The following is a 115,343-nucleotide window of genomic DNA, read 5'->3' on the forward strand; positions in this document are numbered from 1 at the left end:
GGTTTTTCTGTTCCTTCACCTGGTTTTTCTGTTCCTTCACCTGGTTTTTCTGTTCCTTCACCTGGTTTTTCTGTTCCTTCACCTGGTTTTTCCGGACCTTTTTCTGTATCTTTTTCATTTGTAATTTGAAGCTTTACAACTTCAATTTTTTCATTAGAAATCGTAAATTTCATTTCCTTATCGGATAAAGTATATCCTTCTGGCGCTTGGATTTCTTTTAAAGTGTAATCTCCTGGTTCTAACTTCTTAGAAATCGCTTTACCGCTCTTGTTTGTTGTTAATGTGTCGATTTTTGTTCCGTCTTTCCAAATTTCAAACACTGCGCCTGCTAATATTTTATTTGTATTATTAGCGTCTACCTTTGTAATTTCTAATTGACCTGTAATTTCTTCTTTCACTTTTTCATTCATAACTTCTTGTTTTACTACTTCATTTGCTACAACGTTTACTTCTACTGTTACTTCTAACGCCTTATAACCTTCTGGCGCTTTTGTTTCCTCTAACGTGTACTTTCCTGGCACTAAGTTTTCGAATTTCACAACACCTTCTTTATTCGTTGTTTTCGCTTCTCCAACTACTTGACCAGCTTCGTTCTTTAATTTAAATTCTGCACCTGCTAGAACTTTTCCACTCTCCGAATCCTTTTTGATTACTTGTAAGCTTCCTAGTTCTTTTGCGTTTTCTACTTGTACTTCTACTACTTTGTTTGCTTCCACAACGACTTCAATTTCTTCTTTTAACAACTTATATCCTTGTGGTGCTTTCGTTTCTTTTAATGTGTACTTTCCTGGCTCTAATTTCTGTGAAACTACTTTACCAGTTTTATCTGTTCGTAACGTATCTACTTTTTTACCATCTTTATACACTTCGAATTCTGCATCTGATAATACTTTCGTTTTATCTTCCGCATCTACTTTCACGATTTCGAATTGACCCGTTACTTTTTCGGGGATCTTTTTATTCACCACATCTACAGTCACTACTTTATTAGCCTCTACATCAACAGAAACTGAACTAGATGATAATTCATATCCTTTCGGTGCTTCTACTTCTTTTAATGTATAGCTTCCAACTGGAAGTTGTTTCGATAAGGCTTCACCTTTATCATCTGTAACAATTGTTTCCACAACTTTCCCATCTTTATCGATAACATCAAATTTTGCACCTGGTAGAAGTTGACCAGATTCACTATCTTTTTTCAATAATTTAAATTGGCCATTCTCTACTTTTCTCGTATTCTTCATAACAAGTTCAATTACGTTTGTATTATCAATTGTTACTTTGACTGGTGTATCAACTTTTATATATCCTTCTGGTGCATTTATTTCTTTTACAAAATAGTCACCAAATGGTAAATCTTTAACTTCCGCAATACCCTTTTCGTTTGTTGTAACAGTAGCCACAACGTTATTATCTTTGTCTATAACATCAAATTTTGCGTCTTTTAAAACAATATTTTCATCGTTTTCATCAACTTTTTTAATTTGTAAATGTCCTTTTTCAGCTGCTGGCTTATTCCACTTTGGCCAGTTAAATTTAAAGTTATGAACCTCAAAACCATCTCTTTGGTGTAATCCTCCAACATAGGCTTGTCCATTAATAGAACCACCTTTTGTTTCTACAACTGCATTAGGTGCAAACACACTGCCTACTACACCATATCCTTTAGTTATTATCTTTGTAGCATTAGGAAATACCCAAATTACCTTACTAGCTAACTCAGTAAATGATGAATTAGGATCGTATGCTTGAGATGTATTAATTAAATCCGTCGCCATCCCAGTATTTCTTGTATCATACAAAATTGCACCGCCACCAAAACTCACTTCTTCTGCATCTGAATAAATAACAATAAAGTCTTTATTCTCTACATTCGGAAGAAAAACGTCTTTTACATCAAATGTTTTCTTTCCAGTTTGGCCTGAAGAGACATAAATATTAGGGTTATTTACATCTTCACCGATGCCAAAGCTCATATTAGGTTTTGGCTTATCAGTCTGTAGTTTACTTGCATCCCCGATTACACCATCAACGTCTTTTCTAAATTCTTTAAACTTAGCATCAATCTCCGCTTGCTCTTTATAAGAGATACGGTCATATGATGTTTTCATTGCGCCATCTGGGTCACCGTCTTTTGTCATCGCCACTGTTCCATCTTGAATAATTACTTGTCCTGCTCCCGCTTTCGTAAATTGACCACCTAGTAATAATGATGGATATCCTTCATCTACCCAAGTTGCTCCAGCTAAGTTATTTGCTCCAGTTGCAGCCGCTACGACTGTATAACTTGATGCGTTCATATTTTTCTGAACAGCCATCGCACCTTCAATATCCGCACTCGTTGCACTATGATCTCCAAAAATGATGGCGTTGTAATAAGATACATCACCTAAACCTTTTAATTCTGTTGTAGCTGCCTCTGCTTTAAATGGTAAATGGATTGAAAAATTCATACATATTAGTAATACAACTATTAAACTACTACTTAACTTTTTAATTTTTTGATTAAATGATTTCCTCAAGAAATTCATTCCCCCTTTTAAACTTCCTAAAACCCAAAAAAGAAGTACATATCATATGCACCAAACCTTACTCACATTAACTTAAAATAATCCATTTAAATAAAACAAAGAAACACTACAACTACTTAATAAGATTGCTACAATTCATTTTTGAAATAATACGTGAACTAAACTGTCATGCGGAAATACTTTTACGTATGGGAGCCCAATAAAATTAATCTGAAGAATATTTCATGTGGTGTAACTGTTTTGGCAACATCATCCACTTTACATTAGTTTTCTAAAGGATTCAAGTGAATTGTATAGATTTCATACACAATTCATATTTTAAAACGCTTTCACTGTTTTTAATAAGATAAACAAAAAAGCGTAGCCAAAAAGCTACGTTTTTTTGTCATCGTTTCGGTGTATTTTTATGATTCTTCAAAAACGGAAGCGGGAATTGCTTACGGAAATGCTCTTTAATCATATACTCTACACCGTTTTCACTATTTGAACGTGTGATCCAATCTGCTGCTTGCTTTAATTCTACAGGCGAGTTCCCCATTGCTACCCCAAGTCCCACGTTTTCAATAACCTCTAAATCTTCCATACTATCTCCAATCGCAACCATTTCATTTAGCGAAATATTTAAATGCTCTCCAAGCAATTGTAATCCACGTAACTTTGATACATTTTGCGATAAAATTTCTATTCGTTTTGAATCACATTCAACATACTCTACATCTTGAAATGCTTTTCTTAATGTGTTCAGTCCTCTTTCTTTTTCACCTTTACTTTGGAAAATAACATCAATTTTTGGCGCCGCTACCGGATGGTCACGAAGCGCATCACCTAACGAATCTACAAATTGAACTGGATAAAATAACGGGTCTGCACTTGATAATACAGTGCGCGCAATTAAGTTTGGTGTATTTCTCTCACGATTTCCGATTGAAAACCGTTCATGAGAAATACGTACGTTACAATCAAAGTGCTCTAACACTTGCACAATATTAAAAGTCTTCTCTTCAGATAATCTTCTTTGAACGTACGGCTTATCTAACGTTGCTGAAACGAAAGCACCACCATGTGTCACTAATATAGAATCTAATTTTAACGCCTTTGCTACTTTATGAGCGGATTGAAAATTACGACTCGTAAATAACGTAACGTATACATCTTTTCTTTTCACAAATTCAATTGTTTCTCGTAATCCTTTTGCAATTTTTCCATTGTTGTATAGTAGTGTCCCATCTATATTAAGAGCTAGTAAGCGATAAATCATGTCGCACTCCCCCTCTTCGCTGTTGTACTCTATCCATAATTTATGAAATAAATGTAGCAAATAGAACGAGTTAGAATTACTACTGAAAATTTGGTTTACTATATACATATACACTTAGCAAAGGAGATAGTACAATGCAGGCACCTCCTTCTTTTTATGAAGGCGACACGTTAGAAGTCGCAAAAAAATTACTCGGGCAAAAACTTGTTCATATTGTAGACGGAATAAAGCGAAGCGGAATCATTGTAGAAGTAGAAGCATATAAAGGCCCAGATGATAAGGCCGCACATAGTTACGGAGGCAGACGGACAGATCGCACAGAAGTTATGTTTGGTGCACCAGGGCATGCTTACGTATATTTAATTTACGGTATGTATCATTGCTTTAACGTTATTACAGCGCCAGTGGGCACCCCGCAAGGTGTTCTCATTCGAGCTCTTGAGCCGGTAGATGGAATAGAAGAAATAAAACTAGCGCGCTACAATAAGACCGAAATTACAAAAGCGCAGTACAAAAATTTAACGAACGGTCCTGGCAAACTATGCCGTGCACTTGGCATCACTTTAAAAGAACGCGGTGTATCGTTACAAAGTGATACGTTACATATTGAATTAGTTCCAAAAGAAGAACACATATCATTACAATATAAAATAACAGCAGGACCTCGTATTAATATCGACTATGCAGAAGAAGCTGTACATTATCCGTGGCGTTTTTATTATGAGGGACATCCGTTTGTTTCAAAGAAATAAACGATATCGACTTACCGACAAATAAAAGAAGACTGTTCCAAAGTGGAACAGTCTTCTCCTTTTACTCCGCACCTTCCGCAGTTGCAATATTATCCTCTAAGTTTTCTCTTGATAATTCAGCCGCCATAAAATCTGCTGTTTCTGGAAGTGCTAAATGCATATGAGCTTTTTGACAAATTTGGATCGTGCAGTTTTCTACAACATAGTCGAAAACATGTCCGCCTCCGCTTCTTTCATCATCAATGTAATGTAAGTGGAATCCAGCTACCCCAATACCTTGTGCGTAATCTGGTGTCCAAAATCCAGCAAGCGTACCTTCTGTATTTTCAAACGAAAAGATTGGTTGCGATTTCGTCACTTCAACGAGTGGTGTATACGGTTTTTCTTGTCTTGGAACAGTTCTCGTTCTTACTTCACGGAACGTACCGTCCATTCGAATAGCGTAAAATAAGTTTTTACTTGGCATTAATTCATGTAATAACGCTTCAACTTCTTCACGATTCATCGGACGCTCTACCGTATAACTCATTTCTTTTTCAAAAAACGTTACAGTTGCAAATGGCGTTGTTTCTTCTGGCTCTACTTTTTCCGCTGAACCGTCTGAACGTAAATGATAAAATCCATTATCAAATGCAATCATTTCACCGTCTAATTGATCAAATGTGCCGATGCCGAAATCACCATGTTTTTTCAAATCTTCAAAGCTAATCACACCATCATATACACCATCTAATAGCGCAAGCATTGTAGATGTTTGATATACTTCATTACTCATTTTCGTTTTTTTTGCATCAATATCAATTAATTGCGCAACAGTCATCTCAAATCTGCCTCCATTAGTTTAATTGGTTTGGTAATAACTTTTCACTTAATTTAATGTTGTCACGATAATCGATTGGAATATCAATAATGACAGGGCCGTCTGCTGCTAATGCTTCTTTTAATACACCTTCTAATTCATCAGGCGTGTTAACACGAAGACCTAACGCCCCGAAACTTTCCGCATATTTAACAAGATCAACATCGCCAAACTCTGTAGCTGATGTTCTGCCGTATTTCATCATTTGTTGGAATGCAACCATATCATATGTGCCGTCTCTCCAAACAAGATGGACGATTGGAGAATTTAAACGTACCGCCGTTTCTAACTCCATCGCTGAGAATAAGAAACCACCGTCACCTGATACGGAAACTACTTTTTTACCTGGTTCTACTAAAGTCGCTGCGATTGCCCAAGGAAGTGCAACACCTAACGTTTGCATACCGTTACTAAATAATAATCTACGTGGTTCATAAGAACGGAAACATCTCGCCATCCAAATAGAATGGGAACCGATGTCACATGTAACGGTTGTGTCGTCACTAATTAAAGAACGAAGTGTACGAATCACTTGAAGTGGATGCGTAACACCTTCTGCAGGACGATTTGGAACTTCTGCTTGTTCTGATAATTTTGCGCGTAATCGTTCTAATACCGCTTCTGATTTCGTACTTAATACAAGTTTCGGTAATTTCTCCGCGATGCTATTTACCGTTAAGGCAATATCACCAATTAATTCACGCTCTGGTTGGTAATCATGGTCGATATCTGCTTGATGGTCGTCAAGATGAATAATCGTTCTGTCGCCAAGTTTATTCCAGAACTTTGGATCATACTCGATTGGATCATAACCGATAGAAATAACAAGGTCTGCTTCTTCTAGTAAAATATCACCTGGTTGGTTACGGAATAATCCAACGCGGCCGAAGAAATGATCTTCTAACTCACGTGAAATCGCACCAGCTGCTTGATATGTTTCAACGACAGGAAGTTCTGTATCCGCAATTAATTTACGAACAGCTTTCGTCACTTCATTTGTGCTCGCTCTCATACCGAGTAAAATAACTGGTAATTTCGCTGATTTTATTTTTTCTACTACATATGTAATATCATTTGTGGGAGCGATTCCAAGCTGTGGCTTAGAAAGCGCACCGATAGACTCTACAGTTGTTTCCGCAGTCATAACGTCTTGCGGAAGACTTACTAAAGTAGCTCCCGGATTTGTGGAAGTCGCACTTCGAAATGCATTACTAAGTGCTTCTGGCACATTATCAGGATGCTCTACTTCTACGCTATATTTTGTGATTGGTTCGAATAGTGCAGCATTATCCATAGATTGATGCGTACGTTTTAATCGATCCGTACGCGGTACTGCACCAGCTAAAGCAACAACGGGATCACTCTCCGCATTCGCAGTAACAAGACCTGTCGCTAAATTTGATGTCCCTGGTCCTGAAGTTACAAGACATACGCCCGGTTTCCCTGTTAATCTACCAATAGCAGCTGCCATAAATGCTGCATTTTGTTCATGACGACAAACGATTAACTCTGGTCCTCTTTCTTGCAATACATCAAATACAGAGTCAATCTTTGCTCCTGGAATACCGAAAACATGTGTAACACCTTGTTTAATTAAACAATCAACAACAAGATCTGCTCCTTTTGTTTTTGTCTTCACGTCGTTTACTTTTACACCTGTACTCAAATTAATCATTCCTTTGTTTCATAATTTGTGTAATAAAGATTTTTAATTTCACCTAGTTAATTAATGTGGTGAAGTATCATTTATCATTATATTACAAATGCATTATTTTTCCAACAATATGAATTCGATATTATTTTGACAAGATTCAAAGAATACGCTTACAAACTTTTGTTTATCTTAAAATAACATTTTTATATTTCTCCTAAAAATGCACAAAAACACTTCCACCTATTCACATTATTAACAAATTTATAGTACCTTGCAAAGAATAATAGCAAGTGATATATTTGTAAATAATGGGATGCCCATTATTTGGAATGTTATTCACGATTAGTATATCTCCTTTCAAAAAGTAGATATAGATTGTGTTTGCTGTTTAGAAAAAAGATAGGATTTTCAGCCATAATTCATCATTTTATAAAGGAAAGTGATTGTTATGAACAAAAGTGAATTTTTAGAGCAACTTAGTTCTTCCCTACGGAATATGCCTAATTTAGAAAAGGAGGATATTATCTCGGAGTACGAAACTCATTTTATTAGTGGTAAACAAGATGGAATATCTGAAGAGGAAATTTCTAAAAAGCTAGGAAACCCTAAAACTATCGCTAAAGAACTTAATATTTCATATGTAATAAGTAAAGCTGACAAGAAACGCAGCCTAAAAAATATTATGACAGCACTGTTTTCTGTTATGAGCTTAAGTGTTTTAAACTTTATATTTATCATTATCGCCTTTTTCGTATTACTCTTTCTATTACCGCTTCTTCTAGCACTTATAATTGCCACTCCGTTATTAATTATTTCACCTATCTTATTAATAGGATTAGGATTCTTTAAAGGGTTTCATCAAATCAGTTATTCCGATGTTTACAATGTATTCATAGCCTTTTGCATCGGCTTACTAATATCCGTCATATCTTATCAAATGATAAAACATATATACTCACTTTTAGTTAAGTATTTAAAATGGAATTTAGCTATTTTACAAAGATACTAATGAATGTAAAAGGAGATTACTATGAAAAAATATATTTTATATCCACTCATGTTACTTACAATTTTATTTCTATCAGCTTGTTCAAACAGTGCACAACCTAAGGAAGAAAACGATGTACAATCTATTAAAGATGTTGCTATTAAAGTTCCAGAAAATATATTTAGTTCCTCAAAGAAAAATGAAACTATTAATGAAGACGAAATGAAACAAAATATAAAAAATTATATAGATTATAGTTGGAAGTTATCTGAAAATATTATCCCTCTCGCTTCAACAAATTCTGATAAGAATTTCACGGAATCTGACCGAGAAAAATTACAAAAACTAATTGATTTAGCGAAACAAAACGATATGAATTTCCATGAGTTTATTAGTAATAATAATTTACCTAATGATTATAAAAAACCTTCAAAAGAAATCTATGAATTTATGTCATCATCTACGGATATTTTCGTAGAGCTAGATCAAGAATTAGACAAACTCGCCCAAGATGGTAACTTATTCAAGGCCAATTTTTCTTTTACAAAGCGCTTTGAGAAAATAAATGGGAGGAAACAAAAAGAGATTGAAAAGTTTTTGAACGAAAAAAATATTAAAACTTCAATTAACAGCAATAAAAAAAATTAACCGATGTGTTACATATCCCTTTCAAAATAATCAATAAGAAATGGCTATTTTGAAAGGGAGTTTTTGTGATATAACTATTAAATTCCCTAAACAAAAAAGACGCTCCTAAACTAGGAGCGTCTTCCACTATTACGCTTGTTGTTGCGCGCTATATAATTCTTCAAGTGGCTTCATGATAATTTTGTTAACGTCACCGATTACAACGTTTAGGCGTTGCTCAGTTTCCATTAATTTTGTAATTTTAGCATCTTGTTGAATGCGAGCTACAACTTCTTGTGCTTGTTGATTGTCTTCTTCAGTGATTTCTTGGCCTTGCATCATTTTTTGTTGTAGGCTAAGTTGCATTGTACGGAACTCATCGAATAAGTTCTTTGAAGCTGTGTCAGCTTGAACTGCTGCGTAGCTCTCTTTTAAAGTTTTGAAGTCATCGTTTTCAGCGATTGCTTTTTGTAATTCATATGCAACATCATGAATGTTCTTTGTCATTTTATTTTTCCTCCTTTAGAAGGCTAGCGCTTTTCATACGCACTGCCTTTTCAGTGCATTTACATACGCACCTCTTCTTACCATATCAAACTATGCAAGAGATGTGAAGAAATTTCACTTTTATTTCTATGTACTCACCTTATTATCTAAGAAACAATAGTAACAATCCTTGTACGAGCCCGATCATTCCGCCTAATAACGCTCCTAAATACGTAATCATTTTTAGTTCATTTTTCGTAATAGACAGAACTAAGTCTTCTAATCTTTCTGTTGAGAATGTAGACACTTCTTGCTGGACAATTTCCGCAAGGTGTAGATTATTTAGTATACTCTCTACATTTTCTGTTCCCCACTTTAAGCCTTTCGTTACTGCACTTGGAACCACTTTTTCAATAATTGTTTCTCGAAGTGGTTCACATACTTGCTGAACAGATTGATTTAAAAACTTACTCACTGTTTCCTCTACTTTAACTGCTGACAGCACGGAGCTTACAATCATTTCTTTCTCTACAAATGCTTCTAATTCTTTTACATCTCTTCCTTTTAACTTTTCCCACTCTTTTTGCAGTACGTCAGTTAAAAGCTGCTTTGTACCATCTTGCCCTAAAAAATTAATAACTTCTGGCTGCACACGATCCACTACACTTACATTCCCTAAAAACATCCCAACTAAGTTAAGTAGCGTTCCACGAGAAGCAAAGAAATCATCAAGCATTTTTGAAAGGCGCGCTTTCCCTTCTTCACTTTCAAAAAAGTTAATTCCTCGCTCTAAAATAAACGCCGAGGCATTCGGAATCGCATTCTCTATCTTTTCATGTACAGAATGAGGTAAAGCCTGTTCCCATGTATATGTATAATACTCTGCTAAAAATGCATGAATTTTTTCTGTAATCACATGTTCGATTTTTCGAGTCGCTTCTTCTTCTACATGCGCTACATTCCATTTCTCTAACATATATCGCAGTGATTGTTCATTCGTAATTACTTTATCCACTTCCACTTGCGCCCAGTGAATTAAACCTTTTTGAAACTCTTCATTTGTTAGCTTTTTTCCGATTCCTTCTGGTGTTAACAAATGTTCTACAACCATTTTTCCTAATTGAACAGCAAGTTCATCACGCCGCTTCGGAATTAACCCTGGTGTAAATGGAACTTGAAACTTTCCGATATAAATAGGACGATGAGGACGAAATAACATTTTTATCGCTAGATGATTCGTATATCCTCCAATAATTGCTCCGAGTCCTGTCGTCGTTAACATATTTAACCACATATTCATTACAATCAACCTTTCACTTCTCCAAAACTATAGCATATCATCATACGGACAAAAGTATAATGGTATAAAAACGTATTTGCAATATATAGCTTCGCCTATTATGCAAATAGTAGTAAAGGAGTGATTTCGTTGGTTCTCGGCCTTTTAACTTCTAAACTTCATTATGAGCAAACGTATTACACCGAAATCGCTAAACGCGCTCGGCTTTATCATAATGTCGTTGCCCAGTTTACGCCATTTTGTATTGATCCTAAAACAGACCTTGTTTCTGGTCTTATTTACGATACAGATACAGGAAAATGGAAAAAGCAAACATTCCCTATTCCTTCTTATATATATGATCGTTATTCTTTTCACGAGGAAACAGACTTTGAAAAAGCAAAATCAATTATTCACTCTTTGCACAATCGTCCTTCCACTACCTTTTTAAATAACACACTTATTAATTCAAGTGAACTACATGATTTATTTCTCACTAATAAAAAACTGTCTCCTTATATACCAAAATTTGAAATTGCGACGATACAAAACATTTTCAAACTGTTGTTAAAAACTAAAGATATTATTATACGCCCCACTAATATACATTCTAAAGATAACTTATATCGAGTCGCTTACAAAAATAAAACGTTTCAGATCGATACAGTAAATGAAAAATACCATACTTCTCTTCCAATCAAACGCACAGACGAATTTATATCTTGGTGTAAATCTAACATACGTTCATCACGCTACATAGTGCACACTATGCTACAACCACCAAATCAATTAACATATCCACTACACATTCGAACCATTTTGCAAAAAAACAAAGAACAAACTTGGAAGGTTATCGGTCAATTTATACAAAAAAGTTCATTTCCTAATCAACTTTTACCCTCAGCAACGGACGATGATGCATTGCATTCATTTTCAAAAATTAAATACGTACTATCTAGTACAGGTGTGCAACTATTGCACGACGCTTTACACGACATTATAAATGAAGTATTCCAAACACTAGATCAGTCTTATTCTTCGTTATTTGAACTAGAACTTTCCACAATTATGGATCAAAAAGGTGCAATCTGGCTTATGTATGTCAACACGATCCCTCCTTACAAACAATACATTCGTCATAGTGATTCATTAGCTGAAAAGATATTTCACGGACCACTTAAATTCAGTCGCTTTACACCATAATGAAAGGAGGTAAACCTATTTTGAAAGAACATATATATACATTAAATATTTCAGATGAACATCCAAATAGTATTACTTTACCTTACGTTTTTTCTATTACGCCACCTATTACATCCCTCTCCTTCGGTATACGTCACATTCCAAGTGAAGAGGTGAAAATTCATTATTCCTTTACTCGCGAAATTATTATCGGAAAACACATTGCCGAAAAACTTTTACTACCTCAATCCACTACTATTCATGCATTCACACAAAACCAAACAATTATTTTCGGACCATTAATCGGCATTTTCACAACTGGCTTTAACGATGATTCTTCTAATCCTTTAGGAAATCGTTCAATTGCTCTCAGTGAGTTGTTAACACCACCATTCTCATTACGACCGTTCGTATTCGTCTTTGGCGTTCAACATATAAACTGGGAAGAAGAAACGATTGAAGGATATTTCTTTCAAGAGAAACAATGGATAAAGAAAAAGGTCCCTTTACCAAACGTCATTTACGATCGATTACCGAATCGACAAGCGGAAAATTATAAACCAATCGTCAGAGCAAAAAGAAAGTTAGAACAAGACTACTCCATTCCATGGTTTAACCCAGGTTTTTTCAACAAATGGGAAGTTCATCAACTTCTTATGAAAGACGAATCAATTAGACCCTTATTACCAAACACAGAAGCATTTCAGCATTTTGAACAAGTAGAACGGTTTCTTGGCACGTATAAATCTGTGTACATGAAACCAATACACGGGAGCTTTGGTAGAAATATTCATCAAATATTTTATTCTCAAACAGAGAATTGCTACTACTGTCGTTATCGCGAAAATGAAGAAAACAAACTGAGAAAGTATCAATCATTAGAAACTCTTCTAAACCATGTACTAAAAGGGCATGATTTAAAAAAGTTTATCGTACAGCAAGGTATTTCGTTACTTCGCTTCGATGGGCAACCTGTTGATTTCCGCATTCATACAAATAAAAATCATTTCGGTAATTGGATAGTTAGTGCAATCGTCGCCAAAATCGCCGGCAAAGGCAGTTTAACAACGCACGTAAATAGTGGCGGTAATACAAAATTGCTACAAGAGCTTTTTCCAGATTCAACGAAACAAGTTCAAATTGAAAATAAATTAAAACATACTGCCTTACAAATAAGTTACGCGCTCGATGAACAAGTAACCGGAAATATTGGAGAAATCGGTTTTGATATCGGTTTAGACACAAAGGAAAATCCGTGGTTATTTGAAGCCAACTCTAAACCTGGGCGAACTGTATTCCAAGATGCCAAATTAAAAGAACAAAGTGAACTGACACGCCAATTATTTTACGAATATGCCGTCTACTTAACTGAACATTCTTTACGTGATACAAAGGAAAAAATGTCTCAAATAAAATCAGGGGCTTCATCAAACACCGAACATATCCCTTCTCCTATGATTCACTCACAAATACAAAAACAAAAACTTCCACCTAGATAATAAGGTGGAAGTTTTCTATTTACACAAGTTTTACTACAACCTCAGTTTCCACGTTACATACTCCGCAATAAAAAATATGATTGCAATATTCATTTGAATTATTATGCGTTAAACCATCTACTGCACTTAATAATTCTTGATCCATATAGGCACTATAATCGTCTATGTAATCTACAGACTTCCCATAATCTTGGAGTATACTTTGGCAATTTTGACAAGAATATGTTTGTGATTCTAATGCGTTGCAAAGCGGGCAAATCCCCATCATGATTCCTCCATACTTTATCGTTTAAAGCCTCTCTTTTTTAGAGTGAAGAGAGCAACCTATCCAGACATAGGAGTGCCCACTCCATCCCTACTTAAAAATAGAACTATAAAGTTGCTACCGATTTCATTTTTATTTCAATAAATCATAAATAAGAAGCTAATAATTAGCCTACAAGTAGCAGGCTACAATGAGAAAATTATATTTAATATCCTCCTTAGTTTGGCCTGTTTTCTTAAAAATACAACGATTACTCTTATTTCATAATTTACGAAATCAATAAGTTTTTTTGACAAAATTTACAAATTATTATTTTGTATATCTTTCTAGGTAACATCCATACTATGAGTACAAACTTAATTACCGATGGATTAGCGCCAACCGGGGCGATAATCTGGTTCAACTCCAGCTAGTCCAACCAAAAAAACTTTTATAACTCTAAGGAGGATATATTCCTATGGCAAACCAAAATTCTTCAAATCAATTAGTAGTACCAGGTGCAACAGCTGCAATCGATCAAATGAAGTACGAAATCGCTCAAGAATTTGGTGTACAATTAGGAGCAGATTCTACGGCTCGCGCTAACGGTTCAGTTGGTGGAGAAATCACAAAACGTCTAGTTGCAATGGCTGAGCAAAGCCTTGGCGGATTCCACAAATAAATATATATGGCAAAAAGGTCTCAAGGCATATGCCTTGAGACCTTCCTTAATTTATTGCAACATTTGTAAAAACTTCTTCGTACGTTCTTCTTTTGGATTTGTAAATACTTCTTCTGGTGTACCTTGTTCGACAACGACACCACCATCCATGAAAATAACACGGTTCGCAATTTGATGTGCAAAACGCATTTCGTGCGTTACAATAACCATCGTCATGCCTTCTTTAGCAAGTTCTTTCATTACTTTCAGAACTTCTTGAACGAGTTCAGGATCAAGCGCTGACGTCGGCTCATCAAATAGTAACACTTCCGGCTCCATCGCAAGCGCGCGCGCAATTCCAACGCGCTGTTGTTGTCCGCCTGATAATTGGAACGGATATAAATCCACTTTATCTGCTAAACCAACTTTTTCAAGGAAATAGTTTGCTTTTTTCTTCGCTTCTTCTTTCCCCATCTTTTTCACTGTAACGAGCCCTTCCATTACATTTTGAAGTGCTGTTAAATGCGGGAATAAATTATGGTGCTGGAATACCATACCTGTTTGCGTACGAAGATTAACAATATCTTTCTTCGTTACTTTTTGAGAGAAGTTAAGCTCTTTATTACCGATACGAATATTACCAGCGTTTGGCGTTTCTAATACATTGAGACAACGTAAGAATGTCGTTTTACCAGATCCAGACGGCCCAATAATAACAACAACCTCGCCCTTCTCAACTGTTAAATCTATATGCTTTAGTACGGTATTATCTCCGAAACTTTTTTGTAAGTGCTGAATTGAAATCATAAAAACAAAAACTCCTTTTGTAAAAGGATTATTTTAATGTGTAGCGTTCTGAACGCTTTTCTAACATCTGTTGTACGATTGATAATAAGAAACAAATAACCCAATAAATAAGACCTGCTTCAAAATAAACAATTAAAAACTCGTAGTTCATCGCCGCAATTTCCTGCGCTTTTCGGAACATTTCTGTTACTAAAATTAACGATGCTAATGAAGTATCCTTCACTAAGCTAATAAATGTATTCGAAAGCGGCGGGATTGATACGCGCGTTGCTTGTGGTAAAATAACACGTTTTAATGCTTGTGGATATGTCATCCCAATTGTATAAGCTGCTTCCCACTGCCCTTTCGGAATGGAAAGGATAGAAGCACGAATAATTTCAGATGCATATGCACCGACATTTAATGAAAATCCAACAACTGCTGCTGTATATGGCTCAACTTCAATATTAAGAGTTGGAAGACCATAGAAAATAATAAATAACTGTACAAGAAGTGGCGTTCCGCGAATGATAGATACATAGATACGAGCAATCCATTGTAAAATACGACTACCAGAAATACGTGCGAGCGCTGTTAACGTTGCCAGTATAATCCCGATAATAAATGTAATAAGCGTTAATGGAATTGTTGTAAAAACAGCTTCCTTCAGCATAGGCATGAAGGAAGTCTGCATAATATCTATCCAAGTAGACAATCGATCTGAAACTAATGCACTACTTAGATACATTTTCACCGAACCATTTTTTCGTTATTTTGTCATACGTACCGTCTTTTTTCATATCTTCTAACGCTTTATCTACTTCTTGTACAAGCTTAGTGCTACCTTTACGGAATAAGAATCCACTTTCTGAAGCTTCTTTTTCAGTATCTACAATTTTAATTTTTGCATCTTTTTTCGTTTCTAAATAATTTAATACTGATAACTTATCATTAATTGTAAAATCAACGCGTCCTGAAGCTAATAATTCTGCCGCTTGGCTAAATCCTTCTACACCAATAATTTCCGCACCGTTTTTCTTAGCAATATCTGCATAGTTACTCGTTAAAGATTGTGCTCCTTTTAAACCTTTTACATCAGCAAATGTAGCAGGCTTATCTTTATCTTTTGCAATAACTAATGCCGCTGAAGATGAAATGTATGGTTTAGAGAAATCGTATTTCTTTTGACGATCTTCACGAATACCAACTTCGTTTGCAACCATATCGAAACGTTTTGCATCTAAACCAGCAAGTAAGCTATCCCATTGTGTTTCTTTAAATACAGGCTTTACACCTAAACGTTTTGCAACTTCTTCTGCTAATTCAACGTCAAATCCAGTTAATTTATTGCTTGAATCGTGGAACGTAAATGGTGGATATGTACCTTCTGTACCAATTACAAGTTCACCGCTTTGTTTAATCTTTTGTAACGCATCTTGACTAGCTGTATCTTTTTTCTCTTCTTTACCGCAGCCGGCTACAATCCCGATCGCTAATGTAGTTACTGCAAGCACTGAAAATAATTTCTTCATGATTGTAATCCTCCAAGTATTCTGATAGGAATTTAAAAACTATATTGATTGTATGCAATCTTGAACAATTTTTCAATGAAAATGTTCTTATTTAGTTTATCCTTTTTCTTCATAATCAAACAAAAGGGAAAAATAACGCCACATACAAAAAATAAGTAACATTTTTTAATATAGCATTAATTGTAGGAAAGGTAAAATAATACTTCTTATTATGTACCTTTATCGCCGACATTTTGCCAACAAAAAAGAACTTGCAACAATCGCAAGTTCTTCCCCGCATTAAGCGCTCTGGTTTCCTTCCATTTGCGTTTTATACATATCATAATAACGCCCGCGCTTTTTCATGAGTTCATCATGAGAGCCTTTTTCTAAAATGGTTCCTCTATCGAGCACAATAATTTGATCTGCGCTTTTAATCGTTGAAAGACGATGAGCAATAATAAATGTCGTTCTTCCTTTTTTTACAACTTCTAGCGCTTGTTGAATCATCGCCTCTGTTTCTGTATCAATACTAGACGTTGCTTCATCTAAAATTAAGATAGCTGGATCAAAAGCAAGCGCCCTAGCAAATGAAATAAGCTGACGTTCTCCAGTGGAAAGCGTACTTCCCTTTTCTGTAATTTCTTCATTTATATTGTTCGCAAATCTTTCAGCACCAACATCACGTAACGCCTTTACAATGCGCTCTTTTGAAATTTTTTCATTTTCTAAGCTTACATTGGAAGCGACCGTCCCGCTAAAAAGAAACGGGTCTTGCAGTACGATTCCCATATGTTCACGGGTTGCTTGTTTCGGCATCTCTTTTACATCGTGACCATCAATCGTAAGCTTTCCTTTTTCAAACTCATAAAATTGAAAGAGTACATTCATGATAGAACTTTTTCCTGATCCAGTATGACCGACAAGTGCCACTGTCTCGCCTTGTTTCGCTTCAAAAGAAATATTTTTTAACACTTCATCTTTTCCATTATAAGAAAATGAGACATTATCAAATTTCACATTTCCTTTTAAACGAGGCATACGTTCTTCTTCTACCGCTTCCCCTTTTTCCTCTAACAATTCAAAAACACGTTCTGATGCAACGCGCGCTTGCTCTAAGTTTGCAAGCTGGTTCACCATATTCGTAATTGGCGAGAATAATCGTGTTAAATAATCGACGAATGCATACAGTACCCCAAGTGAGATAATACCTGTAGCACTTAATGACGCACCGCCGAAATACCAAATTACTCCTGTGAAAGCGATATTTCTTAATACGGCTACTAAGTTATGCGAAGTTGCTGCATTTAAATTTAAAATTTTATTTTGATACTTAAAATAATCGCCATTTAATTCTTCAAATTCTTTTTTCGTTTCACGCTCTTGACGGAACGCTTGAATAATTGGCATCCCTTGAATGGATTCATTCACTGTTCCGTTAATATCAGATAAACGAGAGCGCATTTTATGATTGTATACAGACGCGTATTTTCTATAAAGAATCGCCCAAACAATTAAAATTGGGATAATTAATAAACATAATGAAGCGAGCTTCACATCTAATAAAAATAACGCAGCGAATATCCCAATAATATAGATGATACTAGAAACGAATGTTGCCAGCACCGTTACATATAAATCACGAATGGCCTCTGTATCATTCGTCACACGCGAAACAATTTTCCCCGCCGGTAAATGATCAAAGTACCGAATTGGCAACGTTTGAATATGAGAAAAAACATCTTCCCTCATAATTTGAATAATTTTATTCGCTGCCTTCTGTAAGAAGAATTGCTTTCCGTATGCAAATAATGATACGACTACTAATAAAGCAAAATAGCCACCACCAAGTAATAATAGACGGTTTATTTCTGGCTTATAAAATGCAAATACTTCTTCCTTTGTTAATGCTTTCGCTTTATAAACTTGCACCGCCTTACCATTTTGAACGGTAATCATATCCCCTTTTACAGTACGTGATCCTTCTACATTTACTTTATTCGGTACAAAATAATATTGAAAACCGACTTGCATCACTCGTACTTCTTTTCCTTTTTTCTCGCCTTGTTCAAAGCGATCACTTCGCTTATAAAAAGCCCCATTATACGAAACAGCATCTTCACTCTGTTCTGTTTCATACCAAGGTTTCTCTATCCCGACGATATGATCGTCAATCATCGTTTTAGCGACGAAAGGACCAGCAAGCTCTGCGATGACGAAAATAAATAACATTAACATCGCAGCAAAAATCGTCCCTTTCACTTTCATCGCGTATTGAAACAATCGTTTTGAAACGCTCATATTTTCACCCCACTATCCGCACTTTCACTTTCACCTTGTTGTCTTTCAAACTGTTCGGCATACCAGCCTCCCTTTTGGATAAGCTGAGCATGCGTACCTTCTTCTATAACTGCGCCTTCATCCATAACGAGAATCCAATCCGCATGTTGCACTGCTGATAAACGATGCGTCGTAATAATCGTCGTCTTTCCGCTTCTTTCCGTTCTTATATTTTCAATGATCGCTGCTTCCGTACGAGCATCTACAGCTGATAAAGAATCGTCCAAAATTAAAATTTCTGGATTTTGAATAACAGCTCTTGCAATCGAGATCCTTTGTTTTTGCCCTCCTGATAAAGAAACACCTTTCTCTCCAACGAGCGTTTCTAACCCTTCTGGTAAAAACTCTAAATCCTTTTTAAACGCAGCAATTTCAATTGCTTTCTCTAGTTCTTCTTCAGTCGCTTCCCTATTTCCGAATAAAATATTTTCTCGCGCTGTTTTTGAGAACAAAATATGCTCCTGCGGTACATAACCAATCCAGCCGAGTACATTTTCATTCGTCATTTTATCTAATGTCACATCAGAAACTGCAATATCTCCATCTCCAAGTGGATATTGACGAAGAAGCTGACGTACAAGCGTCGTTTTCCCGCTTCCTGTTTTTCCGACAACCCCAAGCGTCTCCCCTTGTTTTAAGGTAAACGAAACCTTTTTTAAATTTGTTTCAGTTGATGAAGGATATGAAAAGGTAACGTCATCAAACTGAATATAATCCGGCTCTTGCACAAGCTTTGGATGTTTCGGATCCTTTACATCTGGTTCATACGCTAACGTTTCATTCACACGGTCAAGCGAAGCATTTCCTCTTTGCATAACATTAATTAATTCACCAATTGCAAACATCGGCCAAATCATCATCCCTAAATACACGTTAAATGAAACAAGTTCACCAAGTGTTACCTTTGATTGAAATACAAGATATGCCCCGTACACTAAACCGATTAAATAACTAAGGCCAACAAGCATTTTCACAGTTGGTTGGAATAATGCGTCAATTCTCGCTACTTTCATATTTTTTTCGTAGACGTCATCTCCTAAGTGATGAAATCTTTCCTCGTCTGCATTCTCTTGTACGTATGCACGAATAACACGCACACCAGCGATTGATTCAAGCACTTTATCGTTCATATCACCAAACGCATCTTGCGCAACGGTAAATCTTTCATGCAATTTCTTTCCATATATATTCATCGCATACGCCATAATTGGAAGCGGAATAAGCGCCGCAAATGTAAGCTCCCAACTAATTGTAAATCCCATCATAAAAACGATCGTAAGCATGTATAAACTAGAATCCACAAGCGTTAATATACCAAAACCAGCTGTCATAGCGATTGCTTTTAAATCATTCGTTGCCCTCGCCATTAAGTCGCCAGTACGATTTTTTTGATAAAAAGTCGGCGTCATCTTAAGTAAATGCCCCATAAATTTAGAGCGCATCGTTTTCTCAAGTACAAATGCACCTCCAAACAATTGATGTTGCCATACGAAAGTAAGACCATACCCAACGATTGTAACCCCTATTAAAATAAGAATAGATTGCATAATTGCTTCGTTCGATAACGTTCCTGTTTTTATATTATCTATCGTAACCCCTAACACTTTCGGGGGAATAACTTCAACTATATTCACAATTAAAAGAGCTCCAATGGCAATACTATATCTCTTCCAGTGCTCCCTAAAAAACCATTTTAACTTTAGTAATACTGATAACAATGTAACCTCTCCCTTCTCGTTCTCGTTTACCTCTCATTTCTTTATCCACTATCCAGACCCATCACATTTACATTTCGTAACCCATACAATCTCATCACATTTTTCCACCTTCCAAAGTTTTTTATCGGAACTAAACAAGGGAAAATAAACAAAAAAAAGCATACCGCCGCTTGACGATATGCACAGGAATGCATAAAAAGCGTACGTTACGATATACGCAACGTACGCTTTTTATAAGACAAAGATGCCCTATATATCCGTACGGGTTGCGTAATGATATGAATGTTTTCTGCCATTTAACAGAGCTAAGCCCATTACATTTACGATTACAATCATTACGCACACCCCCTTCATTTATTTTCCATTTATAATCTTACAACTTTATTGAGTATTCTGTCAATTATTTTTTCACACTTCAAATAAAAATATATGATACACCATTTTGAAATAAGGGAATGTTCTGTAAGAAAGGGCATACAAAATAAAAAAAGAATGAGAAATCGTTTTCACAAACATTTCATTTGAAAAATGTTATCAAACCCCCTACAATCACCTTATACTCACTCTTACAAGTTGCTATTTTAGGAGGACTAATCATGACAACTAGCAATACGTACAAATTTTATTTAAACGGAGAATGGAGAGAAAGCTCTTCAGGAGAAACAATCGAAATTCCATCTCCATACTTACACGAAGTAATTGGACAAGTACAAGCAATTACTCGCGGAGAAGTGGATGAAGCAATTGCATCTGCAAAAGAAGCTCAAAAATCATGGGCTGAAGCTTCCCTACAAGATCGCGCAAAATACTTATATAAATGGGCTGATGAGCTCGTAAATATGCAGGATGAAATTGCCGATATCATTATGAAAGAAGTCGGTAAAGGATATAAAGATGCGAAGAAAGAAGTTGTTCGTACAGCTGACTTCATTAGTTACACGATCGAAGAAGCTTTACATATGCACGGAGAAAGCATGATGGGCGATAGCTTCCCGGGCGGTACAAAATCTAAACTTGCGATTATCCAACGCGCACCACTTGGTGTTGTATTAGCAATCGCACCATTTAACTACCCAGTAAACTTATCTGCTGCAAAACTTGCACCAGCATTAATTATGGGTAACGCTGTTATTTTCAAACCAGCAACTCAAGGTGCAATTAGTGGTATTAAAATGGTTGAAGCACTTCACAAAGCTGGCCTTCCAAAAGGTCTTGTAAACGTAGCTACAGGACGCGGTTCTGTAATTGGTGACTACTTAGTAGAGCACGAAGGCATCAATATGGTATCGTTCACAGGTGGTACAAACACAGGTAAACATTTAGCGAAAAAAGCTTCAATGATTCCACTTGTATTAGAACTTGGTGGTAAAGATCCTGGTATCGTTCGTGAAGATGCTGACTTACAAGATGCTGCAAACCATATCGTAAGCGGTGCATTCTCTTACTCTGGTCAACGTTGTACAGCTATTAAACGTGTACTTGTACACGAAAACGTAGCGGACGAGCTTGTTAGCTTATTAAAAGCGCAAGTAGCTGAACTATCAGTTGGATCTCCAGAACAAGACAGCACAATCGTTCCATTAATTGACGAAAAATCTGCTGACTTCGTTCAAGGTTTAGTTGACGACGCTGTTGAAAAAGGTGCTACGATCGTTATCGGTAACAAACGTGAGCGTAACTTAATTTACCCAACATTAATCGATCACGTAACAGAAGAGATGAAAGTTGCTTGGGAAGAGCCATTCGGTCCAATCCTTCCAATCATCCGTGTTTCTTCAGATGAACAGGCAATTGAAATTGCTAACAAATCAGAATTCGGTCTGCAAGCAAGTGTCTTCACTAAAGACATTAACAAAGCATTTGCAATTGCTAACAAAATCGAAACTGGTTCTGTACAAATTAACGGACGCACAGAGCGCGGCCCTGACCATTTCCCATTCATCGGTGTAAAAGGTTCAGGTATGGGCGCACAAGGTATTCGTAAGAGCCTTGAGTCTATGACACGTGAAAAAGTAACTGTATTAAACTTAGTTTAATCTTATAAAAAGAAGCTGATCTATAAATAGATCAGCTTCTTTTCTATATAAATACTTCCGAAAAACGGAGTATTTCGTTCTACTTCCGATTTGGTTTTCCAAATCGAACTAAAACATGCCATAATAATTTTAATTCCTGAAGCACTTCTTCATAAGTTCCACGATCACTCCAAGATAATGGATTGCGCTTCAAATCCACTACAGCAGAGCCAATTATATTTGCATCGATACAATGATTCCGTGCAATGCGTCTTGCTAAAGATGGCATTTTTGAACCTCTAAAATCCATTGGAACTTCGTCTACCATAAGTACAAAACCGATGTGCCAATACAAATCAATAGCATACTTCAGGCAAATTTCTTCTAAAACTTTTCCTACATCCGTACCCTTAAATGAAGGATCTGCAACAAGCGCCTCCACGTCTTCTTTAAGAGAAATCTCTCCATGAATCTGCGCTTCAATATAATGATTAAGATTACGGGCTGGCTCTTTGCTTACTAAATCTATAAACGGCCTTTTCAGGTTAGCTAGTAAATGATTAATTAATATTGTTGGCGTCAAATTCCCTTCACCAATTGCAAAATCTCTTACGAATGTCTCTTCCAAAAGAGCAGCTAAAATCATATCAAACTCCTCATAAGTCCCCTTTTCTTTCGGATCTTGATGCGAATCTAAATATGTATATGTAGAGCGCGAAGAAACTTTTGGAGATAGGAGAAAATAACATGAACCAAAACGCGGAGCCGGCCCATCTGGATGTAACATTAAATTTAGCGCTCCGTATTTTGGCCGTTGATCATTCGTTACGCCTTCTAATTGATATGCCCCTCCAAATATTCTCTTTTCCCAAAGGTCACGTTCACCCCCAGGATAAGCAGATACGCTTCCATTAGATAGCAATGTTTCAAACTGACTTTTATATACTCCTTGCTCAAACAGTGCTTCAGCAACTCTTCTCATATTCGAATCTAGTCTGTCTGGATGAAAGTGTAAAGCAATCCTTGCATGAGATTTTAAATTAGCGACAGCTTCTTCAAATATTTCATCTGTAATATTAGACATTTTAAGTATATGATTAATCGTTGCTTTAGCCCCACGTTTTTCGTTCTCTGCATATTTTGAAATATACTCTAAAGCAAATAATTGAGATCTTAATAATTCCATAATCCAATCTCCCCTTTAATTGAAATGACCTTAATCATTTCAATTAAAAGCTTATTCTTTCCTTCTTATGAAACGAACCTGATTTATTTAAAAACGTAATTTACTAAATCTTAATTATGCATACACGCATTTTTCATGGGTAAATGTACACATTCTACAGAAATTTGATACCCTAGCCATCGCTCAGCGATATGTTCAAATGATAAAACAGATCCCGTTGTAAAAAAGCGATGCTTCGGATTCAGATTGTCAGACAAAATTCCTTTGTGCTGTAAAATGGTACTTAACTCTATCGCTGTTTCTTCTGCAGAACTAATAATCGTTATGTCTTCTCCTAGTTCCTTTTTTATATAGGACTCTAAAAGTGGATAATGCGTACATCCAAGAATTAACGTATCTATATCTTCTTTCGTTAATGGAAGTAAAGCTTGTTTCACTTGCTGCGTGACATATGCTGTATCTTCTAATTGATTTTCTACAACTGTGGCTAAAGTCGGGCAAGCATAGCTATGCACTTCCAAATATGTATCCAGCTCGTGTAATGCTTTTTCATACATATTAGATTTTATCGTACCTACAGTTCCAATTACCCCGATTTCCCCTTTCTTTGTAACTTTAATTGCCGCTCTTGCTCCTGGATGTATAACGCCAATAACTGGAATGGAAAGTGCTTCTTGCAGCGCATTCAATGCAGCAGCTGCAGCAGTATTACATGCTACGACTAGCGCTTTTAATGGAAACTGTTTGAGGAACTCAACCATTTCAAATACGAAAGATTGCACCTCCTCTACACTTCTTGGCCCATACGGACAACGCTTATTATCACCAATATAATAAATGCTTTCTTTAGGCAATTGTCTTATAATTTCGCTCGCAACTGTTAATCCCCCAACACCCGAATCTAGCACACCTATTACTGAATGTTTATGACATACAGACATTTACTTCATCCCCTTTTCAATCATCTAGCGCTAATAACATGTATTATATTACGAAAATTCAAATATCACATAACAATCCCTCTTACTTTTAATCACAAACTCTTCTCTATAATCTGATTATTACTATATCCATTGACGTATAAAAATTCATTTGTTACTCTTAAAGACGTTAATTTAATATTTAAATCCTCATTCGTATCTCGGTGAGGTAGAGGTTGCAATCATTAAGAGTATCATTTCAGGAGATGTAGTGGCATTGATGAAGGAATGAGAAAGGAATGGTTGCCGAAGTAAGTCGTGTCCACCATGCACGCTTGCTGGGTCTGCATTTAATAAGTGCAGAACTGTCACAAACGTTTCGTTTGTGGAGAGCTATCGAGAGGTATGTCGTGGGTTTCTTATAAGATAGAAAGCATGTAGCGGCAGATTACGTGCTTTTTTTGTTTTGTTTGGGACTTCTCTTCCTGACTCAGGAAGACATACATATCTCCTCGCTTGACTTGGTTATACTAACTTTGGAGGTATTTTTCTATGCAACAAAAAAAATGGGGCTTTTGGGTACTAACAGCTTTCGTTGTCGGTAACATGGTTGGCGCTGGTATTTTCATGGTACCAAGTACGTTGGCACAAACAGCAAGCCCACTCGGTGTCACTTTAGCTTGGTTAACTACAGGGTTTGGTGTTTTAATGCTAGCTCTTGTTTTCGGTAATTTAGCAATTCGTCGTCCTGATTTAACGACAGGGCCACAAAGTCATGCATATGCTTTATTCTCAACACCAAAAAAGAAAAAAATGGCTGGCTTCAGTATGGTATGGGGATATTGGGTTGCAAACTGGGCAAGTAACGTTGCCATCATTACATCATTTGCGGGATATTTATCACTCTTCTTCCCAATTATGAAAGATACGCGACTACTATTTTCAATCGGCTCGTTTAACGTAGAAGTCGGAAAACTAATTACATTTACGATTTGTTCCATCTTACTTTGGGGAACTCATATTATATTAACAAACGGTGTAAGCGGAGCTGGAAAACTAAACTTCTTAGCAACAACAACGAAAGTAACTGGATTCCTTTTATTCATCGTCGTTACGTTATTTGCATTCGAAGCTTCTAAGTTTGGACAATGGTACACACCGATGATTGATAAATCAGGTGCATCACATGGTCTTCTTTCACAAGTAAATTTAGCTGCTCTTACAACGCTTTGGGCGTTTATCGGAATTGAATCAGCCGTTCTTTTATCAAACCGTGCTGTTTCTCCAAAAACGGTAAAACGTGCAACAGTTGCGGGATTACTTATTACAGTTGCGATTTACTTAGGAATTACAATTTTAACAATGGGTGTACTTCACGTTGATAAATTACAAGCTTCTGAACGTCCATTAGCAGATGCACTAAATGCTGCAATGGGTCACGGCGGCGGGAAACTGATGGCATTACTTGCTCTTACTTCCCTGTTCGGTTCTATCTTAGGCTGGATTTTATTAAGCTCAGAAGTACCTTATCAAGCAGCAAAAGAAGGTTTCTTCCCTTCCTTCTTCACGAAAACAAATAAAAAAGGAAGTCCAATTTACTCATTACGATTAACAAACATTATGTCGCAAGTATTCCTATTCTCAACATTATCAGGAACCATTGCGGAAGCTTATACATTCGTTATTACCGTATCAACACTGGCCTACCTCATTCCATATCTCGTTTCACCAATCTTCCAGTTAAAACTAGTCGCAACTGGTGAAACATATAAAAATGAAATGCGGGCAAGAATTACAGATGGCATAGTCGCAGTTATCGCACTTTGCTACGCACTATGGGTTATTAAAACTGGCGCATCCGATATAAAAACGTTCCTTCTCGGAATTGGTTTATTCGTAATTGGATTTGCTTTCTATCCATTAATGAATCGTGATCAGAAAAAAAATAACGAAAAGAAAAACGGGCAAGTTGCATAACGCAATTTGCTCGTTTTTTCTTTTGTAAAACATATATAATAGAACAAAGAGGTGAAAAACATGTCAATCGAATCGCTATGGAGCAGTCGCTTCCAACAACATATTCAAAATATCATTACATACTTTGCACGTATGATTAACGGTTTACTATATAGCTTTATCTTTATTTCATGCGTTGGTGCATATTATTATGCTCAGTTTCTAAAAGCATCTCCTTCTAAAGGAATATCTTTAATAATTATAACGATTGTACTTACATTCCTTATAACGAGATGCCCTATCCGTACATTTATTCAAAAACCTGATGCTGTCTATTTACTAGCATTAGAAGAGAAACTAACATCCTATTTCAAAAAATCTCTTCTATACAATTACATCATGCAGCTTTTCCCATTATTATTTACATTCCTTATTCTCGTACCACTTGCTATGCAATCATTACAATTAACTGTACCTTTTTTATGTACAATCTTTATCGTGTTAATGATTACGAAAGCCTGGAACATGTACATACATTGGATGTGGCGTGATAGTCACGAAAAAAATATATGGCTGATCATTCGTATTACTTGTAACGCCCTAATCATTTACATGCTGTTTTATTCCGCAAATGTTCTCATATTGGGCGGACTACTCTTACTACTTGCTTTCCTACTTCTATATACGAAAAAACAGCCTACAAAACGAATACCGTGGGATTACATAATCGAGCAAGAAGAAAAAATGAACGTTCGTTTTTATCAATTTGCTAGCATTTTCACAGATGTTCCGCAACTGAATAAACAAGTAAATAAAAGAAAATGGCTTACAAATTGGATTGAACCTTTATTACATAAAAAACGAGCAACTTTCTTCTACTTACATACACTCGCATTTTTACGTGGAAATGATTATTTCGGTTTATATATTCGCTTAGGATTGATCGGTACTTTCGCCTTATATTTCATACCAAATATATACGTAAAAGGCGCTATCGCTTACATCATTCTATATATGATTTCTATGCAGCTCCGTTCACTGTGGAAATATTTTTCGGGAAATATTATTGCAACATTATATCCGATTGGTACTGCAGAAAGAATGAAGCAATTTCTTAGCTTAATCTTTATATTGCTAAGTATTCAACTCATTGTATTTTCGAGTGTTATACTCATTGCTACAGGTCAATTTTTACATAGCCTTATCATTATGATTGTCGGGTTACTCTGGATCAAATTTATTATTGTACCAAAAACGAAGCAACGTGTTTCTTCGTTTTAACGAAAAGAAATATCTTAAACGCCAAGGAGAAAATAAATTATCCTTGGCTTTTTTATTTTGCTTCCTCAAACAAGAATCACTGAAACAACCGATATTTTATGATTTTTACATACAAAAACGATAATACATGTTTACGACCTAATAAAAAGGGTATCTATTAATTAACAGAGTAAAGGAGGGGCCTATATTGTGAATAAAAAAACGGAACAATTGAAGCATCACGTTACTGACAATCAATGCAAACATGCTTTAACAACAAATCAAGGGGTAAAAATAGCTGAAGATGAATTTTCTTTAAAGATGGGCTTAAGAGGCCCAACCTTAATGGAGGATTTTCACTTTCGTGAGAAAATGACCCATTTTGATCACGAACGAATTCCCGAAAGGATTGTTCATGCACGCGGGGTTGGCGCTCATGGTTATTTTCAGCTTTATGAATCTTTAGAAACATATACGAAAGCAGATTTTCTTACTAATCCTTCAAAGAAAACACCTGTATTTGTACGGTTCTCAACCGTTCAAGGTTCTAAAGGATCCAATGACACAGTAAGAGATGTACGCGGATTCGCCACAAAATTTTATACAGATGAAGGAAACTATGATTTAGTGGGTAATAATATGCCAGTATTCTTTATCCAAGATGCTATTAAATTTCCTGATTTTGTCCATGCAGTTAAACCAGAACCACATAATGATATTCCTCAAGGAGCTAGCGCTCATGATACCTTTTGGGACTTTGTTGCGCATAATCCTGAGTCCACTCATATGGTCATGTGGCAAATGAGCGACCGAGCTATTCCGCGTAGTTTACGAATGATGGAAGGTTTTGGAGTTCACACATTTCGACTCATTAACGCAGAAGGAAAAGCCCATTTCGTAAAGTTTCACTGGAAACCTACCCTCGGGGTTCATTCATTAGTATGGGATGAAGCTCAAAAGATTGCTGGGAAAAATCCCGATTTTCATCGTCAAGATTTATACGAAGCAATTGAAAAAGGGGATTATCCTGAATGGGAGCTTGGATTACAGTTAATTCCAGAAGAAGATAAACATAAATTTGATTTTGATATTTTAGATCCAACGAAATTATGGCCAGAAGAAGAAGTTCCCGTAAAATTAGTTGGTAAAATGACACTGAGCAAAAATGTTGATAACTTCTTTGCTGAAACAGAGCAGGTAGCTTTTCACCCTGGTCATGTCGTACCAGGTATTGATTTTTCAAATGACCCTCTTCTGCAAGGAAGATTATTCTCCTATACAGATACACAATTATCTCGTTTAGGGGGCCCTAATTTCCATCAAATCCCTATCAATCAACCCGTATGTCCTTTTCATAATAATCAACGTGATGGTATGCATCAAATGCAGATTCATCGCGGTCAAACAAGCTATCATCCTAATGGATTAAATAACAATCAACCTGCAACCGTCCAAGCCGAACAAGGAGGATATGAACATTATCAAGAAAAGATTGATGGGCATAAAATTAGAGGTCGCAGTAAAAGCTTTCTTAACTTCTATTCTCAGGCTAAACTTTTCTACAATAGTATGAGCCCTATTGAAAAGCAGCACATAAAAGAAGCTTTTTGCTTTGAAGTTGGGAAGTGTAAATCAGACATGGTGAAGGCAAATGTAATTGCTCTTCTAAACCACGTCAATCGTCAATTAGCACAAGAAGTCGCTAACATTATTGGAGCTCCTTTACCTAAGGAAAATCACGAAGTAAATTCAGATGCAAAATCACCTGCACTAAGTATGTCCAATACTATTTTTAAATCTGATTCCAAAAATGTTGCAATTCTATTAAATGGTGACCCAATCGTCTCACTTCTGTCCGAATGGATTCAAGCTTTTGTACAACACCGAATTAACTATAGTATCATAGATAATAAAATTTATCAGTTCAATGATTCCATTAAAGTAACTGATACTTATACAACAACAGACTCCTCCCTTTTTGATGCAGTATTAGTGTTTAGTAGTGAGTCTGTCATTCACCCCCCTGTTTTAGAATTTGCAGAAACTACTTTTAAACATTTTAAACCGATAGCTCATGTTCTTAGTAATCCTCATGCTTTGGACCATAGTAAGATTAAACTGGATGGAGCAGGAGTTTACAACTTAACAAACACTTCAATTGAATCATTTATAGAAGGTATTGCCCAAGGAAGATTCTGGAACCGATAATATAATATAAGGAGCGGATTAGAATGAGTAAAAAAATTGCTATTTTAATAACGGATTACTTCGAGGATACAGAATACACAGAGCCAGTAGAAGCTTTTAAACAAAAGGGATATGAATTCACAACTATTGAAATGGAAAAAGGGAAAACGGTACACGGTAAGCAAGGAAAAAGTGAAGTCGTGATTGATAAAAGTATTGATGATGTTTCTCCAGAGAACTTTGATGCCCTCTTCATACCGGGTGGATTTTCTCCAGATATACTTCGTGCCGATGAACGTTTTGTTCGCTTTAGTAAAGCATTTATGGATGCGGAAAAACCTGTTTTCGCTATTTGTCACGGACCTCAGCTACTCATCACTGCACAAACACTTGAAGGACGCGATGTAACTGGATATAAATCTATTGAAGTCGATTTGAAAAATGCCGGCGGGAACTTTCATGACAAAGAGGTTGTCGTATGTCAAAATCAGCTAGTAACAAGTAGACAGCCAGAGGACATCCCAGCGTTTATTGAAGAATCGTTGCGTATATTAGGATAACTAATTTGGTTAACTAACCTTGTATTTACATGAAAATAATGAATCAGTGGGGTTTTATTCATCCCCCACTGATTCATTAGCCCTCATCAACTGGTCGTTTACAGGAAATCCGACCACCACAAATAGCAAGATAAATAAAAAGAGGGGAATCCAAAAGTTCAGTTTTAATAATCTTTTGGATTCCCCCCTTTTCTCGCCCAAAAATTCCTTATCACTTTTCATAGGCATTTCTCATATAGTGAAAATGACTATATAATTCCTATCCATAAGTTAAATAATGATTTCGCACATATATAAATACAAAAGATGGGAGCCCTATTTATGAATAACAATCCACCTTCAACGCCCCAAGACAACTCCGAAAACAATAGCCGTGATATTACGCTGCAAACATTAAGGGTCATCGGACTCGTCGTCCTTATTAGTGGTTATATCCTCGTTGCGCTCTCTGAAGTAGGTGAGCTGAAAGTCTTATTAACAAACCCAAATAGCAATCCTGATTTAGCTGAAGTTGATCCGTTTTAAAAGCCATATGAAAAGCGATTTCTAGCATCGCTTTTCATATCGTTTTATCCAATCTGAGAAACCTCCCCCTCATACTTCTCTCTCCCTATCGCCTTCATAAATAGTAAAATACTGCTCATACCAACGATAAAGTACAGAGCACTCATGCCCCAAGATGCAATAAATGAACCTAGCATAACACCTAATGCCCCGTTCATTTTTGCCACTTGAAAGACCATTCCGTTAATCGCCATATAAGAACCTCTTGCCTCATTTGGCACCATATCTGCCATAATAGATTGACGCACTGGCACATACATCATCTCGCCTACTGTTTGGAAAAGCCCTGCAATTAATAAAATCCATAAGCTATTGCTCGTTCCGAGTATTGTAAATCCAATCGTGTAAATAAATAAGCCTACATATAAGATTTTCAAATCGTTGAAGCTTTTCAGCATTTTAATAAGAAGTGCTGAACATAACACAACTAAAATTGTATTCTCTGCAGAAATCCAGCTCAGCATGCGAATACCTGTTAAATCAAACGTAAAACCATTCCCGAATAAAAAGTGCACCGTTTCAAATTCCTTCTGCAAACGTACCCCTAAATAATTATTAATTTGAAACTCTAACGATAATGTACATATACTCGCTGCACAAAAAATTAAAAATGCTTTATCTTTCATCACGACTTTATAACTATCTGCCATATCTTTTAATACATTTTTCTTCTCCATCGTTTTTCGTGCTACATACACTTCTTCCATATACACAGCCATCACATATAAAGTCATAATGGCAACAAGCGTTAATACGATAAACAATTGTAGTCTATAGTTTTCAAATAGTAATCCTCCAAATATCGCTCCAATCGCAATCGATAAATTAATAACCCAGTAATTAATGCTGTACATCACTTTTCGATTTTCAGGTGTACTCACATCAATTAACATCGCTTCTGTCGCAGGATTCATAAGTCCCGATCCTAAACTATTCACTAGCATAAAGATAAATGTTAACCACGGTGAGTCAACGTAATCCGAATTCGCAACTCCCATACAAGCAATGGAAATGACTTGTATACTTTGACCGATAATCATAACCTTTTTACGCCCAAGCCGGTCTCCAACATATCCACCGTATAAACCAATTACTAATGAAGCTATGACATTAATAAGTAGTAACGCACCAGCACTCGCACTACCTAACTTTATGGAAAAATAAATCGCCATAAATGGAAAAATCATCGTGGACACAGTACGTGTTAAAAACGATGTTATAATTCTAATTTTTATATTTCGATGCATACTCCAAAATCCCATTGTTTCCCCTCCTTATGCTTACTTATTTTACTTTGAAAAAAAGGAAGAAAAAGGTTAGAATATTCTAAAGAGTTTCCCCTTTTATGATAGAAGGAAGTGTATATATGAAAATTATGGACTATTACATTAGACTAAGACTACATGCACAAGATCAACAACATATGCGAAATAGCTTACAAGAATTAGCGGATGTTTTATATTGCAGTACGAAAAACGTAAAGATTTTATTAAAGAAAATGAGCGAGGAGCAATTAATTAGCTGGACTCCAGGGCGAGGCCGCGGAAATAAAACGAAAATTCTATTTATACATAATTTCGTAGAAGCGATTGAGTCCTATACAGATGAACTGTTAGCCCAAGAAAAATTAAAAGATATCTTTCTTCTTTTAAAAGAACCCCTCCCCCTCGCACTTCAAAAAAAGATAGAAAATAAACTACATCATCATTTTGGATACGAACCTTCAAATGATATGTACGACGTATTAAAGATTCCTATATCGAGAAAGATATTCCCATTAGATCCGGCTTTTGTGGCTGTAACTACAGAGAGTCATCTTACGAGTCAAATTTTTGATACGTTAGTTGTCTATAACGATGTTACTGAAAAAATGGAGCCTCACATTGCGCATACATGGGAATTAAGTGAAGATGGACTTACGTGGACCTTTTATTTACGAAAAGATATATATCTTCACAATGAATCAATTTTAACTTCTAAAGATGTACAGTTTTCATTTGAAAGACTAAAGCAAGTTCAATCCCCTTTCGAATGGTTAACAGAAGAAATTGTTGAAATTGAAACACCATCACCACTGCAAATTCGATTCCATTTAGCAAAACCAAATTTATTTTTCTTACACTATGTAAGTTCAATGCAGCTCGCAATTTTACCGCGTGATACGAGTATTCAAAATCATCATTATATAGGTACTGGACCTTTCAAACTTGCTCATTACTCTGAAGATAATATCGTACTCGAAGCGTTCACCCATTATTTTAAAGAGCGCGCATTATTAGACCGTATTGAATTTTGGGGTATTCCTGACCATGTGCAAATAGATGCTGATTATGAACTACCAAACGAAGAGGAAAATGAAAGGCATGATATACAAATAGAAGAAATAGGTTGTATTTATGCTAGCTTCAACTTTACAAAACCTGGTCCTCATCACGACATTTACTTTCGAAAAGCTTGGAGAGAACTATATGATGTTGAAATGATACTTCGTAACATAGAGGGTAGACGGACAATTGCTGCATCAAGCTTTTTCCCTGATAGAAGCCGCCTTGCAACAAGAAGATCCTACTCTTTAGAAAAGGCAAAAGAGTATTTGAAAAAGAGTACATATAATGGAGAAACGATACATATTTACTTCTTCGCATTTAAAGATAGTGCAAATGATGCATATTTCTTAAAAGAACGATGTGCAAGTTTAGGTATACAAGTAGAGCTTCACCCATTTCCCGTTTCAGATTATATGAATCGCTCTATTGATAAACATGCTGATATTATTTTCATGGGAGAAGTCTTTGCTGCCAATCATGAAATTGCATTCTTAAATGTATTTAAAAATAAAAGTTGCTTCGTAAATCGGTTCATGGACCCGCACTACGAAAAACAAATTAACTGTTTACTAGATACATTTTTACTAGAAAAAAATAAAGAAAAGCGTTATGAACTCATGTATGAGATTGAAGAGTTTTTACAAGCAGAACACATCATTTTATTTAACTATCACGTTTTAAAAAGAAAAACATACCCTTCTTCTTTAAAAAACGTAACAATTGATTCATTCGGTTGGGCAAATTTTGCGAAGTTATGGATACAGCCATCCATGTCTTAAAATGTGATTCATTATAAAAGGAGAAGGTACTACATCCTTAGTAGTACCTTCTTCACATACTATTATTTAATTACTCCATCTAAGTGATCTTTCAAGTTCAATAAATACTTCTCTATATTCGGATTCTTCACCACATCATAACAAGCAAAACTCTTTAATGGACTCATACCGAGAAACTTTTGCACGCGGTGTAAATGACTAAGCACTGATTCTAAACTTTCTCCTTCAAAGAACTTCGTCTTATCTCCAAATGCTTTTTTAGGTGCATTCCAAGTTGTAGAGAACATATACTCTTTCTCTTTTAATAAACCACCTGTTCCATATTCATCTGCACCTTTAAAGAACAAACCGTATTCATATACTTCATCCATATACGTTTTAAATAAGCCCGGTACACTAAACCAGTAAATCGGCGTTTGATAAATCACAACATCAGCCCATAAAAACTTCTCTTGTTCTTCTTTAATACTATAGCCATCTTGAATCGTTGTTGTTTTCATATGATGATTCTCGCCTAATACAGTAACCATATAATCTACTAACGTTTTATTTAATCGTCCTTCCTTTGTACCGTATTTTTCATGTCCATTTATAATAAATATATTTTTCATCGTTTTTCTCTCCCCTATATGATCTACTCTTCAACTATTAAGCCGAGTTGCTGCTGTAGTGTAAGATTATCTTCTAAATGCCAATCTTCCGTTATCTTTCCGTCTTTCACATGTAAAATATCAATTGCAAAAAAATTAATTTTCTTACCATTATGTGTTCCTGTAAAAGAAAGACGGGCTGTTACTTTATCACCAACAACCAATAAGTCTTCAATCTCGCAATATATATCAGGCACAACTTTACGAAAATTTTGCGCTGCAAACTTTAATCCTTCAATGCCTTGTGGTCGCCCTTTCGGCAATGTATTATCGAAGAAATCTTTAGTAACAGTCTGCGGAATAAGCTCCTCCTTACCCGTATCCCAAAATGCATAAAAACGCTGCGCCGCATGAACCCTTTCTGTCGCTTCTTTTTTACTTAGTGAGGAATCAATTGTCATTGCTTTTGGCTTTGGCATTTCTTTTAATAACTGAACTTCAGTTTTTTGTTCCACACCACATGCTACAAGCACAATACAAATAACAAACAAACTAAGAAATCCAAGTAACTTTTTTAACCCCATGGAAATCACCACCTCCTTATATAAATCCTTTTTGTTTCGTATTGCTATTGTATATGCACTAACTTCCTTTATGGAAGTAGTGATATTTTTTTCATATAGTTACAAAAAGTATAGTTTTGTGATACTATAAAGCAAATTCATCTAAAAAAATTTTATGGAGGCTAGTTCCATGAACGATATAAATCCAGTTGAATTAACGAAAGGTTTACCTGGCATACCTTGTCCCATCGCTAAAACGCTTGATGTAATTAGTACAAAATGGACGTTTTTAATCATTCGTGATCTTCTTATCGAAGGAACATTACGCTTTAGTGATTTACAAAAATCAATGGATGGTATTAGTCCAAAAACATTATCGCTTCGACTAAAAGAATTAGAGTCTCAAGGCATTATAACGAGAAAAGTATATCCAGAAGTTCCGCCTCGTGTAGAGTACACATTAACGGATAAAGGAAAGCAATTAGAGGGGATTTTTATTGAATTAAAACGGTTTGGGTTAAGTTTATAAAATGAAACTTTAATCAGGATAAAACAAAAACCCCTTACCGTCGTAAGGGGTTTTATTACTTCGCAAAACTTTCAGCCAACTGTTTCTCTCTCCACATAAATGTAATGCCGAGACCAACTATTAAAACAACGCCTGAAAATGCATATGGATAATGAATATTCATATCAAATAATATTCCGCCCATCGCTGGTCCTGCGATATTCCCTAAACTCGTATAAGTCGAGTTCATACCAGCGACGAATCCTTGCTCTTTTCCGGCTGCTTTTGATAAAAATGTCGTTAAAGCTGGACGAAGTAGATCAAATGCTAAGAAAATGAAGCAAGTAACGAGAAGTACAATCCAATAATTAAAGACTACAGTTGAGACGAATGCTAATACTGCACCTACAATTAAACATATTTGAATTAACACTTTCTCACCGAACATGTCTACCAATTTGCCAAACATAAATACTTGCACAACTACCCCAAAGATTGAACTAATTGTAATAATTGCTGCGATATCTTTCGGTGAGAAGCCAAATTTATGATCAGAGAATAAGCTAAACACTGTTTCATACGCTGATAATCCGAATGCGAGTACAAATACGATAATAAATGCAATTGCATACATTGGATGTAATGATTTCTTTAAATCACCAATAAAACTTGATTCCTTCGTATTAGAAGAAATCTCTGCAAGTTCTTCTTTCGTTAACGGTTCTTTTAAAATAAAGATCGAAATCACACATGCTATAAAAGCAATTACTGCTGCAACGAAAAACGGCACACGTATACCGTATTCTGCAATAAATCCGCCGATTCCAGGACCTATAATGAATCCAGTACTAATAGCCGCAGATAAGTATCCCATCGCCTTTGGACGTTCCTGAATAGATGTAATATCCGCAACATATGCCGTAACACCAGGCATAATAAACGCAGCACTAATTCCGCCTAATACCCTTGCTACATAAAGCATCCATACATCTTTTCCTAATCCAAAAAGAAGCTCTGAAACACCAAAAATAAATAATCCAATGATTATCATTTTCTTTCTACCGTAAAGATCAACCCACCGGCCTGTAATAGGTGAAGTAATGAGCTGTGCCATTGCAAACACTGCAACGAGATATCCCATCGTCTTCCCTGTTAAATGCATATCATTCATAAAGGATGGCATAACCGGAATGATTAATCCAATCCCTAGAAAAGCGATAAATATATTACTCAAAAGAATGACCAATACCATCTTTTGTTCTTTTATCGGTTTCTTCACTTTTTAACACCTCTTCCCGTAAGTTCCTCTCAAAAAATAATGCCCAAGAAGCTTTTTCTCTATCCTTCTATTTGTGGGCTAGTCATGAGTAGAGATGCCCCCCTACTCGTTAGAATTTCACACTATCCTTCCACACATACATACGCATTAGGTGAATGACTATCATTCAGTTTTCCTCAAAAATGAACCTACCTTTTCAGACAGGTTCATCTCACTATTTCTTTATATGTAGTGCATGTGTTAAAAAATCTAGTACTTCTGCCTTTTGCAAATCGACTTGCTCATCATCTTTATGATCATATAGATACACTTGTTCAGCTGCTGATTCAACTAGAGCGATAAATAACTTCGCTGTTCGCTCTGCGTGAACCGAATTACGAATTTCACCAGCTTCTTTTGCCTCATTTAAAAATTCACTTAGCCACATATAAAGGGGCTCATACACAGCTTCCCATTCTTTTATATGTTCTGTAGATGCAAGACCAGCATACATTAAAGCTTGTATTTCACGATATTCAGCTATAAAGTGAAACACAGCATCTATTACTTGCGCCACTTTACTTGAGAAAGGCGCATTGTTTTGCACTTTTTCTTTCACTGCAAGTATCATCTTTTCAACCATCACTTCTGCTATTGCAGGCATAACAGATAACTTAGAAGGAAAATATAAATAGAAAGTTCCTTGCGCAATGCCAGCTAATTTCACGATATCAGAAATCTTCGTTTTTTCGACGCCCTTTTCCTGAAACACTTCAATAGCTGCATAGACAATTTTCTCTTTTTTATTCATCATCTAAACCCTTTCACACGCATATTGAATGACTGTCACTCATTTTATAAGATAATCGATTGTACTGTCAATGATAGTGAACTCTAAGAGGAAATCATTTTTTTATAATAAAATCTCCTAATAAACAATTAGGAGATAAAAATACAATATACCTTTAAGAAAGTGCCTTTAATCCTGTCACTCCACATACAATAAGAAACACACTAATGATACGCGCTTTACTTTTCGACTCACCAAACAAGAACATGTTTAACAAAACTGCACCTGCTGTTCCGATACCAATCCAAACCGCATACGCGACACTTACTTGTAAAAATAAGAAGGAAGTATACAAAAATGCGAAGGATGTAGCAAACCCACCGATATAAATCGCACCATTGGCTAATGTCTTATCTTTACTATACATTTTAAGTCCTATCACACCGACTATTTCACTAATTGCAGCACAAAATACGAAAAACCAACCCATTTTTAAGCAGCTCCTTCCACAGTTTCTTCTTTATTATCAGCTAGCTTTAAACCGATAACGCCAGCTACAACCATCACGATAAAAAATAACTTCCCTACACTGAAACTTCCGCCGAAAAGAAATACATCCATTAAAAAAGTACCTACCGTACCAGCTCCAGCGAAAACAGCATATACAGTCCCTGTTGCAAGATGTTCACACGCTTTAGAAAGGAAGTGAAAATCAACAGCAATAACTCCTAAAATAATAATCCAATGCCACCAAGTATCGGCCGTATTAAAACCAAACACCCAAAAAATTTCAAAGATACATGTTAATATGACATATAACCAAGCTCTATTCTTCATACCTCTCACCCCTTATGACTGACTATCAGTCATTTTTATTTTAAAAAAATATACTCTTTCATCAATACTATATAAAAACAACTATCATCCTCATTTATCATTGTATTTGTTCCATTTCTAAGCTAACTGCATCCTGCCATATAAAAATGACTGAATGTCATTCATGTGTATTGTACATGAACATTTTAAAAACTGTCAATACCGAAATTTTATTTAAAATTTCTTTCATCCGATTTGTATATTTCCTAATAATCTGTCAATAATGCTAGTAACATAATATTTTCTCCACTCCCCCTTGGAGAGATCCCTTGAATGGAGCAGTTAGCTTTTGCTAGCTGCTCTTTTTTATTTATCCATACACTATGATGAAATACTCATAGATCAAATCCATTTTTCATCACATAACAACCATCTATTTATTTTCCAATGAGCCTTTGTATGCACGAATTTTATTCTCAAGCATCTTCTCTGTAACCTCTAAGTTTTCTCTTTGAATCTGAATAGATTTCCTATGATCTTCTAGGAGCTGTAAACGAGCTTCTGTTGTATGCGCCCCTTCTGTATATAATCTAGCGTATTCTCTTATTTTCGCTATTGGCATTTGCGTTTGTTTTAATTTCATTACAAACTGCAACCACTTTATATGTGACTCTTCGTAAAGTCGATTTCCATTTGTATCACGATTTGCAATTAATATATTTTCCTTTTCATAATAACGTAGTGTATGTGTGCTCAATCCTAATAATTTTGCTACCTCACTAATTGTGTACATACTAAACTCCCTCCACATGCTTATCCTTATATATTTTATGAACGTATCAAATTTATAAAAAACATTTGACTTAGAGTATACTCTAACAAATACAATCTAACCATAAATAAATTTGAATTTAGGGGGATTTTATATGAAATACACTGTTATTACTGGTGCAAGTTCCGGAATTGGTTATGAAGCAGCTTTAGCATTTGCATCTCGCGGGAAAAATTTAGTACTTGTAGCTCGAAGACAAGAAGAATTAGATGGATTAAAATTGAAAATTAACGAAATGCATCCAGAGTTGGATGTTGTCATTCAACGAACTGATTTATCTGTTACTGAAGATGTTTATAAACTTTATGAAAGCCTACAAGCTTTTCAAATTGAAACGTGGATTAATAACGCAGGTTTTGGTAATTTCGCCTCAATTGCCGAACAAAATTTAAATAAAATCGAGACGATGTTGCATGTCAATATAGAAGCACTAACAATACTCTCTTCTCTTTTCGTTCGAGATTATTCAATGGTTGACGGAACGCAGCTTATTAACGTTTCATCGGGCGGCGGATACACGATTGTCGCTGATGCTGTTACGTATTGCGCTACAAAATTTTATGTAAGTGCCTTTACAGAAGGGCTGTCTCACGAACTGAAAGAACAAGGCGCAAAACTGCAAGCAAAGGTTTTAGCACCTGGGGCAACTGAAACAGAATTTGCAAAACGTTCATTTGGTATTGATGAGTTCGAATACGATAATGTTGTACCGAAATTCCACACTGCAAAACAAATGGCACAATTTATGCTTGACCTTTATGATAATGATAAGGTTGTAGGAATTGTCGACGGTTTAACGTATAACTATGAACTTAAAGATCCACTTTATAATTTTGCCGTAAGACAATCGAATTCAAATTCTTAATAACCTGTCCATTTCTTATGTAAATACATGTTCCCACTATATCTGTAAATAATAGTGGGAACTTTTTCTCTATAAATTTTTTATCCAACATACCGAACCATCGCCACTTCATCACAATAATCCATCTTTGGACAATGTCTACAATCAATCCATACTTTCTCTGGCAACGCTTCTTTATTTATAAAATCAAATCCACACTTTTGAAAAAATACTGTTTCATATGTTAAGGAAATTACTCTTCTTACATTTATTTTCGTAGCTTCCTCCATTACATGATTTACGAGCATACGTCCTATCCCTTTCCCTGCATATGTATGCGAAACTACTAACGATCGTATTTCTGCAAGATCTTCTCCTAACACATGCAATCCAGCAACTCCAACAATTCTCTCGTCTTCTTTCATAACATATAAACATTGCAAATATTGATAAAGAGACAAAAGAGAACGTGGTAAAACAACTCCCTCTTTTGCATAAACCTCAATAAGACTATAAATTTCTTTCACATCACTCGTCACCGCATTACAGATTTTCATATTACATCCCCTTGCCCTCGATATTAATAATTATGAATTAAAATGAATTTTAATTCATAATTTTATATAATAATACATCTCTCTTTTCTCCTCGTCAATCAATTTATACAAACAAAAAACCAAGCAATCTAATCGATGCTCGGTTCCTCATTTCGTATCGGCAATACCGTCGAATATTTAATTTCACGAAGTGCTAAACTTGTCTGTATCCTTGTAATACCAAGCTTATTCAGCTTTCTAATAAACTGCTCTAGTTCTTTACGATCACGATTTGCAACCTTTAATAAATAATCGTACTCTCCTGTTAAACAGTGACATTCTAACACTTCCGGCATCGATTCTAATTCTTTCTCCAACACTTCCAACTTGTCAAATTGATGAATATTCGTACTCATAAAAATAAAGCATAATAAATCAAACCCAAGCTTTTCTTGATTTAAAATCGCAACTTGCTTATCGATGAAACCTTCCCCATCTAACCTTTTTATTCTTGCATGCATCGCAGCCGGTGATAAATTAACGCGACGTGCCAGCTCTGCATTACTTACTTGTGAATCCTTCTGCAATATATCTAAAATTTGTACATCCAAATCATCCAACACTTTAATAACGGACGACTCCATTACAATTCCTCCTTTTTTCTTACCGATGATTATTCGAAAAAACAACTTATAATTTATATAAAACTGAATGTTTTTCTTTAAATATCATTTTAAACTAAATATTTTATCGAGTTTTCACCATTATACAAAAGAATATATTACACAATAAAGAAAAATGCTAAAATTATTTACAATTCGTATTGATTACAAAAAAGGGGATTTTATCATGCCTTATTTTTACGTCTTTTTACTATTACTAACGAGCTTATTATGGGGAGGAAATTTCGTCGTTGGAAAATCACTCGTCGATCATGCATCACCGATGACATTGACAAATTTAAGATGGATGATTGCGATTGTTTGTTTATTACCAATGGTATGGTTTAAAGAAAAGAAAATCCTTCCACCACGTACCGCAATAATTCCGTTAATATTAATGGGAATTTCAGGAGTCGCTCTTTTTAACATCTTTCAATTTTTAGCATTAGAAAAAACATCCGCTACGAATGTAGGTCTTATTTCTACATTGAATGCAATTTCAATCGCATTATTTTCAGTATTATTTCTAAAAGAAAAAGTAAATACACTTCAAATCCTATCCATGATTCTTTCATTCTTCGGGGTTATCCTCGTCCTATTAAAAGGTGATTTCTCGCTTTTATTTTCACTACATTTTAATAGCGGTGATTTATGGATGATTGCAGCAGTTTGTATTTGGGGAATCTATTCTGTTTGTAGTAAATGGGCAACAAAAACAACTACACCACTTATGGCAACGTTGTACTCTGGTATTTTCGGCGTTATTTTATTACTACCGTTTAACATAGGTAGCTTCACTGTTTCAAATATAAATACTTCTTTCATCACATCACTTTTATATACTGGGCTTATTTCGACAGTTCTTTGTATGGTATTTTGGAATATTGGCGTACAAAAATTAGGCGCAACTACATCAGGTATTTTTCTAAACTTCAATCCAATTTTCACAGCCATTTTAGCATTCATATTTCTCGGAGAAGAATTAACGTGGATACAAATTTTAGGGACAGTTGTCGTTGTAACAGGATGTTATTTATTTTCTCATTTCAAAACTGTTGCCGTTCAGCCAACTAGACCTTTAATACGAAAACATTCTTAATGAAAAAACATCGTCATCTAGGTTGGCGATGTTTTTATTTACTCTTCATTTCTCTTATATACTGCTTTTCCTCTTCTGGCGATAAACGTTCCGTCGCCTTGCCAGTATCTCCACCTTGAAGGCTCCATAAAAAGTTATGCTCCTCAACAGTTTGAGAAAAATCTCCTTTTTCCCACCTATTTATAATAGAAAATAACTTCATTTTATATTGAAAACCTGTACTATTTTCAATATCTCTTTTTACATTAGAAATTTCCTTTTTTGTCATCTCTACAAATCCCCATTTTTCAGAGGATTTTACCTTTTGGTGCACCATTTTATGCATAGTAGAAATAATTTCACCTTCACTAATTTGCGGAGCTTCTTCTGCAGCTTTTTTCTCTTTTTCGTTTGCCGCTCGCTCGGTTTGAATATTTTTATTTTCTTTTTCCACATATGCAAGCAATTTCTTTCCGCCAACTATAGACGAGAAAATTACTATAATTGTAATGCATATACCTACGATCCATTTAAAAAGCATTATCTCTTCATCGCTTCCCTAACAATATGACTATCTACATATTGCTTAAACTTCACGATTTTTCCGTTCTCAAGTTGCCATACATGAACAAATTCTGCTTCAAATGATTTTCCTGTTTCTTTATAAACTCCAGAATACATACCTTCAGCAATAATTACATCTTTTCCGTTTACTTCATGATATGTATTTACACTTGCTTTATAATCATCCCATTCTGATCCTAAACGGCTAAATACATTTTCCATTATAGCTTCTACGCCTTTATATATTCCGCCGTACGGAAAACCTTCTGCCTCTGTCCATTCCACTTTTTCAGAGAGGGCTTCTGCTAAATGCTTTGCATTTGAAGAAGCTGATCCTTCATACGTGCTTTTAATAATTTCTAAATTTGATTTAGGCATATAACTTCCTCCCGTTTATTTATTTTCACACAAGGAGTAACCAGAACAGTTACATCTTGTGTGAAAAAATATTTAAATTGTTTTACTCTTAATCTATTAGTTGTAATCATTATAGTTACAATAATTCTTCAAGTCAACATTTATAAATAAAATTTACTTCGTTTTCATTACTTTCTCTTTTAAGAAACGATCTACATATCCTTCTGCTTTTACTACGAATAAATACGCACCCATTGATAATAATGCAAGATCTAATTCATATCCTGGATTCTTTCCATCTCCTAATAAACCTGCTGCTCCATTTACCTTTACGATAGCTCCAGCTAAAATAAGAGCGAATAACAATCCTACATATCGTACACCTAAACCGATAATTAATAATATACCACCAACTAATTCAACTGTTGCTACGCCGTATGCAAGGCCACCTGGTAAACCGATGCTTGTAAACCATCCTGCTACGTTATCGATACCTGATTGAAACTTTGCTAAACCATGTGCAAAGAACGTAACTCCTAACACGATACGAATAATTAAATTCCCAATATATTGATTCATTTTGAACTCTCCTTTTTGTTTTGTTATGGTAAACTTTTATTTACAAGTCAAAACAATACGGTATTTTATTTCATTCGTCAAATACTTTTTTAAAGAAAACAAAAAACATTATCCGTTTTACGGATAATGTTTTCTTACAAAATAGCGCTAATTCAAGCTTTTATTCTATCGGATAGAAAAAGTTGAAACATTTTTCCAGCGCCAATATAAGGTAGCAAAGAAACGTCCTCTTCCACAACCATTCCAACAACATTCACTTTCTCATCTACAGGTAAATCATGTGTGGCAACTTGCATCTCCCCTGCATATCTACCGTACAATTCATTATCAATTGTAATGCTACCTTTCTTTCTTACAATTGTATGCATCGGCTTTATCACCACTCTATTTCCTTCCCTTGATTCTACAGATCGAATAACATCACGAGCCGGATCTAGTCTATTTGTATGCACTTGCTCCACCACTTTTAATACTTCTTTATCAGTTATAAATGATTTATAACACAATGGAATAATCCCTCTACTCGCACTAGCTACTTCTTGCATACTTTCTAAACTTGCGCTTATATCTCCAATCAATACTTTATCAACACCACAATCTTGTACAAGTTCTAAGTACGCTTCAAGCGGGCGCATATTGCGATGTTTTTCTAACGTTGGTAACCCTTCATATAACGGACCACGTTTTTCCGCATCTCCTGGAATAAATGCCATTGTCTTTATTCCGCACTTCTGTAAATATTGATTTTGTTTTTGTAAAAAGGACTTTGCTAGTCCTGTCTCTGGACGTGGGTAAAAATTATGCCATGCTTCTACATTCTCTACTCTTATATGTTCTGCAAGTAATTCTTTCCAAAATGAATTTGTAATCGTACTCGCATTTAAAGCTACTTTCATCTTATGAGATACGCTTGCAATTTCTTTTGGCGTGATGCCGTAATCCATTCTTAAACCGGTAATGCCCCAGTCCAATAGCTCTTCCACATTTTCATATGTTAGCCCTAAATGGTGTAACGATTTTGGAGAAACATCAACCATTAGCTCCATTTCATGTGCAAAAGCTTGTTTCCCTAATATTTGAATTAACTCTTTATACGTATTTGGATCATCTTCTGGAATGTGCAGTGATGTAAAAATAGATGTAAACCCATTTTCCTTCGCTACTTTTAGCCACTCTTCTTGTTTCTCTACTCGTTCTTTTGAAAGATAAATGGAAACTCCGATCATATAAATCTCCCTCTCTATTAATAGAAAAAGAGAAAGGAATCCCTTTCTCTATATGTTTTCTGCCATTTCTTCTTTAAATCCGAAGAAGTACGTAAAGATAAATCCGAAAGCATATGCAATTACTAAACCTAAGAAATATAGTAAATATTTATTGTCAGCAATTAACGGAATTAAAGATAGCCCTGATACGCCAATTCCAAGTGAAGCCGTTTGCATAACTGCTTGGAATGCACCACCGACAGCCGCTCCTAAACAAGCAGTAATAAACGGTTTCCCAAGTGGTAATGTAACCCCGTATAATAACGGCTCACCAATTCCTAAAAAGCCAACTGGCAATCCACCTTTAATTACATTTCGAAGTCGTTTGTTTTTTGTTTTCACATAAATCGCAATTGCTGCGCCCACTTGGCCAGCACCAGCCATTGCTAGTACTGGTAATAAAGGTGTTACGTGTGTTTGATTAATAAATTCCATATGAATTGGTGTTAAACCGTGATGCAATCCGACCATAACGAGAGGTAAAAATGTTCCCGCAAGTACTGCGCCAGCAAATGCTCCGCCAATATTTAAAATCGCATTAATTCCGCTCGTAATACCATCTGATAAGAAACCTGCTAATGGCTGAATTGCTAACATCGTTACGATACTTACAACTAATACAGTAATGAGTGGTGTCACGATTATATCAACTGCATTCGGCACTGCTTTTCGAACTTGTCTTTCCACTACAACCATAAGCCATGCTGCAAAAATAACTGCGAACAATCCGCCCCGTCCGGGCACTAATGCTTCACCAAACAATTTTACGTTTGCCATCGCCGGATTGAAAATTAAAATACCAGCAATTGCCCCAAGAACCGGTGTCCCGCCGAACTCTTTCGCTGTATTCCAACCAACTAAAATTCCTAAGAATGTAAAGATACCGCCGCCAATGAGTAGTAACATTTGTAACCACGTTGCATTTGGATCAGCACCAGCGTTTTTCGCAAAGTTAGCAACCCCGTTTATAATTCCTGACGCAACAAGACCTGGAATTAATGGGATGAAAATACTTCCTATTTTTCGTAAAAAGTTTTTCACCGGTGTATTATTTTTCTTCTTAATCTCTGATTTCATCTCTTGCCCAATATCTTCAAGGTGATGATCTGCTACCTCACCAATTCGTAGTCCTGTCAAACCTTCCATTTCAGCTGCTACTTTATTTACTGTTCCTGGACCAACGACAACTTGAAGCGTCTCATCTTCTATAACACCCATAACGCCTTCAACTTTTTTCAAAAGGTCCATGTTTACTTTACTTTCATCATGAAGCGTTAATCGTAGTCTCGTCATACAATGAGCAATACTACGAATATTTTTTATTCCTCCAAGTTGCTCCGAAATTTCCTTGGCCATTCTCTCTTCTTTCTTCATAATAGAATCCCCCTCCCTATTATTTTATAGTGCTTTCTTCACAAACCCTTTAGCGTATTTTAGTTTCTCCAGTGCTTCCCCATATTCACACTGCAACAACACCATAACAATGGCAGCTTTTACGTTACGTTCTGCCTTTTCATAATACTCTGCCGCTACTTCATAACTAGCGCCTGTTGCTTCCACAATAATTCGTTTTGACCGTTCTACTAACTTTTCATTTGTGGATTGAACATCTACCATTAAGTTTTTATATACTTTTCCTACACCAATCATCGAAGCTGTTGAAATCATATTCAACACTAATTTTTGTGCTGTACCAGCTTTTAAACGCGTTGATCCTGTTAATATTTCTGCACCTGTCTCTACTTCCACACTTAACTTTGCATATTTACTTATTTCAGCATTTTTATTACAAGAAATACTCGCTGTACTCGCTCCTACACTCTGTGCGTATTTCAAGCCGCCAATTACGTAAGGAGTTCTGCCACTTGCAGCAATTCCAATCACTGTATCTTTCTCATTTAATCCAATACTTTTTAAATCTTCTTCTGCTAACTCTTCGCGATCTTCGGCACCTTCCACCGCTTTAGTAAACGCTTTCAATCCACCTGCTATAAATCCTTGCACCATTTTATCATCCGTGCCAAATGTCGGCGGACATTCCACTGCATCTAGAATACCTAAACGACCACTCGTACCAGCACCAATGTAAATTAAGCGTCCCTCTTCTTCAAAAGATTTAATAACAGTCTGTACAACCTTTTCAATTTGTTCTATCTCTTTTTCAACTGCTAACGCAACAGTTCGATCTTCTTCATTCATACTTTGCAACACTTCTTTTATGCTCATCTCATCCAAATTCATTGTTTTCTCATTACGATGTTCTGTCGATAAATTTTCTAACATATTGCCACCCTCTTTGAAATTATATTTCACACTTTTATTATAACTTTAAGAAACTAAAAATCAATGACTCTTTCTTATTTTATGAAATAAAATTTCACGACATGACATATTTTTGTCAAAGATCATAAAGTGAAACTTTAATCAGTGTGGGTTTTGTTCATCCCCACTGATTATTAGCCCGCACCAATCGGGCATTTACGGGCAGTTGATCCCCACCTAACTTTCTTTGCTTCCGCTGAATTTTGAAGTGAGGGTCTTACTGCACGGCAAATAGGGGGATAAAAAAAGATGAGTCTCCTCATCTTTTCTTCTACTTTAACTTCCGTAACCGCAACGCTTCTTCTCGCGTCTCCATAAATTGATCCAATACTTGATTACCAATTCGATTGAAAGTAATCACATATAAAGCATCAATCATATTCAGTTGCGTCATTCTCGAAGCAATACTCGCAATACGATGATCTTGTTCTACATCTGGCATACAAAGACGAATATCCGCTTCTTTATATAGGGGTGATGATTGATCTAGTTTCGTAATTCCAATAACAGTTGCACCTTGTCTCTTTGCATACTGCGCCATTTCAAGCACATCTTTCGTTCGACCAGATGTTGAAATCGCAACAAATATGTCGCCTTCTTTTAAATTCGTCACAAGTGGCAACATCATATGAAAATCAGATAGCATCATCGCTGTAAATCCAAGCCTTGTAAATTTATAAGCTCCGTCCATCGCCGGAGTAGCTGATCCGCCTACTCCATAAAAGATAATTTTATCGGCATTTACAATACGATCTGCAGCTTTCTCAAGTTCCCTCTTATCTATTGCAGTAACACTCGCCTCAATTGCAGCTTTATTCACATAAGTAACTTTATTAAATAAATCGTACGGTCCATCTTCTGTATTCATCACTGAAAAATCGTTAATATTATAATCAGCAATCGTTAATTCACGAACGAGTGCTATCTTAAATGCTTTAAAGCTCCCAATCCCAATCGACTTACAAAAACGAACGACACTCGCCTCACTTGCGCCTGCATTCGTTGACACTTCTTTCGTCGTTAAGTTCGGAACAATCTCTGCATTCTCCATTATGTACATGGCAACCTTCTTCTCAGCTGGTGAAAATTGATCCATATTACTTTCAATTTTAAATAGTAATGTTGAAGCTTTCACTATTTAACCTCCACTTCTTACGGTTGCATTCACTTATTTTCTCTTGCTTCAAGAAGGTAATAACCATCATCGCCAGGAGGATGAAACACATTTACAATGCGATTCCCTTTTTGATAAACAGTTCTTTCCCCTTCTGTCCACTTCTTTTCCCAACCGTTCATCCAAATCGCAACATCAGGTAAAAAAGCAGTATATTTCAGCTTCTGACCGTACTCACCATCTGCTTCTTCCGAAAAAATAGAAACCGGAAAATCTTTCACTTTTGATTCTTTCCATGCAGTAAATGGTATACATACTGCAATAAGTACGATTACACCAATAACCTTCTCCTTCGTAATCTTCACACTTCCCTCTCCTTGTCATATCACATACATAGATTTTACCATAATTACAAACCCTTCATGCTATATGATCATTGCTTTTGGGAATAAAAAAAGAGCTTACCTACATCAGATAAGCCCTTCCTCTCTATACAAAATATTTCTTCAAAAGTGGCGGTGTAATAATCGTCGTCAATATAACAACAATAACAATCGCTGTGAAATTTTCTTTCGCTAATAAATTCGCCGTAAGTCCATTTGCAGCGATGATAAGCGCTACTTCACCACGTGATACCATCCCCGCGCCAATACTAATAGAAGATTGGAGATTAAATCCTGTCAGTCTCGCTCCTAAACCTGATCCGATTAACTTTGTGAAAATTGCAATGAGAGTCATAATAATAATGAACCAAAGCTGGCTTCCAATGCCTTGAAATGTAATTTCCATTCCGATACTTACGAAGAATACTGGAACAAATATTGCATAAGCAATCGGTTCAATTTTATGTTCCACCTCATGCTTATACTCTGTTTGAGAAATAGCAATTCCTGCTGCAAATGCTCCAATAATGCCTGCAATTCCCATCATTTCACTGTAATAAGAAAAAGAGAAGCAAATAATAAGAGCCGCGCTAATTAACGCTTCTGTTACACGAAGCGGTACAAGCATTTTCATAATCCAAGGAACGACTTTCCAAGCAATAAAAACAATACTTACAAAGAAAATAATTTTCTTTACAATGACAAGTGTTATATTCACATCTTGTGTTCCTAAAAAACTCATTACAAATGCTAATAAAATAACGACAATGACATCATCAAATACGGCAGCACCTAAAATTGTTGTACTTTCTCTCGTGTTCATTTTTCCTAGATCACGTAGCGTCTGCACCGTAATACTAACCGATGTCGCGCAAAGTAATAACCCTAAAAAAATGGCATGGGATTGTATTAATCCAAACAGCAATCCTGTTACATAACCACCGATGAAAGGAAAAATAATTCCACCAGCCGCTACTGCAAATGACGATTTCAAATTCCGATTTAACTCTTCTAAATCCGTTTCAAGTCCCGCCATAAACATAAGCAACAAAACACCAATCTCACTCAATTCATCAATCAGTTCAGAACTATTAATAATACCAAGTACAGCCGGACCGATAAGAATACCGACAATTAACTTACCAAGTACAGAAGGCTGACCAAGTCTCACACTAATGTCACCAGCTAATTTCGTACAAAGTAAAATGACGACAAGTTCAAAATAAAATAACATAGCATCTGCTCCTACTTTAACTTTAATCAGTGGGGCGTTAACCCCGTCCATTTCTGCAAGTAGTTTCCCCTATTGATCCGCATTTTATTTGTCATATTTTTATTTGACAAAATATTCTGAATTATATTAAGATTAATCCAGCAATTTTAAAAAACTACACACCATAACTGCACCTCCACTTCCTTACTTACTCTTTTTTAATGGGCTCATACTATAGTCGCAGTTATGGAAATGAAAAAACGGGGGGAGAGAGTCCAAAGTGAAGTCATTATTCCGAAAAAAAGCGCTTAGTACTGAGTCACCAAAGCAGCTAGATAGAACATTAACTGCACTCGATTTAACGTTTTTAGGAATCGGCGCCGTAATTGGGACAGGGATCTTTGTATTAACAGGTATTGTTGCAGCAAAACATTCTGGTCCTGGTATTATGCTATCATTCCTTATTGCTGCATTTACTTGTGCTTGTGTAGCCTTTTGTTATGCTGAATTTGCTTCTTCTATTCCTGTCTCAGGAAGTGTGTATACTTACGCATATATGACAGTCGGAGAAGTCGTCGCCTTCATCGTCGGATGGTGTTTAATGCTCGAATATTTACTTGCCGTTGCAGCAGTAGCTGTCGGTTGGTCTGGTTATTTACAATCATTACTACAAGGTTTCAATATACACCTGCCCGCCATAATCGCCTCGGCCCCTGGCGTAGGAAAAGGTGGCCTCATCGATTTACCCGCTGTTTGTATTTTACTAATCATTACCGGCCTTTTAAGCTTCGGTATACGCGAAAGCGCTCGCATTAATAATATTATGGTTCTTATCAAGCTAGCAGTTATTATCGCCTTTATCGTAGCAGGCGCAAAATATGTAAAACCTGAAAACTGGACACCGTTCATTCCATTCGGATACGACGGTATTATTACTGGCGCTGCCACTGTGTTTTTCGCCTTTTTAGGTTTTGATGCAATCGCAACCGCTGCAGAAGAAACGAAAAAACCACAGCGTGATTTACCAATTGGTATTATTGGTTCCCTTCTTATTTGTACTATTTTATATATGATTGTATCTTTCGTTTTAACAGGTATGGTTCCTTATACACAATTAGACGTTTCTGATCCAGTTGCATTTGCATTGCACTTCGTTGGTGAAGATGCAATTGCAGGACTACTCGCTGTTGGAGCGATGACTGGAATGACAACCGTCCTCTTAGTCGTTATGTATGGACAAGTTCGCGTTTCATATGCAATGAGCCGTGACGGTCTACTTCCAAAAGCGTTAGCACGTGTAAATAAAAAAGTAAAAATCCCTTTATTAAATACGTGGATTACTGGCGTTGTTGCCGCTTTATTAGCAGGCCTTTTAGATTTACATTTGCTAGCGAATTTAGTAAACATCGGCACATTAACAGCCTTTACATTCGTTTGCTGCGCAGTACTTATTTTACGAAAAACACACCCTGATTTAAAACGCGGATTCCGTACACCTTTCGTACCTGTATTACCAGTTGTTGCGATTCTTTGCTGCTTATATTTAATGATCAATTTGTCTAAAACAACATGGATTAGCTTTGCAGTTTGGCTTATAGTCGGCTTATGCTTCTATTTCTTCTACTCTAGAAAGCATAGTCATTTAGCTATTGAAAAAACAAATGATGAACAGAAAAAAGCATAACAAAATAGCTCGCCGATAAAATGGCGAGCTATCTTTCTGTACTATTATATTTTTTCGTTAACGATTGTAAAATGAAAAATATGCCGATGCAAGCTGTAAACCATGCCCAATTTCCTATTGGTGTCGAGTATTTGATCATTCCAATACCCACAAGCACTAAGAAAATAATCACCTGATATATGAGCTTCCACTTTTGCATATATTCCCTCCTTTACTTCGTCCCCTTCTTTTTCTTCTTCCAGGCATTCAAACTATCAAAGAAGAAGTTAATAAATAACGTTCCTAATCCTGCTAATAAAAACGTCATTAAGAATAAAACCCAAATACTTTTATCTTTTAATAAATAATATCCTACAAGGAGCACAACCGCGATCCATACATATTCAAGAATTCTTTTTAGCTTTTTCTGTTCCAACTTATTCGCTCCCTCTTTCTATGCTACTTTTAGTATAACAAAAAAGAAGCCTATCATGATAAGCTTCTTTTCTTCTCTCTTATTTGTTCATACTTTTTTCAACAAGTGAAATCGCATACTCTAATGTACGATTCATCGTTTCTACCTGTGCATCTTTTACTTGCACATCTTGTAATACAGCTTCTGCAACTGTAATTTTTTGTTGCAATGATTTCACTGAACCATCTGTTACATTTACAGCTTGCGCTTTCTTCACTACTGCTTTTGCAGATTCAATATTGATTTGTAATTTTTCTTTCGTTGTTTTTGGTTGTTCTTCTGCCACTTTTGATTGTACAAATGTTACATTAGCTGATTTTAATTCGTTATATGTTTGAATAATTTGTTCCCCAGTACTTCCTACATTTTCAAATGCTTGCTTTGCAATGTTATAGCTTTTCTCTAGTTCTTGAAATGCTTCCTTTGAATATTGACCTGGCTTATTACCAAATTCATACGTACTAACTAACACTTCTTTTACTTTTCCAAGCTCTTCAAATAACGCATTTACTTGCTCTAACTTCGTACGGTTAGAAAACTCATTGTATGATGCTAATACTTCTGAAGAACTTAAAGCTTTACTATATAATTTTGCTAACGCGATTTGTCCATTTAACGGAATACCACCATTTCCGTTACTATCAGGATCCGCTCCAAATGCAAATGGTACGTTCGGGTTATAAACTTTTCCTTGAGCTGGCTGACTATTTACTTTTTTACCATCTACGTAAATTGCCACTTCGCTTCCGTTATACGTTCCTGTTAAATGATACGTTTTGTTCGCTTCTAATTGAACGCCAACACGTTTATAGCTACCTCCAATGTGAGCCCATAATTCAACATATCCACTTCCTGTAGACTCAAATCCAATTCCGCCGCTCTCTGTATTTTGCAAAATACCTTGTCCGCGAATTTCATTCATTGAAAATACAGTTTCTAATGTAAACGTATTTACTATTTTCTCTTTTTGTGCTGCTGAAAATGGAAGGTATCCAAATGTATTTGCTTTTCCGTTTAACTTCATAACATTCTTCTTCAAGGCTTTATCATATTCAATAGTCACATTGCCCTTCACATCACCTTTTGTACCAAATGGTGAATTGTCTTTAAATGTACCATCTGCAAAGTTTACATCGAAAACATCAGCTTTTGGTACTTTCACATTCGGGTCAATATTATCTTTTTTCGTAGTAATTTCCGCAGTTAACGGCTGTGCGGTTTCATTGCCAAATGAATCAATCGCAACTACTTCAAGTGTATATGCTTTCCCGCCATCTAACCCTGCAAGCGTAAACGTAAGATCTTTCGGCACTGGATTACGATAAAACTCTGAGAATGCTAACAATTTATTTTTTATTTCACCCGTTTGCTTATCTCTAGCCTGCACACGGTAAGAGTGAACAAGAAGGTTGTCCAATGCTTGCGGGAATGTTACTGTTGCCGCATTTTCTGTTACATTTGATACAGCAAGCTTTGCATCTTTAGCAAAGTAAGGCTTTTCTTTATCACGATCTTCTACATGTGTAAATGTTTCTTTCTTTGCTGGTAATTTAATTTTCCAAGGCTCGCCTGTCCAAGAATTCGTATGGAAATCACGGCGATTAATCGTCACTTCTTCTTCATCTACTTCTACTAATAAACCTTGGCTTAACGTACTAGCTCCTGGCGGGATATTCCCTTGTACTTTACCACCTTCAACTTCCATATAACTTACTGAAGATGTACCAACTGATGTAAAGTCTTTTTGATGTATCGATCTCGGATCATCTAACGGATAATGTGAATGACCTGAAAACGTAATAACTTGTGGATATTCTTTTAACACTGCATTAATTTTTGCGCTATCTTGTGTTCCCCATTCCTGACTACCGTACACTGTATCTTTAATATGTTGATGTAAAAATACAAAAATCGGTTTTTCTGGATCATCTTTTTGTGCTTTTGCCATTTCTTCTTTTAACCAATTAATTTGCTTGTCCGAATAATAACCATGTGTTGTTCCATTCTCTGGAGACATAACAAGGAAGTGATAACCTTTTACCACTTTATGATAATAAATTGATTCCATACCTGTTTTTTCTAAGAAACGCTTCTGTGCACCCTCTACGGATAAACCGTTCCAATAATCATGGTTACCGAGAGAATTCATTCGCACTGCATCTTTATTTGCATTTTCATTATACACTTGCATGAAACGATCATATTGCTGCACTGATCCTGTATCTGTGAAATCACCTACAATAACAAACGCATCTTGTTTCGGTGCTAATGTATTAAACTGTTCAATCGCTCTTTTCCAGCGAAACGTATCATCCGTTCCACTATTTTTAATATGCACATCACTTACAACTGGAAAAACTATCTTCTTCTCACTTAATGCCTTTTCTTGCTTTTTCTCTTCTGCTTTAACTGATATGCTCCATGGAAATGATACGAATGCTAATACAAAAACCATCAATAATCCAATAAGGCCTTTTACTTTTCGTAAATCAGTTCTGTCCACGTAAATCCTCCTCATATAATGAATTAATTACAATGGTTATTGTATCGAACACATATTAACTTCGTTTAAAGTGAAAATGAAATTTATTTAACTTTTGTAAATATACAGTCATTTTTCTGTAACATCCAACATTACTTGTATTATCTTATACAAGTAGCTTGTGTCTAACAGACTCTTATTCATTATTATGATTTGGAAGCCTATTAAACAAACTTTCCTGAAATTTTTCGCCCCTTTATTAACACAACTATCGTTTTCCAACATTTAATAGTAATAAAAAGAAAGTATGAAGGGAGGAGCTACTAATGGCTTGTAAAAAAAATATCGGCTGTTATGCCCCTTTATCTATCATCTGCCCTCCCTATGATCCACCTAATCCACCAGAACCACCAGGCTGTGAATTAATTACAAATGAATTTGCCGGTAATTTTCTTATAACAAAAGAAATTCCACCACCTTCTGAAAATCCTACATTAATCTTATGGGAAGGAGATGGTGTAGTTAAAATATCTGGTACCATTTCTGTGTATAATAGTACTAGTAGTACTGCAGGAGTTACCGTTCAAATTATCGGAAAGGTGACAAATACTTTTACAGTCTATCCTGGCAACACAATGTCATATACAGGTCAATCCTTACAATCTGTGGCTATCATTGATATTCCAAATAACCCAACCCGATATATGGAAGGAAAATATTGTTGTCAATTCTCATTTTGCTTATAAATTTCTTCACTACCTTAACTTACAAACTATATAAAAAAGCATACCACTTGGTATGCTTTTGCTTATGAAATTGGATAACGTACTGTCAGACATAATTGTCCTTGGCTTACTCCCGTTCCTGTTGTTACAATTTGAATTGTAGTAAAGTATCTTACTGTAAATGATCCACTGCTTTGTGGTTGTACAGTAATTGTATTCACCACTGTCGCTCCTACTAAAAAATTCACCGTAATTGGAGCTGTACCTACATCATATTTCACATAACCTGATGCATATAAATCTTGCGTAATATTATTCGTATACACTGTTTCAGTTACCGCACCAGTAGCAGCCCAATCTATACATACCTGATCTTGAACAAGTGTTTTACTGGAACAGCATGATAAGTTAGAATTGTACATCTTAGCCCTCTCCTTTTCTATTATGAAAGTGGATAACGTGTAGTTATACAAAACTCCCCTTGATATGTTCCAGCTGTTGCAGCAGGTAAAGTTACTTCAATTGTTACGAAACGACGGTACGTAAAAGCTATACTTGTTCCTGGGTTTAATGTTTGTGTATCAATTGTAGCGCCTGCTGCATCTAAAACTGTCAGTGTGATCGGAGCCGGTCCGACGTCATATCGAACAAACCCTGTTCCAATCATATTTTGATTAATATTATTGTTGTACAGTACATTCGTAATAGCAGTCGCCACTACAGTTCCTGACCACGGACTACACACTTTATCTTGCACATAATTTTTATCTGGACAACAAGTTAATGCTGACCCTGAGCACTCACAAGACATAGTTGTTTCCCCTCTCTCTTTTATATTCCCTATATGTGTATGTCCCCCAGAGTCTTTTGCCTGTACTATTCATCTATTTTCAAAAAATATTCAAATGACTAGATAGATTCCGTTTTGTTTCTTTTTTTCATATATTTATAGACAAAGATACTAGCAACAATAAGAATAACGCCTCCTAATATCGGTAGCATATATTGTCCAACAACATCCGCTGCTTTTTCCCAATGTGGACCTAATTTCATTCCAAAATAAACATACAAAGTCGTTAACGGGAACATTGCTACAAATGTATAAATACTAAATTTCCATATGTTCATTTTTGCCATACCACATGGAACAGAAATAAGCGTTCGCACTCCAGGTACAAAGCGTCCAACAAATGCTACAACTGGTCCATATTTCTCAAAGAAATCATCTGCTTTTTGAATTTGTTCTTCTTTAATAAAGAAGTATTTTCCGTATTTTATTAATAGCGGACGACCACCGTAATAACCGAGTGCATATAACGTTAAAGGTCCTGTCGTTCCACCAAGTGTCCCTGCTAATACAGCCAACCAAAAATTCATATCTCCCTCGTATACCCAATACCCAACCATAGGCAACACTACTTCTGCCGGAATAAATTCAAACGTTAATGCTAACACAACTCCAAAATAAGAAAACTGCTTTAAAAACTCGATTATATCTAAAATAATTTGCTCCATATTTTTAACTCCTATCCTACGTTTACGTTATGCTTTTCTTGTAATTGAACTGGCGCCATTTTTACAATTCGGTTCAAAATAAATAACACAACTCCAATATCATCTAAAATACCGATAAACGGTAGGAAGTCTGGAATTAAATCGAGCGGCATCGCTACATACCCAACTAAAAAAGCAACAGATAAAATTTTCTTCTTTATTGAAACCTCTTTTGAAGTAAAAAAGTCAAATAGGAATGGAACAAATCGGCGAACATGAAATACAACTCTTAATCTACTAATAAGTTTTTTCATTTTTATATCTCCTCTCTTTGTATACGAAAAGGACCCTACCAAATATGGTAAGGGTCCTCAAAAAGACAGAAAGGGGCCTTTACCATTGCTGGTAAAGGTCTCACTAACAACGAAACGTTGCCAATAAAGCCGAGGGTTTCTCCCTGTAATGACGACTTTATTGTAATAAGTTACTCCCCTTTATACACAATTTTATACACTCACATTAAAATATTTCAGAGGGCTTGTCAATATATTTTATATTCCAATCCCTTCCGTAAAAAACAAAAAACGTATAGGAAATTTCTTACTATCTCATAATATACATAACCATTTTTGAACGAAGGGAGATGTTTCATTTGCATACCGTCTGGAAAGGCGCACTTTCACTTGGACTATTAAATATAGGAATTAAACTATACAGTGCCGTAGAAGAAAACGACATAAAATTTTTAAGTCTCCATAAAGAATGCTTAACACCTATTAAATATAAAAAGTTCGCTCCCGATTGTACGGATGAAGAAATTGATGATAACGATATTGTAAAAGCCTATGAATACGCACCTCATAAATATATTATTATGGATGAAAAAGAATTAGCTGAATTACAACAAGCTCATGAACCACGATCCATTCGTATTATATCTTTTGTCCAAAATAACGAAATTGATTCTGTTCTTTATGATCGCTCTTATTTTATAGGACCTACCCCAGGACATGAAAAATCCTATTTATTATTAAAAGAAGCTCTTGAACGTACAAATAAACTTGGGCTTATTCATATTTCTATTAGAAAAAAACAACATTTAGCTATTATCCGTAACTTTGAAGATGGACTAATGTTACAAACCATCCACTACCCTAATGAAATTCGCGCTATAACAAATACACCTAACTTACCAAGTAACGAAAATTATCCTATACAAAAACAAGAACTCACCGCAGCAATTAATTTAATCCACCACCTTACAAATCCTTTTGAACAAGAAATGTATACAGATGAATATAAAGAAGCCCTTACCGAATTAATCGAGAATAAAATTGAACAACAGGAAAAAACTGAAACAATCTCTCCAACTCCGAACATCATTAATATTATGGAGACATTACAGGCAAGCATTGAACAAGCAAAAATAAAAAGAGACAATAAAACAGAAAAAGAGGCCAAATAAAATTGACCTCTTTTTCTTTAAAGCGGATTACATTTCGGCATTTCAAGTCCAGACGATTGAGCTAGTTTTAATAAGTAGTAACATTCCTCTCTTGCCATATGATCTGCCATTCTAGCCGATAATACACTTAATACTTCATTCGATAACTCGAGCTCTTCCACTTCATGTAAAAAATGCGAAAATAATTTCAATTCAAGTGAAACATCTTTCGTAAACTTCTTTAATGCTGGAAAATGATGAAGCTCCGTTCGTAAATACCCTGTCATTTCAACTGCCTTTAAGTAAAATTGTTCAAAATGCTTCGTAAATTCTTCGCTTTTCTCTTTTAATCTTTTTTCAACAAGATCTAATCCACCAGAAATAGAGCCTGCGTGACCAGCCGCATCCGTTAACCAAACGAGATGATAATGTAATTCATGAAAAACAGGCGGAACTTCCCCTTTCTTCAAAAACTCTAAAACTGCTATATACTCTTCCACTTCGTTTACCATATGATTAATAAAAGTTGGCGTAAAATGAATCGTAATTTTCCCTTCCAACTGCTTCTGTATAATATTTAATTTAAACGCCCGAATCTTCTTAGCGGCTTGTTCTGCCTCTTTTGAAAATGCCATCAGATTCACATTCCGAACTTTATTTAACAAATTCGTAAATGTTTCAACAAAGTAAGTAGCTTTTTTTATATCTTCTTTTTCCTTCGGAGCTAATGCATCCAGTAAAAATTGTGCATGATCAGTAAGTACTTTTAACCAAAATTGATGCTCAAACAACGCACTTTCTTCATAATTTCTCTCCACTAAATCCCCTCCGTCTATTCATCCTTCTCTATCACTTGAAGTTTATATCCATCCGGGTCTTGTACCACAATACTCTTCTCACTTTTGTTTTCTGTGTATGCGATTTTATAAAATACTAACCTCTTCTTTACATTCTCTATGTTAGAAATTGAAAACGTTAGAACATCAACTGAGTCCGTAACACTCTTCTCACGCCCGCCCAAACTGCGCTTCATAATAAAACTAATTCTCGTTGAGTCAGCATCATACCAAACCCCTGTTACATCTAATTGAGGTCTTTCTAAACTAGGTTTAATTCCTAAAATCCCTTCGTAAAAATACAAAGTTTCCTTTAAGTTTTTCACTTCCAATACAATGAATTGTTTCACATTCTCCACATTCATTCCCCCCGTACCTATTACTTTTTTATATGTGTCATAAATGCCTATTATGTCTGAATACAATACGTAGTAATGAACACTTAAGGAGGTTTATTCGTGAATAAATATATGAGATCATTCGTGCCCTATCATAGTCCTCTCGATCCCTGTCCTCCTATTGGAAAAAAATATTATTCTACTCCTCCTAATTTATTTTTAGGCTTTCAACCGCCAAACTTACCACAATTCACACCAAAAGAAGCACTACAAAAAGGGACTTTATGGCCTGTTTTTTATGACTATTATGAAAATCCTTATAAAAAAGGGCGGTGACTACTGTCGTGAATCAATCGCTACCAGAAGAATACTATAAACTTTTACTGGAGCTTCAAGAACTGGACTTTGTACTAGTTGAACTCACTCTTTATTTAGATACACATCCAGATGACACCGCTGCGATTAATCAATTTAATGACTTTTCCTATAAACGGAGAGTATTAAAACAAAAGATGGAAGAAAAATACGGACCACTCCAACAGTTTGGAAACAGCTATTCTAATGCCCCTTGGGAATGGAGCAAAGGTCCTTGGCCATGGCAAATATAAAGGAGAGAAACTATGTGGATTTATGAAAAGAAATTACAATACCCAGTTAAAGTGGGAACTTGCAATCCCGCACTTGCAAAATTATTAATCGAGCAATACGGTGGTGCAGATGGAGAATTAGCTGCTGCACTACGTTACTTAAATCAACGTTATACAATTCCTGATAAAGTCATTGGCCTACTTACTGATATTGGTACAGAAGAATTTGCTCACCTTGAAATGATTGCTACGATGGTTTATAAGCTGACGAAAGATGCGACCCCTGAACAAATGAAAGCTGCTGGTCTTGACCCTCATTACGCTGATCATGACAGTGCTCTTCATTACCATAACGCTGCTGGTGTTCCATTTACTGCAACCTATATACAGGCTAAAGGTGATCCAATTGCCGATCTATACGAGGATATTGCAGCTGAAGAAAAAGCACGAGCAACATATCAATGGCTCATTAACTTATCCGATGATCCAGATATAAATGATAGTCTACGCTTCTTACGTGAACGTGAAATCGTTCATTCACAACGTTTCCGAGAAGCGGTTGAAATTTTAAAAGAAGAACGCGATAGAAAAATATATTTTTAATACACGTATCCTAGCGATATGTGTTTTTTTACGTTAAAAGTTAAATCCTTCCTATTAAACATATAAATAGTATATTTATTCGATTTAATGCATTATTTTTTAATATTTTCAAAATTCCCTATTGCTTTCTAGTCATCAGACCTTTAAAATAATAACAGTTACTCGACAAATTGTTTGAATTTTCGACAAAAACACTCATTAGGAGGATTTTCTTTATATGCATACAACTTTAAAACCAGCGCAAATACTTTCGATTAGTTTATTACTATTCGCAGTTTTCTTCGGTGCTGGTAATATGATTTTCCCGCCCCTTCTCGGTCTTTCTTCCGGAGAAAATATGTGGGTTTCCATTACAGGTTTTATTATTACAGACGTCGGTTTATCTTTACTTGCTATCGTTGCTGTTGCCCTTGCTGGTGGTAGTTTTAACACTTTAGCGAGCCGTGTTCATCCAAAATTCGCAGCAGTATTCGCTATCATTATTTATCTTTCAATCGGCCCACTATTTGTTATTCCACGAACTGGATCTGTATCTTATGAAATCGGGATTGCACCACTTTTCCCAGATCAATGGTATTCTATGTTAGTTTTTAGTGCGATTTTCTTTACATTCGTTTACTTCTTATCATTAAATCCATCCAAGCTAGTAGATCATATCGGTAAAATATTAACGCCAATTTTACTTGTAATTATTGCAATTATGGCAACAAAAGCGATTCTTTCACCAGGGACGTTTGCAGAACCTATCGGTGACTATAAAGACATCCCGTTTTTCAAAGGATTTCTTGAAGGATTTTTAACGTTAGATGCAATTGGGGCTCTCGTACTATCAACAATTGTTGTAAATGCAATTCGTCAAAATGGTATACAAGAGAAGAAATCTATCGCAAAATATACAATCATTTGCGGAAGTATCGCTGCTCTATTCTTAACAATTGTTTACTTCTTACTCGGTTATATTGGAGCTTCAAACGGAAACTTAGGACAATTCGAAAACGGTGGGCAGCTATTAGCTACTGTTATGTATCAATTTTTTGGGACAAGCGGTAATATTTTATTAAGTATCGCCATTATCTTCGCTTGTTTAACAACGGCAATTGGTGTTGTAAGTGCATTTGCAAATTACTTCACAACAGTGCTAACAAATGTTTCATACAAAAAGCTTGTACTATACGTTTGTATCTTTAGTTTCGTTATTTCAAACTTAGGATTAAGCTTATTAATTAAAATTACTTTACCTGTATTAATTATTTTGTACCCAATTACGATCATTTTAGTTTTCGTATCATTTATCGATAAATATACGAAACGTAAACCTTCTGTCTACATTGGAGCGATGATCGCAGCGTTTATTATTAGCTGCATTCATGCACTTGATAATGTGGAAATGATACCAGATTTTATCGCTAATATCGTACACACCATTCCTTTTTATAACTTAGGAATTGGCTGGATCATTCCAGCAATAATCGGTGGTATAATTGGATACTTTATTCCGCAAACAGAAGCTGCAGGTGAAGTTTCTACAAAATAAAGAAAAGAAGCAAGCATGAAATCCATGCTTGCTTCTTCTTTCTCTTCACATCGTATGTTTAAAAGTAAATAACTCTTCTTTTGACTGCACAACAGGCTGTTCCTCTTCTACATCTTTCCTCTTTCTCTCCCCTCCTAACCTTACTTTCAACATTGCCTCTTCTATACTTTTCACAATCATATTTCCTGAAAAAATAGTTAGCCCGAAAAATGTAATTGGGACGAGAGGAATCCATGGATGCACTGTTAATGATCTAAAGTATACTCCAATTAAACCTGACCATTCATGCGTATAAGATTCCACCTCTTTTATAGGTCCACCAAACGTAACAGTCCCACCAAAGAACACTTCAAGTAATCCTAAGTGCAGTAAAATAGTAAGGCTCTGCGTAAACTGTTGAAGAAATACGAGTATAAAAGTCATATAGAGATGCGGAAAAAGATGTTTTATAACAATACGTCTTCTCGATCCGCCTAATATGCGCGCGGCATCAACAAATTCTTCCGTTCGCAATTTACGAACTTCCTTCGCAACATACAGTGCAATAACTGGCATTACAAGCAGTACAAGTAATACCACTTGAAACGAAGCCCTTTCAAAAAAGGTTGTTGTCTCCTCTCCGCTTCCAAATGCATTTGCAGATTGAAGAAAAAAATACGCAATCATAACTGTCGGAATAACTGTAAAACTATCAAAGAAAGCCTCAATTTTTGAAAATCCTCTTTTTATATACGTTCCGAGTACGACACCGAAAAACACACCTATTACCATTCTAAGTGCCGCAATTAAAATAGATATACCAATCGTCCACTTCGCGCCCTCAATGACTAAATGTAACAGGTCATACCCTTTCCGGTCTGTCCCGAGTAAAAATTGGAATGAAGGTGGAAACGGTGGCACTTGTGGATTTTCATCCGCATCATATTGCAATGTAACTTGTCTAATATGTCCATCATTCCATAACGTATTTCCGATGCTCAAAAGAACTAATAGGAGAAGAAACCCAATGCTTATCCAAAATCTTTTATCACGTTTTATATACGTCCACATATTATAATCTCTCCTGCATCGCAGCCGGAATGAGATAATGAAACAATTTAAATAAAATAAAAATCGGAATATATATAAGAAGCACACTAACGATGAAAACCTCAACTCTAATACCAAAATACGATTTCAAAAACATAAAAATACCACCCGTATTAAAAATCCATTCTATAATATATAAATTAGATAACATAAAAAAGATATTCGTTTTTGCAAAGAATAATGTACTAAGCAACACATTTCGTAAAATATGACGATTTAAAATATGAAAGCGCCCCAGCCCTTTCGCCTTAGCAAATAGTACATAATCTTTTTCTAGTTCATTTTCAAAACGAAGCACGACCATTTTTACAAACATAATCGTAGTCGGGATGCTCAAACACAATATTGGCAACCCCCTAATCGACTCGCCTCCAATTGAAGCAATTTGAAAAGGTAAAAAACCTGTTTGTTTAAAAAACCATACAACTAAAATTTGTGATACTAAAATAAGAAGGATATCTGGAATGGATTCTAGGAAGATAAGAAATGATTTAATTCGATGTTGCATACGCGGTGAACTACTCATAATTACATAAACAATACAAAATGCTACAAATAATGAAATAAAAAAAGCAGCTAAAAAAATAATAATCGTTTCTTTATAATGAACGAACAGCTGCGGAAATAAAAATTTACCTTTCACATATTGCAAATTGGAAATATCCATTAAGTTCACAAATACTTCTTTTAAACTCTGTATGTACTTTGATACATCCAGCTTAAATCCATAAAACAATTTCGGCAGAGCCCCTAACATAATAATCCCCAAAATCGAAATAAGAAATTGAATCGTCACTTCCATCCCATTCAAAAATACCTTTTTGACCATTTTCACCCTTCTCTCTCTATAATTTACCCCCTAATTCTATTCTTAATTTTCTGAATTGTAAATATTTTAAAGACAAAAAATCACTAAGCTATGATCCTAGTGATTCTTTATGCGCATGCCTTTCTCTTTTCGCAAACGGAATATATAAAATAAAACACCCAATAAGCGCTGCGAGTTCTAATGAAATAATATAGTAAGGATGCGGTCCTAACATATCGAGTAATGAAGCTGTTTCTGGCTTATGAGCTAAAAACATATAATTACCACCTGTTTTGTAATTCACAAACGAAACAAGCGGAATCAATATGTTTAAAAATATCATCGTACGCTTAATAGATTGCAAGGTCGGTCTATAGCCTTCCACCCAAGTCATAAAGAGTGGTGCCCAAATAAGCAATACATGCGCGATAAAATATTCAATGAAACGAAAATGCGGAAAAGCATACTGCAAATTTGGCGTTAAAATAGCTTGTGATGCACCAATAATTCCCGTAAAAAATACAACCTCATATATTCGATAACTTTTCGTTACAATCATAATCGACGCTAACAATAAACTAATTGTACATAATTCAAACGGTAATGAAGTAGCTAGCTCAAAAATCCCCGCTTTCCACTCCCACATATGAAGCCCAATTTCACTACCTATAAATAAAAATGCAATCGCATATCGAACCGTTATATTCCACTCATTTTGACGTAATAAATCTTGGTATTGATACAGAAAAAATATCCCCACCAACATAATAAATAATATAATGGCATGTTGCCTTGAGTATGGAATAAACGGTTTTAATGGATGCGCACTAAAATAAGCTTCCATCTTCCTTCCTCCTCTCCTTCATACAATATTATTGTAAGAAAGAAACAACGAGTCAATTCATTTGCTTACAATAGGACAACCTCTACCTTACATTTACATATTCATACCTTACAAAACTGTAAGGTTATTGTAAGCTAAAACGATTTGTCAGATTCTTCACCTCTTCTATACTTAATGTAGATACTAAAACGAACGAAAAGGTGATAAATAGATGAAAAAGAAAAATAAGGTGTTAATTACTAGTGTAGTAGCAATCGGAATTGCAGCTGGATCATACTTTGCATTTGCTGGGGGCGGTTCAGAAGTAGCAATGGCATATAGCGGATATAAAGTAACTGAAAAACAAATCCAAAACGCGCAAAAATTTGGTGGCGAAGTTATTCCAAATGGAATTGAAACTATTTCATTCGATCCAACAAAAGGAACATATGAATTAGCTGTAAAAAAAGGCGATGAAGTGAAAAAAGGTCAGCTTCTATTTAAATACAATGACCCGACTGCTAAACAAGGTGTAACAGAAGCAGAAATGCAAAAGAAAATCGCACAAAAAGAAGTAACGTTGTTCCAAAAACAAATTGATGCGGCGAAACAAAAATTACAAAAAGATAAAAATGCAGGCCTTCCTGCTGAAGCATTAAAAGCATCAGAAGCTGAAGTTGGGCAATTAGAATCACAACTTGAAATGAAAAAGTTTGAAGTTGAAAAAGCTGATGAAATGATTAAAGCAGCAAAAGAGAAAGTAAACACTCTTTCTGTAACAAGTCCTGCTGATGGCGTAATTGATGATATCGTGAAAACTGCTGACGAAAAAACAGGTATGAGCGGGGTTACTCTTCGTCACGCTGGTCAATTTAAGGTAAAAGGTCAACTTTCTGAATATGAGCTTGCTAGTATGAAAGTTGGGCAAGAAGTAACTGTTTCATCAAAAACTGTCGCTGGTAAGACTTGGACAGGAAAAGTAACAGAAATCGGTTCTACACCATTAAAGAGCATGGATGAAAATAAAACTGTTTCTAACTATCAATTCACTGTCACATTAGATAATAGTGACGAATTACAAAACGGCTTCCACGTTTACGTAACAAGTAAATCTGGCGGAGCAACTGGTACAATTGTTCCGAAAAGCAGTATCGTGAAAAAAGGTGACAAAAATGTTGTCTTCGTTGTAAAAGACGGTAAGGCGAAAGAACAAGCAGTTACTGTTGAATTCGAGACTGATAGCGAAGCAAAAGTTTCTGGAGTGAAAAAAGGAGAGGAAATTATCTCTAAACCTGAAAAAGACTTAAAAGATGGTATGGAGGTTGTCGCCCAGTGATTAACTTAAAAGGCATCACGAAATCCTTCCAAAATGGTGCAGAATCCGTTCAAATATTACACGGAATTGACGTAACACTGAACCAAGGAGAATTCACTTCTATTATGGGACCTTCTGGTTCTGGTAAATCAACATTAATGAACATTATCGGTTGCTTAGATAAACCGACGACAGGTACGTACGAACTAGCCGGTCAAAATATTTCAAACATGACTGAAACAGAACTTGCACACGTACGTAATAAAGAGATCGGATTTGTATTCCAAAACTTCATGTTATTACCGAGACTTACAGCGCTTCAAAATGTAGAACTACCCCTTATTTACGCTGGAGTCGATAAAAAAGAAAGACGCGAGCGCTCATTAGCTGCTTTAACAAAAGTCGGTTTAGCTGATCGCGCTACTCACTTACCGAACGAATTATCAGGTGGACAAAAGCAGCGTGTCGCTGTTGCACGTGCAATCGTAAATAACCCAAAATTCATTTTAGCCGATGAACCGACGGGAGCACTTGATACGAAAACAAGCACACAAATTATGGACCTCTTTTACGAATTAAATAAACAAGGCTCAACAATCATTATGATTACCCATGACCGTGAAATCGGGGAAGCTGCAGCACGTCAAATTGTAATTCGTGACGGAAATATCGTCCAAGATTGGAGAGGTTAATTTTGAATACGAGTGAAAATATACGCATGGCCCTTTCCTCTATCTTTGCTCATAAAATGCGTTCTATTTTAACGATGTTAGGTATTATTATCGGTATTAGTGCCATTATTACTATCATTTCAATGGGTGATGGTACAAACGCAAAGTTTAAAAAAGAATTAGGCCAAGGAAAAGATAACGAAGTAACGATTTACTACAACAATCCTGATTACGGAACAGATAGTGCCAAAATCACACCTGATATGCTAAACCGTCTGCAAACTGTACCAGGCGTTAAAGATGTGTATCCAGACGTAAGTATGAAAGTAAAAGCATCTGCTGGTTCAAAAGATGTAAATCTTGATTTAAAAGGTGGAACAGGCGCCTTTATGACAGATTCGAAAATAAAATTAGTTCACGGTCGTGAATTAAATGACAGTGAATTAAACCAAGCAATCCCTGCTGTTATATTAAATGAAGAAGCTTTCAACAAATTATTTAGTAGTGGTTGGGAATCAAATCAATACACAGATATAAAAGGAAAGCCGTATAAAATAGTTGGTGTATACGAAACGAAAAACGACTTTGGAATGCCTATGCCTGAAGGTTATACATCACTTGAAAATGCGCCTGTCATTTCAGGAGTAAATGAGTATGACTCTGTAAGATTAACAATGACCTCTCCGACAGAACGTAAAAGTGTAGAAAAACAAGCCGTTTCTGTCTTAAACGAAATGAAAGCTCCTAAATTTGAGCACAAATTCGAAGCACAAGACTTAGGTGAATTTACGAAACAACTAGACGAATCAATCGGTATGATGAAAATGGTATTTGGTGGTATTGCTGCTATCTCCTTACTTGTTGGTGGTATCGGTGTAATGAACATCATGCTCGTATCTGTAACAGAACGTACACGTGAGATTGGTATTCGTAAAGCACTTGGTGCAACACGTGGTAAAGTATTAACACAATTCTTAATCGAATCTTGTATTTTAACAGGACTTGGTGGTTTCATCGGATTCATGCTCGGTATTTTCTTCGCTTGGATCGTCTCAATCTTTGCTGGATGGCCACTCGTTGTCTCAAAAGAACTTGGACTTCTTGCAGTAGGTATCTCCATGTTAATCGGTATTATATTCGGTTTACTACCAGCTAACAAAGCTGCCAAACTGGATCCAATTGAATGTTTACGATATGAATAAACAAAAACGTAGGAGTTTACACTCCTACGTTTTTTATTTATCTACTAAATTGAGTTTCTTCTATTATATATGTTCCACGTTACAACTATCATTCTAATACTCTTCATTATTTATAGGTACTAAGGCTATTATCTAATTCTATTATTGCAAAAATACTATGTAACAGACGAAAATCAAGGCGTAATTTTTTCCATACTTCGACTGATTTTGTAACAATTATACCGATATTTTATTAAATTTCACCTCATTTATATATTTTCACGCCTAAAAAGATTATCGTTTTATAACTAATTTTCCATTCAAACAGTAAAATATGCTACTTTCGTAACGCTATAGATATCACCTAGAAATATTACTGTAATATTATTAACGTTACAGTAATTGAAATACTACTCATTTTGTGTTTCATATGCCCTGATACGCCAAAAAACAACAAGGAAGCGCTATCAGGATATTTATGGAATTGTTACAGAATATTAATGCCCCGTTACGAAAGCTTTGTAATTTTATGTTTTTCGCAAATAAGAAAATAATGGTTGCTATAATGAGGTCAACGAAAACAAATGCAATGGAGGCTATTATGAAAAAATTTATGGGTATAGCAACAGCAGCGGTTTTTGGTCTTGGGATTTTCACAACATCTGCTAAAGCAGAAACAATCGTAACGACTGACGTACTAAACGTACGAGAAAACCCAACTACTGAATCAAAAGTTGTAGGAAAATTATTAGATGGATATAAAGTAAATGTTTTACATACAGAAAATGGTTGGTCAAAAGTTCAATTGAATAGCGGTAAAGAAGCTTTCATAAGCGCTGACTATACAAAAGACACTTACTACGTAACAGCAAACGTATTAAACGTACGTGCTGGAGCAAACACAGACTCAGAGATTCTTGGTAAGTTGAAAAAAGATGATGTAATTGAAACAACACACCAAGTACAGAATGATTGGATTCAATTTGAATATAACGGAAAAACAGCTTATGTTCATGTTCCTTACTTAACAGGTAAAGCACCAGTTAAAGTTCAACCAGTAGTTAAAGTTGAAAAAACGACTAATGTTCAAGATACAGCTAAAGTTCGTGAAGCAGTTAAAGCTCAGGAAGTAGCTGAAACTCAAGCAAAAGCTAAAGCTCAAGAAGCAACTAAAGCTCGTGAAGCGGCAGAAGCTCAAGCAGAAGTTAAAGCTCAGGAAGCAGCTAAAGCTCGTGAAGCAGCTAAGGCTCAAGCAGAAGCTAAAGCTCAGGCAGACGCTGAAGCTCAAGCAGAAACTAAAGCTCAAGAAGCGGCTAAAGCTCGTGAAGCAGCTAAAGCTCAGGAAGCAGCTGAAGCTCAAGCAGCGGCTAAAGCTCAAGAAGCAGCTAAGGCTCAAGCAGAAGCTAAAGCTCAGGCAGATGCTGAAGCTCGTGAAGCAGCTAAAGCTCAAGAGGCAGCAGCTGAAGCTCGTAAAGCAGCTAAGGCTCAAGAGGCAGCTGATCGTGAAGCGGCTAATAAAGTTCAAAAACCAGCTACACAACAACCTGTTGCAAAAGAAACTGAGAAAAACACACAATCTTCTTCTCGTGAATTCCAAGTTGTAGCAACAGCTTACACAGCAGATCCACTTGAAAATGGTTATAAAGCAGGCGACCAAGTAAAATCAGCTTTAGGTCATAACTTAACAGCTAATCCAAACATGAAACTTATTGCAGTTGATCCAAGTGTAATTCCATTAGGTTCAAAAGTATGGGTTGAAGGTTACGGAGTAGCAATCGCTGGTGATACTGGTGGAGCTATTAAAGGTAATAAAATCGACGTTTTAATGCCAGATAAAGGTACATCAAGTAGCTGGGGACGTAAAACAGTTACAGTTAAAGTATTAAACTAGTTAGTAAAAAAGAGTCAGTCTCATCCTTGAGGCTGGCTCTTTTTTATGATTCTTACATTCTTTCTTTCTCTTGAAAGTAAGTAATGTTATCTCGAAGCCACTTCCTCTCCGACATAAACAAGTTTCCACGTTTTTTGTACACTTTATCAAATATCTTTAAAACTTCTTCATCAGCCATCCGCCTTAATAAACTATCTATATACCCTTCCATCTCCTTCTCTCCCGTCCAAATTAAGTCTATCTCTTTGCATTCTATATACGATGAACACTCCCCCACTTAGCAAAGCTTGAAGTGGGGGTTTCTAACGTTTCGACCTAACGGACGATTAACGTCAGGGGAGTTAACACATTAGCGAGCTGTTTCACGCCTAACCCCTCTATCCCATTTGTCCATGCATTTGGGATTACTTTTCGTAAAATGTTAGCCGCAGCATTTACATCTGCATTAATTAAAGTTTTATTTGCTGAACGATATATGCCGCGCTTTATTCGTTTTCCTGAAAAAGTTGTATTTTGGTCATTTTCTCCATACGTTGGAATGAAGTCGTTATCCAGAAAACTTGCTTTCGATGTATATGATTCTTCAGTTACAACAACTTGAATGCCTACAGCATTTGCTTTGTATGTAATCATTTGAATCAGTAAATTATGCGGGATATGACAAAACGATTGGTTATTTCTTTTTCCCATATTCGTTTCTTGTTTCCAACTTTTGTTTTGACCAATAACGATTTTACAAACTTCTTCTTCTTGAGCTAGTTTTACGATGTGGTGACTAACTTTATGGAAGACGTCTTTTATTTTCAAGTAACGTTTTTGATGAAGTTTTTCTATCCTTTTAGAAGTAAAAGGTCCTTCATTAGTTTGTTTTCCATTTCTAAGAATGCTTGTAAAATGACTCTTCATTTTATTGTAATATTGATTTATGCTTTTGACATGTTTGCCCTTAACAAGGACAGGTTTCATACCTGTGTTTGTTACGATGGTTGCAAGGTTATCAATCCCTAAATCAATACTCATATAACGAGCATTCTCTTCAATAATTTGTTCTTCAGAAGGAACATTAATTACCAATTCCACTACATATTCATTGTATTTTGGAATCACACGAACTTGTTTCAGTTTACCTTCAGTGAAACCTAGTTTCCCAATATTTAATTGTAATTTCGTCTTTGGAAACTTTAAAAATCTACCGTTTTTAATGATGCAATCTTGGTTTGTATACAGAATCTCTTTTTCAGAAGAACGAATATACTTTGGGATCCTAGGCATTCCAGCATATTTATTTGGATTCTTTTTATAGTCTTTTAAACTAGCAAAAAAAGATTTCCAATTTTGGAACAAACCTTTCATGATGGACTGGCTACATTGCGTAGGCAAAGCTCGATAATCATTTTGAATCATAGCCTTAAATAGTGCATCTAGAAAGTTGTAATCTACATAAGGCTTTTCAAAATTAGGTTCTGAAAACAAATTACATTTAATCTCTTTCTGTTCTTCTTTAGGCTTTAATTTCTCTTTTTCCAATTTCTTCTGATAGGCAAGAAGTTGTGTGTCATTCATCTTACCAATATTTTTATGAATATTATCCAGAACTTCTTTTTGCAAAGGCTGCAACTCTTTTTCTTGTGTTAATCCAGTGTACACCTGGCGTATATAAAAGTTTGTAGTGTTGTACATATTCTTAGCGTTATGACAACATTCTTGAAAATAAGAATACATACGATGCCCTTTTTTAATCCAAATTTGAAGAGTTTTATAGTTTGATGGATTTTCCTTTGTCATTTTATTCACCTCCTTGTTAAGGATATTATAGCAAAAAAAGAACATACGTTTCGGTTTTTCTCGAAAATAAAATATTTCTTTCGATTCACCTCACCACCTTCACTTACATTTAGAGGTGGGAGTCCTCTCGAAAGGCATGATAGACTACTATATCAACAGAAAAAAGAGAATGCCACAGCATCCTCTCCTTCTCTTCTCTATTCCACACAAGTAAACTGCGTCCAAGCTCCTACATAATCTAGTAAGAATAACTCCTCTTCCGCAATTGTACCGACGATATTTTTCCGTTCATCTATCGGCATTTCTTTCAAGATGATTTGCAGTTCACCTTTATACTTTCCGAATGAGTTATTACCAATTACAACTTGCCCTCTTTCCTGTAGCACACTTTCGCGCACTGGGAAGTCATAGTCTTTGTACTTTTTACGCACTTCTGTAGAACGTACCATATATTCTGTTATGTCACCGCGCCTTACATGTAATTCTTGCAGCGTGGCTCTCTTTTCTACTTCAGTCGCTTCGTCTACAAAGTGTACCTTTAGCTGTAACATGTAGCGATTTAAGTTTCCTAGTTTCTCTAACTCTTCCTCACTCGCATAAGCATTTCCGATAATGACATCATCGATTAGCCCTGTTGCCCATAAATGCTTCGCTTGTACTTCAATTGGTAAATTACGATGCTCTTCTAACGTACATAATCCGTCGTTAATATCCCATGGACCGATGTTTGCGGCATGTGATGTAATAAAAGCTGCACTGCGAATACCATGCTTTTTAAAGCGTTCACTACAGCGAATAAAATAATCATACGGAAGACCAGTGAATTTTTGCGGATAAAAATTATGGCAACCAATTAAAGCTGATTTATTTGCTTGATGCGAAAGAATATTTTCTAAGTACGCAATATCGTTACTTACATTTAACTCAATTTTTAAACCGTACGGATTATTTGTCATTTTCGCTTCCGTTAATCCGTCAAAACCTACATCTAAACGAATACCGTCTGCGCCTAACTCTGCGAAAAATGATAGATCGCTATAACTAATACCAAGCTGATCAAACACAGCCGGAGCTACATCTAAAATAACTTCCATATCGTTATCTTTCGCATGATTAATAATTTCTTTAAATTCAGCTACAATTTCTTCTTTCGGACGATTCACAGATAACAAACAAGTAAATATTCTTGAAAAACCGTGTCGTGCCGCTGCGGAAATATAAGCCATATCTTTTTCTTTCGTTGAATGTTCTGGATAAAGTGAAATTCCTAATTTACGCTCCATGCTTTTGCATCTCCTTCACACGTTGTATTAATGCCATGCTCGTAAATCTATATTTTGCAGATAAACACGTTGCACATAAAATTGTCGGTACAATAATTACGTACGGTGATTGCAATCCTAACATTACATATGCACCCATTGAACAACCGATAAATAAAACTGATACTAATAGTAACACTAATAAAGATTTACTTTGTACCCATTTCGAATAATGAGCAATACACTGTCCGACCACGAATGTAATTAAGATGATAATTGCTCCGAGCATTCTGTTTTCTCCTCTCCTGCTAATTGTTGTTTCTCATACATTTTGAAGAATGGATAGTAAATAACGAACGAGATAACAAAGTTAACAAGTACAAGTACACCAGCCATAATTGTCCAGTCCGTACTAATCACCGCTGCAATTGGTGCTAACATCGTAAATGGCAGTTTCGCCATCATAAGTGGAATCATACCTGAAACAACTGCGAAATATGATACTGTCGTTGTCACTAACGGTGTAATAACGAACGGAATAATTAAGATTGGGTTCATTACAATTGGTGCACCGAAAATAATTGGTTCGTTAATATTGAATAAACCTGGTACGAATGATAATCTACCTAACTCTTTTAGGAACTTAGATTTAGAGAACATAAACATAATTACTAAAGCTAACGTTGAGCCTGATCCGCCAATCCATACGAACCATTGAATGAATTGCTCTGTAAATAAGTTTGGTAACTGATGTGCATTTCCTGTAGCCGTGAACACTTCCATATTTTCAAGAATTGCTGAATCCCACATCGGACGAATAATTGGTCCTAAAATCGCTGGTCCATGTATACCGAATGACCAGAAAAACACGATTAAGAATACTGTTAATAAACCACCGAATAAATTATTTCCTACTAATACTGATTTTAATGGTGCGATTAAATATGTAATTGTTGTATTTACATCGAATTTCAAACCGTAGCGAATGCCCCAGAATAAAAGAATAACTGCTAACGTTGGAATTAATGCTGCAAACGAATTTGAAACTGCTGGTGGTACACTATCTGGTAATTTAATCGAGATATTATGCTTAATCATAAAATGATAAATTTCTACTGCAATTAATGCTGTAACAATTGCGCCGAATAAAGACGTTGCACTTAATGTTCCTACTGAAATATATCTCCCTGCATCAATAACACCTGGTACAGCTTTCGTAATTTGAATTGGTTCAACTGATGCTAGTAAAAAGGCGAGTACAGATAATAACCCTGCACTTAACTGATTGAGCTGATAAAAGTTCGCGAGCGAAGCCCCTACACCAAACGCTGCGTATAATGCCATTAGTCCTACTGTAAATCGGAATGGAATATCTAAAATATGGCGAAACGGTGCAATCCATTCCATATATGCATCAATTGGTAAATTTAAAAAGATAACGAAAAATGATCCGACGATCGTTAACGGTAATGTAGAAATAACCCCGTTTCGAATTGCTAATAAATGTCGTTGTCCTGCAATCTTTTGCGTTGTTGGCATAATCTTTTGTTCCATAAAACTCATAAACCCATTCATCAATAGCCCTCCTCTTTCTCTCTACTATAAAAGAATGAAATAAACTTTATAACATTATAATGTTTACATTTAAAAAGATATAATTATGCTAAAACTAATTGTTCTGCTTGCTTAAGCACCTTCAAACCATCACACATACCATAATCTCGTTGGTCTATAATCGCAACTGGTATATTGTATGAATTTGCAAGAAACTCTACAGCTGGAAATAAATATTTCACCTGTGGGCCAATTAAAACGACATCGGCTTCCTTAATTTCAAGCTTCACTAGTTCTGAATCAACCGCCTTAATTTTATAATTCTTCCCCTGTTTCTTTGCCTCTTCCTGCATTTTTCTTACGACCATACTCGTTGACATACCTGCTGCACAACATAATAAAATGTACATCTTATACGGTCACTTTCTCTTCTACTCGTTTATGAAGAGCAATAAATTCTTCAGCCAGTTCTTTCACTGTAATTGCATTCATTAAATGATCTTGTGCGTGCACTAACAGTAAACTAATTTCTGCATGATTTCCTCTTGCCTCTTCTTGAATTAAATCCGTTTGAATACGGTGCGCTGCTGAAATTTCCTCACTAGCAAGTTTCATCTTTTCACCGGCATTCCCGAAATCTCCTTGTCTTGCAAAAGCAATTGCTTCAAGCGCCGCGCTTCTCGCATTGCCACCATGTAAAATTAACGCAAATGGAGTTTGCATATCAGCCATTTTAAATTCCCCCAAGCTATATGTTTTCTATATTTTTATCTTATTATGAAAACGCATACATTTAAACATAAAAAACTTCCGTTATGTAACGGAAGTTTTTATATACTTTTTCAAAATGATAATAAAATCTCTTGAAAATCTTCAATTACCTCGGTCTGAGTAAGTTTCTCTATCGTAGTTTGACTAGACATAATATCATATAAAAAATCATAAAGCCTTTGCAAATCTTCATTATTATTGCGCTTTACACTAAATAAAATAATTACTTGTACTTTTTTATCTCCCCAATCAACAGCCTTTTCAAGTGTGCAAAACATCAAAAAAGTTTCCTCACTTAATAACTGCATCGGATGCGGGATTGCAACTGAATTCCCAACCGCTGTCGGAGACGTATTTTCTCTCTCCATAACAGAAGCATAAAAGTTTTTTGGTATATAGCGTTTCTCAGCAGCTTTTTCACATAAAAACTGAATAACATCCTCTTTCGTAGAAGCATTATGATTTAAAAAGATTAAATCTTCCTTAATATAAGGCTGCACACTAGTATTCACATGCGTAAACAACCGCTGACCAATCGATTTAATCTCTTTATCATCAAATATTGAATTCACTTTTATAACTGGAACAGGCAAGCCACTCGGTATATGAATCGTACTAATAATACAATCTATTTTTTCTTTATAAAGATCTTCTACTTTCAATTGATAATAGCCTGTAATACCTACAATCTCTAATTTATCTCGGAACTGTGATAAAATTTTATATTTTAATAGTTGTGCACTTCCTTGACCAGTCGCACAAACTAATAAGCATCTTTTCTTTTGATTTTGCTCCTGCAAACGGCTCATCGCTCCGCCGAAGTGAATTGCAATATAACCAATTTCACTTTCAGGGATCGATTCACCCGTATATTCACCAATGATATCTCCAACAAGAACCGCAATTTCAAAAGCATACGGATAATTCTTTTTCACTTCTGCCAAAAGAGGATTTCTCGTATTTAACTTATACTTCAAACGATTTAATAACGTTTTTAAATGAATACCAAATCCAAATAATAATTCTTCATCATAATAAAAAATAAGATTCCGTTCTTCCGCTACTTTAAAAAGAATATGTTGCATAAATGCATATATATCTTTCCCTAATAGCTCTTCTACATTTTCATAGCGATCTCTCGTTGTAACAGCAGTACTTAATAAATGCATCGTCACATATAATACTTCTTCTTCTGGAAATGAAAATTTCAACTCTTTCTCTAAATCTCCTAAAATCTGCTTCGCAATTGTATATTCTTTCTTTAGTATAAGTTCTGATTGCTCCGCATGCAGTCCTTTCATATAATGTTGACTTTGACAACGCTTTAATGCGATTGCAATATGAATGACTAAATTATCAATTTCTATATCAGATAAATATATTGTTCCGCCTTCAATATACTTTAATATAATTGAACGAATAAGTGATATATGAGGTAGCGATAAATATGTCTCCGTCTGCTCAAATTGCTCATGGAACGGAGTATGGTCATAACGCGGTAAACCATATTGTGATAAACAAGAACGAATATTAAATTCCTCTCCAACAATACGTATACCATAATATGGTCTCTTCTCAATTTGTAATTCATAGCAACCACATATATCTGTAACATCTTTCATAATTAAATTGACCGTTGATTTGCTCACATACATCTCTTCCGCTAATTCTGAAAGCTTCACATATCCCTCTATCATTAAAACACGCTGCAGAATGTACGCTATTCTTTCTTCATAAGAAGTTGGGATCTTTTCCATCTGTTTTTGAAATAGACTCACACAAAAGTCTTCAAATCTCTTCTTTTGTATAATTTCTAATTCGTACCCAGTCCCTCTTTGCGATTCGATTTTCGCTCCATTTTCTTCCAATATATCATTTAATAATTTTATATCCTTTTGAATCGTCTTCGTTGATACATGTAAACGGCCCGCTAAAAAAGCTCGATTTAACATCGATTTCTCTTCTAAAAATTCCTCTAAAATAGAAATTAATCGCTGATGCACCTTTGTCATAGCTCTTCCTCTCGCTCTTTATATATAAAGGGGGAAAAGCTGCTGAAATCAGTAGTTTTTCCCCTTTATATTCTCTCTATTTCTTTAATGTGAATCCGAATTTATCCCATGCTTGTAAATAGTCTAGTAAGAAAATCTCTTCTTCTACAATTCGACCAACTACATTTGTTTTTCCTGTATTCACCATATCTTTTAATGCAATTTGTAATTCGCCTTTATACTGGCCATATTGTTCATTATCAATTAATAAATCTCCACGCTTAATTTCACGTGTATTAAGAGGTTTAAACTCTTCTTTTTTATATTTCACACGACTTTGTGTAGAACGAATCATATATTCAGATACATCTCCGCGATAAAAATGTGGTTCGTCTAATACGATAATTCTTTCTAGTTCTGTCGTTGTATCATATATTTCTATATCAAATGTTTGTTTCTCTTTATTTAATGCACCTAGTGCTTGTAATTCTTCTTCTGACGCATATGCGTTTGCAATAATAACATCATTAATTAATTCAGTCGCAAATAAATGCTTCGCCTGTGTTGTCATCGGTAATTCACGATGCTGCTCTAATGTACATAACCCTTCTGTTACTGGCCAAGGTCCGTATGTTGCATCAAATGATGAAATAAAAGCTGCCGTTCTCATACCGTAATCTTTAAATTGTTTCGAGCATTTAATGAAATGATCGTATGATAACCCTGAATAACGATGCGGATAAAAATTATGACAACCAATTAAATTTTCACGATTTGGTCTATGACTCATAATGTTATCTACATACTTCGTACCATTACTCATATTAATCTCAATTTTCAAACCATACGGATTATAAGTCATAATTGATTCTTCTAATCCTGAGAAACCAACATCTAAACGAATACCGTACGCACCTAATTCATGGAAGAATGATAAATCATTATACGAAATACCTAATTGTTCAAAAACAGATGGACTAATATCAACTAATACTTGGAACCCTAATGCATTCGCATGAGAGATCGTTTCTTTAAATTCTTCTATAATTTTCTCTTTTTCTCCATCCACAGATAATAAACATGTGAACACACGTGTAAATCCATATTTACTTGCTAATGTTAAATACTCCTTATCTTTCTCTACTGTTGAATGTTCTGGATAAATAGAAATACCTAATCGTCTCATATGTACACGCCTCTTTCTTCATCATATTGTAAACCTTTTCAAATATATTTAGTGAAAAAGTATATATCCCCTTCTTGTTCACTACTCTTTTGAATCCGCTTTCTTTAAAGAAAAAACAATTTCTATCATTCTTAACACCTACAAGTCTATACATCTATACTTTACATCTTTTTTTCATAGTTGTGTAGCTTTTACACAAATTTGTCAGTTTTTCATCTTAAAAATTGTTATCCGTTTTCAAGACACCTTCCTTGACTGTTGCATTGGCCAATACATATACTCGAAAGAAAAGAGAAAACTTTATATAGGGGATGAATATATGGGAGAAGCAATACTCGTAAAACGAGAACCGTTATGGACGAAAGAGTTTGTTGCTTTAATTTTTGCAAACTTATGTATGTTTTTAGGGTTTCAAATGTTAATTCCAACCTTACCTGTTTATGTGAAAGAAATTGGTGGCACAAGTTCCAATATCGGATTTGTTGTCGGCATGTTTACCGTTGCGGCACTTTTTGTTAGACCGCTAACTGGGAACGCCTTGCAAAAATTCAATAAAAAAATCATTTTAATGATCGGCACTGCTATCTGTTTACTCGCTATGGGCAGTTACCTTTTCGCCTCAACTATCTTTCTCTTGCTTGCTGTTCGTATTTTACACGGAGCTGGTTTCGGTATTACAACGACTACATATGGAACTGTCGTTTCTGATTTAATTCCCTCAGCTCGCCGCGGAGAAGGCATGGGATATTTTGGCCTTTCTGGAACAATTGCAATGGCCCTCGGTCCACTTATCGGACTATGGCTTATGCAAACATATAACTTCACAATTCTTTTTTTATGTGCATTATCGTGCACAATTGTTTCATTAATATTAACGAAACTACTTCAAATCCAAAAATCGAAACAGCCTCCACAACAATCATCTAGTACTTTTCTCGATGGATTTATTGAGCGTAAAGCTTTACTTCCTTCATTATTAATATTATGTATTACATTAATGTACGGAGGAATCGGAAGTTTTATCACTCTATTTGCTACAGAAGTCGGCATAGCTGATATTAGTCTCTTCTTTTTATGTAACGCACTAGCAATCGCTGTAACTCGTCCATTCTCTGGAAAGCTATATGATGCGAAAGGCCATACATTCGTCATCATTCCGGGAGTTATTATAACTTTTACAGGCATTATTTTATTGTCGTATACGACGACAATTCCGAGCTTAATTATTGCTGCAGCATGTTACGGAAGTGGTTTTGGAGCGATCCAACCTGCACTACAAGCATGGATGATTGACCGCGTAGCACCGCATCGACGCGGCGTAGCAACAGCTACATTCTTCTCCGCATTTGACCTTGGAATCGGCGCTGGAGCGATTATATTTGGATTTATTGCTCATTTTACAAACTATGCAACTGTATATCGTTACTCCTCTCTATTACTTATTGCTTTTCTCTTCATTTACATTACAAGCATAAGAAAACAAAAGCATGGCGATAAAAACACGGAAAAAGCTGCTGGATAATTCAGTGGCTTTTTTATCGTGTTAAAAGAATTGTTTCCCCTCATGTTACTGTTATAAAACTACATGCATTTTCCTACATATTTTTTTAACTTTCATCAAAAAATATACGATGAACTCGCAGACGCTTTCCTTAATATTCGACTGAACAATATTATTCTAAAAAGTGTGATTTCTTTACAAAATTAAGATTTATACAAGATGAAAACCAATAGAACACAGCTGTTTCTTTAAGGGATTGTAAACTTTTCTTCTCTTTGTAAATTTAGTGTAAATTTTACTAGCAAACCGTTTACAGTGCCTCAAGGTTCAGTTAATAATTACATCGTACATGAAATTTAAGGAGTGGAATGCGTGGAATATAATGTTCAAGATATGATCTTCCAGTTCATTGGTGGATTAGGTATTTTCTTATTCGGGATTAAATACATGGGCGATGGACTGCAACAAGCAGCCGGAGATCGTCTTCGCGATATTCTAGATCGTTTTACAACAAACCCACTTATGGGTGTACTAGCAGGTATGTTAGTTACTGTATTAATCCAATCCAGTTCAGGAACAACTGCTTTAACAGTCGGACTTGTAAGTGCCGGATTTATGACATTAAGACAAGCAATCGGTGTTATTATGGGTGCAAACATCGGTACGACAGTTACTGCATTTATTATCGGAATTAAAATCGGAGAATATGCTCTCCCAGTTATGGCAATTGGAGCAATCTTACTATTCTTCTTTAAAAATAAAAAAGTACATTCTGTAGGTCAAGTTGTATTCGGTTTTGGTATGTTATTCTTCGGTTTAGAATTAATGAGCGCAGGTATGAAACCTCTTCGTTCTTTAGAATCATTCCAAGAATTAACAGTTAGCATGAGTGATAATCCAATTTTAGGAATTGTTGTTGGTACAGTCTTTACTTTAATTGTACAAAGTTCAAGTGCAACTATTGGTATTTTACAAGAACTATTCGGTCAAGGTGCAATCGATTTACAAGCAGCTCTTCCTGTATTATTCGGTGATAACATCGGTACAACAATTACAGCTGTATTAGCAGCAATCGGTACTTCTATTGCCGCAAGACGTGCAGCATTAGTTCACGTTATCTTTAATATTATCGGTACAATTATCTTTACAATTTTATTAGTACCATTTACAAGTTTAATTCAATATTTCCAAACATCATTAAACTTGAATCCAGAAATGACTATTGCATTTGCACACGGAACATTTAACGTAACAAATACAATCATTCAATTCCCGTTCATTGCAGTGTTAGCATGGATCGTAACAAAAATTATTCGTGGTGAAGATGCAGCGATTGACTTCAAACCACAACATTTAAATCCAATCTTTATTGAACAATCTCCAGCCATCGCTTTAACTGAAGCTCAAAAAGAGATTATCCGTATGGCTGAGTTCTCATTACATGGATTAAAAGAAGCAAATCAATTTTTAAATACACAAGACAAAAAACACGCAAACATGGCTACTCAATTAGAAGGAGCTATTAACAATTTAGATAAAAAAATTACCGAGTATTTAGTTTTACTATCAGAAAAGCCACTTTCACCTACGGATTCTGAAAAACATTCTGTTTTAGCAGGTGTTGTTGGAGATATTGAACGTGTCGGTGATCATGTAGAAAACCTTGTAGAACTTGTAGATTTCCAAATTTCAAACCGTGTTTCACTATCAGATGAAGCATTAGCTGAATTAAACGAAATGCTTGAGTTAACAATTTCAACACTGCAAGACTCAGTTGAAGCTTTAACAAACTTCGATACTGAACTAGCTCAAACTGTTATTGCAAAAGAACGCCAAATCGACCAAATGGAACGTGTTCTTCGTAAACGTCACGTATTACGTCTAAACGAACGCAGCTGTTCAGGTGATGCAAGTATCATCTTCGTCGATATGGTAAGTAACTTAGAGCGCATTGGCGATCACGCTGTAAATATCGCTGACGGTGTTTTAGGCGAACAAGGAAAAATCAATTTAAAACAATCATTATAATAAGAAAGAGACGCTAACGTAAGCGTCTCTTTCTTATTATATTTTAACAACTGTTCTTCCTTTTAACTTTCCTTGCAATATAAGTGTAAACTTCTTCTCTAATTCTTCTAATGTACATTCTTCTGTATAAGACAGTAACTCTTTATTTCCCCATTCATTCGCTAAAAGCGTCCAAACATCTCTTCTCACATCTACTGGACATTGCACGGAATCTACCCCTAAAAGGCTTATGCCCCGTAAAATAAACGGATATACCGTTGTTTGTAGTTCCTGACCTGCCACATTACCGCATGTCGTTACACAACCACCATACTTTACTGTTTTTAAAGCTGTTTCTAACATACGTCCACCTACAGTATCAATAACTCCGGCGTATATCCCTTTTAACATTGGTCTTCCTGATTCATCATTCAATTCCGCGCGATGAATTACTTTTTTTGCTCCTAGACGTAGTAGCATATCTTTCTCTTCCATTTTTCCTGTCGCTCCTACTACGTTAAACCCTAACTTACTTAATATACTAACAGCTACACTCCCTACGCCGCCTGTAGCACCCGTTACTAAAACATCTCCCATATTAGGCTTGATTCCTGCCCCAATAAGCTTATATACCGACAACGCCGCAGTAAAACCTGCTGTCCCATACATCATACTTTCCTTTAATGACATTCCTTCTGGTAAAGGCACGACCCAAGATGATGGCACGCGAATATATTCTCCGAAACCACCAGAGGTATTCATACCTAAGTCATATCCCGTTACAATAACTTGATCTCCTGCTTTAATGGTAGCATCTTCACTACTCACAACTACTCCTGCAGCATCAATTCCTGGCGTATGAGGATATGTTCTCGTAACACCTTTATTACCAGTAGCTGAAAGAGCATCTTTATAATTTAATGAAGAATAATGAACTTGTATGAATACGTCTCCCTCAGGTAAACTACTTACTTCTCTCTCAACAACTTTTCTTACAAACTGATAATTTTCCTTTTCGTTCACAACGATTGCTCGGAATGATGTATGATTCATTATGCTCTCTCCTTTATCCGTCAAATTCTTCTTTATTATATAGAAGAAATAAGTAAGCTTACTCATTTCTTCTTGGCTATATTTCAACAAATCTTACTTCCCTATCACTTTCTCATAATATATATTTTCATTTCTACTAAAAGCCCTTATACTTATTCTACATCTGACAAATAATATATAGAAAATCTGACTTTTTATAAATATATTGAATTTTTACGAAATGTAAATGTTTTGTAATGTTTTTTTTCGCTAAATTTCATTATAATAAGTGGATATGAGTGTCGTATTTCAATCCAAATGAAGGAGTACAGGAAATGGAGCAAAACCCATCTTTGCAAGAAAATACACGCAATAAACCGAAAAAAAATAAGAAAAAAATAAAAATTATTATAAGCGCTATACTATTCGTTTTATTAATAGGCGGCGGTTATACTTGGTTTTTAGTAAATAAAGCATCTTCTGCTGTTCGAAATGCCGCACACGATTTAGCACGCGGTGATAAATCTGATTTACGTGATAAGGCTGTAAAACCTATTACAAACAATGTCTCTGTTTTAATAATGGGTGTCGATGAAAGCGATGTCCGTGGAAAAGAATATGGTGAAGCTATAAGAACAGACGCGCTTTTACTTGCAACATTTAATAAAGATAGCAAAACTGTTAAACTATTAAGTATCCCACGTGACACATATACTTATATTCCAATAGAAAAGAAAAAAGATAAAATTACACACGCTCATGCATTCGGTTCTGCTAAAAACGGAAAAAATGGTGGACCACAAGCAAGCATTGATGCAGTTGAAAAATTAATGAATGTTCCTGTCGATTATTTTGTAAAATTCAACTTTAAATCATTTATAAAAATCGTCGATGACTTGGGCGGTGTTGAAGTTGATGTACCAGTTGAATTTACTGAGCAAGATAGCAATGATAATGCTGAGGCTATTCATCTAGAAAAAGGTGTTCAAAAGCTAAATGGCGAAGAAGCTCTTGCTCTTGCTAGAACAAGGCACATCGATAGTGATGCAATGCGTGGACAACGTCAACAACTCGTTATCGAGGCTATTTTAAAGAAACTAACAAGTGTTGGTTCTGTAACAAAAGTTGGCAACATCATTGATGATATTAACGGACAATTCGTTACCAACTTAACATTTGATGATATGCTTTCATTCTATAAATATGGATCGGATTCGGAAATTGAGAAATTACAAATCCAAGGTGATGATTGCTACATGGCAAAAGGTGACGATACTTGTAGCAAATCTGCTGGTGGTGGTCGAACTTACTACTACAATCCAGATAAAAAAGAATTAGCTAATGTTACAAATGAACTTCGTACTCATCTTGGGCTACCTGCATATACAAAGTCTGACTCAAACTCTGATTCGAAAAAGACAAAAGAATCTAAGTCTGAAAATTCAAGTGAACGCGAATCAAATAACAATGAAGTGAAAAATAAGAACAAAAATAGCAGTGAAGATACAGAAACATCGTCTAATGACAATGAATAATATAGAAGCGGTTCTCTATGGAGGTAGAGGACCGCTTCTTTTTATTCTTCCAAATATAAAAATCAGAACTTTCTAACTATCTTTTTTAATATTTTTAAATTATAATAAATAGTAGCAATCTATTCCAATTATCAGGGGGCTCATACATATGAAAGCTGCAGTAAAACATAACATCTCAGATTTTAAAGACTACTTAAAATCTAACGATATATACATGGAAGAAAATATAGATGAAAATGATGGCTCTGTTCATTTTTCAGTAGGATTAGAGACTGAAGCTGGCGCAAAGATTCAACTTATCGCTGCTTTCCAAAACGAACATCCTACGGTGGATATATACTGCTTCAATGTTGCTCACGTGCCTGATGCAACATCAACAAATGATATTTTACATGTCATCAATGAATTAAATACATCTTATCGCTTTGCAAAATTCACATTAAATAAGCAAAATGCAATTGATATTTCAACATCTCTTGCATTCTCAGAACCAAACTTTAATCCAGCACTTGTCTTTGAACATACGAGAATGCTATATAAATTAGCAAATGACGAATATAAAAACTTAATGAAAGTTATTTGGGCATAAAGTAAAACTATAATCCGTTAGGTTTACGGGCAATAAATAAAAGGATGGGCTGTAAGCAGCACCATCCTTTTATTTTGATATCATATCGATCCACATTTTAACAGCAGTGCCTACAATTAAAGTGGACAATACATATTGCAGTACTTTTTGATTTAGCCTCTTCCCGACTCGTGCTCCAAGTGGCGCAGCAAATATACTTGCAACCGCAATAATTAGAGCTGGAATGATAACTACTTGCCCAGTAACCATTTTTCCTGTAGTAATCCCTATTGAGGAAATAAACGTAATAGCGATAGATGTTGCGATCGTCATGCGCAGTGGTAATTTTAAAATAACTAGCATAATGGGAACTAAAAGGAACGAACCTCCAGCTCCTATAATGCCTGAAGCTCCCCCTACAACGAACGCTAACAAGCTTGCTAACCATTTATTATACTTCACATCTCCACTATTATTTTGTTTCGGTACAAACATCATAATAGCAGCAATTGTGGCTAAAGCTGCATAAACAACATTGACCGTATGTTCCGCTAATACGTTAGCACCAAAACTCCCTATGAAACTTCCTATTAATATACTAGCTCCCATATATACAACTAGCGTTTTATCCATATCATTACTTTTCCGATAGGCCCATGCCCCTGCAAAAGTTGCAAAGAATACTTGTACCGCTGTAATACCGCTCACTTCATGTGATGTATAGCCAGAAAATCCTAGCAATACCGGAATGTATAAGATCATCGGATAATTAATAATCGCACCGCCAATTCCAACCATTCCTGATATAAACGATCCTATAAATCCAATTATAAAAAGTAATACGACTAAGCTCATCTTACATCCCCTCCCTTCTAGAAAGAAGATGAATTAAATGAATAAGTTTACATTCCCATCCGAAGCATCTGCTAAATAAGCTCCTACTCCTGCAAACTCTACCCCTTCCATAATCTCTTCCTCTTTTAACCCTAATAAATCTACTGTCATTTGACAAGCGACAAGTTTAATCCCCTGTTCTTTCGCCAAATCGATTAAATCTGGTAAAGGCATCGCATTATGTTTTTTCATAATACCTTTAATCATCTTTGGTCCCATACCTGCAAAATTCATTTTTGATAATCCCATCTTATCCGCACCGCGTGGCATCATTTTTCCAAACACTTTTTCTATAAAAGTTTTCTTTACCTTCACATGCTCATCTTTCCTTAAAGCATTTAATCCCCAAAAAGTATGAAAAATAGTTACCTCTTGATCATACGCCGCTGCACCATTTGCAATAATATAAGCAGCCATTGCTTTATCATAATCTCCGCTAAATAAAACGATTGTTGTTTTCTTCTGTTGTTCCATGTTGTTCTCCCTCCGATTACCTATAGGGGTATTTTATCATTTATAAAAAGGCTCAAATCATGTATCTCTGTACTATACGACTTTACCTTCCCATGCTAACATACCACCTACCATATTAATTGCTTGAAAACCGTAGCTCTCTAAAAACTGAACTGCTCGTGCACTTCTTCCGCCAGAACGACAAACGATAATATACTCTTTCTTTTTATCCAACTCATGCATACGAAACTCTAATAGTCCTAGTGGAATATTACACGCTTCTGGAATTTTCCCTTCGGCTACTTCTTCTACTTCACGTACGTCCACGATATTTACTGCTTCTTTACGTAACAATTTTTCTTCCAATTCTTTTACTGTCATTTCTTTCATTTTAAATTCCCTCCTCACAAACCATTCATACCGCCTGAAACATTGATAACGTGCTGAAATCCTAATTTCTTTAATACCTTTGCTGCTTGCTTACTTCTCATCCCGCTCTGACAAATAACAATTACTTCCTTATTTTTATCTAACTGATTTGCCTTACTCGCTAACTCATTTAGTGGGATATTTTGAAACCCTTTCATATGATTCCCTCTATACTCACCTACTGTACGTACATCGATAAATTGTTTATTCTTTTGCCCCATCATACGTTTTAAATCTTTTCCTGAAATATTTTTTACTCCTCTAACTGGTAAGAAGCGAGAAATAATAAACCACGATACAAGTACAATTAAGATTACATTCAATATTGTCTTTACATCCATAAAACTATTTAAACTCCTTCTATGCCTTTTTCCCGTCCAAATATATACTATAGCTTTGAATATGGAACCCTTTCTTTCTTAAAAAACGAACACTTAAATTCCAATCCACTTTATTATGAACAATAAGATGCAAAGGCTTATTTGGTATTTCATGATAATACCGTTTTAAATACGCATACGGTATACACATAATTCTAGAAGTGTTATCACTGTGACTCTCTGTATAATTGCGTACATCTACAACAACACTTTCCATTTTCCTTACTTGTTCTAACGAAATATATGCAACATTTAAAACCGGAATGTAACGTTTTACTAAACTTCCTAGCATCGATACTATTAGAGATATAACTATATAAGACATATATGATTATCCTCTTTACTTTCAATAATAAGCAGAGGATGTAATCTTCCACTTATTATTGAACCGCTATGCTTTCTTGATCCAGAACTTTAATTCACCAGATTCTTCCGTGTGTTTTAACACTTCATGACCGCCTTTTTGTGACCATGCTGGAATATCTTTAATCGCACCTTTATCTGTTAAGTGTACTTCTAACACTTCTCCTGATTGTAATGCTTCCATTGCTTTCTTTGTTTTTACAATTGGCATTGGACATGCTAATCCTTTTACATCTAATACTTCTTTCACTTTCATCTTGTTTGCCTCCTATTTTTATAATTAAGCTTTCTTAATCCAGAACTTTAATTCGCCTTCTTCTTCTGTATGCTTTAACACCTCATGACCGCCTTTTTGTGACCATGCTGGAATATCTTTAATCGCACCTTTATCTGTTAAGTGTACTTCTAACACTTCCCCCGATTGTAATGCTTCCATTGCCTTCTTCGTTCTTACAATTGGCATTGGACATGCTAATCCTTTTACATCTAATACTTCTTTCACTTTCATCTTATATACCTCCTATTTTTATTACATTTGAAATCGAATTAATTATGAACAGCACAACGGTTTGGACCAATCTCCATTTCACGCTCTTCGTCTTGACTTGGATTTAATCGCCCCATATTTGTTTGACGAATTTCTTGATATGCATTCGGTTGAGGTGGTAAATTCTCCGTTACAACTTTACGAAACTCTCCCTCATCCTCAATATTTAATCCTGCATTATACGCAAATAAATCTTTTAATTTAGCACTAACAATACCACTCTCGTCCATTTCACTTATTTTTGAATAATGAGCCGGTAACACAACTAAGTTTTGAGATAGTTCTTTATATCTGCTATACAAAGTAGTACGTAAATCACTTACCCAATCTTCAGCTTTCCCAGCAAGGTCTGGACGTCCAATTGAATCTACAAATAAAATATCACCTGATAATAAATAGGAATCATCTACAATAAATGACGTACTTCCAATCGTATGCCCCGGTGAGTATAATGCATCAATTTCAATTTTAGTACCCCCCACCGTAATAAAAGATCCTTCAACAAGTGGTTTATATGAGAACACCACTTCCTCTGCATCTTTTGGCGGTAACCAATACGTACCACCTACTTTTTCCGCTAACTTACGTCCGCCAGAAATATGGTCTGCATGTAAATGTGTATCCATTACATTCGTAATCGTAACGCCATGCTCTTTCGCAAACTCTTCGTACGCTTCAACTGTTCTTACTGCATCAATAACTGCTGCTTCACCGTTTGAAATAACCATATATGATAAGCAACCTTTTCCAAGACGGTTAAACTGATACATACTTCCGCCATCTTTTAAATCTCCCACTTTTATAGACTTTACATATTCACTCCAAGCCTTCATACCACCAGATAAATAGTAAATATTTTCTAATCCAGCCTCTGTTAATTGCTCTGCTACAAATATAGAAGACCCTTCTTTTGCACATACTACTAAAACATCTTTATCTTTAGGTAGTTCACTGACAATATGATCTACACCCTCTAATAAATCAAAGTACGGCACATTCATTGAAGTAACTTCTTTTCCTTCAATTTTCCAACCTTCATAATCCGCCTCATTACGAACATCTAAAATAAACAACTCTCCGAATAAAACTTTCTCTGCAACATCTTTTGCTTGTAATGCTTTAACATTCATCTCATTACCCCCGTAGGTATATTTTTATTTAAAAAATTTTATTTTTCCACATTCCCTTTCCACTCTAACATGCCTGGGATGACATTTTTCACATTTGCATAACCTTTCTCTTTCAACATGTGACAAGCTACATCACTACGGTTACCAGTTCGACAAACGACGTAAATTTGCTTCGTCTGATCTAATTCCGCACTACCAAGTTCGCCTAATGGAACTGAAATAGCCGATGGAATATGACCAAAAGCGAATTCCGCCGCTTCACGAACATCTACTATAATACACTCTTCACCACTTAATACTATCTCTTCCAATTCAGCATTCGTAATTGTATGAGGATATTTCACAATTTCATTCACTTCATGCTCGTTTGCTTTCCTAACATAATGCACCAATACATTATCCTCGTGTTTCGTCCCGATATATTGATGTCCTACTTTACCCGCCCAACTTTTTATATCTACCGTAGATCCTTTATCTGTTGCCTGAACTTCAATCACTTGCCCTGGTGCTAATCCTTCTATCGCCTTCTTCGTTTTCACAATCGGCATCGGACAAGCCAACCCTTTACAATCTAAACTCATATCCACTTTTATACTCATAATTGATTCCTCCACAACTTATATACATATACCTGTAGGGGTATATTAAAATGTTTTTGAAAATCTGTCAACAATTATGTCTGACAGATTATCGGCTTTTTACAAGTAATTGAACAGCTTCTTTAATTAACTCTTCATTTGAAGCATTACCGCTTTCAAACTGCTCACGCAAACATTGCTCTAAATTTGTCCCAACAACAAGTCCAATTGTACGATCAAGTGCAGAACGAGATGCCGTTAACTGTGTAATAACCTCTCGGCAATCTTTTCCTTCTTCCATCATACGAAGTACACCACGAACTTGACCTTCAATACGTTTCAATCTATTTTTCATATCTTGATTATATTCCATTCTATAATCACCTCATTACCATTATGTCACTATTTATAACCTATGACAATATATTATACCCTATAGGGTATTTTGTAAACCCCTATTTTTAATATTTATCTTATATGTTCACAAAACAAGAAGTGAAACCTTACTATATAGGCTTTCATCTTCCACCAAATTTTGAAGTGGAAGATGAAAAAATATTAATATACAACACGTTCTGGTACTACTGTTCCGTATAATTTAAAGCCACCATCTAAGTTCTTTACCTTATATCCTTTTTCCATTAACATGCGCGCTGCAACATACCCTCTCATACCAAGTTGGCAAGTGATATATATTTCTTTGTCCATTGGCACTTCATCCAATCGATCACGTAATTCATCTAACGGAATATTAATAGAGTCTTTAATCATTCCCTGTTTTAGTTCATTAGGCTCTCGAACATCAATAAGATATCCACCATTTTTAACAATGTGATCTATTTCATGCCATTGCACTGTGTCCACAAAACCATCTACTATATTACTTGCCGCATACCCCACCATGTTTACTGGGTCTTTTGCAGAAGAATAGGGCGGGGCATATGATAATTCTAAATCCGGCAAATCGATTACAGTTAAGTTTGCCTTCATTGCCGTTGCAATAACATCAATACGCTTATCTACACCATCACGCCCTAACGCCTGCGCTCCATAAATTTTTCCGCTTTCTTTATTAAAAATTAATTTTATTAGCACAGGCGTAGCATTCGGATAATATCCCGCATGAGAATTTGCCTGTACATGTACTACCTCATAGGGTATATTTAGTCGTTTTAATATTTTCTCATTCACTCCAGTCGAAGCAACTGTTAAATCAAAAACTTTAGCCACAGAAGTTCCCATCGTACCTTTATATAAAGAATCCGTATGACCATGAATAATATCTGCTAACATGCGACCTTGACGATTAGCTGGCCACGCTAAAGGAATCATCGTTTCTATTTCTGTAACAAAATCTTTCACTTCAATCGCATCACCAATTGCATATACATATGGGTCAGATGTTTGAAATTTCTCATTTACCTTTATCGTTCCTCTAACTCCCAATGCTAATCCTGCCTCTTTCGCTAAACTACTCTCTGGTTGTACACCAATTGCTAAAATAATCATATCTGTTTTTATAACTGAGCCACTTTTTAAACGTACAATAGCCCCGTCTTCTTCTAACGCATCTACACCATCTTCTAAAACAAACTCAACATTGTGATTTCTCATATGTTCATGTACGTATGCTGCCATTTCATAATCGATTGGTGGCATTACTTGATTCGCCATCTCTACAAGAGTAACATCAATCCCGCGTTCTCTTAAATTCTCAACCATTTCCACTCCAATAAATCCTCCACCAATAACCGTCGCATGACGTGGTTTCTTCTCATCAATATACGCTTTTATACGATCTGTATCAGGTACATTTCGTAACGTAAACAACGCCTTCGTTTCTTCAATGCCCGGAATAGGTGGAACAATTGGTTTCGCCCCTGGTGAAAGAATCAAAACATCATATTCCTCGTTATATGTTTCATCTGTAGTTACATTCTTTATCGTAATTGTTTTCTCTTCTTTATTAATCTTTACAACTTCACTCAATACACGTATCTCTAAATTAAAACGTTTTGACATCCTTTCAACAGTTTGTACTAATAACTTTTGTCTTTCTGTAATGACACCGCCAATATAATATGGCAATCCACAGTTTGCGAACGAAATGTATTCACCGCGTTCAACCATAATAATTTCATCTTCCTCACTTAAACGACGAAGCCTTGCAGCTACTGATGCCCCGCCAGCAACTCCGCCTACTACAACAATTTTTCTAGACATATTTCAAACCTCCATGTTATTTATTATTTAATTTCCTCATGCATTAAACAAAAACCTATACCTGTATGGGTATATGATAGAGTATAAAAAATTTAATTTCAATCAATATGTCTTTCTTTCACAAATTTGAAACAAATAAAAAAGAACTTAGATACCTCCAAGTTCTTTTGCGTATAGTTCTATAACTTTCTGCACGATTAAACCAATGTATAAATACGTGTTTTGAAAATTTAAATACACCTGTATTTAAATTTTCAAAATCAATAGCTTCTTCACATAAGGTTAAATCCATTCCACGTAAAATTCTTTAATGCCACAACCTGAGAAAACGAATCCCAATGGACTCTTTTTCTACAATGATATATTTATTTTTTTCGTTGCATCTCTATCATTAATCATAACCATCTGCGTCTCGTTATTTGGCAAAAATACGATATATTTTCCCGTTCTCACATTCCTCCAAATAACTTTTCCTTCTTCGTCTGTTTTCCCTATTGAGATCCCAATTTCTTTACTGGGTTCAGGTGATTCGTCTTTCATAAGTATAATTTCAAAATCTTTTATTGGCTGTTTTTCTTTATTTTTCACGTGAAAAGTTACAGAATTAACAACCTTACTAAACTTCTTTTCATTATTTACTATATAACTAGTCATTACGATTATGACCAATACACAAAATAAAATCCATAAAAGCTTATTATATTTATTCAGACCATTTTTTAAGATTATTAAAAACATCGTCTGTCACCCGGTTTCCAGAATTCCAAGAATTACTTCCTACTGTATGGGTAGCTATTATTGTTACACCCGTACGAGAATAGTCATGATATACAGGTGCTCCACTTTGACATCCATAAGTGTCCATCCTATATGTTAAAATTCTAGGACTAGTGCCTTCAATTGGTCCATAATCTGTCCACATAGTATATTTTTCATTTCCTACTTTATCACATGGATACCCTGGAACTACTGCGAGTAATCCCTTTGGAGACTCTACATTAGTAGTTCTATATCCTAACCAACCTGTATAATCTCCAGGAGATCCATTTAATTTAATGGCTCCATAATCAAATTCCGAATCTCCATCATCAGTCCATCCACTTACTGAATAAAGCTTTGTCCAACTATAAGGCAAATACGGTGCTTGGTCTCCATTTCTACCAGGAGTCACAATAACATTTTTTGCCCATCCACCAAGCTTTTTATTGTAAACACAGTGCCCAGCTGTAAATACTGTATCTTTACTAATTAGCGCTCCTGTACACCCATAAACCTCTTGTCCATTAAATTGAATTACTAAGTGTACTATAGCCCTATAAGGATACAAAGTTGTATTAGTAACTCTAATTCGATCATCTCTTCCTATTACAGAATGTGTAAGGATATTAGATGGATAATTAAAATTACTGTCTCTTAATAAGTATCCCCAATCTTCCCCACCATGTTTACGCCCTTCAAATGAAGGTGAAACAAGATCTTCTCCCCTTCGATCATTACTATACAAAGATTGTTCTTGAAAAAGTACACGTTCTCCCTCATTTGAAACTGATGTCCACGGTACATCTTCTGCATACACCTTCTGATTCACCAAAAATACTGTACAAAAAAAGATAAAAAGAACACCAAAACTATAAAGAGCCAACCTACATCTTATAGAAATAAAGCTATCCAACATAACTTACCTCCTATACAAATGATAGCGAACAATTGAAGATCCCTTTATAAATTCTAGTTTTTCTTTTTTCAGAAGTCAATATAATTAATAATGATTATCATTATTAATTATATTGACTTAACAAAATCAAACAATGAGTCATATTCTTTACTCTGCGTTCAAAAACCTGTCTCATTAAAGTTTCACCATATTACATAAATCCATAACCTTTTTCACAATCAACTCCGCAGTATTCTCTCCCGGTGGCATTAACAAATTTGTAACTGTTCCATACACAATAGGACTTAATTCTACTTCATATCCGCCATATGCATATTCGTCTTTTGTCGGTAAATAACCAAGATATCCGTTCATATATCCACCAAAGAAAGCCAATTCATTTTGAAGGCTCTCTTTCATTGCTAAGGCAGTTTCTGAAAAAGGTTCCATCGGTATACCTGAAAACATACCATCATTAACTTGAAACAGTTGAACTTCTAAATCTATACGTAACTTCCGAATACCTTGCCTATATTTCTCTAATACGATAGCAAGCCATTCATCCGTATTCACGCCCCACTGCTTCTCGGCTAATCGAGCCATGCTTCGTATCTCATCAATTTCAGGAATATCCTTCAACTTCATTTGCATCATACTTGAAACTGTCCTTAATTTTACAATTGGACTATATGTAACTGTTGGTAACATCGTTAATACATGTCCACTAAGTATGTAAGCCATTTGTTTTAACGCTTCCCTTGAACCGCGATATTTCGCATTCACATTTCCAGCGGCACCTTGAACAATAATAACAGGGCAGTTCACTATCTGCTCTAGAATCTCTCTCGTTATTCCAGGATAATCTGCTGATAATTCATCGCTATCACCTTTTAAAACATTCGGATGCGCAGTACAAAATACTATAATCCCAGATAGCTCCTTCGTTTCAGCATTTCTGATTGCCAACATGCCAATTCGTTTATCTACAACACCCTCAATATTTGTTCCCATCTTTGCTCTTCCATCAGATGTTCTCTCTCGTCGGTTTACACCGATATCACCTGTCGTAACACCCCATCCAACTTCGCATCGCTTTAAATTGTTATTTGCAGTAACAGCACCATGTACTACATTATTTACTAAAATCATTTTATACGACTGCACTAGCGGATCATCACCGACTGTCTCTGGACCGGAATGCGTATGAGTATAAACAACCGTTATTCGCTCAAATGGCACATGAAGCCTACTTGCTACTCGCTCACGAATCATATTCGTATCTTCTACTAACATCCCAATATTATCGATACTTATAAACACAGTTTTCATTTCATCTTTTTCAAATACAAAAACTGTCCCATAAATACGCTCTTCAATATTATTTATTCCTGTCTCTCTATGATATCCGACAAAATCAATACCTACAGGCGGCGTAATATCAACCTTACATACCCCTATTTTGCTCATTTAAATCACTCCATTTCTCTATATAACTCCCTTTTTTCAAGAATAGCATATTTAACTTGGTTCCAAATAAAAAGAACGGACACAGTATCCTATGTCCGTTCTTCCCCTCACACATACTTCCGATGCACCATCTTACCATCATAAGAAAACACAACGCCCTTACTCTCCACAATGGACTCCATATGCACCGTTCTTCCCCATAGTTGATGAAGATATGGTAATACTTTTTCTAAATATTTTAAATCGAGCTCGATTCCTTCGTAACTATGTTTAATGTATAACTCTCCGTTTTTTAAGTAGTCTCCGTCTTCTACTACTAAGTATGGGAAGCCACCATTTGTACGCATATTTACGAGCTGATCACGTACATTTTCCCATTCTTTATCTATTACCTTATATTCTTTTCCTTGGCGCTGGAATAAATACATATCTTCTCTCATTACGAGATCTTTATTTAAGTAGTTTCTTAAGAAGGATACATCCCATTCGATTTCGCGTACTTCAAACATTTTGTCACGGCCAGATCCTGGTTTTACGCCTCGTCGTTTCATTTCTTCAGTCGGATTGTTGTACCGTTCTTCAATATCTTCAAAGATTTTAATACCGAGGTAGTATGGATTAATACTTGTTTTTGATGGCTGAACGACACCTGCATTTAGTTTCGCAAATTCAATTGCTTCATCAGAGGTTAAGTCCATTTCACGAAGTATGCGTTGATGCCAGTAGGATGCCCAGCCTTCGTTCATGATTTTCGTTTCAAGCTGCGGCCAAAAATATAACATTTCTTCGCGCATCATCGTTAATATATCACGCTGCCAATCTTCTAACTCACGGCTATATTCTTCAATAAAGAGAAGTAAATCCTTCTCTGGTTGCGGTGGGATTTTCTTCTTTTTACGTATATTAGAGCGCTCTTGTTTTTTATTTCGGTTATCTAAATTCCATAAATCATCGTATTGCGATACCTTTTTCTTTTCTACTTCTTCCTCTTCTAAATCATCAATACTCCATGCGAGCTTCGGACGCATAAGCGACGGATCAATATGCTCTTGAATGGCAAGTACGGCATCTAAAAATGTTTCTACCTCTGCTTTTCCATACTTATGCTCATAAGCTTTCACACGGTCCGCTGTTGCGGCCATACTCTCTACCATATCTCGCTTCGTATTTGAAAAACGAATATTATTTTTGAAGAAGTCACAGTGTGCTAAAACGTGCGCTACAATTAATTTGTTTTGAATTAAAGAGTTCGTATCTAATAAAAAGGCGTAACATGGATCAGAGTTAATAACGAGTTCGTATATTTTACTAAGTCCTAAATCGTATTGTAATTTCATTCTGAAAAATTGTTTTCCAAAACTCCAATGTGAAAACCTTGTCGGCATCCCATATGCACCAAATGTATAAATAATTTCCGCTGGACATATTTCATAACGCATCGGATAAAAATCAAGCCCAAATCCAGTCGCAATTTCCGTAATTTCCGCAATCGCATATTGCAGTGCTTTATCGTCACTTGCTCTCATTATTTTCCCTCCTTACACTTTCCCTTAAGAAAGTGTATGATGAAGAACAAGCTTTCATGAGGATTGATTGCATAATAAAAAGACACCCCCGCAAAAACGAGAATGTCTCATCTATTAACCTTCAATAATCTCCATCTTCTCCGTAATCGGAGTACGTGCTTTTCCTTCTGGCGCTTTATCGAAATAGCCGATATGAAGAATTCCAACGATACGTTGGCCTCTTGTTAAACCGATTCCTTCTATAAATAATGGATTGTAGTTTAATCCGCCTGATTTCCAAACGCAACCTAATCCGCGTTCCCAAGCAAGAAGTTGGAAGTTTTGCATGAATGCACATGTTGCAGCATAATCTTCATCACGTTGAATTTGACGCGGATCTTCATTTATATATACAACGATTTGTGCAGGCGTGCTTAAAAAACGATCTGATAAAATTTTACCGCGTTTCGCTCTTTCTTCTTCCGTGAAAGAGTTTAATACTGCATCTACTAATTTCTTGCGGCCTTCTCCGATGTATAGTTTACAATTCCATGGTTCACGGTGCTTATGATTTGGTGCCCATGTTGCATCGTTTAATAGTTCAATTAATAAATCTTTTTCTACTGCTTTGTCTGTAAATGTACGAACAGAGCGTCTTTCTTTAATCACATTAGCGATGGAAGTATATGTAGTCATATTTATCTCTCCCTTATTTTTATCTATATGTATAAGTTTATCGTCATCATTGATATTGATTTTCAATTTCGATTATACCTTAGTTTTTTACTATTAATCAATGTTTTATGTTGGAAAACTTCTAAAAACGTCATTTCATACTGTGAATAAAAAAACTTGATTTGTTCACAAGCATTTCACATTTTATGGAAATGATATGTGTACAGTTTTCTACATTATCCATCTAGGAGGAGTTTACATGTACAAAAAAATCGCTGTTTGTATGACTATGGCAGCATTATTATGCGGGATATCCACCTTCCCTACATCCGCTGCCACACCAAAAGAAGTAACAATGCATCACCATAAACCAATTCCAGAAGAAGAAGTGCAATCGCTAGAAAAACTCGGCTATAACAAACATGAAATTTGGAAAGCTGCTCATATTGCAAGAATTAGTAATAAAGAAATAAAAGATGTTTTAGCTTACTATAAGCAAAATAAATCTTGGGAGAAAACAGCCGAGCATTTCGGTGTAGATCCAAGTAAGCTGAAAAAGCATCATATGAATAAAGAAACAAAGCAAGCACTGCTACAACAGTTAGCAACTATGCAAAAATCCACACCTGATCAGCTAAAGCAAAAAATGAAAGAATATAACATCAAATTGCGTCATCTTACTGTGTTAACAATCATCTCTCAAAAAAGCAATACCCCTCTTGATGATGTATTAAAAATGAAAAAAGATGGAATGGACATTAAACAAATTGCCGAAAAATTAAATGTAAAAAGAGAAGATATACGAGCGGAAATGATGAAATTAGTGAAGTCTATTAAAGAACAAAAAACAAATTAAAATGCTAAAAAGGAAGAGGCTTTCACTACTCTTCCTTTTCTTTATGAACTTTCAATTTTTAAGTATAAATTCCCGTCTTTCCCAAAAACTAACACAAGTAAATGATGTAAGTTAGGGGTGAGAAAATGTTCGGTTTATCATCTAAGAAATCAAAAAAGACTAATACAAAAACACTTTGTTCTATCCCAGAATTTATACAAACCATGAAAGAATCAAGCGATTTTGTCTCTTATAACATACTTAAAGATGAAACGTTGTGCTTGTTTTATTATAAATCTGTCGTGGAAGCACTTATTATTAAACAATTCATTTTAACTCCTATAAAAAAGGAATCGGAACAAATCCAAAACATCTCTGATTTATGTAATATTATCTCTATTGAAGACATTATTACCTCCCCTTCTATTGATGATATTCGTGAAAAATTATTAGGTGGATATATTTTAATACGCTTAAAAAACAATTCGAATCCTGATCAATATGCTTTAATTCGTGCCGAAAGTACTGTTTTAGGAAAACGATTATATAACGATACAGAAAATGAGTATAGCGTAATCGGGCCTAAAATCGGTTTCGTTGAAAACCTTGATACAAATATCCACTTATTACGCCGAAATATCGTAACGGAGCAACTCATTTTTAAAGAAGTTACCGTCGGATCTATATCAAAAACAAAAGTAGCAGTTGCTTATATAGAAGGAATTACAAATGAACAATTTGTCAACACCGCAATTCAACGGCTAGAAGACATTGACTTTGATGTCCCATTTGATTCAACTATGATTGAGCAATTTATTAGTGATAATAGCAATTCACCTTTTCCTGTTCTATTACCTACAGAACGATTAGATCGAGCTGTATTTGCATTAATTAACGGGGAAGTTTTAATTTTAACAGATGGCTCTCCATATGCTTTATCAGGACCAACAACGTTACTGGATTTTTTCATTTCACCAGAAGATTATTATTTACCGTGGATGATTGGATCGTTCTTTCGTATTATTCGTTTTTTCGGAGCTATATTTTCTCTTTTTTCCTCCGCTATTTATACAGCGGCTTTAACATATCATTATCAAATGATCCCTGCCGATCTACTAGGTCCTATTATTTTCTCGAGAGCTAACGTACCTTTTCCTCCTATTCTAGAAGCACTCTTTTTAGAAATTACAATCGAATTGCTTCGTGAAGCAGGGGCGCGTTTACCAACAAAAGTCGGACAAACGATCGGGATTGTTGGGGGGATTGTAATTGGCCAAGCATCTGTTGAAGCAGCTTTAACAAGTACAATTTTATTAATTGCAGTTGCTTTATCCGCCCTTGCATCTTTCACAACACCGACTGTAAAGATGTCTTCTACTATCCGGTTGTTACGCTTTCCGCTTATTCTCTTAGCCGGTGCATTCGGAGGATTAGGCCTCGCTGTCGGATTTGTATTTATTTTAGCTCATTTAATTAAATTAAAATCGCTTGGATCACCTTATTTGTTACCTTTATATCCATTTCGTGGTTTAGGTACAGCAGAAGGTTTTCTTCGATTACCATTTAGTCAAACGGCACAAAGACCTTCTTTTCTTAGACCAAAATCAAAATGGCGCTACAATCCAAACAAATCGAAGCAAAAACGTGATGGTGAGAATGAATGAAAAAAATTTTATTGCACCTTATCATTATCTTCTTCGTTTTACAAACTGGCTGTACACAAACGTATATAGTGGATGCACAGCGTATTATTCATATTGCTGGATTTGACATCACAAAAAACAAAAAATTCCAAGGAACTATTCTATTCCCAGAGTACACACATGGTGTAAAGTCTAAACCAGAGACGCAAACAACATCTGCCCGTTCACTTGAAACAATTGCTTCACGATTAAATGCGAAATCTCCTCACAATGTTGTTGTAGGTCAAATGCGTGTCGTCCTATTTGGAAAGGCTCTAGGGGAACGCGGAATGGGAGAGATTATTACTAACTTACAACGTGACCCAAATATCGGGCGTGATGTACAACTAGCAATTGTAGATGGATCGGCTGAAGAGCTTTTAAATTACGGGAAAAAAAATGGGTCTTTATATATTGCTGATTTACTCGAGCAAAATATAAGAAATGAGAACATTCCACAAACTGAATTAAACATTTTTTTATATAATTATTACTCTTCTGTATGTGATGCCTATGTTCCTTATATTAAAATGGACGATAATCATTCTGTCGCTGTCAAAGGACTTGCCTTTTTAAAAGGCGACAAAGTCGTCATGTATACGGATAAAAGACATTCTGTTTTAGCAAAATTACTTATTAATCCTACGAAAAATGGACGTTACGAAGCAGCAATAAAAAAGGATAAACATAAAGGTATGGTTGTGATACAAAACTTAGCTGGGAAAAACAAATATGATATAGATCAAACTGGCGACATACCAAAAGTAAAAATCCATTTAAAATTAAATGGATTAATTAAAAACTCTCCTAATTGGATTGATTTAAGAAAAGAAACAAATATCAACTATATAAAAAAACAAATTGAACGAAATGTCGAAAAAGACTGTGAAGATTTAATAAAACAATTTCAAGAAAAGGAAATTGATCCGTTAGGAATACGAGATGAAATTAGAAGCCATACGAGAAAATGGAATATAAGACAAATTCGAAATATGTATAAAAATGTAGCGGTAGATATAAATTTAGATCTTAATATTGTACAATCTGGAATCGGAGAATAGTGAGGTGAAATAAGCAATGAATACAATGAATAAAACAAAGACAGTATCTCCATATTTTGCATTTATTTTATTGCATTCTCTCCAGATTGGTATAGGAATTCTCGGATATCAACGTGTAATTTTGAAAAATGCAGGTTATGATGCTTGGATTTCTCTTATTATTGCAGGTATTGCAACTCATATTGTACTGTTTTGTATGTTAAAAATGCTTGAAAAAGACGGAGATTTAATTAGTATTCATACAACAACCTTTGGAAAATGGGTTGGCTCTATATTTTCTGTAATTTTCACTCTTTATTGCTTATTATTTTGCCTTACTGTTCTTCGTACATATATGGAAGTGATACAAGTTTGGATTTTCCCTACCATTAAGTTATGGAAACTTACGCTTATGTTTTTATTAGTCACTTACTACATTATAAAAGGTGGCTTCCGTTCTGTGACAGGGATATGTTTTTGGGGTATTGTTCTTCCTATGTTCGTTGTATTCTTTTTAGTCTATCCGATGAAGTATGCACATTTTCGTAATATTTTACCTATTTTTACACATTCACCTTTTGACATGCTTATATCTGCAAAACACTCTGCATTGGAATTTCTAGGGTTTGAAACAATTCTTATCTTTTATCCCTTTATTGAAAAAGGAAAATCTTTAAAAAGATGGGCCCATGCTGGAATTGCTTTTAGCACCTTAATTTATGTAGTTTTAGCTATCGTATCTTTTATGTATTACAGCGAGGGACAATTAAACCGTACTATTTGGCCTACTTTAACGATGTTAAAAATAATTAAAGTTCCTTTTATTCAGCGCTTTGAATATATTATTATTTTCGTTTGGTTTTTAATTATTTTACCAAACCTTTGCTTAACCATTTGGTCATCATGTCAAACGATGAAGCGTTCCTTTCATATTTCATTTAAATTTACATTACCGTTTTTTATTTTCATCATATTTTCAGCTTCTCTACTTTTCACAAACCGTGAAAGTATCAACACATTAAATACCGTACTATCTCAAGCGGGTTTATATATTGTATACGCTTATATCCCAATTTTATTTCTATTCCATTCGCTAAGATGGCGCTTCAAAAATCAGTCAAAAAAATCTTCAACCGATACACCGTAATCTCTGATACAATTTGATTAATACATTTGTAAAGGGGACAAGCGAATGAAAAAGTATGTATTTTCTTTACTTGCAGTACTAAGCTTAATTCTTGCTGGATGCGGAAGTACTGGTACAAATGACCAAAAATCTTCTGAATCAAAACAAGAAGAACATGACCACGCATCGCACACTCAGCAAGCTGACATTCAAGAGAAAACAAAAGGAGTCGACACACTTCCAACCTTCCTAGATAAGCTTGATCCACAAATGAAAGATATCTACACCGTCGCTGGACAAAATGCAGAGCTATTAGATTGGATTCCATGCTATTGTGGTTGCGGTGAAAGTGTAGGACATAAAAATAATAAAAACTGCTTTATTCGTGAAATTAAAAAGAATGGTGAAGTTGTTTGGGACTCCCATGCAACGACTTGCGTCAATTGCCTAGAAATTGCAGTTGAATCTGCTTCCATGAAACAAAAAGGAAAATCAACGCTTGAAATTCGTAACTATATCGATAATAAATACAAAGAAGGCTATGGCAAACCAACACCTACGCCAATGCCAAAAGCTTAAAAAACGAGGGAATTCCTCGTTTTTTCTTTTCATTCTCATTTTTTCTTAACAAATTCTTTCAAGTGTATTTCTCCTTACTTATCACACACTATATATAACTCTCGGTAAGGAGGGTACACAGTGCAAACATATAACGACTATGATAAAGCTCTCTATTACACGTATTGCTGTAATTGGGATAAATTACTCGTTCTCATGGTTCAAACGAACGATCAATTATTTTCTAAGCGTATTGAGCATTTTTTACACGCTTATCAATACAGCAAGGAACTGCCAGAAGTTGATAAACAATTGCAGCTCCTATTTCAATATATTGACCACGCATCCCAAAAGTCGCATGTAGAAGAAGTAGAACAAATTCAAATGTAAACTATAGCGCTATTCTCTTCCGGAGAATGGCGCTTTTTTAAAATTTTTATATCAATAAAAGTTTCTCCTCATAAAACTTTTATTGATAAACATATTTTTTCTTTCTTTTCCATACCACTTCATACTATAATTTAGTATGTAACTATTATAAGAGAGGTATAAAATATGGGACGAGAAAAAAAGCAAGAATATGCTTTACTTACCGCATGGGGAGCTTCTTTTATCGCTACACTGGGAAGTCTTTATTTTTCCGAAATCATGAAATTTGAGCCTTGTGTACTTTGTTGGTATCAACGTATTTTTATGTATCCATTCGTTTTATGGCTCGGTATCGCTGTAGCAAAAAAAGATTATCGCATCGCAAGTTATTCTTTACCAATTGCAAGTATTGGTGCTTGTATTTCTTTATATCACTATGCAATTCAAAAAGTCCCAGCGTTTTCAGCTGCTGGAGCAGCTTGCGGTCGTGTACCCTGCACCGGAGAATTTATAAACTGGTTTGGTTTTATTACAATCCCGTTTTTAGCACTTATCGGCTTTATTACAATCGCTGTTTGTAGCTTTATTGTCATCAAAAACAAATAAGGAGATGAAAGAATGAAAAAAATGCTTATATTTGGTGGTATTATTATCGCCTTGTTTGCGGCAATTTTCGCTGTAACACAAATGGAAGAAAAAAACGCTTCAACTAGCCAAAAGATTGATAATCCTACTGAAAGTAAGACAAACGGTCCTGACTACTACACAAATAAAATCTCTCTTTCAGATCTTCAAAAGAACTTAAAAGAGAAAAAAGAAGAAACAGTATACTTTTATCAAACATCTTGCGTTCATTGCCAAAAATTATCTCCTGTCCTAGTGCCAATGGCTAAAGACTTAAACGTTGATATGAAAGTTATGGATATTGAAAAATTAGATGCTCCTTGGGATGAATATAAAATTCAAGGAACACCAACAATCATTCATTTTAAAGATGGCAAAGAAGTGAGCCGTATTAGCGGTGAACAGCCGAAAGATAAATTAAAAGAATGGCTTGAGCAAACGAAAAAGTAACTAGAAAAGGAAACTCCTTCTACACATGAAATGGGTGTAAAATCCCACACTAATGTATAAGGAGGGGGTTTTATGCCAGAAGTAAGATGTTCTGTTTCCAACTGTTCTTTTTGGGGACAAGGTAACTTTTGTCAAGCAAGTGCGATCATCGTTCAGCCTGATGCAGATGAAACTGGTCAAACTGAAAATGATTCATATACAGCTGCTGTTTTAACAAACGAGACGCTAGAAAGTTCTGTAGCAACGAGTGTAGAGACTTGTTGTCATACATTTAAGCCTAAATATTAAACAAAAAAAGCATGCGATTAATCGTATGCTTTTTACATTCCTCTCCAAAAATCATGCATAATAAAAAAGTACAAAATAACGAGAACGGCCGTCCCGCATAAGGTAATGCGCCGATATATACTCTTCTCTCCTTCCCTCGCTTTCACAAACGCCCAAATAAATCCGAAGAACAATATTAAATCAACATATGGAACATAAAAAGAAAAGACGAGAAACGCATATAAATACACGATAAATAAACAGGTCGTTACTAAAAAAACTTTAAACGCAAATTCACTTTTCATAATATAACCGCCCCCTATCTGTACTGTATTATATTCAGCAAAATACAATAGTTGCAGTTAAACTCCAAGTATAAATAAGCTACCGTCTATAAAACGGTAGCCATTACGGAACATTGTATTCTCGTTTATATATATTACTTAAAATCGAAGAAGGAATTTGCTCGTAACGAATTTTCTCTCCTGTTTCATCTATAATATACGAATTGTTTCCTATATAATATATTCCATCTTTTCGTTTTGAGTACACTGGATATCTTTCATTTGGCAATACCGTTTTCACTTTCGTTAACTGTCCATTTGGTTCTTGCCAATATATATCCGCGCGGTCTACTAACGTAAGTACTCCAATTTGTTCTTCTTCTATTTTCCGACTATTCCAGCTCACAACGCGATAACCAAGCTTATTCGCTTCATATTCGGGGCTCGTATGAAAACGAGAAATGATTACTTTTGTTTGTAATTGTACTCTGTCATACAACCATTGTATATCCCTGTCATGCATGCGAATACAACCATTTGATTCCCTACTTCCAATCGTCCATTCCCGGTTCGTCCCGTGAATCGCATATTCATTCTTATCTAGTCCAAGCCACCTCGTACCGAGAGGGTTATTCGGTGCACCCCCAGGTATTTTTTTTCGATGATATTCTTTATTTTTAAATTTAGTTATAATACAAAAATTACCTTCAGGCGTAGGTGTACGATCTCTTCCAGTCGTTACTGGAAATGTTTTTGTATAATTTCCATTCTCAAAAAAAGACAACTGATTTGTCGTAAGATTCACTAATATTAAATGATCTGTATTAGCAAAAGCACTAACCGGTAGGATAAAAAATAATAGTATGACGAAACATAACTTTTTCAGCTATATCCCCCCTAGCGCTCACTATAATAAGTGGAGTTAATATTACTTTGCTCTTATAAATGAAAACTATCCATTTACAATAATGCCCCCATTTACATGTATCATTTGTCCAGTAACATAAGAAGAATCACCAGACGCTAAATATACGTATGCCGGCGCTAACTCATATGGTTGACCAGGCCTTTGCATTGGGACATTGCTCCCAAACTGAGAGACTTTCTTCTCATCAAAGCTCGATGGAATAAGCGGTGTCCAAATCGGTCCTGGTGCAACACCATTTACCCGAATCCCTTTTTGCACTAACGATTGAGAAAGTGATCTTGTAAAAGCTACGATTGCTCCTTTCGTCGCGGAATAATCAATTAACGTTTCATTTCCTTCATATGCAACGATAGATGCCGTATTTATAATGACATCCCCTTTCTTCAAATGAGAAAGGGCTGCTTTCGCAACGTGAAAATAAGAAAAAATATTAATACGAAAAGTCTTTTCTAGCTGTTCTGCTGTAATATACTCTAGCCCTTGCTGCGGATATTGCTGTGCAACGTTATTCACTAAAATATTTAAACTACCTAACTGCCGGGCGGTCTCTTCCACAATATCTTTACAATGCTGTTCATTACTCAAATCCCCCGGCAACAATACACACTTTACACCTTCTTTTTCAACACGTTGTTTCGTCTCTTTTGCATCTTCTTCCTCATCTAAATAAGCAATCGCAACATTTGCTCCTTCTTTTGCAAAAGCGATGGAAACTGCTCGTCCAATTCCGCTATCTCCTCCCGTAATTAACACATTCTTCCCTTTTAACTTTTCACTTCCTTGATAATTTGGATCTTCAAACTGCGGAAGGGGGCTCATTAATGATTCAATACCAGGCTGCTTATTTTGATGTTGCGCAGGCATTGTTATAAAGTTTTTTTGCTGTGGCATAGCTGCTTTCAACTCCTTTTCCTTAGCATGTGCACAATAAAAAGCTGAAATTCACACATCGGTTTACGATTAATATTCGAATTTAAGACACAAAATATGAATTGTTATAAACTTTTTATGCAAAACTATTGCAAAATAGATAAAAAACGAATATTATATATAACTGTTGTGAAAATTATTCGTAAACAGAAAGGATGTTTATATGTTTAACCTTTCAAAACATAAAACTTCTATTAAAACTGAAATTATGGCAGGTATTATTACCTTCTTAACAATGGCATATATCATTGTCGTAAACCCTGTTATCCTTGGAGATGCAGGTGTTCCATTTGAACAAGCATTTACAGCAACAATTATTGCTGCTGTTGTCGGAACATTATTTATGGCAATCTTTACAAACTTACCAATCGCAATCGCGCCAGGTATGGGATTAAATGCTTACTTCTCTTACTCTGTTGTAAAAGCGCATGAAGGCATGACTTTCGCAATTGCATTCTCTGCTGTATTCGTAGCAGGTATGATTTTAATTTTGCTATCATTTACATCTTTCCGTACAAAATTAATGGAAGCAATTCCTGAAAACTTAAAACATGCAATTACTGCTGGTATCGGGTTATTTATCGCCTTTATCGGTTTACGATTAACTGGTATCGTTACAAAAAATGATGCAAACTTAGTTGGACTTGGTGATCTTCACTCTGCTCCAGTTCTACTAGCATTAGCTGGACTTGGAATTACTATTATCCTTATGTCTTTAAATGTAAATGGCGCACTATTTATCGGTATGCTATTAACTGGTATTATCGCTTTCTTCACAGGACAATTAACATTCTCAAACGGTGTTACATCAATGCCTGGATTACCAGAAGGAATTATCGTTTCAAATCCAATTACTGCTGTATCTGACGTAATTAACTACGGATTATACGGCGTTGTATTTTCATTCTTCCTTGTTACATTATTTGATACAACAGGTACATTACTTGGGGTAGCTCAACAAGGTGGATTTATGAAAGACGGAAAACTCCCAAAAGCTGGACGAGCTCTTCTATCTGACTCATTCTCAGCAACTATTGGTTCTATGTTCGGAACGACACCATCAACAGCTTACATTGAATCATCTGCTGGTGTTGCAGCTGGTGGTCGTACTGGTTTAACAACTGTTACAGTAGCTGTTCTATTCGCACTAGCAGCATTCTTCGGACCATTAGTAAGTGCTGTCTCTGGTGTATCAGCTATTACTGCTCCATCATTAATTATCGTTGGTAGTCTTATGATGGGTTCAGTTCGCCACATCGATTGGGACGCATTTGATGAAGCATTCCCAGCATTTTTAGTAATCTTAAGCATGCCTCTTACATCAAGTATCGCAACAGGTATCGCACTTGGATTTATTTCATATCCACTTATGAAAGTGGCAAAAGGTAAATTCCGTGCTGTTCACCCACTTGTATATGTATTTGGAATTTTGTTTGCTTATCAATTGATATTCTTACCACATTAAAAAAGTAGAGCATCGAAATCCGATGCTCTACTTTTCTTTTACAACAATCATTCAAACTATAAAGGCACCTCCAAAATATGAAGAAGGTTATAACCTTTTAATACTTCTCTTCTACCTTTAATTCTTTACTATACTTTTGAATGAAAACTGATGAAATAACCATTACTATGCCCACACTAAAACCAATAAGTTGATCTATTAACATTTCATCATGAATAAACCAGCGAAGTAAAAATACGCTACCAAAAATAAACATCATAATAAACCCAGTATGCCTAAGTCCTTTATAGACATTTTCCATATGTATCACCTCTTCACATAATATTATCCATATTACACCATACAACCATCGAGTAACCGTATCGTCCTCTGACAATATGCAGCTACCTTTTGATCATGTGTAACAACTAGCACTGTTTTTCCTTCTTTATTAATCTCTTGTAAAATACTCATAATTTTCTCCCCATTTTCTTGATCAAGAGCACCAGTCGGTTCATCAGCAAGTATAATTTTTGTATCTTGTGCTAAAGCCCTTGCTATTGCTGTTCTTTGCTGTTCTCCTCCTGATAACTCGTAAGGATATTTGTTAATATGCCTCTCAAGCCCTACCATTTTCAGCATTTCTTTTGATATTTGCATACGTTTCTTATGAGAAATTCTTCTATATATAAGCGGAAGCATTACATTTTCAACAACTGTATAATCATCTAATAGCGAAAAGTTCTGAAACACAAATCCAACTTCCGTGTTTCTATACTTATGATAATTTGACTTGAATGTACTCGTATCCATTCCATCTAAAAAATACTTTCCAGTAGAGGGGCTATCAATTAAGCCAATAATGTTAAGCAAGGTTGTTTTCCCAGAACCAGATGGTCCCATAATGGCTATCATTTCGCCTTTTTCTATTGTAAGATTAATATCTTGTAAAGCACTAAAATTACTCTTTCCGTATCCCTTAGCCACATTTGCGAGCTGAATCATCTATAACACCTCTTTCATATATGTATTTTTTATTTTTAGTACATTGAAATAAATGATTGCATATATAACGAGTATCATTACAAGTGATAAAGCACCTATAACAACCAATAATTCTATAGAGACTTTTAACGTTCCAAAGAAAGATACTATACTATTTTCTAGCCCTTTCTGAATTTCAATTACTCCGCTATTCTCCCATTGAAAATACATTATGCCTATACATATCGCTAAAACGAATAGCAACATATACTCAATAATAAATGGAAGACATATTTGAAAAGTGCTTGCACCTAACGCTGATCTAATAGAAATATTTTTACGCTCCATATAAAGTGCTGCCATTGATGTTAATACAATAGATAGAAATGAAAAAAATAAGACTGTACCGCTTAATAATAAGGGGTATGACATATTATCAATACCTTGTTTTTCGTTTTCTAACAATTTATTCGGATTTGTAACATAATACGAATAACCCTTACCTTCTGTTACCTTTAATACTTTCTTTTGAAGTTCATTTATATTTATCTTATCATTTGTTTCTATAATTAACCCATTGTATAAAAGTTCTACACTATAGAACTCTATTTCTTCTGTTCCAATTGGTAAAATCGCCATGTCATCTAATAATGTAATACGATTATCCGATATTTCACCACTTCGAGGATATGTAAATGGTGAATTTTTTTCTAAAAAACCAATTACTTTTAGCTTCATTTTTCCAGATGGTATAACATCACCAATAGATACCTTTTCTATATAATTAGCCCCTAATATAACAGGTCTAATATCAAATACTGATTTATGAAATTCCGATTCCTCAAAATATCTTCCTTGTGAAATTCGTATACGAAAGTACTTATTAATATCTTTATCAACAATAAGAGTCTTTATCGTTCCATTTTCTTTTTTTAAACTAAGTGAATAGTTACGGAACAGATAATTAGTTTTATTTGTTATTGGTATCATATTAGATAACCCTTGCATGAAATGTTGATAATCATTTTTCGCTTTTTCTTCGCTAAACAAGGTTATATCTTGCGTCGCATAAAGTTCATAGAAATTTTTATGAGTCGATAAATTATTTGCTACCGTCATCATTTTTCGATATCCCGAAAGATTACTAACAAATTCTATTGCTGAAGAAAATGCAATAATTAAAGAAATTACTATAATCAAACTTGGTAACAACCGTTTTTTCACAGACCGTATAGAATCAAATATAAAAAACATGACGACCTCCTACGTTCTTAAATGTTTTCCGGGATATATATTTATAATGTGCTTGATTGGAATTACAGTAACAAAAATTGTAAGAAAAATTATAAAAATAACATTGCATATCAATACATATAGTGTTAACGGTTTTACTAAGTATGTCTGAAAATAAGTATGAATTGTTCCCGAAAATATTTCTAACGTAATAAAAACTAAGAACATCGCTGCTAGAGAAATAAACAAAATTTGAATATATAGTTCGCAGTAGATAGATATATTAGAAGCACCTACTGCTTTTTTTAATGAAATCTCTCTTTCTTTTTTATAAATCCAAAATAAAACCGCAGAAATGCCAGAAACAATTGCAACAAGAATAAATTTATAATAATACTTATTTGCTGGATCTATATGTGTCACATGTAGTTCTTGAAGATCTCGTTCATTCAGCATTTGAACATCTCCCGAAAGCACTTCTTTACTCCTACCCATAAACTTTTTTATTTCGTTATGAATAGATGATGTAGGATTAACAACTGTTAATTGTAATTGTTTACTCTCGATAATACCTTTTTTAGATATAGTAGGTAAGTTTTGAAGTGGAACGTATATGCCTGCTACACCGACGTCACTGTCTTTTCTTGATATAGTTCCTATTTTTTTATATGTATCATCAAATTCATATAACTCCTCTACATTCGTTTGATCGCCAACAACCATATCGTTTACATTTTCACGATGAAAATATTGTCCTTCAGAAATATATGGCTTCCAATAATAATCATCTTTTAAATTCACAGCTATGATCTTTGTTGCCCCTGAACTATTTAATGCTTTTAAATGCTCTACATAAATATCACTTTTAACAAAAGTATCTTGTATGAAAGGAATTATCTCTTCCAATTCAGTTGCATTCACTATCGGAACAGTTAAAACTTGGTTCTTCTCTGGAAAACCGATTTGAAAAGCCGATATAAAGTTTCGTTTAGACTCTGTTAAAAGTGCGGCTATTGATATAGAAAGAAAAGAAATAAAAAATGACATAAGGAGAATTAAGAAAAACAGTTTATTGCTTTTTATATTTTTAAAAGCTAGGTACATGTCTGTGCTCCTTTTAAATAAGAAGGAGATGATGAACATCCCCTTCTCCTTATCTAAATATTTATAAAGACAACTGTTTAATGCTTTTTACCACTGTAATCGTAAGTTACCATTACTATCAAAAGTACCTTTGTGTGTATCTTCTTGATAGTCATTATTCTCATTTGCATAATGCTCCGAGTATAGTCCTTTTGCACCAAAGGCGTTATATGCACCATTACTCACAGTTGCGTTTAATGCTCTTCCAGATTCATGGGATCCTAATTTGTCTGAAGCGCTTTCAATATATGAATTATTTCCATTTGATTTAATAAAAGAAATTGCTACTGAACAACGAGATGCATTTTGATTCGTAGTAGTTTGAGCTCTGTAAGATAGTAGGTTACCGCTTTTGTGACCGCTTAGAGTTGGATAGAATGCACTTGTTGAGATTGATGTTGCTAATAATACTAAAGTCGTAATTGAAAAAACTTTTCCTTTCATTAACAATCACCTCATAAATTTAATAGTTTAGTAGCGCTACATCATCATAATATCCTTCAAATAAATTCTCCTCAACAAGAAACCCCGATGTTTTACAAACTCTTTAAACACTTAAACATTCATACATTTTTAAAAAGTAACGGATAAGCAAGCAATACAAAAAAAGGCTGCAGAGAACTCCATCTCCGCAGCCTAATACTTATTTTTGCAAGAACGCCTTTAAATCTGCAAATTGTCTCTTTGCGTCTTCATAGCCTTGCTCGTATAAATTTTGTAGTTTTGCTGTATCTTTTTCCATACGATCTACTTGAAGCGGCACTTCTGGACGAATAACAAATAAATTCCCAGCTTGTTCTTCTTTTTCAATGTAGTGAAGTGTTTCATTATACACTTCATAACGATTCAGCATCGTGTTAACAAGGTTCGGATATTTTTTATAAGCTTTCGCTGCAACCCATCCAAACCTTGATTTTTTCTTCGCGTAGCCATGATTTCTCGTTAAAATAACGACTGATTTTTTAAATCCATCCTCTTGCGCTTTACGAACTGGAATTGGATCAGAAATCCCGCCATCTAACAGTTGTTTACCGCGGTAATTTACTACCGGTGCAATGAAAGGCAATGAACTAGACGCTTGTAATAAATTTAGCGCATCATCATTCGTTCCTTCTTTTTCAAAATAAACAGATTGCCCTGTTTCACAATCCGTCGTTCCTACAAGGAAACGTTCCGGGCTATTAAAGTATGTTTCAAAATCAAACGGCACATACTTTTCTGGAATTTCATGAAAAATGAAATCCATATCAAATAGCTGACGTTTTCTCCATAAGTTTTTATACGATAAATATTTCGGATGTGATGCATAATCAATATTGACCGTTTTATTTCTATTTCTTTGTCTGGAAAGATACGACGCTGCATGACAAGCACCAGCTGATACACCGATTACATATGGAAAATATAAATCTTGTTCCATAAAGTATTCTAATATCCCGCCCGTGTACACACCACGCATACCGCCGCCTTCTAATACTAACCCCGTATTTTCAAGCATGTTACTCTCTCCTCTATATATATTGACTCTTTAATTATTCACCATGTTAAGTATCTTTTTCTATTATATATGAGTTCTTTCAGAAATTATATTTAAAAGACTTGAGAAAAAGGAGTTTTTTCTTCCAATTATATTTCCAAATGATCGGAGACATCCTTTATAAACCTTTGAATAAAGTCTTGCTCTTCTTTCGTATATCCATCTAAAAGTAACAACCACTTTTCTTCAGCTTGCTTATGCAATTTTTCATGAGCTTTATATATTTCATTCCCACTCTCCGTTAAGCTGAAGAAGATTTCTTTTTGATTATCTAACATTTGCATCTTCTCAACGAATTGCTTTTGAAACAACTTTGTACAAATTTTAGAGATTGCTCCCTTCGTCATGCCCATTTCTGTCGTAATTGCCGTTACATTCATCAAACCATTTTTTCCGATACATTCGATTACATGTAACTCAGATAAAGACATACTACTTACGCCTGTCTCACGAAGAAACTTCTCATTTTGTCGTTTTAAATATTCTTCTTTTTTATGCAAAAGTGTACGAATGTCCGAAAGTATTTCCATTTGCTTCGTTGCATGCTTCAATCCGTTCGCCTCCTAAGTTTCCAAAGAAACAATTTAACTATATACCATTTTAAAAACATTTTTTCATCTTTACAAGTAAGAAAATCATGTTAAAATAAATTTAGTTTCCAAGGAAACTAAATCACAAGGAGGTTAACATGATGAAAAAATCTAAACTAACTCTTATTTTATATGTTGTCTGTATTAGTGCCTTATTCGGTTCCTTCGCGCAAAATATTTACACACCTATCTTACCGATGATTCAAAATTCTTTTCACACTTCTCTTTATCTTGTAAATGTAACAGTTTCACTTTTCACATTCGTTCTTGCAATTATGCAGCTCGTATATGGACCTTTAATTGATACAAAAGGAAGAAAATCTGTCCTTATTCCTAGTTTAGTCATTAGTACAATTGGTTCAATCGGATGTGCTTTTTCGGCAAACATTTATTTATTTCTCTTTTTTAGAGCTGTTCAAGCTATAGGAATAGCGGCTATACCTGTAGTTTCAGCAACGATTATCGGCGATTTATTTGAAGGAAAAGAACGCGGAGAAGCGATGAGCCTATACCAAATGTTACTTGCCCTCGCACCTGCAATGGCTCCACTCATAGGTGGTTATCTTGGCAGTATATATGGTCACTTATCTGTATTTCTCTTTTTATCTACACTTGGCATTATCTTATTAATTATAAACATTTCACTACTTCCAGAAACAAAGCCAAATGTAATTAAGCGGTCTAAAGCACAAAAGAATTACTCTCTTATCTTAAAAAATAAAACTGGATTTTCTATTACTCTTATTGGCTTCATTCAATTTTGTATTTACTTTTGCTTTCTCGTTTTTTTACCGAGCATTTTAGCAAATTCATTTCATTTAGCTGCAAATGAAATTGGTCTTATGTTTGTGCCAATGTCTCTTTCTATCATGCTAGGAAGTTTTTGCTACAAGTTTTTGCAAAAACGCCTCACAACAAAGCCAACTTTATTTATTACGAGTTTCTTCAATATTATATGTGTCTTTTTATTCTCTTTCACATATAGCATCAATATCCCCTTCATCATTATCGTTACATCTTTGTACGGTTTTAGTATGGGACTTTCTATGCCAACTCACACTACTTTATTAACAGAAGAATTCGTACAAGAACGTGCAACAGCTATCGGTATATACAACTTCATCCGCTATCTTGGTATGGGTACAGGGCCACTTATAGGTGGATTTCTTTTATTTAACCAAAATTACTTTTGGATTTTCTTCCTAGGCGCAATTATGTTTTTACTTGTAATCTTATATGCAATGAAAATGCTAAGTTTTCATGCTGTACAAAAATTAAAATAGAGCCCCCAAAATGTCGGCTCTATTTTACCCTCTTTGATCCGCAACAATATGAATATCAATATACTTTGTTTGTCTCATAATTTCATTTACAATAGAGCCTTTTCGTATTTCTTCCCACCTTGTTCTTGCAGATTGTCCAAGTAAAATTTGCGTCACTTGTAATCTTCTTGCGACTTCAATAATA

Annotated in this window: 124 protein-coding genes, 1 pseudogene and 1 riboswitch (1 of these 126 running past the window's edge); of the genes and pseudogenes, 42 read left to right on the forward strand and 83 right to left on the reverse strand. The window is 35.3% G+C overall.

Features of this window, described 5'->3' with window-relative positions:
• Together QO049_RS18115 and QO049_RS18120 are read right to left on the reverse strand one after the other, a co-directional pair.
• Window positions 1-2,531, reverse strand: a 2,531-nt coding sequence (locus QO049_RS18115; protein WP_284489366.1) for an MSCRAMM family protein, incomplete at its 3' end; no start/stop codon positions are given.
• 385 nt (window positions 2,532-2,916) lie between these two features.
• Window positions 2,917-3,789: a Cof-type HAD-IIB family hydrolase gene (locus tag QO049_RS18120; RefSeq protein WP_284489367.1), complete on the reverse strand. Its 873-nt coding sequence runs from the start codon at window positions 3,787-3,789 to the stop codon at window positions 2,917-2,919.
• 134 nt (window positions 3,790-3,923) lie between these two features.
• Between QO049_RS18120 and QO049_RS18125 the strand changes: the two genes are divergently transcribed.
• The gene (locus tag QO049_RS18125; RefSeq protein ID WP_001148796.1) at window positions 3,924-4,541 is read left to right on the forward strand and encodes a DNA-3-methyladenine glycosylase; all 618 of its coding nucleotides are present in this window, start codon (window positions 3,924-3,926) and stop codon (window positions 4,539-4,541) included.
• Window positions 4,542-4,602: 61 nt separating this feature from the next.
• Here the strand turns inward: QO049_RS18125 and alsD are convergent, their stop codons facing one another.
• Both alsD and alsS read right to left on the reverse strand, forming a co-directional pair.
• Window positions 4,603-5,361 carry an alpha-acetolactate decarboxylase gene (gene alsD, locus QO049_RS18130; RefSeq protein ID WP_098616958.1) on the reverse strand — a complete coding sequence of 253 codons (759 nt, stop codon included), beginning with the start codon at window positions 5,359-5,361 and terminating at the stop codon, window positions 4,603-4,605.
• A 16-nt stretch (window positions 5,362-5,377) separates the two neighbouring features.
• The gene (gene alsS / locus QO049_RS18135) at window positions 5,378-7,066 is read right to left on the reverse strand and encodes an acetolactate synthase AlsS (protein ID WP_000103546.1); all 1,689 of its coding nucleotides are present in this window, start codon (window positions 7,064-7,066) and stop codon (window positions 5,378-5,380) included.
• Between the two features lie 436 nt (window positions 7,067-7,502).
• Between alsS and QO049_RS18140 the strand changes: the two genes are divergently transcribed.
• A complete protein-coding gene (locus QO049_RS18140; RefSeq protein ID WP_284489368.1) occupies window positions 7,503-8,063 on the forward strand; it encodes an HAAS signaling domain-containing protein in 561 nt (186 codons plus the stop codon).
• A gap of 21 nt (window positions 8,064-8,084) precedes the next feature.
• On the forward strand, window positions 8,085-8,690 hold the full coding sequence (locus QO049_RS18145; RefSeq protein ID WP_098280074.1) for an NDxxF motif lipoprotein: 606 nt from the start codon (window positions 8,085-8,087) through the stop codon (window positions 8,688-8,690).
• A 129-nt stretch (window positions 8,691-8,819) separates the two neighbouring features.
• Here QO049_RS18145 and QO049_RS18150 read toward each other — a convergent pair whose 3' ends face one another.
• Both QO049_RS18150 and QO049_RS18155 read right to left on the reverse strand, forming a co-directional pair.
• Window positions 8,820-9,176, reverse strand: coding sequence for a YlbF/YmcA family competence regulator (locus QO049_RS18150; protein WP_000164610.1), 357 nt, complete (start codon window positions 9,174-9,176; stop codon window positions 8,820-8,822).
• Between the two features lie 142 nt (window positions 9,177-9,318).
• Entirely contained in the window at window positions 9,319-10,455 is a 1,137-nt protein-coding gene (locus QO049_RS18155) for a DUF445 domain-containing protein (protein ID WP_284489369.1), read from the reverse strand.
• Window positions 10,456-10,584: 129 nt separating this feature from the next.
• Between QO049_RS18155 and QO049_RS18160 the strand changes: the two genes are divergently transcribed.
• Window positions 10,585-11,637 (forward strand): YheC/YheD family endospore coat-associated protein, encoded by a 1,053-nt coding sequence (locus tag QO049_RS18160; protein ID WP_284489370.1) that lies wholly within the window; start codon window positions 10,585-10,587, stop codon window positions 11,635-11,637.
• Between the two features lie 20 nt (window positions 11,638-11,657).
• The gene (locus tag QO049_RS18165) at window positions 11,658-13,115 is read left to right on the forward strand and encodes a YheC/YheD family endospore coat-associated protein (protein WP_098286511.1); all 1,458 of its coding nucleotides are present in this window, start codon (window positions 11,658-11,660) and stop codon (window positions 13,113-13,115) included.
• Window positions 13,116-13,134: 19 nt separating this feature from the next.
• On the opposite strand, the gene QO049_RS18170 is transcribed toward QO049_RS18165, so the two are convergent.
• Window positions 13,135-13,380, reverse strand: coding sequence for a hypothetical protein (locus QO049_RS18170; RefSeq protein ID WP_000510474.1), 246 nt, complete (start codon window positions 13,378-13,380; stop codon window positions 13,135-13,137).
• Between the two features lie 457 nt (window positions 13,381-13,837).
• On the opposite strand from QO049_RS18170, the gene sasP reads away from it, so the two are divergent.
• Entirely contained in the window at window positions 13,838-14,041 is a 204-nt protein-coding gene (gene sasP, locus QO049_RS18175; protein WP_000013338.1) for a small acid-soluble spore protein, SasP family, read from the forward strand.
• A gap of 51 nt (window positions 14,042-14,092) precedes the next feature.
• Here the strand turns inward: sasP and QO049_RS18180 are convergent, their stop codons facing one another.
• The 5 genes from QO049_RS18180 to QO049_RS18200 form a co-directional block, all read right to left on the reverse strand.
• Entirely contained in the window at window positions 14,093-14,827 is a 735-nt protein-coding gene (locus QO049_RS18180) for an amino acid ABC transporter ATP-binding protein (protein ID WP_000623610.1), read from the reverse strand.
• A gap of 28 nt (window positions 14,828-14,855) precedes the next feature.
• Window positions 14,856-15,554: an amino acid ABC transporter permease gene (locus QO049_RS18185; RefSeq protein ID WP_000281499.1), complete on the reverse strand. Its 699-nt coding sequence runs from the start codon at window positions 15,552-15,554 to the stop codon at window positions 14,856-14,858.
• Window positions 15,541-16,338 carry an amino acid ABC transporter substrate-binding protein gene (locus QO049_RS18190; RefSeq protein ID WP_098023165.1) on the reverse strand — a complete coding sequence of 266 codons (798 nt, stop codon included), beginning with the start codon at window positions 16,336-16,338 and terminating at the stop codon, window positions 15,541-15,543. Before QO049_RS18190 ends, QO049_RS18185 begins: the two co-directional genes overlap by 14 nt.
• A 279-nt stretch (window positions 16,339-16,617) precedes the next feature.
• Window positions 16,618-18,618, reverse strand: a complete 2,001-nt coding sequence (locus QO049_RS18195; RefSeq protein WP_284489371.1) for an ABC transporter ATP-binding protein — start codon at window positions 18,616-18,618, stop codon at window positions 16,618-16,620.
• Complete coding sequence (locus QO049_RS18200) at window positions 18,615-20,375, reverse strand: ABC transporter ATP-binding protein (protein WP_000953785.1); 1,761 nt, start codon at window positions 20,373-20,375, stop codon at window positions 18,615-18,617. The genes QO049_RS18195 and QO049_RS18200 overlap by 4 nt, the downstream gene beginning before the upstream one ends.
• Window positions 20,376-20,971: 596 nt before the next feature.
• Here QO049_RS18200 and gapN point away from each other — a divergent pair.
• A complete protein-coding gene (gapN, locus tag QO049_RS18205) occupies window positions 20,972-22,411 on the forward strand; it encodes an NADP-dependent glyceraldehyde-3-phosphate dehydrogenase (RefSeq protein ID WP_284489372.1) in 1,440 nt (479 codons plus the stop codon).
• Window positions 22,412-22,490: 79 nt separating this feature from the next.
• On the opposite strand, the gene QO049_RS18210 is transcribed toward gapN, so the two are convergent.
• The gene (locus tag QO049_RS18210; protein ID WP_284489373.1) at window positions 22,491-23,576 is read right to left on the reverse strand and encodes a DUF3626 domain-containing protein; all 1,086 of its coding nucleotides are present in this window, start codon (window positions 23,574-23,576) and stop codon (window positions 22,491-22,493) included.
• Window positions 23,577-23,686: 110 nt separating this feature from the next.
• The gene (gene racE, locus QO049_RS18215; RefSeq protein ID WP_284489374.1) at window positions 23,687-24,517 is read right to left on the reverse strand and encodes a glutamate racemase; all 831 of its coding nucleotides are present in this window, start codon (window positions 24,515-24,517) and stop codon (window positions 23,687-23,689) included.
• A 201-nt stretch (window positions 24,518-24,718) separates the two neighbouring features.
• A riboswitch (Lysine riboswitch) is annotated at window positions 24,719-24,900 on the forward strand.
• Window positions 24,901-25,048: 148 nt separating this feature from the next.
• On the opposite strand from racE, the gene QO049_RS18220 reads away from it, so the two are divergent.
• The 4 genes from QO049_RS18220 to QO049_RS18235 all read left to right on the forward strand — a co-directional run bounded on the left by QO049_RS18220 (window position 25,049) and on the right by QO049_RS18235 (window position 30,459).
• Window positions 25,049-26,473 carry an amino acid permease gene (locus QO049_RS18220; protein WP_001186301.1) on the forward strand — a complete coding sequence of 475 codons (1,425 nt, stop codon included), beginning with the start codon at window positions 25,049-25,051 and terminating at the stop codon, window positions 26,471-26,473.
• A 60-nt stretch (window positions 26,474-26,533) separates the two neighbouring features.
• Window positions 26,534-27,733 carry an ABC transporter permease gene (locus QO049_RS18225; RefSeq protein ID WP_284489375.1) on the forward strand — a complete coding sequence of 400 codons (1,200 nt, stop codon included), beginning with the start codon at window positions 26,534-26,536 and terminating at the stop codon, window positions 27,731-27,733.
• Window positions 27,734-27,922: 189 nt separating this feature from the next.
• Window positions 27,923-29,920: a catalase gene (locus QO049_RS18230; RefSeq protein ID WP_284489376.1), complete on the forward strand. Its 1,998-nt coding sequence runs from the start codon at window positions 27,923-27,925 to the stop codon at window positions 29,918-29,920.
• 23 nt (window positions 29,921-29,943) lie between these two features.
• Window positions 29,944-30,459 carry a type 1 glutamine amidotransferase domain-containing protein gene (locus tag QO049_RS18235; protein ID WP_000037532.1) on the forward strand — a complete coding sequence of 172 codons (516 nt, stop codon included), beginning with the start codon at window positions 29,944-29,946 and terminating at the stop codon, window positions 30,457-30,459.
• A 54-nt stretch (window positions 30,460-30,513) separates the two neighbouring features.
• On the opposite strand, the gene QO049_RS18240 is transcribed toward QO049_RS18235, so the two are convergent.
• Window positions 30,514-30,681, reverse strand: coding sequence for a hypothetical protein (locus tag QO049_RS18240; protein WP_015382203.1), 168 nt, complete (start codon window positions 30,679-30,681; stop codon window positions 30,514-30,516).
• 99 nt (window positions 30,682-30,780) lie between these two features.
• On the opposite strand from QO049_RS18240, the gene QO049_RS18245 reads away from it, so the two are divergent.
• Window positions 30,781-30,984, forward strand: a complete 204-nt coding sequence (locus QO049_RS18245; protein WP_001063872.1) for a hypothetical protein — start codon at window positions 30,781-30,783, stop codon at window positions 30,982-30,984.
• Between the two features lie 44 nt (window positions 30,985-31,028).
• Here QO049_RS18245 and QO049_RS18250 read toward each other — a convergent pair whose 3' ends face one another.
• Entirely contained in the window at window positions 31,029-32,285 is a 1,257-nt protein-coding gene (locus tag QO049_RS18250; RefSeq protein ID WP_284489377.1) for an MDR family MFS transporter, read from the reverse strand.
• 83 nt (window positions 32,286-32,368) lie between these two features.
• On the opposite strand from QO049_RS18250, the gene QO049_RS18255 reads away from it, so the two are divergent.
• Complete coding sequence (locus QO049_RS18255; RefSeq protein WP_284489378.1) at window positions 32,369-34,129, forward strand: SgrR family transcriptional regulator; 1,761 nt, start codon at window positions 32,369-32,371, stop codon at window positions 34,127-34,129.
• A gap of 62 nt (window positions 34,130-34,191) precedes the next feature.
• Here QO049_RS18255 and QO049_RS18260 read toward each other — a convergent pair whose 3' ends face one another.
• Window positions 34,192-34,740: an NAD(P)H-dependent oxidoreductase gene (locus QO049_RS18260; protein ID WP_284489379.1), complete on the reverse strand. Its 549-nt coding sequence runs from the start codon at window positions 34,738-34,740 to the stop codon at window positions 34,192-34,194.
• Window positions 34,741-34,763: 23 nt separating this feature from the next.
• The gene (locus tag QO049_RS18265; protein WP_284489380.1) at window positions 34,764-35,303 is read right to left on the reverse strand and encodes an ester cyclase; all 540 of its coding nucleotides are present in this window, start codon (window positions 35,301-35,303) and stop codon (window positions 34,764-34,766) included.
• Between the two features lie 169 nt (window positions 35,304-35,472).
• Here QO049_RS18265 and QO049_RS18270 point away from each other — a divergent pair, with 169 nt between their 5' ends.
• Window positions 35,473-35,811 carry a winged helix-turn-helix transcriptional regulator gene (locus QO049_RS18270; protein WP_000997917.1) on the forward strand — a complete coding sequence of 113 codons (339 nt, stop codon included), beginning with the start codon at window positions 35,473-35,475 and terminating at the stop codon, window positions 35,809-35,811.
• A 55-nt stretch (window positions 35,812-35,866) separates the two neighbouring features.
• Here QO049_RS18270 and QO049_RS18275 read toward each other — a convergent pair whose 3' ends face one another.
• From QO049_RS18275 to QO049_RS18295, 5 genes are all read right to left on the reverse strand, one after another.
• Window positions 35,867-37,069 carry an MFS transporter gene (locus QO049_RS18275; RefSeq protein ID WP_000742956.1) on the reverse strand — a complete coding sequence of 401 codons (1,203 nt, stop codon included), beginning with the start codon at window positions 37,067-37,069 and terminating at the stop codon, window positions 35,867-35,869.
• Window positions 37,070-37,283: 214 nt separating this feature from the next.
• A complete protein-coding gene (locus QO049_RS18280) occupies window positions 37,284-37,862 on the reverse strand; it encodes a TetR/AcrR family transcriptional regulator (protein WP_284489381.1) in 579 nt (192 codons plus the stop codon).
• A 151-nt stretch (window positions 37,863-38,013) separates the two neighbouring features.
• Complete coding sequence (locus QO049_RS18285; RefSeq protein WP_000539671.1) at window positions 38,014-38,328, reverse strand: DMT family transporter; 315 nt, start codon at window positions 38,326-38,328, stop codon at window positions 38,014-38,016.
• 2 nt (window positions 38,329-38,330) lie between these two features.
• Window positions 38,331-38,675 (reverse strand): DMT family transporter, encoded by a 345-nt coding sequence (locus tag QO049_RS18290; protein WP_000796016.1) that lies wholly within the window; start codon window positions 38,673-38,675, stop codon window positions 38,331-38,333.
• 412 nt (window positions 38,676-39,087) lie between these two features.
• On the reverse strand, window positions 39,088-39,447 hold the full coding sequence (locus QO049_RS18295; protein WP_000288059.1) for a MerR family transcriptional regulator: 360 nt from the start codon (window positions 39,445-39,447) through the stop codon (window positions 39,088-39,090).
• 133 nt (window positions 39,448-39,580) lie between these two features.
• Here QO049_RS18295 and QO049_RS18300 point away from each other — a divergent pair, with 133 nt between their 5' ends.
• Window positions 39,581-40,351, forward strand: a complete 771-nt coding sequence (locus QO049_RS18300; RefSeq protein ID WP_284489382.1) for an SDR family NAD(P)-dependent oxidoreductase — start codon at window positions 39,581-39,583, stop codon at window positions 40,349-40,351.
• Window positions 40,352-40,431: 80 nt separating this feature from the next.
• Here QO049_RS18300 and QO049_RS18305 read toward each other — a convergent pair whose 3' ends face one another.
• Window positions 40,432-40,887 (reverse strand): N-acetyltransferase, encoded by a 456-nt coding sequence (locus QO049_RS18305; RefSeq protein WP_000686662.1) that lies wholly within the window; start codon window positions 40,885-40,887, stop codon window positions 40,432-40,434.
• A 128-nt stretch (window positions 40,888-41,015) separates the two neighbouring features.
• Window positions 41,016-41,510, reverse strand: a complete 495-nt coding sequence (locus QO049_RS18310; protein WP_000446089.1) for an Lrp/AsnC family transcriptional regulator — start codon at window positions 41,508-41,510, stop codon at window positions 41,016-41,018.
• Between the two features lie 205 nt (window positions 41,511-41,715).
• Here QO049_RS18310 and QO049_RS18315 point away from each other — a divergent pair, with 205 nt between their 5' ends.
• Window positions 41,716-42,627, forward strand: coding sequence for a DMT family transporter (locus QO049_RS18315; RefSeq protein ID WP_098587286.1), 912 nt, complete (start codon window positions 41,716-41,718; stop codon window positions 42,625-42,627).
• A 34-nt stretch (window positions 42,628-42,661) separates the two neighbouring features.
• Here QO049_RS18315 and QO049_RS18320 read toward each other — a convergent pair whose 3' ends face one another.
• From QO049_RS18320 to QO049_RS18360, 9 genes are all read right to left on the reverse strand, one after another.
• Complete coding sequence (locus tag QO049_RS18320) at window positions 42,662-43,147, reverse strand: PRK06770 family protein (protein ID WP_000897980.1); 486 nt, start codon at window positions 43,145-43,147, stop codon at window positions 42,662-42,664.
• The gene (locus QO049_RS18325) at window positions 43,147-43,548 is read right to left on the reverse strand and encodes a nuclear transport factor 2 family protein (RefSeq protein WP_087948006.1); all 402 of its coding nucleotides are present in this window, start codon (window positions 43,546-43,548) and stop codon (window positions 43,147-43,149) included. The genes QO049_RS18320 and QO049_RS18325 overlap by 1 nt, the downstream gene beginning before the upstream one ends.
• A gap of 153 nt (window positions 43,549-43,701) precedes the next feature.
• Window positions 43,702-44,106, reverse strand: coding sequence for a DoxX family protein (locus QO049_RS18330; RefSeq protein ID WP_001077751.1), 405 nt, complete (start codon window positions 44,104-44,106; stop codon window positions 43,702-43,704).
• Between the two features lie 152 nt (window positions 44,107-44,258).
• Entirely contained in the window at window positions 44,259-45,332 is a 1,074-nt protein-coding gene (locus tag QO049_RS18335; RefSeq protein ID WP_284489383.1) for a DUF871 domain-containing protein, read from the reverse strand.
• Window positions 45,333-45,380: 48 nt separating this feature from the next.
• Window positions 45,381-46,745 carry a PTS transporter subunit EIIC gene (locus QO049_RS18340; protein WP_000711293.1) on the reverse strand — a complete coding sequence of 455 codons (1,365 nt, stop codon included), beginning with the start codon at window positions 46,743-46,745 and terminating at the stop codon, window positions 45,381-45,383.
• Window positions 46,746-46,769: 24 nt separating this feature from the next.
• Complete coding sequence (gene murQ / locus QO049_RS18345) at window positions 46,770-47,654, reverse strand: N-acetylmuramic acid 6-phosphate etherase (RefSeq protein ID WP_284489384.1); 885 nt, start codon at window positions 47,652-47,654, stop codon at window positions 46,770-46,772.
• Between the two features lie 310 nt (window positions 47,655-47,964).
• Complete coding sequence (locus QO049_RS18350; RefSeq protein ID WP_098450774.1) at window positions 47,965-48,828, reverse strand: MurR/RpiR family transcriptional regulator; 864 nt, start codon at window positions 48,826-48,828, stop codon at window positions 47,965-47,967.
• A gap of 29 nt (window positions 48,829-48,857) precedes the next feature.
• Window positions 48,858-49,172, reverse strand: a complete 315-nt coding sequence (locus QO049_RS18355; RefSeq protein WP_000704958.1) for a hypothetical protein — start codon at window positions 49,170-49,172, stop codon at window positions 48,858-48,860.
• A gap of 124 nt (window positions 49,173-49,296) precedes the next feature.
• Window positions 49,297-50,475, reverse strand: coding sequence for a cation:proton antiporter (locus QO049_RS18360; protein ID WP_142320535.1), 1,179 nt, complete (start codon window positions 50,473-50,475; stop codon window positions 49,297-49,299).
• A 208-nt stretch (window positions 50,476-50,683) separates the two neighbouring features.
• Here QO049_RS18360 and bcaP point away from each other — a divergent pair, with 208 nt between their 5' ends.
• A complete protein-coding gene (bcaP, locus tag QO049_RS18365) occupies window positions 50,684-52,087 on the forward strand; it encodes a branched-chain amino acid transporter BcaP (RefSeq protein WP_284489385.1) in 1,404 nt (467 codons plus the stop codon).
• 28 nt (window positions 52,088-52,115) lie between these two features.
• Here the strand turns inward: bcaP and QO049_RS18370 are convergent, their stop codons facing one another.
• From QO049_RS18370 to QO049_RS18380, 3 genes are all read right to left on the reverse strand, one after another.
• A complete protein-coding gene (locus QO049_RS18370) occupies window positions 52,116-52,286 on the reverse strand; it encodes a hypothetical protein (RefSeq protein WP_001174850.1) in 171 nt (56 codons plus the stop codon).
• Between the two features lie 12 nt (window positions 52,287-52,298).
• Window positions 52,299-52,502, reverse strand: coding sequence for a hypothetical protein (locus tag QO049_RS18375; RefSeq protein ID WP_000435800.1), 204 nt, complete (start codon window positions 52,500-52,502; stop codon window positions 52,299-52,301).
• Window positions 52,503-52,581: 79 nt separating this feature from the next.
• Window positions 52,582-55,044 carry a LamG-like jellyroll fold domain-containing protein gene (locus QO049_RS18380; RefSeq protein ID WP_284489386.1) on the reverse strand — a complete coding sequence of 821 codons (2,463 nt, stop codon included), beginning with the start codon at window positions 55,042-55,044 and terminating at the stop codon, window positions 52,582-52,584.
• A gap of 305 nt (window positions 55,045-55,349) precedes the next feature.
• Between QO049_RS18380 and QO049_RS18385 the strand changes: the two genes are divergently transcribed.
• Entirely contained in the window at window positions 55,350-55,769 is a 420-nt protein-coding gene (locus QO049_RS18385; protein WP_016109285.1) for an S-Ena type endospore appendage, read from the forward strand.
• Window positions 55,770-55,831: 62 nt separating this feature from the next.
• On the opposite strand, the gene QO049_RS18390 is transcribed toward QO049_RS18385, so the two are convergent.
• The 4 genes from QO049_RS18390 to QO049_RS18405 form a co-directional block, all read right to left on the reverse strand.
• Window positions 55,832-56,170, reverse strand: a complete 339-nt coding sequence (locus QO049_RS18390) for a DUF3992 domain-containing protein (RefSeq protein ID WP_000282809.1) — start codon at window positions 56,168-56,170, stop codon at window positions 55,832-55,834.
• A 20-nt stretch (window positions 56,171-56,190) separates the two neighbouring features.
• Window positions 56,191-56,559: a DUF3992 domain-containing protein gene (locus tag QO049_RS18395; protein ID WP_001277547.1), complete on the reverse strand. Its 369-nt coding sequence runs from the start codon at window positions 56,557-56,559 to the stop codon at window positions 56,191-56,193.
• A gap of 98 nt (window positions 56,560-56,657) precedes the next feature.
• Complete coding sequence (locus tag QO049_RS18400) at window positions 56,658-57,263, reverse strand: DedA family protein (RefSeq protein WP_000435017.1); 606 nt, start codon at window positions 57,261-57,263, stop codon at window positions 56,658-56,660.
• An 11-nt stretch (window positions 57,264-57,274) separates the two neighbouring features.
• Window positions 57,275-57,556 (reverse strand): YkvA family protein, encoded by a 282-nt coding sequence (locus tag QO049_RS18405; protein ID WP_000733854.1) that lies wholly within the window; start codon window positions 57,554-57,556, stop codon window positions 57,275-57,277.
• 338 nt (window positions 57,557-57,894) lie between these two features.
• Between QO049_RS18405 and ku the strand changes: the two genes are divergently transcribed.
• Window positions 57,895-58,707: a non-homologous end joining protein Ku gene (gene ku / locus QO049_RS18410; protein WP_000557746.1), complete on the forward strand. Its 813-nt coding sequence runs from the start codon at window positions 57,895-57,897 to the stop codon at window positions 58,705-58,707.
• Between the two features lie 17 nt (window positions 58,708-58,724).
• Here the strand turns inward: ku and QO049_RS18415 are convergent, their stop codons facing one another.
• Window positions 58,725-59,504 (reverse strand): DUF2935 domain-containing protein, encoded by a 780-nt coding sequence (locus QO049_RS18415; RefSeq protein WP_284489387.1) that lies wholly within the window; start codon window positions 59,502-59,504, stop codon window positions 58,725-58,727.
• A gap of 14 nt (window positions 59,505-59,518) precedes the next feature.
• A complete protein-coding gene (locus tag QO049_RS18420; protein WP_044129442.1) occupies window positions 59,519-59,887 on the reverse strand; it encodes a VOC family protein in 369 nt (122 codons plus the stop codon).
• Window positions 59,888-59,980: 93 nt separating this feature from the next.
• Between QO049_RS18420 and QO049_RS18425 the strand changes: the two genes are divergently transcribed.
• From QO049_RS18425 to brnQ2, 4 genes are all read left to right on the forward strand, one after another.
• The gene (locus QO049_RS18425) at window positions 59,981-60,196 is read left to right on the forward strand and encodes a spore coat associated protein CotJA (RefSeq protein ID WP_001046257.1); all 216 of its coding nucleotides are present in this window, start codon (window positions 59,981-59,983) and stop codon (window positions 60,194-60,196) included.
• Between the two features lie 8 nt (window positions 60,197-60,204).
• Window positions 60,205-60,468 (forward strand): spore coat protein CotJB, encoded by a 264-nt coding sequence (locus QO049_RS18430; RefSeq protein WP_001076509.1) that lies wholly within the window; start codon window positions 60,205-60,207, stop codon window positions 60,466-60,468.
• A gap of 12 nt (window positions 60,469-60,480) precedes the next feature.
• Complete coding sequence (gene cotJC, locus QO049_RS18435) at window positions 60,481-61,050, forward strand: spore coat protein CotJC (protein ID WP_000265274.1); 570 nt, start codon at window positions 60,481-60,483, stop codon at window positions 61,048-61,050.
• A 217-nt stretch (window positions 61,051-61,267) separates the two neighbouring features.
• Window positions 61,268-62,584, forward strand: a complete 1,317-nt coding sequence (gene brnQ2 / locus QO049_RS18440) for a branched-chain amino acid transport system II carrier protein BrnQ2 (RefSeq protein WP_000557551.1) — start codon at window positions 61,268-61,270, stop codon at window positions 62,582-62,584.
• A gap of 45 nt (window positions 62,585-62,629) precedes the next feature.
• On the opposite strand, the gene QO049_RS18445 is transcribed toward brnQ2, so the two are convergent.
• The 3 genes from QO049_RS18445 to QO049_RS18455 form a co-directional block, all read right to left on the reverse strand.
• Window positions 62,630-63,634 carry an ABC transporter permease gene (locus QO049_RS18445; RefSeq protein WP_061654736.1) on the reverse strand — a complete coding sequence of 335 codons (1,005 nt, stop codon included), beginning with the start codon at window positions 63,632-63,634 and terminating at the stop codon, window positions 62,630-62,632.
• Window position 63,635: 1 nt separating this feature from the next.
• Window positions 63,636-64,502 carry an ABC transporter permease subunit gene (locus tag QO049_RS18450; protein ID WP_284489388.1) on the reverse strand — a complete coding sequence of 289 codons (867 nt, stop codon included), beginning with the start codon at window positions 64,500-64,502 and terminating at the stop codon, window positions 63,636-63,638.
• 88 nt (window positions 64,503-64,590) lie between these two features.
• Window positions 64,591-65,325 carry a YwaF family protein gene (locus QO049_RS18455; protein ID WP_284489389.1) on the reverse strand — a complete coding sequence of 245 codons (735 nt, stop codon included), beginning with the start codon at window positions 65,323-65,325 and terminating at the stop codon, window positions 64,591-64,593.
• A 211-nt stretch (window positions 65,326-65,536) separates the two neighbouring features.
• Here QO049_RS18455 and QO049_RS18460 point away from each other — a divergent pair, with 211 nt between their 5' ends.
• From QO049_RS18460 to entC, 4 genes are all read left to right on the forward strand, one after another.
• Window positions 65,537-66,640 (forward strand): efflux RND transporter periplasmic adaptor subunit, encoded by a 1,104-nt coding sequence (locus QO049_RS18460; RefSeq protein ID WP_284489390.1) that lies wholly within the window; start codon window positions 65,537-65,539, stop codon window positions 66,638-66,640.
• Window positions 66,637-67,311, forward strand: a complete 675-nt coding sequence (locus QO049_RS18465) for an ABC transporter ATP-binding protein (protein WP_000609104.1) — start codon at window positions 66,637-66,639, stop codon at window positions 67,309-67,311. The genes QO049_RS18460 and QO049_RS18465 overlap by 4 nt, the downstream gene beginning before the upstream one ends.
• Before the next feature lie 26 nt (window positions 67,312-67,337).
• A complete protein-coding gene (locus QO049_RS18470) occupies window positions 67,338-68,492 on the forward strand; it encodes an ABC transporter permease (protein WP_001986269.1) in 1,155 nt (384 codons plus the stop codon).
• A 457-nt stretch (window positions 68,493-68,949) separates the two neighbouring features.
• Window positions 68,950-70,362, forward strand: coding sequence for a cell wall-binding protein EntC (entC, locus tag QO049_RS18475; protein WP_000421970.1), 1,413 nt, complete (start codon window positions 68,950-68,952; stop codon window positions 70,360-70,362).
• A 52-nt stretch (window positions 70,363-70,414) separates the two neighbouring features.
• On the opposite strand, the pseudogene QO049_RS18480 reads toward entC, so the two are convergent.
• The 9 genes and pseudogenes from QO049_RS18480 to QO049_RS18520 form a co-directional block, all read right to left on the reverse strand.
• A pseudogene (locus QO049_RS18480) lies at window positions 70,415-70,531 on the reverse strand (HEAT repeat domain-containing protein); the annotation flags it as partial.
• A 146-nt stretch (window positions 70,532-70,677) separates the two neighbouring features.
• Complete coding sequence (locus QO049_RS18485; protein WP_098023169.1) at window positions 70,678-72,147, reverse strand: RNA-guided endonuclease InsQ/TnpB family protein; 1,470 nt, start codon at window positions 72,145-72,147, stop codon at window positions 70,678-70,680.
• A gap of 197 nt (window positions 72,148-72,344) precedes the next feature.
• Complete coding sequence (locus QO049_RS18490) at window positions 72,345-73,430, reverse strand: DUF871 domain-containing protein (RefSeq protein WP_061654740.1); 1,086 nt, start codon at window positions 73,428-73,430, stop codon at window positions 72,345-72,347.
• Window positions 73,420-73,698 (reverse strand): hypothetical protein, encoded by a 279-nt coding sequence (locus tag QO049_RS18495; RefSeq protein ID WP_000900048.1) that lies wholly within the window; start codon window positions 73,696-73,698, stop codon window positions 73,420-73,422. The genes QO049_RS18490 and QO049_RS18495 overlap by 11 nt, the downstream gene beginning before the upstream one ends.
• A complete protein-coding gene (locus QO049_RS18500) occupies window positions 73,674-74,984 on the reverse strand; it encodes a PTS sugar transporter subunit IIC (protein WP_001013053.1) in 1,311 nt (436 codons plus the stop codon). The genes QO049_RS18495 and QO049_RS18500 overlap by 25 nt, the downstream gene beginning before the upstream one ends.
• An 83-nt stretch (window positions 74,985-75,067) precedes the next feature.
• Window positions 75,068-75,373, reverse strand: coding sequence for a PTS sugar transporter subunit IIB (locus tag QO049_RS18505; protein WP_000275642.1), 306 nt, complete (start codon window positions 75,371-75,373; stop codon window positions 75,068-75,070).
• Between the two features lies 1 nt (window position 75,374).
• Window positions 75,375-75,695: a PTS lactose/cellobiose transporter subunit IIA gene (locus QO049_RS18510; RefSeq protein WP_000774631.1), complete on the reverse strand. Its 321-nt coding sequence runs from the start codon at window positions 75,693-75,695 to the stop codon at window positions 75,375-75,377.
• Window positions 75,696-75,805: 110 nt separating this feature from the next.
• Window positions 75,806-77,746, reverse strand: a complete 1,941-nt coding sequence (locus QO049_RS18515) for a BglG family transcription antiterminator (RefSeq protein WP_284489391.1) — start codon at window positions 77,744-77,746, stop codon at window positions 75,806-75,808.
• A gap of 76 nt (window positions 77,747-77,822) precedes the next feature.
• A complete protein-coding gene (locus tag QO049_RS18520) occupies window positions 77,823-78,911 on the reverse strand; it encodes a DUF871 domain-containing protein (protein ID WP_098567507.1) in 1,089 nt (362 codons plus the stop codon).
• Window positions 78,912-79,230: 319 nt separating this feature from the next.
• Between QO049_RS18520 and QO049_RS18525 the strand changes: the two genes are divergently transcribed.
• Both QO049_RS18525 and QO049_RS18530 read left to right on the forward strand, forming a co-directional pair.
• Window positions 79,231-80,433 (forward strand): MFS transporter, encoded by a 1,203-nt coding sequence (locus QO049_RS18525; protein WP_000503237.1) that lies wholly within the window; start codon window positions 79,231-79,233, stop codon window positions 80,431-80,433.
• A 351-nt stretch (window positions 80,434-80,784) separates the two neighbouring features.
• A complete protein-coding gene (locus QO049_RS18530) occupies window positions 80,785-82,440 on the forward strand; it encodes a Na/Pi cotransporter family protein (RefSeq protein ID WP_088070491.1) in 1,656 nt (551 codons plus the stop codon).
• Between the two features lie 36 nt (window positions 82,441-82,476).
• On the opposite strand, the gene QO049_RS18535 is transcribed toward QO049_RS18530, so the two are convergent.
• Window positions 82,477-83,472, reverse strand: coding sequence for a YhdH/YhfP family quinone oxidoreductase (locus QO049_RS18535; protein WP_284489392.1), 996 nt, complete (start codon window positions 83,470-83,472; stop codon window positions 82,477-82,479).
• A 314-nt stretch (window positions 83,473-83,786) separates the two neighbouring features.
• On the opposite strand from QO049_RS18535, the gene QO049_RS18540 reads away from it, so the two are divergent.
• Together QO049_RS18540 and QO049_RS18545 are read left to right on the forward strand one after the other, a co-directional pair.
• Window positions 83,787-84,986: an LCP family protein gene (locus QO049_RS18540; protein ID WP_000437392.1), complete on the forward strand. Its 1,200-nt coding sequence runs from the start codon at window positions 83,787-83,789 to the stop codon at window positions 84,984-84,986.
• Between the two features lie 148 nt (window positions 84,987-85,134).
• On the forward strand, window positions 85,135-85,575 hold the full coding sequence (locus QO049_RS18545; RefSeq protein ID WP_000642362.1) for a hypothetical protein: 441 nt from the start codon (window positions 85,135-85,137) through the stop codon (window positions 85,573-85,575).
• Window positions 85,576-85,644: 69 nt separating this feature from the next.
• Here QO049_RS18545 and QO049_RS18550 read toward each other — a convergent pair whose 3' ends face one another.
• From QO049_RS18550 to QO049_RS18625, 16 genes are all read right to left on the reverse strand, one after another.
• Window positions 85,645-86,409, reverse strand: a complete 765-nt coding sequence (locus tag QO049_RS18550) for a sulfite exporter TauE/SafE family protein (RefSeq protein WP_000060714.1) — start codon at window positions 86,407-86,409, stop codon at window positions 85,645-85,647.
• A 33-nt stretch (window positions 86,410-86,442) separates the two neighbouring features.
• The gene (locus QO049_RS18555; RefSeq protein ID WP_000437728.1) at window positions 86,443-86,922 is read right to left on the reverse strand and encodes a DsrE/DsrF/DrsH-like family protein; all 480 of its coding nucleotides are present in this window, start codon (window positions 86,920-86,922) and stop codon (window positions 86,443-86,445) included.
• A gap of 72 nt (window positions 86,923-86,994) precedes the next feature.
• A complete protein-coding gene (locus QO049_RS18560; RefSeq protein WP_000661816.1) occupies window positions 86,995-87,291 on the reverse strand; it encodes a rhodanese-like domain-containing protein in 297 nt (98 codons plus the stop codon).
• Between the two features lie 14 nt (window positions 87,292-87,305).
• Window positions 87,306-87,671: a rhodanese-like domain-containing protein gene (locus QO049_RS18565; RefSeq protein ID WP_000382694.1), complete on the reverse strand. Its 366-nt coding sequence runs from the start codon at window positions 87,669-87,671 to the stop codon at window positions 87,306-87,308.
• A gap of 19 nt (window positions 87,672-87,690) precedes the next feature.
• Window positions 87,691-88,035, reverse strand: coding sequence for a sulfurtransferase (locus QO049_RS18570; protein WP_098283512.1), 345 nt, complete (start codon window positions 88,033-88,035; stop codon window positions 87,691-87,693).
• A 66-nt stretch (window positions 88,036-88,101) separates the two neighbouring features.
• Window positions 88,102-88,329 carry a sulfurtransferase TusA family protein gene (locus QO049_RS18575; protein ID WP_000864996.1) on the reverse strand — a complete coding sequence of 76 codons (228 nt, stop codon included), beginning with the start codon at window positions 88,327-88,329 and terminating at the stop codon, window positions 88,102-88,104.
• A 24-nt stretch (window positions 88,330-88,353) separates the two neighbouring features.
• Entirely contained in the window at window positions 88,354-88,581 is a 228-nt protein-coding gene (locus tag QO049_RS18580; protein WP_016117194.1) for a sulfurtransferase TusA family protein, read from the reverse strand.
• 38 nt (window positions 88,582-88,619) lie between these two features.
• A complete protein-coding gene (locus QO049_RS18585; protein ID WP_284489393.1) occupies window positions 88,620-89,750 on the reverse strand; it encodes an MBL fold metallo-hydrolase in 1,131 nt (376 codons plus the stop codon).
• Between the two features lie 38 nt (window positions 89,751-89,788).
• A complete protein-coding gene (locus QO049_RS18590; protein WP_153588436.1) occupies window positions 89,789-90,349 on the reverse strand; it encodes a sulfurtransferase TusA family protein in 561 nt (186 codons plus the stop codon).
• Between the two features lie 88 nt (window positions 90,350-90,437).
• Window positions 90,438-90,701 (reverse strand): metal-sensitive transcriptional regulator, encoded by a 264-nt coding sequence (locus QO049_RS18595; RefSeq protein ID WP_000456205.1) that lies wholly within the window; start codon window positions 90,699-90,701, stop codon window positions 90,438-90,440.
• Window positions 90,702-90,886: 185 nt separating this feature from the next.
• Entirely contained in the window at window positions 90,887-92,551 is a 1,665-nt protein-coding gene (gene cdr / locus QO049_RS18600; protein WP_284489394.1) for a CoA-disulfide reductase, read from the reverse strand.
• A 351-nt stretch (window positions 92,552-92,902) separates the two neighbouring features.
• On the reverse strand, window positions 92,903-93,289 hold the full coding sequence (locus tag QO049_RS18605) for a YbfJ family protein (protein ID WP_000478588.1): 387 nt from the start codon (window positions 93,287-93,289) through the stop codon (window positions 92,903-92,905).
• A complete protein-coding gene (locus QO049_RS18610) occupies window positions 93,255-94,226 on the reverse strand; it encodes a trypsin-like serine peptidase (RefSeq protein WP_000887282.1) in 972 nt (323 codons plus the stop codon). The genes QO049_RS18605 and QO049_RS18610 overlap by 35 nt, the downstream gene beginning before the upstream one ends.
• A 174-nt stretch (window positions 94,227-94,400) precedes the next feature.
• Window positions 94,401-95,672, reverse strand: a complete 1,272-nt coding sequence (locus tag QO049_RS18615; RefSeq protein ID WP_000034547.1) for a neutral/alkaline non-lysosomal ceramidase N-terminal domain-containing protein — start codon at window positions 95,670-95,672, stop codon at window positions 94,401-94,403.
• 107 nt (window positions 95,673-95,779) lie between these two features.
• A complete protein-coding gene (gene spoVR / locus QO049_RS18620) occupies window positions 95,780-97,198 on the reverse strand; it encodes a stage V sporulation protein SpoVR (RefSeq protein WP_001202701.1) in 1,419 nt (472 codons plus the stop codon).
• A 114-nt stretch (window positions 97,199-97,312) separates the two neighbouring features.
• On the reverse strand, window positions 97,313-97,873 hold the full coding sequence (locus tag QO049_RS18625) for a nitroreductase family protein (RefSeq protein ID WP_000214819.1): 561 nt from the start codon (window positions 97,871-97,873) through the stop codon (window positions 97,313-97,315).
• A 238-nt stretch (window positions 97,874-98,111) separates the two neighbouring features.
• Between QO049_RS18625 and QO049_RS18630 the strand changes: the two genes are divergently transcribed.
• From QO049_RS18630 to QO049_RS18670, 9 genes are all read left to right on the forward strand, one after another.
• On the forward strand, window positions 98,112-98,708 hold the full coding sequence (locus QO049_RS18630) for a hypothetical protein (protein ID WP_000276968.1): 597 nt from the start codon (window positions 98,112-98,114) through the stop codon (window positions 98,706-98,708).
• Window positions 98,709-98,833: 125 nt separating this feature from the next.
• On the forward strand, window positions 98,834-100,351 hold the full coding sequence (locus QO049_RS18635) for a spore germination protein (RefSeq protein WP_000467489.1): 1,518 nt from the start codon (window positions 98,834-98,836) through the stop codon (window positions 100,349-100,351).
• Window positions 100,348-101,430 carry a Ger(x)C family spore germination protein gene (locus QO049_RS18640; protein ID WP_277544455.1) on the forward strand — a complete coding sequence of 361 codons (1,083 nt, stop codon included), beginning with the start codon at window positions 100,348-100,350 and terminating at the stop codon, window positions 101,428-101,430. Before QO049_RS18635 ends, QO049_RS18640 begins: the two co-directional genes overlap by 4 nt.
• A 16-nt stretch (window positions 101,431-101,446) precedes the next feature.
• Window positions 101,447-102,556 (forward strand): GerAB/ArcD/ProY family transporter, encoded by a 1,110-nt coding sequence (locus QO049_RS18645; protein ID WP_001095041.1) that lies wholly within the window; start codon window positions 101,447-101,449, stop codon window positions 102,554-102,556.
• Window positions 102,557-102,601: 45 nt separating this feature from the next.
• Window positions 102,602-103,114, forward strand: coding sequence for a PCYCGC domain-containing protein (locus tag QO049_RS18650; protein ID WP_000761029.1), 513 nt, complete (start codon window positions 102,602-102,604; stop codon window positions 103,112-103,114).
• A 120-nt stretch (window positions 103,115-103,234) separates the two neighbouring features.
• Window positions 103,235-103,483, forward strand: coding sequence for a YhdB family protein (locus QO049_RS18655; protein ID WP_001195459.1), 249 nt, complete (start codon window positions 103,235-103,237; stop codon window positions 103,481-103,483).
• A 165-nt stretch (window positions 103,484-103,648) separates the two neighbouring features.
• Complete coding sequence (locus QO049_RS18660) at window positions 103,649-104,068, forward strand: disulfide formation protein C (RefSeq protein WP_000532264.1); 420 nt, start codon at window positions 103,649-103,651, stop codon at window positions 104,066-104,068.
• A 12-nt stretch (window positions 104,069-104,080) separates the two neighbouring features.
• On the forward strand, window positions 104,081-104,536 hold the full coding sequence (locus QO049_RS18665; protein ID WP_000738440.1) for a thioredoxin family protein: 456 nt from the start codon (window positions 104,081-104,083) through the stop codon (window positions 104,534-104,536).
• Window positions 104,537-104,608: 72 nt separating this feature from the next.
• Window positions 104,609-104,824 (forward strand): DUF1540 domain-containing protein, encoded by a 216-nt coding sequence (locus tag QO049_RS18670; protein ID WP_001115481.1) that lies wholly within the window; start codon window positions 104,609-104,611, stop codon window positions 104,822-104,824.
• A gap of 32 nt (window positions 104,825-104,856) precedes the next feature.
• Here the strand turns inward: QO049_RS18670 and QO049_RS18675 are convergent, their stop codons facing one another.
• From QO049_RS18675 to QO049_RS18685, 3 genes are all read right to left on the reverse strand, one after another.
• Window positions 104,857-105,108, reverse strand: coding sequence for a hypothetical protein (locus QO049_RS18675; RefSeq protein WP_000834195.1), 252 nt, complete (start codon window positions 105,106-105,108; stop codon window positions 104,857-104,859).
• A 103-nt stretch (window positions 105,109-105,211) separates the two neighbouring features.
• Window positions 105,212-105,973, reverse strand: coding sequence for a L,D-transpeptidase (locus QO049_RS18680; RefSeq protein WP_193409420.1), 762 nt, complete (start codon window positions 105,971-105,973; stop codon window positions 105,212-105,214).
• Between the two features lie 66 nt (window positions 105,974-106,039).
• The gene (locus QO049_RS18685; protein WP_098595898.1) at window positions 106,040-106,906 is read right to left on the reverse strand and encodes an SDR family oxidoreductase; all 867 of its coding nucleotides are present in this window, start codon (window positions 106,904-106,906) and stop codon (window positions 106,040-106,042) included.
• A gap of 202 nt (window positions 106,907-107,108) precedes the next feature.
• Here QO049_RS18685 and QO049_RS18690 point away from each other — a divergent pair, with 202 nt between their 5' ends.
• Complete coding sequence (locus QO049_RS18690) at window positions 107,109-108,410, forward strand: NCS2 family permease (protein ID WP_000482710.1); 1,302 nt, start codon at window positions 107,109-107,111, stop codon at window positions 108,408-108,410.
• Window positions 108,411-108,507: 97 nt separating this feature from the next.
• Here the strand turns inward: QO049_RS18690 and QO049_RS18695 are convergent, their stop codons facing one another.
• From QO049_RS18695 to QO049_RS18725, 7 genes are all read right to left on the reverse strand, one after another.
• Window positions 108,508-108,711, reverse strand: a complete 204-nt coding sequence (locus tag QO049_RS18695; protein WP_000432806.1) for a hypothetical protein — start codon at window positions 108,709-108,711, stop codon at window positions 108,508-108,510.
• Window positions 108,712-108,743: 32 nt separating this feature from the next.
• Window positions 108,744-109,394, reverse strand: a complete 651-nt coding sequence (locus QO049_RS18700) for an ABC transporter ATP-binding protein (protein ID WP_097998144.1) — start codon at window positions 109,392-109,394, stop codon at window positions 108,744-108,746.
• Complete coding sequence (locus tag QO049_RS18705; protein WP_284489395.1) at window positions 109,395-110,627, reverse strand: ABC transporter permease; 1,233 nt, start codon at window positions 110,625-110,627, stop codon at window positions 109,395-109,397.
• 9 nt (window positions 110,628-110,636) lie between these two features.
• Complete coding sequence (locus QO049_RS18710; protein ID WP_284489396.1) at window positions 110,637-111,710, reverse strand: ABC transporter permease; 1,074 nt, start codon at window positions 111,708-111,710, stop codon at window positions 110,637-110,639.
• An 87-nt stretch (window positions 111,711-111,797) separates the two neighbouring features.
• Complete coding sequence (locus tag QO049_RS18715; RefSeq protein WP_000676983.1) at window positions 111,798-112,193, reverse strand: hypothetical protein; 396 nt, start codon at window positions 112,191-112,193, stop codon at window positions 111,798-111,800.
• A gap of 199 nt (window positions 112,194-112,392) precedes the next feature.
• Window positions 112,393-113,247, reverse strand: a complete 855-nt coding sequence (locus QO049_RS18720; RefSeq protein ID WP_000892691.1) for a patatin-like phospholipase family protein — start codon at window positions 113,245-113,247, stop codon at window positions 112,393-112,395.
• A gap of 128 nt (window positions 113,248-113,375) precedes the next feature.
• On the reverse strand, window positions 113,376-113,837 hold the full coding sequence (locus tag QO049_RS18725) for a MarR family transcriptional regulator (protein WP_000679683.1): 462 nt from the start codon (window positions 113,835-113,837) through the stop codon (window positions 113,376-113,378).
• A 140-nt stretch (window positions 113,838-113,977) separates the two neighbouring features.
• On the opposite strand from QO049_RS18725, the gene QO049_RS18730 reads away from it, so the two are divergent.
• Window positions 113,978-115,159 carry an MFS transporter gene (locus QO049_RS18730; RefSeq protein ID WP_284489397.1) on the forward strand — a complete coding sequence of 394 codons (1,182 nt, stop codon included), beginning with the start codon at window positions 113,978-113,980 and terminating at the stop codon, window positions 115,157-115,159.
• Between the two features lie 24 nt (window positions 115,160-115,183).
• On the opposite strand, the gene kdpDN is transcribed toward QO049_RS18730, so the two are convergent.
• Window positions 115,184-115,343 carry the end of a KdpD-like non-kinase potassium sensor gene (kdpDN, locus tag QO049_RS18735; protein WP_284489398.1) on the reverse strand. The gene runs 995 nt beyond the window's last position, so only the last 160 of its 1,155 coding nucleotides appear in the window; its start codon lies beyond the right edge, outside the window — the gene reads right to left on this strand; the stop codon is at window positions 115,184-115,186.

This window comes from Bacillus sp. RB3 (genome assembly GCF_030164735.1).
Lineage (GTDB): Bacteria > Bacillota > Bacilli > Bacillales > Bacillaceae_G > Bacillus_A > Bacillus_A cereus.

Bases quoted from the DNA above. Each gene is read 5' to 3' on its own strand.
- QO049_RS18420 (WP_044129442.1), bottom strand. From the start codon at position 59,887: ATGAATGTGGAGAATGTGAAACAATTCATTGTATTGGAAGTGAAAAAC.
- QO049_RS18385 (WP_016109285.1), top strand. From the start codon at position 55,350: ATGGCTTGTAAAAAAAATATCGGCTGTTATGCCCCTTTATCTATCATC.
- QO049_RS18405 (WP_000733854.1), bottom strand. From the start codon at position 57,556: ATGAAAAAACTTATTAGTAGATTAAGAGTTGTATTTCATGTTCGCCGA.
- QO049_RS18295 (WP_000288059.1), bottom strand. From the start codon at position 39,447: ATGTACACAATTAGTGAGGTAGCAAAATTATTAGGATTGAGCACACAT.
- QO049_RS18535 (WP_284489392.1), bottom strand. From the start codon at position 83,472: ATGAATCATACATCATTCCGAGCAATCGTTGTGAACGAAAAGGAAAAT.
- QO049_RS18245 (WP_001063872.1), top strand. From the start codon at position 30,781: ATGAATAACAATCCACCTTCAACGCCCCAAGACAACTCCGAAAACAAT.
- QO049_RS18140 (WP_284489368.1), top strand. From the start codon at position 7,503: ATGAACAAAAGTGAATTTTTAGAGCAACTTAGTTCTTCCCTACGGAAT.
- QO049_RS18495 (WP_000900048.1), bottom strand. From the start codon at position 73,698: ATGCTCGGAGCAATTATCATCTTAATTACATTCGTGGTCGGACAGTGT.
- QO049_RS18340 (WP_000711293.1), bottom strand. From the start codon at position 46,745: ATGAAGAAAGAAGAGAGAATGGCCAAGGAAATTTCGGAGCAACTTGGA.
- alsD (WP_098616958.1), bottom strand. From the start codon at position 5,361: ATGACTGTTGCGCAATTAATTGATATTGATGCAAAAAAAACGAAAATG.
- QO049_RS18710 (WP_284489396.1), bottom strand. From the start codon at position 111,710: ATGTACCTAGCTTTTAAAAATATAAAAAGCAATAAACTGTTTTTCTTA.
- QO049_RS18670 (WP_001115481.1), top strand. From the start codon at position 104,609: ATGCCAGAAGTAAGATGTTCTGTTTCCAACTGTTCTTTTTGGGGACAA.
- QO049_RS18395 (WP_001277547.1), bottom strand. From the start codon at position 56,559: ATGTCTTGTGAGTGCTCAGGGTCAGCATTAACTTGTTGTCCAGATAAA.
- QO049_RS18505 (WP_000275642.1), bottom strand. From the start codon at position 75,373: ATGTACATTTTATTATGTTGTGCAGCAGGTATGTCAACGAGTATGGTC.
- QO049_RS18195 (WP_284489371.1), bottom strand. From the start codon at position 18,618: ATGAGCGTTTCAAAACGATTGTTTCAATACGCGATGAAAGTGAAAGGG.
- QO049_RS18550 (WP_000060714.1), bottom strand. From the start codon at position 86,409: ATGAGCTTAGTCGTATTACTTTTTATAATTGGATTTATAGGATCGTTT.
- QO049_RS18570 (WP_098283512.1), bottom strand. From the start codon at position 88,035: ATGTCTTATATAGTTATATCTCTAATAGTATCGATGCTAGGAAGTTTA.
- QO049_RS18455 (WP_284489389.1), bottom strand. From the start codon at position 65,325: ATGGAAGCTTATTTTAGTGCGCATCCATTAAAACCGTTTATTCCATAC.
- QO049_RS18675 (WP_000834195.1), bottom strand. From the start codon at position 105,108: ATGAAAAGTGAATTTGCGTTTAAAGTTTTTTTAGTAACGACCTGTTTA.
- QO049_RS18250 (WP_284489377.1), bottom strand. From the start codon at position 32,285: ATGGGATTTTGGAGTATGCATCGAAATATAAAAATTAGAATTATAACA.
- QO049_RS18575 (WP_000864996.1), bottom strand. From the start codon at position 88,329: ATGAAAGTGAAAGAAGTATTAGATGTAAAAGGATTAGCATGTCCAATG.
- QO049_RS18300 (WP_284489382.1), top strand. From the start codon at position 39,581: ATGAAATACACTGTTATTACTGGTGCAAGTTCCGGAATTGGTTATGAA.
- QO049_RS18650 (WP_000761029.1), top strand. From the start codon at position 102,602: ATGAAAAAGTATGTATTTTCTTTACTTGCAGTACTAAGCTTAATTCTT.
- QO049_RS18590 (WP_153588436.1), bottom strand. From the start codon at position 90,349: ATGAGTATAAAAGTGGATATGAGTTTAGATTGTAAAGGGTTGGCTTGT.
- QO049_RS18700 (WP_097998144.1), bottom strand. From the start codon at position 109,394: ATGATTCAGCTCGCAAATGTGGCTAAGGGATACGGAAAGAGTAATTTT.
- QO049_RS18510 (WP_000774631.1), bottom strand. From the start codon at position 75,695: ATGGCTGATATGCAAACTCCATTTGCGTTAATTTTACATGGTGGCAAT.
- QO049_RS18635 (WP_000467489.1), top strand. From the start codon at position 98,834: ATGTTCGGTTTATCATCTAAGAAATCAAAAAAGACTAATACAAAAACA.
- spoVR (WP_001202701.1), bottom strand. From the start codon at position 97,198: ATGAGAGCAAGTGACGATAAAGCACTGCAATATGCGATTGCGGAAATT.
- QO049_RS18485 (WP_098023169.1), bottom strand. From the start codon at position 72,147: ATGACAAAGGAAAATCCATCAAACTATAAAACTCTTCAAATTTGGATT.
- QO049_RS18545 (WP_000642362.1), top strand. From the start codon at position 85,135: ATGAAAGCTGCAGTAAAACATAACATCTCAGATTTTAAAGACTACTTA.
- QO049_RS18715 (WP_000676983.1), bottom strand. From the start codon at position 112,193: ATGAAAGGAAAAGTTTTTTCAATTACGACTTTAGTATTATTAGCAACA.
- QO049_RS18235 (WP_000037532.1), top strand. From the start codon at position 29,944: ATGAGTAAAAAAATTGCTATTTTAATAACGGATTACTTCGAGGATACA.
- QO049_RS18315 (WP_098587286.1), top strand. From the start codon at position 41,716: ATGCCTTATTTTTACGTCTTTTTACTATTACTAACGAGCTTATTATGG.
- QO049_RS18220 (WP_001186301.1), top strand. From the start codon at position 25,049: ATGCAACAAAAAAAATGGGGCTTTTGGGTACTAACAGCTTTCGTTGTC.
- QO049_RS18560 (WP_000661816.1), bottom strand. From the start codon at position 87,291: ATGAAAGAAATGACAGTAAAAGAATTGGAAGAAAAATTGTTACGTAAA.
- QO049_RS18555 (WP_000437728.1), bottom strand. From the start codon at position 86,922: ATGGAACAACAGAAGAAAACAACAATCGTTTTATTTAGCGGAGATTAT.
- sasP (WP_000013338.1), top strand. From the start codon at position 13,838: ATGGCAAACCAAAATTCTTCAAATCAATTAGTAGTACCAGGTGCAACA.
- QO049_RS18720 (WP_000892691.1), bottom strand. From the start codon at position 113,247: ATGCTTGAAAATACGGGGTTAGTATTAGAAGGCGGCGGTATGCGTGGT.
- QO049_RS18225 (WP_284489375.1), top strand. From the start codon at position 26,534: ATGTCAATCGAATCGCTATGGAGCAGTCGCTTCCAACAACATATTCAA.
- QO049_RS18690 (WP_000482710.1), top strand. From the start codon at position 107,109: ATGTTTAACCTTTCAAAACATAAAACTTCTATTAAAACTGAAATTATG.
- QO049_RS18320 (WP_000897980.1), bottom strand. From the start codon at position 43,147: ATGCTTTTTAAATGGATCGTAGGTATATGCATTACAATTATAGTAATT.
- QO049_RS18280 (WP_284489381.1), bottom strand. From the start codon at position 37,862: ATGATGAATAAAAAAGAGAAAATTGTCTATGCAGCTATTGAAGTGTTT.
- QO049_RS18585 (WP_284489393.1), bottom strand. From the start codon at position 89,750: ATGAATGTTAAAGCATTACAAGCAAAAGATGTTGCAGAGAAAGTTTTA.
- QO049_RS18685 (WP_098595898.1), bottom strand. From the start codon at position 106,906: ATGCCACAGCAAAAAAACTTTATAACAATGCCTGCGCAACATCAAAAT.
- QO049_RS18615 (WP_000034547.1), bottom strand. From the start codon at position 95,672: ATGAGCAAAATAGGGGTATGTAAGGTTGATATTACGCCGCCTGTAGGT.
- QO049_RS18290 (WP_000796016.1), bottom strand. From the start codon at position 38,675: ATGAAGAATAGAGCTTGGTTATATGTCATATTAACATGTATCTTTGAA.
- QO049_RS18610 (WP_000887282.1), bottom strand. From the start codon at position 94,226: ATGTTGGATAGCTTTATTTCTATAAGATGTAGGTTGGCTCTTTATAGT.
- QO049_RS18640 (WP_277544455.1), top strand. From the start codon at position 100,348: ATGAAAAAAATTTTATTGCACCTTATCATTATCTTCTTCGTTTTACAA.
- QO049_RS18490 (WP_061654740.1), bottom strand. From the start codon at position 73,430: ATGGAGCGTAAATTAGGAATTTCACTTTATCCAGAACATTCAACGAAA.
- QO049_RS18185 (WP_000281499.1), bottom strand. From the start codon at position 15,554: ATGTATCTAAGTAGTGCATTAGTTTCAGATCGATTGTCTACTTGGATA.
- QO049_RS18695 (WP_000432806.1), bottom strand. From the start codon at position 108,711: ATGGAAAATGTCTATAAAGGACTTAGGCATACTGGGTTTATTATGATG.
- QO049_RS18390 (WP_000282809.1), bottom strand. From the start codon at position 56,170: ATGTACAATTCTAACTTATCATGCTGTTCCAGTAAAACACTTGTTCAA.
- QO049_RS18270 (WP_000997917.1), top strand. From the start codon at position 35,473: ATGAACGATATAAATCCAGTTGAATTAACGAAAGGTTTACCTGGCATA.
- entC (WP_000421970.1), top strand. From the start codon at position 68,950: ATGGAATTGTTACAGAATATTAATGCCCCGTTACGAAAGCTTTGTAAT.
- QO049_RS18170 (WP_000510474.1), bottom strand. From the start codon at position 13,380: ATGGGGATTTGCCCGCTTTGCAACGCATTAGAATCACAAACATATTCT.
- QO049_RS18565 (WP_000382694.1), bottom strand. From the start codon at position 87,671: ATGGATGTAAAGACAATATTGAATGTAATCTTAATTGTACTTGTATCG.
- QO049_RS18665 (WP_000738440.1), top strand. From the start codon at position 104,081: ATGAAAAAAATGCTTATATTTGGTGGTATTATTATCGCCTTGTTTGCG.
- QO049_RS18120 (WP_284489367.1), bottom strand. From the start codon at position 3,789: ATGATTTATCGCTTACTAGCTCTTAATATAGATGGGACACTACTATAC.
- QO049_RS18625 (WP_000214819.1), bottom strand. From the start codon at position 97,873: ATGACTACATATACTTCCATCGCTAATGTGATTAAAGAAAGACGCTCT.
- QO049_RS18155 (WP_284489369.1), bottom strand. From the start codon at position 10,455: ATGAATATGTGGTTAAATATGTTAACGACGACAGGACTCGGAGCAATT.
- murQ (WP_284489384.1), bottom strand. From the start codon at position 47,654: ATGTTAGAAAATTTATCGACAGAACATCGTAATGAGAAAACAATGAAT.
- QO049_RS18305 (WP_000686662.1), bottom strand. From the start codon at position 40,887: ATGAAAATCTGTAATGCGGTGACGAGTGATGTGAAAGAAATTTATAGT.
- QO049_RS18525 (WP_000503237.1), top strand. From the start codon at position 79,231: ATGGGAGAAGCAATACTCGTAAAACGAGAACCGTTATGGACGAAAGAG.
- QO049_RS18515 (WP_284489391.1), bottom strand. From the start codon at position 77,746: ATGACAAAGGTGCATCAGCGATTAATTTCTATTTTAGAGGAATTTTTA.
- QO049_RS18255 (WP_284489378.1), top strand. From the start codon at position 32,369: ATGATAGAAGGAAGTGTATATATGAAAATTATGGACTATTACATTAGA.
- QO049_RS18190 (WP_098023165.1), bottom strand. From the start codon at position 16,338: ATGAAGAAATTATTTTCAGTGCTTGCAGTAACTACATTAGCGATCGGG.
- QO049_RS18180 (WP_000623610.1), bottom strand. From the start codon at position 14,827: ATGATTTCAATTCAGCACTTACAAAAAAGTTTCGGAGATAATACCGTA.
- QO049_RS18125 (WP_001148796.1), top strand. From the start codon at position 3,924: ATGCAGGCACCTCCTTCTTTTTATGAAGGCGACACGTTAGAAGTCGCA.
- gapN (WP_284489372.1), top strand. From the start codon at position 20,972: ATGACAACTAGCAATACGTACAAATTTTATTTAAACGGAGAATGGAGA.
- QO049_RS18630 (WP_000276968.1), top strand. From the start codon at position 98,112: ATGTACAAAAAAATCGCTGTTTGTATGACTATGGCAGCATTATTATGC.
- QO049_RS18360 (WP_142320535.1), bottom strand. From the start codon at position 50,475: ATGGACGGGGTTAACGCCCCACTGATTAAAGTTAAAGTAGGAGCAGAT.
- QO049_RS18730 (WP_284489397.1), top strand. From the start codon at position 113,978: ATGAAAAAATCTAAACTAACTCTTATTTTATATGTTGTCTGTATTAGT.
- QO049_RS18445 (WP_061654736.1), bottom strand. From the start codon at position 63,634: ATGTGGACGTATATAAAACGTGATAAAAGATTTTGGATAAGCATTGGG.
- QO049_RS18310 (WP_000446089.1), bottom strand. From the start codon at position 41,510: ATGGAGTCGTCCGTTATTAAAGTGTTGGATGATTTGGATGTACAAATT.
- QO049_RS18400 (WP_000435017.1), bottom strand. From the start codon at position 57,263: ATGGAGCAAATTATTTTAGATATAATCGAGTTTTTAAAGCAGTTTTCT.
- QO049_RS18705 (WP_284489395.1), bottom strand. From the start codon at position 110,627: ATGTTTTTTATATTTGATTCTATACGGTCTGTGAAAAAACGGTTGTTA.
- racE (WP_284489374.1), bottom strand. From the start codon at position 24,517: ATGTCTGTATGTCATAAACATTCAGTAATAGGTGTGCTAGATTCGGGT.
- QO049_RS18260 (WP_284489379.1), bottom strand. From the start codon at position 34,740: ATGAAAAATATATTTATTATAAATGGACATGAAAAATACGGTACAAAG.
- cdr (WP_284489394.1), bottom strand. From the start codon at position 92,551: ATGTCTAGAAAAATTGTTGTAGTAGGCGGAGTTGCTGGCGGGGCATCA.
- QO049_RS18645 (WP_001095041.1), top strand. From the start codon at position 101,447: ATGAATACAATGAATAAAACAAAGACAGTATCTCCATATTTTGCATTT.
- brnQ2 (WP_000557551.1), top strand. From the start codon at position 61,268: ATGCATACAACTTTAAAACCAGCGCAAATACTTTCGATTAGTTTATTA.
- QO049_RS18330 (WP_001077751.1), bottom strand. From the start codon at position 44,106: ATGAATCAATATATTGGGAATTTAATTATTCGTATCGTGTTAGGAGTT.
- QO049_RS18605 (WP_000478588.1), bottom strand. From the start codon at position 93,289: ATGTTTTTAATAATCTTAAAAAATGGTCTGAATAAATATAATAAGCTT.
- QO049_RS18265 (WP_284489380.1), bottom strand. From the start codon at position 35,303: ATGGGGTTAAAAAAGTTACTTGGATTTCTTAGTTTGTTTGTTATTTGT.
- QO049_RS18335 (WP_284489383.1), bottom strand. From the start codon at position 45,332: ATGATCGGAGTTTCCATTTATCTTTCAAAAGAACGAGTAGAGAAACAA.
- cotJC (WP_000265274.1), top strand. From the start codon at position 60,481: ATGTGGATTTATGAAAAGAAATTACAATACCCAGTTAAAGTGGGAACT.
- QO049_RS18520 (WP_098567507.1), bottom strand. From the start codon at position 78,911: ATGAGACGATTAGGTATTTCTATTTATCCAGAACATTCAACAGTAGAG.
- QO049_RS18470 (WP_001986269.1), top strand. From the start codon at position 67,338: ATGGCCCTTTCCTCTATCTTTGCTCATAAAATGCGTTCTATTTTAACG.
- QO049_RS18450 (WP_284489388.1), bottom strand. From the start codon at position 64,502: ATGGTCAAAAAGGTATTTTTGAATGGGATGGAAGTGACGATTCAATTT.
- QO049_RS18580 (WP_016117194.1), bottom strand. From the start codon at position 88,581: ATGAAAGTGAAAGAAGTATTAGATGTAAAAGGATTAGCATGTCCAATG.
- QO049_RS18370 (WP_001174850.1), bottom strand. From the start codon at position 52,286: ATGCAAAAGTGGAAGCTCATATATCAGGTGATTATTTTCTTAGTGCTT.
- QO049_RS18240 (WP_015382203.1), bottom strand. From the start codon at position 30,681: ATGAAAAGTGATAAGGAATTTTTGGGCGAGAAAAGGGGGGAATCCAAA.
- QO049_RS18660 (WP_000532264.1), top strand. From the start codon at position 103,649: ATGGGACGAGAAAAAAAGCAAGAATATGCTTTACTTACCGCATGGGGA.
- QO049_RS18210 (WP_284489373.1), bottom strand. From the start codon at position 23,576: ATGGAATTATTAAGATCTCAATTATTTGCTTTAGAGTATATTTCAAAA.
- QO049_RS18285 (WP_000539671.1), bottom strand. From the start codon at position 38,328: ATGGGTTGGTTTTTCGTATTTTGTGCTGCAATTAGTGAAATAGTCGGT.
- QO049_RS18500 (WP_001013053.1), bottom strand. From the start codon at position 74,984: ATGAATGGGTTTATGAGTTTTATGGAACAAAAGATTATGCCAACAACG.
- QO049_RS18150 (WP_000164610.1), bottom strand. From the start codon at position 9,176: ATGACAAAGAACATTCATGATGTTGCATATGAATTACAAAAAGCAATC.
- QO049_RS18540 (WP_000437392.1), top strand. From the start codon at position 83,787: ATGGAGCAAAACCCATCTTTGCAAGAAAATACACGCAATAAACCGAAA.
- QO049_RS18460 (WP_284489390.1), top strand. From the start codon at position 65,537: ATGAAAAAGAAAAATAAGGTGTTAATTACTAGTGTAGTAGCAATCGGA.
- QO049_RS18595 (WP_000456205.1), bottom strand. From the start codon at position 90,701: ATGGAATATAATCAAGATATGAAAAATAGATTGAAACGTATTGAAGGT.
- QO049_RS18325 (WP_087948006.1), bottom strand. From the start codon at position 43,548: ATGCCTAAATCAAATTTAGAAATTATTAAAAGCACGTATGAAGGATCA.
- QO049_RS18145 (WP_098280074.1), top strand. From the start codon at position 8,085: ATGAAAAAATATATTTTATATCCACTCATGTTACTTACAATTTTATTT.